This window comes from Pseudarthrobacter sp. MDT1-22 (genome assembly GCF_054511035.1).
This window is the reverse complement of record NZ_JBTNDK010000001.1, coordinates 112,046-223,940: the sequence shown is the minus strand read 5'-3', so window position 1 is coordinate 223,940 and position 111,895 is coordinate 112,046. Positions and strand designations below refer to the sequence as shown.

106 protein-coding genes, 3 tRNA genes and 2 pseudogenes (2 of these 111 cut by a window edge) are annotated in these 111,895 nt (G+C 65.7%); 52 read left to right on the top strand and 59 right to left on the bottom strand.

Features of this window, described 5'->3' with window-relative positions:
• The 4 genes from ygfZ to ACX80M_RS01100 all read right to left on the bottom strand — a co-directional run.
• Nucleotides 1-658, bottom strand: the 5' portion of a protein-coding gene (gene ygfZ / locus ACX80M_RS01115) for a CAF17-like 4Fe-4S cluster assembly/insertion protein YgfZ (protein ID WP_252598423.1). 428 nt of this gene lie to the left of the window's left edge; the window shows 658 of its 1,086 coding nt (coding positions 1-658); the start codon lies at nt 656-658; its stop codon lies beyond the left edge, outside the window.
• Between the two features lie 96 nt (nt 659-754).
• The gene (locus ACX80M_RS01110; protein WP_141141233.1) at nt 755-1,477 is read right to left on the bottom strand and encodes a flavodoxin family protein; all 723 of its coding nucleotides are present in this window, start codon (nt 1,475-1,477) and stop codon (nt 755-757) included.
• 74 nt (nt 1,478-1,551) lie between these two features.
• Nucleotides 1,552-2,166 (bottom strand): nitrobindin family protein, encoded by a 615-nt coding sequence (locus tag ACX80M_RS01105; protein ID WP_056344475.1) that lies wholly within the window; start codon nt 2,164-2,166, stop codon nt 1,552-1,554.
• A 170-nt stretch (nt 2,167-2,336) separates the two neighbouring features.
• A complete protein-coding gene (locus tag ACX80M_RS01100) occupies nt 2,337-3,104 on the bottom strand; it encodes a permease (RefSeq protein WP_252598661.1) in 768 nt (255 codons plus the stop codon).
• Between the two features lie 348 nt (nt 3,105-3,452).
• Between ACX80M_RS01100 and ACX80M_RS01095 the strand changes: the two genes are divergently transcribed.
• The 8 genes from ACX80M_RS01095 to asd all read left to right on the top strand — a co-directional run bounded on the left by ACX80M_RS01095 (nt 3,453) and on the right by asd (nt 11,733).
• Nucleotides 3,453-4,151, top strand: a complete 699-nt coding sequence (locus tag ACX80M_RS01095) for a winged helix-turn-helix transcriptional regulator (protein ID WP_056344481.1) — start codon at nt 3,453-3,455, stop codon at nt 4,149-4,151.
• 224 nt (nt 4,152-4,375) lie between these two features.
• Nucleotides 4,376-5,347: a mycothiol synthase gene (mshD, locus tag ACX80M_RS01090; RefSeq protein ID WP_459308371.1), complete on the top strand. Its 972-nt coding sequence runs from the start codon at nt 4,376-4,378 to the stop codon at nt 5,345-5,347.
• 148 nt (nt 5,348-5,495) lie between these two features.
• Nucleotides 5,496-7,745 (top strand): RNA degradosome polyphosphate kinase, encoded by a 2,250-nt coding sequence (locus tag ACX80M_RS01085; protein ID WP_252608559.1) that lies wholly within the window; start codon nt 5,496-5,498, stop codon nt 7,743-7,745.
• Nucleotides 7,746-7,755: 10 nt separating this feature from the next.
• Entirely contained in the window at nt 7,756-8,724 is a 969-nt protein-coding gene (locus ACX80M_RS01080) for an NUDIX hydrolase (protein ID WP_252598428.1), read from the top strand.
• Nucleotides 8,725-8,893: 169 nt separating this feature from the next.
• Nucleotides 8,894-9,697 carry a thymidylate synthase gene (locus ACX80M_RS01075; protein ID WP_252598429.1) on the top strand — a complete coding sequence of 268 codons (804 nt, stop codon included), beginning with the start codon at nt 8,894-8,896 and terminating at the stop codon, nt 9,695-9,697.
• The gene (locus tag ACX80M_RS01070) at nt 9,694-10,278 is read left to right on the top strand and encodes a dihydrofolate reductase (protein WP_252613900.1); all 585 of its coding nucleotides are present in this window, start codon (nt 9,694-9,696) and stop codon (nt 10,276-10,278) included. The genes ACX80M_RS01075 and ACX80M_RS01070 overlap by 4 nt, the downstream gene beginning before the upstream one ends.
• A gap of 1 nt (nt 10,279) precedes the next feature.
• Nucleotides 10,280-10,498: an NF038396 family protein gene (locus tag ACX80M_RS01065; RefSeq protein ID WP_252598432.1), complete on the top strand. Its 219-nt coding sequence runs from the start codon at nt 10,280-10,282 to the stop codon at nt 10,496-10,498.
• Between the two features lie 92 nt (nt 10,499-10,590).
• Entirely contained in the window at nt 10,591-11,733 is a 1,143-nt protein-coding gene (asd, locus tag ACX80M_RS01060) for an aspartate-semialdehyde dehydrogenase (protein ID WP_252598433.1), read from the top strand.
• Between the two features lie 1,154 nt (nt 11,734-12,887).
• Here the strand turns inward: asd and ACX80M_RS01055 are convergent.
• Nucleotides 12,888-13,985 carry a winged helix DNA-binding domain-containing protein gene (locus ACX80M_RS01055; protein ID WP_459308532.1) on the bottom strand — a complete coding sequence of 366 codons (1,098 nt, stop codon included), beginning with the start codon at nt 13,983-13,985 and terminating at the stop codon, nt 12,888-12,890.
• Nucleotides 13,986-14,022: 37 nt separating this feature from the next.
• Between ACX80M_RS01055 and ACX80M_RS01050 the strand changes: the two genes are divergently transcribed.
• Entirely contained in the window at nt 14,023-14,532 is a 510-nt protein-coding gene (locus ACX80M_RS01050; RefSeq protein ID WP_157769010.1) for a hypothetical protein, read from the top strand.
• A gap of 20 nt (nt 14,533-14,552) precedes the next feature.
• On the opposite strand, the gene ACX80M_RS01045 is transcribed toward ACX80M_RS01050, so the two are convergent.
• From ACX80M_RS01045 to ACX80M_RS00985, 13 genes are all read right to left on the bottom strand, one after another.
• The gene (locus tag ACX80M_RS01045; RefSeq protein WP_252608555.1) at nt 14,553-15,620 is read right to left on the bottom strand and encodes a UDP-N-acetylmuramate dehydrogenase; all 1,068 of its coding nucleotides are present in this window, start codon (nt 15,618-15,620) and stop codon (nt 14,553-14,555) included.
• 48 nt (nt 15,621-15,668) lie between these two features.
• The gene (locus ACX80M_RS01040; protein WP_252598438.1) at nt 15,669-16,943 is read right to left on the bottom strand and encodes an MFS transporter; all 1,275 of its coding nucleotides are present in this window, start codon (nt 16,941-16,943) and stop codon (nt 15,669-15,671) included.
• Nucleotides 16,944-16,947: 4 nt separating this feature from the next.
• Nucleotides 16,948-17,385, bottom strand: a complete 438-nt coding sequence (locus ACX80M_RS01035) for a MaoC family dehydratase (protein ID WP_058931677.1) — start codon at nt 17,383-17,385, stop codon at nt 16,948-16,950.
• 2 nt (nt 17,386-17,387) lie between these two features.
• A complete protein-coding gene (locus tag ACX80M_RS01030; RefSeq protein WP_141141246.1) occupies nt 17,388-17,855 on the bottom strand; it encodes an FAS1-like dehydratase domain-containing protein in 468 nt (155 codons plus the stop codon).
• A 44-nt stretch (nt 17,856-17,899) separates the two neighbouring features.
• The gene (locus ACX80M_RS01025) at nt 17,900-18,124 is read right to left on the bottom strand and encodes a DUF3188 domain-containing protein (RefSeq protein WP_252598440.1); all 225 of its coding nucleotides are present in this window, start codon (nt 18,122-18,124) and stop codon (nt 17,900-17,902) included.
• A 22-nt stretch (nt 18,125-18,146) separates the two neighbouring features.
• Entirely contained in the window at nt 18,147-19,118 is a 972-nt protein-coding gene (locus ACX80M_RS01020) for a DUF2797 domain-containing protein (protein ID WP_252608542.1), read from the bottom strand.
• Nucleotides 19,119-19,150: 32 nt separating this feature from the next.
• Complete coding sequence (locus ACX80M_RS01015; RefSeq protein ID WP_252598443.1) at nt 19,151-20,014, bottom strand: HpcH/HpaI aldolase/citrate lyase family protein; 864 nt, start codon at nt 20,012-20,014, stop codon at nt 19,151-19,153.
• Between the two features lie 169 nt (nt 20,015-20,183).
• Nucleotides 20,184-20,606, bottom strand: a complete 423-nt coding sequence (locus ACX80M_RS01010; RefSeq protein ID WP_459308365.1) for an arsenate-mycothiol transferase ArsC — start codon at nt 20,604-20,606, stop codon at nt 20,184-20,186.
• Nucleotides 20,603-21,274 carry an arsenate reductase ArsC gene (locus ACX80M_RS01005; RefSeq protein ID WP_252569619.1) on the bottom strand — a complete coding sequence of 224 codons (672 nt, stop codon included), beginning with the start codon at nt 21,272-21,274 and terminating at the stop codon, nt 20,603-20,605. The genes ACX80M_RS01010 and ACX80M_RS01005 overlap by 4 nt, the downstream gene beginning before the upstream one ends.
• A 58-nt stretch (nt 21,275-21,332) precedes the next feature.
• A complete protein-coding gene (locus ACX80M_RS01000; RefSeq protein WP_252613899.1) occupies nt 21,333-22,712 on the bottom strand; it encodes an FAD-dependent oxidoreductase in 1,380 nt (459 codons plus the stop codon).
• Between the two features lie 179 nt (nt 22,713-22,891).
• Nucleotides 22,892-23,869, bottom strand: a complete 978-nt coding sequence (gene trxB, locus ACX80M_RS00995) for a thioredoxin-disulfide reductase (protein WP_252608536.1) — start codon at nt 23,867-23,869, stop codon at nt 22,892-22,894.
• Between the two features lie 38 nt (nt 23,870-23,907).
• Nucleotides 23,908-24,330, bottom strand: coding sequence for an arsenate reductase ArsC (locus ACX80M_RS00990; RefSeq protein WP_459308362.1), 423 nt, complete (start codon nt 24,328-24,330; stop codon nt 23,908-23,910).
• Nucleotides 24,331-24,478: 148 nt separating this feature from the next.
• Nucleotides 24,479-25,153 carry an arsenate reductase/protein-tyrosine-phosphatase family protein gene (locus ACX80M_RS00985; RefSeq protein ID WP_459308360.1) on the bottom strand — a complete coding sequence of 225 codons (675 nt, stop codon included), beginning with the start codon at nt 25,151-25,153 and terminating at the stop codon, nt 24,479-24,481.
• A 45-nt stretch (nt 25,154-25,198) separates the two neighbouring features.
• Between ACX80M_RS00985 and ACX80M_RS00980 the strand changes: the two genes are divergently transcribed.
• From ACX80M_RS00980 to ACX80M_RS00955, 6 genes are all read left to right on the top strand, one after another.
• Nucleotides 25,199-25,939, top strand: coding sequence for an aquaporin (locus tag ACX80M_RS00980; RefSeq protein WP_252598449.1), 741 nt, complete (start codon nt 25,199-25,201; stop codon nt 25,937-25,939).
• Nucleotides 25,940-26,050: 111 nt separating this feature from the next.
• Nucleotides 26,051-26,401, top strand: a complete 351-nt coding sequence (locus tag ACX80M_RS00975) for an ArsR/SmtB family transcription factor (RefSeq protein WP_252576205.1) — start codon at nt 26,051-26,053, stop codon at nt 26,399-26,401.
• Entirely contained in the window at nt 26,398-26,760 is a 363-nt protein-coding gene (locus ACX80M_RS00970; protein ID WP_252598451.1) for a GNAT family N-acetyltransferase, read from the top strand. Before ACX80M_RS00975 ends, ACX80M_RS00970 begins: the two co-directional genes overlap by 4 nt.
• Before the next feature lie 114 nt (nt 26,761-26,874).
• Nucleotides 26,875-27,201 carry an ArsR/SmtB family transcription factor gene (locus ACX80M_RS00965; protein ID WP_252613894.1) on the top strand — a complete coding sequence of 109 codons (327 nt, stop codon included), beginning with the start codon at nt 26,875-26,877 and terminating at the stop codon, nt 27,199-27,201.
• Nucleotides 27,198-27,998: a cation diffusion facilitator family transporter gene (locus ACX80M_RS00960; RefSeq protein WP_459308356.1), complete on the top strand. Its 801-nt coding sequence runs from the start codon at nt 27,198-27,200 to the stop codon at nt 27,996-27,998. Before ACX80M_RS00965 ends, ACX80M_RS00960 begins: the two co-directional genes overlap by 4 nt.
• A 95-nt stretch (nt 27,999-28,093) precedes the next feature.
• Nucleotides 28,094-28,405, top strand: a complete 312-nt coding sequence (locus ACX80M_RS00955) for a thioredoxin family protein (protein ID WP_252598457.1) — start codon at nt 28,094-28,096, stop codon at nt 28,403-28,405.
• Between the two features lie 227 nt (nt 28,406-28,632).
• Here the strand turns inward: ACX80M_RS00955 and ACX80M_RS00950 are convergent, their stop codons facing one another.
• The 5 genes from ACX80M_RS00950 to ACX80M_RS00930 all read right to left on the bottom strand — a co-directional run bounded on the left by ACX80M_RS00950 (nt 28,633) and on the right by ACX80M_RS00930 (nt 34,598).
• A complete protein-coding gene (locus ACX80M_RS00950) occupies nt 28,633-29,601 on the bottom strand; it encodes an aldo/keto reductase (protein WP_252608519.1) in 969 nt (322 codons plus the stop codon).
• Between the two features lie 83 nt (nt 29,602-29,684).
• Nucleotides 29,685-31,397: a glycoside hydrolase family 13 protein gene (locus ACX80M_RS00945; protein ID WP_252613890.1), complete on the bottom strand. Its 1,713-nt coding sequence runs from the start codon at nt 31,395-31,397 to the stop codon at nt 29,685-29,687.
• Nucleotides 31,398-31,450: 53 nt separating this feature from the next.
• Nucleotides 31,451-32,335 (bottom strand): carbohydrate ABC transporter permease, encoded by an 885-nt coding sequence (locus ACX80M_RS00940; protein ID WP_252608514.1) that lies wholly within the window; start codon nt 32,333-32,335, stop codon nt 31,451-31,453.
• Nucleotides 32,335-33,270 (bottom strand): carbohydrate ABC transporter permease, encoded by a 936-nt coding sequence (locus tag ACX80M_RS00935; RefSeq protein WP_459308352.1) that lies wholly within the window; start codon nt 33,268-33,270, stop codon nt 32,335-32,337. Before ACX80M_RS00935 ends, ACX80M_RS00940 begins: the two co-directional genes overlap by 1 nt.
• Before the next feature lie 26 nt (nt 33,271-33,296).
• Entirely contained in the window at nt 33,297-34,598 is a 1,302-nt protein-coding gene (locus ACX80M_RS00930; RefSeq protein ID WP_252598460.1) for an ABC transporter substrate-binding protein, read from the bottom strand.
• A 225-nt stretch (nt 34,599-34,823) separates the two neighbouring features.
• Here ACX80M_RS00930 and ACX80M_RS00925 point away from each other — a divergent pair, with 225 nt between their 5' ends.
• Nucleotides 34,824-36,026 (top strand): ROK family transcriptional regulator, encoded by a 1,203-nt coding sequence (locus tag ACX80M_RS00925; protein WP_459308350.1) that lies wholly within the window; start codon nt 34,824-34,826, stop codon nt 36,024-36,026.
• Between the two features lie 116 nt (nt 36,027-36,142).
• On the opposite strand, the gene ACX80M_RS00920 is transcribed toward ACX80M_RS00925, so the two are convergent.
• The 7 genes from ACX80M_RS00920 to ACX80M_RS00890 form a co-directional block, all read right to left on the bottom strand.
• Entirely contained in the window at nt 36,143-36,799 is a 657-nt protein-coding gene (locus tag ACX80M_RS00920) for an SDR family oxidoreductase (RefSeq protein ID WP_252598462.1), read from the bottom strand.
• A gap of 16 nt (nt 36,800-36,815) precedes the next feature.
• Entirely contained in the window at nt 36,816-37,373 is a 558-nt protein-coding gene (locus tag ACX80M_RS00915) for a dihydrofolate reductase family protein (RefSeq protein ID WP_252598463.1), read from the bottom strand.
• Nucleotides 37,374-37,495: 122 nt separating this feature from the next.
• Nucleotides 37,496-38,278 carry a membrane protein insertase YidC gene (yidC, locus tag ACX80M_RS00910; RefSeq protein ID WP_459308347.1) on the bottom strand — a complete coding sequence of 261 codons (783 nt, stop codon included), beginning with the start codon at nt 38,276-38,278 and terminating at the stop codon, nt 37,496-37,498.
• Nucleotides 38,279-38,416: 138 nt separating this feature from the next.
• A tRNA-Met gene (locus ACX80M_RS00905) sits at nt 38,417-38,490 on the bottom strand.
• Nucleotides 38,491-38,552: 62 nt separating this feature from the next.
• Nucleotides 38,553-38,624: transfer RNA gene (locus ACX80M_RS00900), tRNA-Thr, on the bottom strand.
• A gap of 235 nt (nt 38,625-38,859) precedes the next feature.
• Complete coding sequence (locus tag ACX80M_RS00895; protein ID WP_252613887.1) at nt 38,860-41,142, bottom strand: DEAD/DEAH box helicase; 2,283 nt, start codon at nt 41,140-41,142, stop codon at nt 38,860-38,862.
• 409 nt (nt 41,143-41,551) lie between these two features.
• A complete protein-coding gene (locus ACX80M_RS00890) occupies nt 41,552-42,205 on the bottom strand; it encodes an MOSC domain-containing protein (protein ID WP_252613886.1) in 654 nt (217 codons plus the stop codon).
• Between the two features lie 171 nt (nt 42,206-42,376).
• On the opposite strand from ACX80M_RS00890, the gene ACX80M_RS00885 reads away from it, so the two are divergent.
• From ACX80M_RS00885 to ACX80M_RS00870, 4 genes are read left to right on the top strand one after another with little or no spacing between them, the layout of a single operon-like run.
• Entirely contained in the window at nt 42,377-42,967 is a 591-nt protein-coding gene (locus ACX80M_RS00885; protein ID WP_459308344.1) for a Tat pathway signal protein, read from the top strand.
• A gap of 2 nt (nt 42,968-42,969) precedes the next feature.
• The gene (locus ACX80M_RS00880) at nt 42,970-44,181 is read left to right on the top strand and encodes a glutathionylspermidine synthase family protein (protein WP_252613882.1); all 1,212 of its coding nucleotides are present in this window, start codon (nt 42,970-42,972) and stop codon (nt 44,179-44,181) included.
• 31 nt (nt 44,182-44,212) lie between these two features.
• Nucleotides 44,213-45,739 carry an APC family permease gene (locus ACX80M_RS00875; protein ID WP_252613881.1) on the top strand — a complete coding sequence of 509 codons (1,527 nt, stop codon included), beginning with the start codon at nt 44,213-44,215 and terminating at the stop codon, nt 45,737-45,739.
• Nucleotides 45,740-45,748: 9 nt separating this feature from the next.
• A complete protein-coding gene (locus tag ACX80M_RS00870; RefSeq protein ID WP_252613880.1) occupies nt 45,749-46,957 on the top strand; it encodes an acyl-CoA dehydrogenase family protein in 1,209 nt (402 codons plus the stop codon).
• A gap of 92 nt (nt 46,958-47,049) precedes the next feature.
• Here ACX80M_RS00870 and ACX80M_RS00865 read toward each other — a convergent pair whose 3' ends face one another.
• Entirely contained in the window at nt 47,050-47,661 is a 612-nt protein-coding gene (locus ACX80M_RS00865; RefSeq protein ID WP_252608487.1) for a TetR/AcrR family transcriptional regulator, read from the bottom strand.
• A 174-nt stretch (nt 47,662-47,835) separates the two neighbouring features.
• Between ACX80M_RS00865 and ACX80M_RS00860 the strand changes: the two are divergent.
• Together ACX80M_RS00860 and ACX80M_RS00855 are read left to right on the top strand one after the other, a co-directional pair.
• A pseudogene (locus ACX80M_RS00860) lies at nt 47,836-47,931 on the top strand (carbohydrate ABC transporter permease); the annotation flags it as partial.
• On the top strand, nt 47,931-51,089 hold the full coding sequence (locus ACX80M_RS00855; protein WP_459308340.1) for a glycoside hydrolase family 2 TIM barrel-domain containing protein: 3,159 nt from the start codon (nt 47,931-47,933) through the stop codon (nt 51,087-51,089). The pseudogene ACX80M_RS00860 and the gene ACX80M_RS00855, both read left to right, overlap by 1 nt.
• Before the next feature lie 77 nt (nt 51,090-51,166).
• Here the strand turns inward: ACX80M_RS00855 and ACX80M_RS00850 are convergent, their stop codons facing one another.
• From ACX80M_RS00850 to ACX80M_RS00830, 5 genes are all read right to left on the bottom strand, one after another.
• Entirely contained in the window at nt 51,167-52,489 is a 1,323-nt protein-coding gene (locus tag ACX80M_RS00850; RefSeq protein WP_252608482.1) for an MFS transporter, read from the bottom strand.
• Entirely contained in the window at nt 52,486-52,974 is a 489-nt protein-coding gene (locus ACX80M_RS00845) for a winged helix-turn-helix transcriptional regulator (RefSeq protein WP_459308338.1), read from the bottom strand. Before ACX80M_RS00845 ends, ACX80M_RS00850 begins: the two co-directional genes overlap by 4 nt.
• A gap of 62 nt (nt 52,975-53,036) precedes the next feature.
• Nucleotides 53,037-54,197, bottom strand: coding sequence for a cystathionine gamma-synthase (locus ACX80M_RS00840; RefSeq protein ID WP_252608478.1), 1,161 nt, complete (start codon nt 54,195-54,197; stop codon nt 53,037-53,039).
• A gap of 69 nt (nt 54,198-54,266) precedes the next feature.
• Complete coding sequence (locus tag ACX80M_RS00835) at nt 54,267-55,652, bottom strand: cystathionine beta-synthase (RefSeq protein WP_252608476.1); 1,386 nt, start codon at nt 55,650-55,652, stop codon at nt 54,267-54,269.
• Between the two features lie 43 nt (nt 55,653-55,695).
• On the bottom strand, nt 55,696-56,088 hold the full coding sequence (locus ACX80M_RS00830; RefSeq protein WP_141141279.1) for a VOC family protein: 393 nt from the start codon (nt 56,086-56,088) through the stop codon (nt 55,696-55,698).
• Between the two features lie 131 nt (nt 56,089-56,219).
• Here ACX80M_RS00830 and ACX80M_RS00825 point away from each other — a divergent pair, with 131 nt between their 5' ends.
• The 4 genes from ACX80M_RS00825 to ACX80M_RS00810 all read left to right on the top strand — a co-directional run bounded on the left by ACX80M_RS00825 (nt 56,220) and on the right by ACX80M_RS00810 (nt 59,067).
• Nucleotides 56,220-57,203: a DNA-3-methyladenine glycosylase family protein gene (locus tag ACX80M_RS00825; RefSeq protein ID WP_252598477.1), complete on the top strand. Its 984-nt coding sequence runs from the start codon at nt 56,220-56,222 to the stop codon at nt 57,201-57,203.
• 95 nt (nt 57,204-57,298) lie between these two features.
• Complete coding sequence (locus ACX80M_RS00820; RefSeq protein ID WP_252598478.1) at nt 57,299-58,267, top strand: ABC transporter ATP-binding protein; 969 nt, start codon at nt 57,299-57,301, stop codon at nt 58,265-58,267.
• A gap of 81 nt (nt 58,268-58,348) precedes the next feature.
• Nucleotides 58,349-58,669, top strand: a complete 321-nt coding sequence (locus tag ACX80M_RS00815; protein ID WP_459308334.1) for an ABC transporter permease — start codon at nt 58,349-58,351, stop codon at nt 58,667-58,669.
• A complete protein-coding gene (locus ACX80M_RS00810; protein ID WP_459308332.1) occupies nt 58,639-59,067 on the top strand; it encodes an ABC transporter permease in 429 nt (142 codons plus the stop codon). Before ACX80M_RS00815 ends, ACX80M_RS00810 begins: the two co-directional genes overlap by 31 nt.
• Here the strand turns inward: ACX80M_RS00810 and ACX80M_RS00805 are convergent.
• Entirely contained in the window at nt 59,060-60,742 is a 1,683-nt protein-coding gene (locus ACX80M_RS00805; RefSeq protein WP_459308330.1) for a LuxR C-terminal-related transcriptional regulator, read from the bottom strand. The two genes, ACX80M_RS00810 and ACX80M_RS00805, sit on opposite strands and share 8 nt — an antisense overlap.
• Before the next feature lie 194 nt (nt 60,743-60,936).
• Between ACX80M_RS00805 and ACX80M_RS00800 the strand changes: the two genes are divergently transcribed.
• Nucleotides 60,937-61,359 carry an ester cyclase gene (locus ACX80M_RS00800; protein WP_193341940.1) on the top strand — a complete coding sequence of 141 codons (423 nt, stop codon included), beginning with the start codon at nt 60,937-60,939 and terminating at the stop codon, nt 61,357-61,359.
• Nucleotides 61,360-61,394: 35 nt separating this feature from the next.
• Here ACX80M_RS00800 and ACX80M_RS00795 read toward each other — a convergent pair whose 3' ends face one another.
• A complete protein-coding gene (locus tag ACX80M_RS00795) occupies nt 61,395-63,071 on the bottom strand; it encodes an AMP-binding protein (protein ID WP_252608460.1) in 1,677 nt (558 codons plus the stop codon).
• Nucleotides 63,072-63,175: 104 nt separating this feature from the next.
• Here ACX80M_RS00795 and ACX80M_RS00790 point away from each other — a divergent pair, with 104 nt between their 5' ends.
• Nucleotides 63,176-63,454 (top strand): putative quinol monooxygenase, encoded by a 279-nt coding sequence (locus ACX80M_RS00790; protein WP_252598482.1) that lies wholly within the window; start codon nt 63,176-63,178, stop codon nt 63,452-63,454.
• 98 nt (nt 63,455-63,552) lie between these two features.
• On the opposite strand, the gene ACX80M_RS00785 is transcribed toward ACX80M_RS00790, so the two are convergent.
• Complete coding sequence (locus tag ACX80M_RS00785; protein ID WP_252608458.1) at nt 63,553-63,999, bottom strand: thioredoxin family protein; 447 nt, start codon at nt 63,997-63,999, stop codon at nt 63,553-63,555.
• Between the two features lie 161 nt (nt 64,000-64,160).
• On the opposite strand from ACX80M_RS00785, the gene ACX80M_RS00780 reads away from it, so the two are divergent.
• Together ACX80M_RS00780 and ACX80M_RS00775 are read left to right on the top strand one after the other, a co-directional pair.
• Nucleotides 64,161-65,114, top strand: a complete 954-nt coding sequence (locus ACX80M_RS00780; RefSeq protein ID WP_459308326.1) for an ABC transporter ATP-binding protein — start codon at nt 64,161-64,163, stop codon at nt 65,112-65,114.
• A complete protein-coding gene (locus ACX80M_RS00775) occupies nt 65,111-65,911 on the top strand; it encodes an ABC transporter permease subunit (protein ID WP_459308324.1) in 801 nt (266 codons plus the stop codon). The genes ACX80M_RS00780 and ACX80M_RS00775 overlap by 4 nt, the downstream gene beginning before the upstream one ends.
• A 20-nt stretch (nt 65,912-65,931) precedes the next feature.
• Here the strand turns inward: ACX80M_RS00775 and ACX80M_RS00770 are convergent, their stop codons facing one another.
• A complete protein-coding gene (locus tag ACX80M_RS00770) occupies nt 65,932-66,501 on the bottom strand; it encodes an acyl-CoA thioesterase (protein ID WP_252608647.1) in 570 nt (189 codons plus the stop codon).
• Nucleotides 66,502-66,571: 70 nt separating this feature from the next.
• Here ACX80M_RS00770 and ACX80M_RS00765 point away from each other — a divergent pair, with 70 nt between their 5' ends.
• Both ACX80M_RS00765 and ACX80M_RS00760 read left to right on the top strand, forming a co-directional pair.
• On the top strand, nt 66,572-67,306 hold the full coding sequence (locus ACX80M_RS00765) for a potassium channel family protein (protein WP_459308322.1): 735 nt from the start codon (nt 66,572-66,574) through the stop codon (nt 67,304-67,306).
• Nucleotides 67,307-67,680: 374 nt separating this feature from the next.
• On the top strand, nt 67,681-68,664 hold the full coding sequence (locus ACX80M_RS00760) for a LysM peptidoglycan-binding domain-containing protein (RefSeq protein ID WP_252613862.1): 984 nt from the start codon (nt 67,681-67,683) through the stop codon (nt 68,662-68,664).
• A 106-nt stretch (nt 68,665-68,770) separates the two neighbouring features.
• Here the strand turns inward: ACX80M_RS00760 and ACX80M_RS00755 are convergent, their stop codons facing one another.
• From ACX80M_RS00755 to ACX80M_RS00745, 3 genes are all read right to left on the bottom strand, one after another.
• Entirely contained in the window at nt 68,771-69,202 is a 432-nt protein-coding gene (locus tag ACX80M_RS00755; protein ID WP_252598489.1) for a CBS domain-containing protein, read from the bottom strand.
• Nucleotides 69,203-69,390: 188 nt separating this feature from the next.
• Nucleotides 69,391-70,062: a hypothetical protein gene (locus ACX80M_RS00750; RefSeq protein WP_459308319.1), complete on the bottom strand. Its 672-nt coding sequence runs from the start codon at nt 70,060-70,062 to the stop codon at nt 69,391-69,393.
• 427 nt (nt 70,063-70,489) lie between these two features.
• Nucleotides 70,490-70,624: a hypothetical protein gene (locus ACX80M_RS00745; protein WP_256470806.1), complete on the bottom strand. Its 135-nt coding sequence runs from the start codon at nt 70,622-70,624 to the stop codon at nt 70,490-70,492.
• A 101-nt stretch (nt 70,625-70,725) separates the two neighbouring features.
• On the opposite strand from ACX80M_RS00745, the gene ACX80M_RS00740 reads away from it, so the two are divergent.
• Entirely contained in the window at nt 70,726-72,879 is a 2,154-nt protein-coding gene (locus ACX80M_RS00740; protein ID WP_459308317.1) for an acyltransferase family protein, read from the top strand.
• Nucleotides 72,880-73,038: 159 nt separating this feature from the next.
• On the opposite strand, the gene ACX80M_RS00735 is transcribed toward ACX80M_RS00740, so the two are convergent.
• Nucleotides 73,039-73,428: a hypothetical protein gene (locus tag ACX80M_RS00735; protein ID WP_104061838.1), complete on the bottom strand. Its 390-nt coding sequence runs from the start codon at nt 73,426-73,428 to the stop codon at nt 73,039-73,041.
• A gap of 39 nt (nt 73,429-73,467) precedes the next feature.
• On the opposite strand from ACX80M_RS00735, the pseudogene ACX80M_RS00730 reads away from it, so the two are divergent.
• Nucleotides 73,468-74,034 (top strand): annotated as a pseudogene (locus ACX80M_RS00730) (site-specific integrase).
• Between the two features lie 65 nt (nt 74,035-74,099).
• Here the strand turns inward: ACX80M_RS00730 and ACX80M_RS00725 are convergent.
• Together ACX80M_RS00725 and ACX80M_RS00720 are read right to left on the bottom strand one after the other, a co-directional pair.
• Nucleotides 74,100-74,181 (bottom strand) — tRNA-Tyr (locus ACX80M_RS00725).
• 181 nt (nt 74,182-74,362) lie between these two features.
• Nucleotides 74,363-74,608 carry a hypothetical protein gene (locus ACX80M_RS00720; protein WP_459308315.1) on the bottom strand — a complete coding sequence of 82 codons (246 nt, stop codon included), beginning with the start codon at nt 74,606-74,608 and terminating at the stop codon, nt 74,363-74,365.
• A 190-nt stretch (nt 74,609-74,798) separates the two neighbouring features.
• On the opposite strand from ACX80M_RS00720, the gene ACX80M_RS00715 reads away from it, so the two are divergent.
• A complete protein-coding gene (locus tag ACX80M_RS00715) occupies nt 74,799-75,290 on the top strand; it encodes a YajQ family cyclic di-GMP-binding protein (protein ID WP_104061835.1) in 492 nt (163 codons plus the stop codon).
• 141 nt (nt 75,291-75,431) lie between these two features.
• Here the strand turns inward: ACX80M_RS00715 and htpX are convergent, their stop codons facing one another.
• Both htpX and ACX80M_RS00705 read right to left on the bottom strand, forming a co-directional pair.
• A complete protein-coding gene (htpX, locus tag ACX80M_RS00710) occupies nt 75,432-76,298 on the bottom strand; it encodes a zinc metalloprotease HtpX (RefSeq protein ID WP_252613859.1) in 867 nt (288 codons plus the stop codon).
• Nucleotides 76,299-76,373: 75 nt separating this feature from the next.
• Nucleotides 76,374-77,645 (bottom strand): MFS transporter, encoded by a 1,272-nt coding sequence (locus tag ACX80M_RS00705; RefSeq protein ID WP_459308312.1) that lies wholly within the window; start codon nt 77,643-77,645, stop codon nt 76,374-76,376.
• A gap of 78 nt (nt 77,646-77,723) precedes the next feature.
• On the opposite strand from ACX80M_RS00705, the gene ACX80M_RS00700 reads away from it, so the two are divergent.
• The 4 genes from ACX80M_RS00700 to ACX80M_RS00685 all read left to right on the top strand — a co-directional run bounded on the left by ACX80M_RS00700 (nt 77,724) and on the right by ACX80M_RS00685 (nt 81,211).
• Entirely contained in the window at nt 77,724-78,488 is a 765-nt protein-coding gene (locus ACX80M_RS00700) for a hypothetical protein (protein ID WP_459308310.1), read from the top strand.
• Between the two features lie 30 nt (nt 78,489-78,518).
• Nucleotides 78,519-78,989, top strand: a complete 471-nt coding sequence (locus tag ACX80M_RS00695; protein WP_252598495.1) for a Fur family transcriptional regulator — start codon at nt 78,519-78,521, stop codon at nt 78,987-78,989.
• A gap of 18 nt (nt 78,990-79,007) precedes the next feature.
• Nucleotides 79,008-80,495: a catalase gene (locus ACX80M_RS00690; protein ID WP_459308308.1), complete on the top strand. Its 1,488-nt coding sequence runs from the start codon at nt 79,008-79,010 to the stop codon at nt 80,493-80,495.
• 173 nt (nt 80,496-80,668) lie between these two features.
• Nucleotides 80,669-81,211, top strand: coding sequence for a DUF2461 domain-containing protein (locus tag ACX80M_RS00685; protein ID WP_459308306.1), 543 nt, complete (start codon nt 80,669-80,671; stop codon nt 81,209-81,211).
• A 150-nt stretch (nt 81,212-81,361) separates the two neighbouring features.
• Here ACX80M_RS00685 and ACX80M_RS00680 read toward each other — a convergent pair whose 3' ends face one another.
• The 7 genes from ACX80M_RS00680 to ACX80M_RS00650 form a co-directional block, all read right to left on the bottom strand.
• Nucleotides 81,362-81,709, bottom strand: a complete 348-nt coding sequence (locus tag ACX80M_RS00680) for a hypothetical protein (RefSeq protein WP_459308304.1) — start codon at nt 81,707-81,709, stop codon at nt 81,362-81,364.
• 167 nt (nt 81,710-81,876) lie between these two features.
• The gene (locus ACX80M_RS00675) at nt 81,877-83,457 is read right to left on the bottom strand and encodes an APC family permease (protein WP_252613854.1); all 1,581 of its coding nucleotides are present in this window, start codon (nt 83,455-83,457) and stop codon (nt 81,877-81,879) included.
• Between the two features lie 218 nt (nt 83,458-83,675).
• Nucleotides 83,676-84,083, bottom strand: coding sequence for a DUF779 domain-containing protein (locus tag ACX80M_RS00670; RefSeq protein ID WP_252608441.1), 408 nt, complete (start codon nt 84,081-84,083; stop codon nt 83,676-83,678).
• Entirely contained in the window at nt 84,083-85,105 is a 1,023-nt protein-coding gene (adhP, locus tag ACX80M_RS00665) for an alcohol dehydrogenase AdhP (protein ID WP_210412322.1), read from the bottom strand. The genes ACX80M_RS00670 and adhP overlap by 1 nt, the downstream gene beginning before the upstream one ends.
• Before the next feature lie 128 nt (nt 85,106-85,233).
• Nucleotides 85,234-86,757 carry an acetaldehyde dehydrogenase ExaC gene (exaC, locus tag ACX80M_RS00660; protein ID WP_459308301.1) on the bottom strand — a complete coding sequence of 508 codons (1,524 nt, stop codon included), beginning with the start codon at nt 86,755-86,757 and terminating at the stop codon, nt 85,234-85,236.
• 197 nt (nt 86,758-86,954) lie between these two features.
• Complete coding sequence (locus tag ACX80M_RS00655) at nt 86,955-88,343, bottom strand: helix-turn-helix domain-containing protein (protein ID WP_459308299.1); 1,389 nt, start codon at nt 88,341-88,343, stop codon at nt 86,955-86,957.
• Between the two features lie 143 nt (nt 88,344-88,486).
• Nucleotides 88,487-89,941: an FAD-dependent oxidoreductase gene (locus tag ACX80M_RS00650; RefSeq protein ID WP_459308297.1), complete on the bottom strand. Its 1,455-nt coding sequence runs from the start codon at nt 89,939-89,941 to the stop codon at nt 88,487-88,489.
• Between the two features lie 190 nt (nt 89,942-90,131).
• Between ACX80M_RS00650 and ACX80M_RS00645 the strand changes: the two genes are divergently transcribed.
• The 10 genes from ACX80M_RS00645 (at nt 90,132) to ACX80M_RS00600 (ending at nt 103,165) form a co-directional block, all read left to right on the top strand.
• Nucleotides 90,132-90,857, top strand: coding sequence for a hypothetical protein (locus ACX80M_RS00645; RefSeq protein ID WP_252576241.1), 726 nt, complete (start codon nt 90,132-90,134; stop codon nt 90,855-90,857).
• A 162-nt stretch (nt 90,858-91,019) separates the two neighbouring features.
• Nucleotides 91,020-92,138 carry a hypothetical protein gene (locus ACX80M_RS00640; protein WP_252613851.1) on the top strand — a complete coding sequence of 373 codons (1,119 nt, stop codon included), beginning with the start codon at nt 91,020-91,022 and terminating at the stop codon, nt 92,136-92,138.
• Between the two features lie 216 nt (nt 92,139-92,354).
• Nucleotides 92,355-93,575, top strand: coding sequence for a hypothetical protein (locus ACX80M_RS00635; RefSeq protein ID WP_252598506.1), 1,221 nt, complete (start codon nt 92,355-92,357; stop codon nt 93,573-93,575).
• A 313-nt stretch (nt 93,576-93,888) separates the two neighbouring features.
• On the top strand, nt 93,889-96,591 hold the full coding sequence (locus tag ACX80M_RS00630; protein WP_252598507.1) for a hypothetical protein: 2,703 nt from the start codon (nt 93,889-93,891) through the stop codon (nt 96,589-96,591).
• Entirely contained in the window at nt 96,588-97,607 is a 1,020-nt protein-coding gene (gene pstC, locus ACX80M_RS00625; RefSeq protein WP_104061816.1) for a phosphate ABC transporter permease subunit PstC, read from the top strand. The genes ACX80M_RS00630 and pstC overlap by 4 nt, the downstream gene beginning before the upstream one ends.
• 2 nt (nt 97,608-97,609) lie before the next feature.
• The gene (locus ACX80M_RS00620; protein ID WP_459308293.1) at nt 97,610-98,890 is read left to right on the top strand and encodes a PstA family ABC transporter permease; all 1,281 of its coding nucleotides are present in this window, start codon (nt 97,610-97,612) and stop codon (nt 98,888-98,890) included.
• Nucleotides 98,887-100,575, top strand: coding sequence for a substrate-binding domain-containing protein (locus tag ACX80M_RS00615; protein ID WP_459308291.1), 1,689 nt, complete (start codon nt 98,887-98,889; stop codon nt 100,573-100,575). Before ACX80M_RS00620 ends, ACX80M_RS00615 begins: the two co-directional genes overlap by 4 nt.
• On the top strand, nt 100,572-101,540 hold the full coding sequence (locus ACX80M_RS00610; RefSeq protein WP_252598510.1) for a sortase: 969 nt from the start codon (nt 100,572-100,574) through the stop codon (nt 101,538-101,540). Before ACX80M_RS00615 ends, ACX80M_RS00610 begins: the two co-directional genes overlap by 4 nt.
• 26 nt (nt 101,541-101,566) lie before the next feature.
• Nucleotides 101,567-102,430, top strand: a complete 864-nt coding sequence (locus tag ACX80M_RS00605; protein WP_083510445.1) for a phosphate ABC transporter ATP-binding protein — start codon at nt 101,567-101,569, stop codon at nt 102,428-102,430.
• The gene (locus ACX80M_RS00600; RefSeq protein ID WP_252598511.1) at nt 102,431-103,165 is read left to right on the top strand and encodes a class F sortase; all 735 of its coding nucleotides are present in this window, start codon (nt 102,431-102,433) and stop codon (nt 103,163-103,165) included. It abuts the gene before it with no gap.
• Between the two features lie 35 nt (nt 103,166-103,200).
• On the opposite strand, the gene ACX80M_RS00595 is transcribed toward ACX80M_RS00600, so the two are convergent.
• Nucleotides 103,201-104,199 carry a DNA topoisomerase IB gene (locus tag ACX80M_RS00595; RefSeq protein ID WP_459308288.1) on the bottom strand — a complete coding sequence of 333 codons (999 nt, stop codon included), beginning with the start codon at nt 104,197-104,199 and terminating at the stop codon, nt 103,201-103,203.
• Nucleotides 104,200-104,334: 135 nt separating this feature from the next.
• On the opposite strand from ACX80M_RS00595, the gene rarD reads away from it, so the two are divergent.
• Nucleotides 104,335-105,279 (top strand): EamA family transporter RarD, encoded by a 945-nt coding sequence (gene rarD / locus ACX80M_RS00590; RefSeq protein WP_252598513.1) that lies wholly within the window; start codon nt 104,335-104,337, stop codon nt 105,277-105,279.
• A 105-nt stretch (nt 105,280-105,384) separates the two neighbouring features.
• On the opposite strand, the gene gabT is transcribed toward rarD, so the two are convergent.
• A complete protein-coding gene (gene gabT / locus ACX80M_RS00585; protein WP_459308286.1) occupies nt 105,385-106,755 on the bottom strand; it encodes a 4-aminobutyrate--2-oxoglutarate transaminase in 1,371 nt (456 codons plus the stop codon).
• Nucleotides 106,756-106,814: 59 nt separating this feature from the next.
• Nucleotides 106,815-108,245 carry a gamma-aminobutyraldehyde dehydrogenase gene (locus ACX80M_RS00580; protein ID WP_252608417.1) on the bottom strand — a complete coding sequence of 477 codons (1,431 nt, stop codon included), beginning with the start codon at nt 108,243-108,245 and terminating at the stop codon, nt 106,815-106,817.
• A gap of 156 nt (nt 108,246-108,401) precedes the next feature.
• Here ACX80M_RS00580 and ACX80M_RS00575 point away from each other — a divergent pair, with 156 nt between their 5' ends.
• Nucleotides 108,402-109,838 carry a PucR family transcriptional regulator gene (locus tag ACX80M_RS00575; protein ID WP_252613843.1) on the top strand — a complete coding sequence of 479 codons (1,437 nt, stop codon included), beginning with the start codon at nt 108,402-108,404 and terminating at the stop codon, nt 109,836-109,838.
• Between the two features lie 10 nt (nt 109,839-109,848).
• Here the strand turns inward: ACX80M_RS00575 and ACX80M_RS00570 are convergent, their stop codons facing one another.
• Nucleotides 109,849-111,483, bottom strand: a complete 1,635-nt coding sequence (locus tag ACX80M_RS00570; RefSeq protein ID WP_459308283.1) for a CYTH and CHAD domain-containing protein — start codon at nt 111,481-111,483, stop codon at nt 109,849-109,851.
• 166 nt (nt 111,484-111,649) lie between these two features.
• On the opposite strand from ACX80M_RS00570, the gene ACX80M_RS00565 reads away from it, so the two are divergent.
• Nucleotides 111,650-111,895 carry the start of an MFS transporter gene (locus tag ACX80M_RS00565; protein ID WP_252598518.1) on the top strand. It continues 975 nt past the right edge of the window, so the window shows 246 of its 1,221 coding nt (coding positions 1-246); its start codon is at nt 111,650-111,652; its stop codon lies off the right edge, out of view.

The window sequence follows — 111,895 nt, the reverse complement described above, 5'->3', positions numbered from 1 at the left end:
GGCGCCACGCAGCGATGCGGAGGGCTTCGGCCGCCATTACGCCGGCGAGCGGGCGGTCTGCCAAAGTGTCCTCAAGTGCTGCGGCCGGGACGAGGTACTCGATCCAGGGCCGCTCCAGCCCTGGGTGCCCTTCCTCCGGAACCACAGCGTAGGAGTAGCCGCCGGCGCCGACGTGCGGCCACGGATCCCGCCAGGCCAGCAGTGCGGACCATTCCTCCACAGTCTTGGTGGACCCGAGAACTGCCCAGTCGGCGGAGACGTCGGTGACCTCGACGCGCAGCATGAACTTCATTTTGTTCAGCCACTCAGCCAGCGGTGCAGCCTCGGCGGCTTCAACAATCAGCCAGGTGGTCCCGCCGTCGTCCACTACACGGGCGTCAAACTCGATCCGGCCTTGGATACTCAACAGCAGCAACTCACTTGACTCCCCCGGCTGCAGGCCTGTGACCTGCTGGGAAGACAGGGTGTTCAGCCAGGTCAGCCGGTCCGGACCGCTGACCGTCACCACGCCGCGGTGGGAGAGGTCGACGACGGCGGTACCGGCCGCGAGGGCGCGCTGCTCACGCAGCGGCTCACCGTAGTGGGATGCGACGCCGGTGTCCGCGCCGGTGGCCTCGACGGCGCCGGGGCGCGACAGTAGGGGGCTGGGAGTAGTCATACTGGGGGAACGTCCTTAGGTCGGTGGGTATTCCGGTCTCGGGCAGCGGGTCCTGACAGGCTCGACCACCGGTGGGTCAACCACCGCGCCGCGGCGTTAGCGGTATTCCGGGTTTTCGAAGTCGAAGCGTGTTCCGGCTTTCCATTCTTCAGGAAGATTGCCGTAGGCGGGAATCCCGCCGGCGTCCTTAAGCATCCGGGCGAAATGCAGCAGGTTCCATGTCATAAACGTGGTGTTGCGGTTGGTGAAGTCGGATTCGGGGCCGCCGGAGCCTTCGTCAAGATAGCTCGGGCCGGGGCCAACCGGGCCGATCCAGCCGGCGTCGGCCTGGGGTGGGATGGTGAAGCCGATGTGCTGCAGGCTGTACAGCACGTTCATGGAACAGTGCTTGATGCCGTCCTCGTTGCCGGTGATCAGGCACCCGCCAACTTTGGGGTAAAACACCCATTGGCCCTTGTGGTTGAGTTCCCCCGAATGCGCGTAAAGCCGTTCGATCAGCTTCTTGGTCTGGGAGGAGTTGTCGCCCAGCCAGATGGGACCGGCCACCACCACAATGTCGGCCTCCTCAACAGCAGGGTACAGTTCCGGCCACTCATCGGACGGCCAGCCGTGCTCGGTCATGTCCGGGTAAACACCGCTCGCGATGTCGTGATCGACAGTCCTGATCACGCGGGTGCTCACGCCCTGTTTCTCCATGATGAGGCGGCTGACATTGATCAGGCCCTCGGTGTTGCTGGTCTCGGGCGACCGTTTCAGAGTGCCGTTGAAGAACACAGCCTTCAGGTCGCTGTAATCCGTGGAGTCCTTCTGTGTAGCCATGATGCTCCCTTGATTCACTCGTGGGTGAAGCCCAGGATGCCAAGTCTACCGATGACCGGTGACACGGCAGGGCGTCAGGAAACCTTTTTCAGGAAGGCAGAGGCGTGCGCTTCGAGGCCCTTGCCGGGCTGCGATGTTCCGCCGGTGGCCACGTCCCAGCGCCAGAGCAGGTTGCCGTCCACCAGTCCGAAGATCCGGGTGGCCGCGCTGTAGTCCTTGGAATGGCTTCCGCGCATCACCATGTCGGTGGTCAGCTGGATCTGAGGGCCCTTGATCTGCCCGTAGTAGAGCTCGGAGATCCCGCCGGGATGTGAGATGGACACCGAGATATCGAACCCGCCGTCTTTATTGCGGAGCGCTTCGACTTCATCGGCGCTCTTGAGAGCGGGAACAATATCGGCCGGAATCAGGCCCGGTCCGCCGTCGGCATCAAGCTGTTTGCGCTCCAGCGCCCAAAAACCGGTCTCAACCGTCAGCGGCCGCAGGCGCGTGCCGTCGTCGTCGGTTAACCAGCTCTCCGCGCGGTACTGAAGATACGGCAGGCCGTTGTGCGTGAAGGAGACATGCTGGAGGAAGTGCTCCGAGTCCTCGTCCCCGCTGCCGAGCCGGCCGCTGCCTTCCCACTCACCAATGAGCCAGGAAAGCGGAACAAGTTCCGGTGTCAGGTCTGTAGGAATTTCTATCGGCACGGCAATTACCTCAGGAAAATGCTAGCTCGTTGAACGGGTTTACTTCTGGCCTTTGAAGAGGCGGTAAACCACAAAGCCGGCGAACCAGGCCATGGACAGGCTGGCGATGCCGAGCAGGACGAGGAAGAAGATTTCAAATGCAAGTACGGACATGATGCCATCCTAACCGGTTAGTAGATGAGTAGTTTGTCTATGAAGTAAGCCAGGGAGCCCACGGCCGAAACCGGCGCAAGGCCCATGCTAACCGCAGCCAAAGGATTCAGCGGACCGCCGCGGAGTGTTACGAGTCGGCGGAAGCTGACCAGCACGGCGCCCACCACAACACCGAAGATCGCCGCCGGCAGAACAGCAATATCGGAAAAGACCAGTCCGGCGAGCGGCCCGGCAAGTCCTGCCATCACAATGCCGAGGGGGGCCACGATGCTGTCCGGCCAGCGGATCAGGCCGGCCAGCAGAGCCACGGCAGCGCTGATGGCTGCCACCAGGAGCATCTCCCGCACGCCGTTGAAGCGCGCGCCGGCAATCCAGCCTGCCCCCAGGCACGAGAGGAGTACCCCGGCGCAGCAGCCCAGCGTGGACTCAAGCCGTTGGGCCTGGCCCGTGCCTCGGATGAGCTGCACCACAAACACAGCCATCATTCCCAACGCCATGAACGCTGGCGTCCAGTCCAGGAAACCCGGGGCGGGGACAAAACCGGCAGCGAGCGCCGATCCGACGCCCGGCAGCGCAATGACGGCTGCAAGGGTCTTTTTCGCGGGGATGCGCAGGAAATGGGGCCAGCCGATGCCTACTGCCACAGCGATCGCCACAGCGACGCCGATGAGTACCTCACGTGAGATGTAGACGCCGGCGATGATCGCTACGAGTCCCGCCACTCCGACAACACCGATGACCCACGAGTCCAGTGACTTTGCCGGGGCCTGCACGTCGGCGGTCATCGGAAACCCGGCCGGCCAGTTCGCTTCGGCTTCGACTCTGCACTCAATTCGTGGCATCCCATTCTGGCTGTGGACCCGGCGGCTCGGCCTTCGGTGTCAGGGCGTTCTGCCCGACGGTTCAATCCTGCCTTATGTGACCCGGATATGTCGCAAAACGAAGGTTTGAGGGGGCGGAATCCGTGCTGTCGTGCAGGCCGGTGGGTATACTCAGAGTTCAGCTACGCTTCCTGCTACGGATGCTGGCCGGATAGATACTTAGTCGGCCAAGTCCGCTGCAGTGAGATAGTACCGGCCGGTGAAAACCCGGTTCAGTCGCCCGAAGATGCGCGGACGCCCCTTGGAGGAACAATGTCGCACATCCTGCTATTGACGAACAGCACCGGTTCTTCGGTAGACATTCTGCCTGCCCTGGAATTGCTGAACCACCGCGTGCACATCCTCGCCGCGGAACCCACAGCCCTGCTGGAGACCGATCCCTGCGACATTGTGCTCCTCGACGCCCGCAAGGACCTGGTGGGCGCCCGCTCCCTCACCCAGCTGCTCAAGGCCACAGGTCTGAGCGCACCCCTGGTCCTGATCCTGACCGAGGGCGGCATGGCCGCTGTTTCTTCGGCCTGGGCCGTGGATGACATCGTGCTCGATTCAGCCGGTCCCGCCGAAGTGGAAGCCCGCATCAGGCTCTCCGTGGCGCGGGCAGTTCCGGACAAGGATGACGCCCCCACGGAGATCCGGGCGGCAGGCGTGGTCATCGATGAAGCGAGCTACACTGCCCGTGTCAACGGCGCCCCGCTGAACCTGACGTTCAAGGAATTCGAGCTCCTCAAATACCTGGCCCAGCACCCCGGCCGCGTCTTCACCCGCCAGCAACTGCTCACCGAAGTGTGGGGCTATGACTACTACGGCGGCACGCGCACCGTGGATGTCCATGTCCGGCGGCTGCGTGCCAAACTCGGTGCAGACCACGAAAACCTGATCAGCACGGTCCGGAACGTCGGCTATCGCCTGACCCTGGTGCGGCAGCAGGAAGACGAACTGACGGAAGCCTGACACCGTTCAGACAGCAACAGCCCCGGACCGCTGGTCCGGGGCTGTTGCTGTCGTAGTGATGCTGTATTTGTGGAGGACATACGAGTCGAACGTATCGAGGCCACCCCACTGGTGGATCCCCCTCGTTTCCCACCGTTACCGGCGGGTGAGATATCGACTATACGTGCCTGCCCCGGGGCCATCAAATCGGAGCGCCGTCCGGCCGGGGCGTATAGCCTAGCCTCATGAGTCCTGCGCACCCGGAAAAATGGCCCGTCCTTATTGTCCACGGCGGTCTGGAAGAACAGCTGCTGAAGGACTGCGTGGCGCTCCTCGCAGCTGCCGAGGAGTCTGACGGCAACCCCTCGCTTTCCGAGCAAACGGTGGTGACGCTCCGCGCCGGGGACTCTGCAGAGCATTCCCTCCTGACCCTGGCGCTCTACGCGCCGGACGAGGACTCCGATCCCTCCTCCGGCCAGGACCTGGCCGGGTTTGCCGTTGTTGTGGAGGAGCCGGACGGCAGCGGAGTGCTGGAAATTGCCGTCCACCCCAGCTACCGCAACCAGGGCGTGGCGGACAGGCTTGTCGGCGCACTTCAGTCCGGGCGAGGCCTGGATGGGCTGAAGGCTTGGTCCCACGGCAACCACGAGGCAGCCGCGGACCTCGCCGCCCGCTACGGCTACGGTCCGGTGCGCGAACTCTGGAAGATGAGGCTGACCACCGCCACGGCAGAACTGCCCGACGTCGGCCTGCCGGATGGCGTCACGCTCCGCGCCTTTGCGCCGGGCAGGGACGAGGACCGCTGGCTGGCTGCGAACCGCGCCGCATTTGCCCACCACCCCGAGCAGGGCTCGATGTCCCGCGCGGACCTGGATGCCCGCATGGCCGAGGACTGGTTTGATCCCGCCGGCTTCCTGTTGGCCGTGGACGCCGAGGACCGGTTGCTGGGATTCCACTGGACCAAGGTGCATCCGCGCCACGGCGCCCACCCTGCGATCGGCGAGGTCTACGCGGTGGGCGTCACACCGGCCGCGCAGGGTATGGGTCTGGGAAGAGCACTCACTGTGGCTGGCATCAGGCATCTGCAGGGCCTGGGGCTTCACGCCGTCATGCTCTACACGGATGCCGACAACACCGCTGCCGTTTCCCTTTACCGGGGCCTGGGCTTCACACGCTGGGATATGGACGTGATGTACGGACCGCTGGCCTCTGTTTAGTGCCGCCCGGGTGAGTTATCCCTCTCGTGTGACTAACGACTTCGGATGGCCCGAAATCTAGGGCTTGTGGACGCTGATTGATTGTAAGGTTGGTAAAGAACCGCGCCGGCCGAGGGCCAGCATCAAGCGCCAGGTAAGAGGAGAGACCATGAAACCGGAACCCGCCGGAACAGTCACGTCCGAGGGCGCTTCAGTGCCGGTGCGCGCGCGCTTCGGCTCATCCGAAGTCCCTGCCTCGCGTGCAACGCAGGACCGGATCGACATCCCCGAGTTTGCGCCCAACCTTGTGCCCGAAGGGGACATCCGGCCTGACCGTTTCCTGGACCGCGAGCTCAGCTGGCTGGCTTTCAACTCCCGCGTCCTGGAACTCGCCGAAGATCCCTCGCTCCACCTCCTGGAACGCGTGGCTTTCCTGTCCATCTTCGCGTCCAACCTGGACGAGTTCTTTATGGTCCGGGTGGCCGGCCTGAAGCGGCGCATCGCCACCAACCTCGCCGTGCCCTCCCCTGCCGGCCTCAGCCCTGTGGAGGTGCTGGAGAAGATCGGCGACGAAGCCCACCGCCTCCAACAGCGCCATGCCCAGGTCTACGCCGAACAGATCCGCCCCGCCCTGGCCTATGAGCACATCCACCTGATGCACTGGGACGAACTGGATGACGCCGCCAAGCAGCAGCTCAGTGCCATGTTCGCCGAAAAGGTCTTCCCGATCCTGACGCCGCTGGCCGTGGACCCGGCACACCCGTTCCCCTACATTTCGGGGCTCTCCCTCAACCTGGCCGTCGTGGTCCGCAACCCCGTGAGCGACAAGGAACTGTTCGCCCGCCTCAAGGTTCCGGACCAGCTTCCCCGCCTGATCTCCATCGACGGTCCGCGGGCCGGGGCCGTGGCGGGACGCGTGGCGCGTTTCATCGCGCTTGAGGAAGTCATCGCCGTCCACCTGGACAAGCTCTTCGCCGGCATGGAAGTCCTGGAACACCACATCTTCCGCGTCACGCGCAACGAGGACCTCGAAGTGGAAGAGGACGACGCCGAGAACCTCCTGCAGGCGCTGGAGAAGGAACTGCTGCGCCGCCGGTTCGGCCCTCCCGTCCGCCTCGAAGTCACCCACGACATCAACCCGAACATCCGGGCCCTGCTCATCCGTGAGCTCGGAGTGGAAGAGTCCGAGGTGTACTCGCTCCCGGCTCCGTTGGACCTCCGCGGCCTGTCCGTCATTGCCGGAATTGACCGTGCCGACCTTCATTACCCCAAGCACATGCCGCACACGTCCCGATTCCTCAACGAGTCCGAGACGTCCAAGGCCGCCAACGTTTTCTCGGCCATGCGCCGCCGCGACATCCTGCTCCACCACCCGTACGACTCCTTCTCCACCTCCGTGCAGGCGTTCCTGGAACAGGCGGCCGCGGACCCCAAGGTCCAGGCCATCAAGCAGACCCTGTACCGGACCTCGGGCGACTCCCCCATCGTTGACGCCCTGATCGATGCCGCAGAGGCCGGCAAGCAGGTGCTGGCCCTCGTGGAGATCAAGGCCCGGTTCGACGAGCAGGCCAACATCTCCTGGGCCCGCAAGCTGGAACAGGCGGGCGTGCATGTGGTCTACGGCATCGTGGGCCTGAAAACCCACTGCAAGCTGTCGCTGGTGGTCCGCCAGGAAGTGGACGGGCTGCGCCGCTACTGCCACATCGGCACCGGCAACTACCATCCCCGCACGGCCCGCTACTACGAGGACCTTGGCCTGCTGACCGCCAATGACCAGGTAGGCGAGGACCTTTCCAAACTGTTCAACCAGCTCTCCGGCTATGCTCCGAAGTCAACGTTCAAGCGGCTCCTGGTGGCTCCGCGCTCCGTCCGCTCCGGGCTGATCGACCGCATCGAGACCGAGATCCGCAACGCCAGGGCCGGGCTGGCCGCAAGGGTGCAGATCAAGGTCAACTCCATGGTGGATGAAGCCATCATCGACTCCCTTTACCGCGCGTCCCAGGCCGGCGTGATGGTGGACGTCGTTGTGCGCGGCATCTGCTCGCTGCGTCCCGGCGTTCCGGGCCTCAGCGACAACATCACGGTGCGCTCCGTGCTGGGCCGATTCCTGGAACACTCCCGGGTGTTCGCCTTTGCCAACGGCGGCGATCCTGTGGTTTACATCGGCTCGGCGGACATGATGCACCGGAACCTGGACCGCAGGGTCGAGGCCCTGGTCCAGCTGTCCAATCCCGACGACATCAGCTACGTCCTTAACCTGCTGCGCCGCTACATGGATCCGGAGACAGCCAGCTGGCATCTGGATAACCAGGGCCTGTGGAACCGGCACCACATTGCCGACGACGGCAGCCACCTCGACGACATCCAGTCCTGGCTGCTGGCCTCGCGCACCCGCCAGCGCAGCCTGAGCCGTCGGTAGGACTACGGCGTTGGCGGGCGACATCCTCGTAGCAGACCAAACAGAACATCCCGGCGAGGCAATCGCCGTCGTCGCAGCCGGGGCACTGCCTTGGCGTATCAACTCCGAAGGTCTCGAAGTCCTGCTGATCCATCGTCCGCGGTATGACGACTGGTCCTGGCCCAAGGGCAAGATCGACGCCGGTGAGACCCTTCCCGAATGCGCGGCCCGTGAGGTGCACGAGGAGATCGGACTTGATGCGCCCCTGGGCATTCCGCTGCCGCCGATCCACTACCGGGTGGCGACCGGACTGAAGGTGGTCCACTATTGGGCGGTCCACGTCAACGGGGCCCGCCTCGTTCCCGACGGCAAGGAGGTGGACCGCGTGGTGTGGTGCGCCCCTGAAACGGCCGCGGGGCTGCTGTCCAATCCGACCGACGTCGTTCCCTTGGAGTACCTGCGGGCAGCCCATGGCCGGGGTGACCTCAACACATGGCCGCTGATTGTGGTGCGGCATGCAAAGGCCAAGCCCCGCTCGTCCTGGTCCAAAGCCGAGGGCGAACGGCCCCTGGCCGCGACGGGAATCAGGCAGGCGCAGGCCGTCAGCCGGCTGCTGCAGGCCTGGAAGCCGCCGCGCGTGGTGACGAGTCCCTGGCGGCGCTGCGTGTCAACCGTGGCGCCATACCTGAGGGCAACAGGGGCCAAGGTCAAACTGGTGGAATCGCTGACGGAACACCGGCACGCCCGGACCCCCAAAAAAACCGCTGCCGCCATTGAGTCGCTCCTGGAGAAGGCACGGCCCGTCGCCGTCTGCACGCACCGTCCCGCACTGCCCACCATCCTGGGCCAGCTGGCCAAGCACATGCCAGGCCGCGTGCGCGCGCTCCTGCCGGACGCCGACCCTTACCTGTCCCCCGGTGAGCTGGTGGTGTGCCACGTGGCCATCGACAACAGGCGCCGCATCGTGGCAGTGGAGCAGTTCAAGCCCTTCGACGACTGAGTTTTCGGCACGCCCGGGCGCGCCGCCCGGCTCACCGATGAACTGCTGCTCGATCTGGTCCGCGGCAAACTGAGGAAGGGCTGATCCGATGCGCGGCCGGCGGCCAACGCTGGGGCCGGCCGCGGGACCCTTGCGGGGTCGGCGGGGCTTCGCCCGGTAGACTTTAGCCGTGAGCATCCCGACGCCTTATGAAGACCTCCTGCGCGATGTCCTGGCCCATGGCACGCACAAATCCGACCGCACGGGCACCGGAACCACCAGCGTTTTCGGCCGTCAACTGCGCTTTGACCTTGGCCGGAGCTTCCCGCTGATCACCACCAAACGCGTGCATTTCAAGTCCGTGGCAGTGGAGCTGCTGTGGTTCCTGCGCGGTGAATCGAACGTCAAATGGATGCAGGACCAGGGCGTGAGCATCTGGAACGAGTGGGCCGACGCGGAAGGCGAACTGGGTCCCGTCTACGGCGTCCAGTGGCGCAGCTGGCCCACCCCTGACGGCGGCCATGTTGACCAGATCGCCGAGCTGGTGGGGAACCTCAGGACCAACCCGGACTCGCGCCGGCACATCGTGTCTGCCTGGAACGTCTCCGAGCTCAAGGACATGGCACTGCCCCCGTGCCACGCGTTCTTCCAGTTCTACGTGGCCGACGGCAAACTGTCCTGCCAGCTGTACCAGCGCTCGGCGGACATGTTCCTGGGCGTGCCCTTCAACATCGCCTCCTACGCCCTGCTCACGTGCATGATTGCGCAGCAGGTGGGGCTGGAGCCTGGCGAGTTTGTATGGACAGGCGGCGACGTCCACATCTACGAGAACCACATGGACCAGGTCCTGAAGCAGCTGGACCGGGAACCCTATGAATACCCGCAGCTGAGGATCACCCGGAAGCCGGCCTCGATCTTCGACTACACGCTCGAGGACTTCGAAGTGGTGGGCTACCAGCACCACCCCACGATCAAAGCCCCGATCGCCGTATGAGCACCGAGAACGCAGCAGACCCCCAGGACTTCACGCAGGAACTCGCCGGTTCCGTGACCGGCGTCGGCCTTGTGTGGGCGCAGACGTCCGGCGGCGTGATCGGCAAGGACGGCGACATGCCCTGGCACCTCCCTGAGGATCTGAAGCACTTCAACCGGCTCACCATGGGGCACCCCGTGATCATGGGGCGCAAGACGTGGCTGTCCTTCGCGGACAAGTACCGTCCCCTGCCCGGCCGGACGAACATTGTGATCACCCGGCAGAAAAACTGGGGCGAATCGCCCGAGGCGGAGGGCGCCGTCGTGGTCCCCTCCCTGGATGATGCCCTCCTTGAGTCGCAGTTCGTCGACGGCGGCGGGACCGTCTGGATCCTGGGCGGCGGGGAAGTCTTCCGCCAGTCCACCGAACTCGCCAACGTCGCGGTGGTCACCACCATCGACGTGGAGGCGGACGGCGACACGTTCGCCCCCGAGCTCGATGAGACCTGGGAGGCGGCGGCGTGCGTCCCGCCAGACGGGTGGCTGACGGCGGCCAACGGAACGCGCTACAGGTTTACCAAATGGATTAGGACGCAGGGCTGAGATGTTGAAAAAACCGGAAACACTGTTTGTGCTGGGCTACATGCTGCTGCCGCTGCTCGCGCTGCTGTCTGCGATCGTTGGCCTGACCATGATCCTGGGCGGCAACAAGATCCCCGGCGCCATCGTGCTGGTGGTGGTGACGCAGGTGTTTGCCTTCGGCGCCTTCTACGCGTTGCGACTCCGCAAAGCCGCGGTGCTGGAGGAAACCAACCGCAGCTGACGCCTGTTTCCCCCGCACGCCGCTCGTACGCATCCCCGCGCGGGTGACGTAACCGACTGCGCCCTGCGCGATCCGGCGTCTAAACTGGACGAATGACTACAGCAGCTACCCCCTCCGTCGGCCTGGTCGGATGGCGCGGCATGGTCGGCTCCGTCCTGATGCAGCGCATGCAGGACGAGGGCGACTTCGCCAACATCAACCCGGTGTTCTTCTCCACGTCAAACGCGGGAGGTGCCGCCCCGTCGATTGCCGGTGCTGCCGCTGGCGCCGCCGGCAAGCTTGAGGACGCGTTCGACGTCGACACGCTGGCTAAGCTGCCCATTATTGTCACCGCCCAGGGCGGGGACTACACCAAGCGCGTGCACACCGAGCTGCGTGGCCGCGGCTGGGACGGCCTCTGGATCGACGCCGCCTCCACGCTGCGCATGAACGACGACTCGATCATCGTGCTGGACCCGATCAACCGCGACGTCATCGACAAGGGCCTGGTCAACGGGACCAAGGACTTCATCGGCGGGAACTGCACCGTTTCCTGCATGCTCATGGGCCTCGGCGGGCTGTTCAAGAACGGCCTCGTTGAATGGGGCACGTCCATGACATACCAGGCTGCTTCCGGCGGCGGCGCCCGGCACATGCGCGAACTGCTCAGCCAGTTCGGCACACTCAATGCCGAGGTCAGCTCGGAACTGGACGACCCGGCGTCGGCCATCCTGGAAATTGACCGCAAGGTCCTCGCCCACCAGCGCACCGACATCGACGCCACCCAGTTCGGCGTGCCGCTGGCCGGTTCCCTGATCCCGTGGATCGACGCGGACCTTGGGAACGGCCAGTCCAAGGAAGAGTGGAAGGCCGGGGTTGAAACCAACAAGATCCTGGGCACCTCGGACGAAAACCGGATCATGATGGACGGCCTGTGCATCCGGATCGGGGCCATGCGTTCGCACTCGCAGGCGCTGACCCTCAAGCTCCGCGAGGACCTCTCCGTGTCCGAGATCGAGAAGCTACTCGCCGAGGACAACGAGTGGGCCAAGGTCATCCCGAACACCAAGGAAGACTCCATGGCGGGCCTGACCCCCGTGGCTGCGTCCGGCACCCTGGACATCCCCGTGGGCCGCATCCGCAAGATGGAAATGGGCCCGGAGTACATCAGCGCCTTCACCGTGGGCGACCAGCTGCTCTGGGGCGCCGCCGAGCCGCTGCGCCGCATGCTCAACATCGCCACCGGGAACCTGTAACCTCCCGCGGCTCCGGCGCCGCACTTCTGCGGGATACGCCAAGTGCTTCCACTCAAGTCGAAGGACCAGCCAGCCTTCTTCGATCAGTGCGTTCTCCCGGCGACGCTCTGCGAGCAGCACGTCCTCCGTGGGCCCGTAGTCGGTGTATTTGCCGCTGCCATCAAACTCAATCACTATGCGGGTTAGCGGATCCGCGAAGTCTGCCCGGAATTGACCACTTGGCGTCTGAATCTCGAACTGCGGAATGAACATGTGCAGATCGAATGATCGCAGCAGCCTGGTCCGGGTCTCCCCCACCGATTCCGACCGCCCATCCAGGGCCGCCAGCAGATCCAGCGCCCGCCGGTTCCCGCGTTTGACCGGTCCCACGTCCAGAAGTTGCCGCATGCTGTCGATCCCGGCTCCCTTGCGCAGCGCGTGGTCGCCGATCACGGCTGCCTGCTCCAGTGGCAGGATACGGGCGCAGTCCAGGACGGTCCGTTCAATGCCGGTGGTCAGAATCTCTTTGCCACCCATGCTCCACAGCGTTGTCACATCTACGGGTTGCAGGTCCATCCGGTGGGTGCGGACGTCCGTGCCGGCACTATTCGTCGAGTTGGCGTAGTCCGTGGTGACGTGGATCATGGGCCCGGTATCCCAGACGTGACACTCGTGCAGCCTGGCGGCACTGATATGGCTGTAGCGGCAGGCCCCGCCGGTGGACAGGAAGTGCGCCTGGATCCGCAGGGCGTCCCTGGTCCACGGCTCCGCTCTCTTCCAGTCAGCGTTCCGGACGTAAGCTCCGCGTCGAAGGCGCAGGATGGTTCCGGGGCGGACTGCCGCCGTCAGGACCCGCTCGTCCAGCCCTGCCGCGTCCAACTGTTGCGTGGAGGCAACGGGGAAGGCCGGCCAGCGCACATCCAGGAGCACACGGATTTTGTCGCCATTCATGGTCCAAGGTTCTCGGACGAGTGCTGGCCCGGGTAGATCGCAGCCACGTTATGTGGACAACCCCGGCAGCAATACCCGCATCCGCTTCTTCCGGCATCCTGCGCTGCCTCCCCGCTTGCCACCCGCCGCTTGAACGGCCCTGCCCCGCAGGAACGGTGCTGCCCCGCACCGCTTTTGCGGGGCAGGGCCGCCCGTGTTCGGCAGGGCGGCGATTGGGGCCTGGCTTAGCTGTCCAGGAATGCGAGGCACTGTACGGCGGCCTTGCTGAACGCCGCCTGCGCAGCGGGTCCAAGCGGTTTGGATTCGTCAAAGAGTTCAGGCACGACGGCGGAACTGCGGCCGGTGCCGGCCCGCGCCCACGTGCCGATCACCTCTCCCCCTGCCACGACGGTCTTCTTGAACACTCCGTTGCCGCCCGGGACGATCTTGTTGGCGTGCTCAGGGGCCAGCACAAGGCTCCGGTCCATGTAGCCCAGCACAAACTCGTCGAAGCCCGGCAAGAGGAGGACGGACCGCTGCCCGGGCACACCGTCGTCGAGCATTGATGCAGTCTCCGGTGACATCCAGTAGTGGACGCCCGCGAACTCCAGCTCCACCAGTTGGCCGCTGACCAGCTCAAACGCCGCCCGCACGTCGGTCAGGGGAATCTGCGTCCACCAGGCGAAGTCGCGGACCGTGCCAGGGCCGTGGCTGCGGAAGTAGCGCAGCATGAACTCGGCGATCGCTTCCTGACGCTCAAGGCCCCGCGAAACCTGGATCCAGTCATCGAACGCCACCAGCAGCTGCTGGTTCCCGGCCAATGGCCCTTGAACCAGCCAGGCGTGCCGGCACAGCGTCCCCAGGATATGGATCCCCCGCTGGCCGGTGGTGGGCTGCCCGGCCGCCTCAAACACCTCGAAGAGTTCGGTCCGGCTCACGGGACCGCCGGCCGCAATCCGCTCCAAGGCAACGTCGCGGCACTTCTCGATGTCCGCCCAGGTGATGTCCAGTTCCCGGTGCCGGCCGGCAATGATGCGGCTAAGACGCTCGGTGGTGAGGTCCAGCATCCAGCGCAGATCCCCGGGAGCCACCAGGTGCAGGGTGCCGCGCATCGGCCAGGACCGGACCACCCTTCCGCTGTCCAGCGCGGCGCGCACGTCAGTCAAACCTGCGCCCGGAACGCGGAGGCCGATGGCCCAGAGCGCGGCCTGCAGGTCCTGAGCCTGCGTGGCCGCCATCCAGCGGACCGCGCCCTCTACGGAGCCGAGTCCGCGGCCAAGCAGTCCTTGAGAGGCCAGGCGTAACCTGCCCAGCACCTTGGGGCTTACGCGGTTCACTGCCATGTCCTCATCGTAGGACCTGGCCCGATAGGGTGTAAGCATGACTTTGGGGAGTTTGTGGCAATTGTTCGCGCGCGGAACACAGGCATGGCTGGTGGCAGGGACCGTATCGGTCCTGGCCGGCGTGGCCATCGGGCTGGCCCCGGCCATTGGTTTCCAGCCCCTGGGATTCCCGGGAGGCGGCGGCGAGGCACCCCTGGAACTCCTCTTGCCTTCCCTGTTCCTGTCGCTGGGCGGAGGGTACGCCGTGCTTTTTCCCGGTATCCGGGTGGGCCGCGGCAAGGTCCGCATTGTCCGTGACTGGAAGCTCTATCCCGTCAGCGGCCGGCTGCTCTGGATCCTCGCCCATGCCACCGCCGTGATCGGTTTGGTGGTCTGCATTCTTGCAGCCGCGACCCACCCGGCGGTTCCGGGCCTTATGGTCTGGCTGTTTATGGGGCCATATTTGGCGCTGACCGGTTGGGCCGCCGCCCTGCTGGGCATGGCCACGAACGTCCGGCTGATCGGCACCGTTGACGGGCGCCTGGCGCCGGTCACGCAAGCAGGCTGATGCCTTCAACGGGCTGAACGCTAGAGCGTCAGGCCGATGAGCAACGGTTCCGGGTGGAGTTCAATGCCAAAGCGTTCGACGACGCCGGCACGCACCTCGCGCGCGATGGCCAGCATGTCCTTCGCGCTGGCGGAGCCGCGGTTGGTGATGGCCAGCGTGTGTTTTGTGGACAGTGACGCCCGCCCGCCGGAGGCGCTGCCCTCCTCCAGGCCATAGCCCTTGCCGAATCCGGCCTGGTCGATCAGCCAAGCTGCGGACAGCTTCACCAGCCCGTCCGCCCCCGCGGGGTACTGCGGTGCGGACTCCGGCAGCGTTGCCGCCACGTCCACGGGCACAACCGGGTTGGTGAAGAAGGAGCCGGTGGAATACGTGTCCCGGTCGGCCGGGTCCAGCACCATGCCCTTGGAACCCCGCAACCGCAGGACCTCCCGGCGGACATCGTTGGAGTACGCCCGTTTGCCTGCTTCAACGCCCAGGGAGCGGGTCAGTTCGGCGTAGCGGATAGGCGCGCTCATCCGGCCCAGCGGCAGCTGGAATTCCACGGTCAGCACGATGTAGCGGGGTGAGCCCTCGACGGTGGTCTGTTTCAGGATGGAATCGCGGTAGCCGAACTTCAGCTCGGAGTTGGTGAACGTCTGGACCGCGTTCCGGGTCCGGTCCCAGGTGCGGACCGCGGCGATGGTCTGGGAGACGTCAGAGCCGTAGGCCCCGACGTTCTGCACGGGCGTGGCGCCCGTGGCCCCCGGGATGCCGGAAAGTGCTTCAATGCCGGACCACGCATGCAGCACGGCGTGCTCCACCAGGGCATCCCAATTGTGGCCGGCCTGGACCACTACGGCCACGCCGCCGCAGGAGTCCTCGGCGTTGACGGTGAACCCTTCCGAGGCGATCCTGATCACGGTGCCGGGGAACCCGTCGTCGGAAATCAAGAGGTTGGAGCCACCGCCGATAATGAGGACCTGCTCCCCCGCGGCGTCCGCCGTGCGGACGGCGTCGATGATCTCCGCCTCGGTGCTGGCCTCAACATATTTGCCGGCGGGGCCCCCGACGGCGGCCGTGGTCAGGGCAGAAAGCATTGTCTGGGTCACCAAACCAGCGTAACAAGACCAAACCGAATCAAACGCCATCAAACTGAGCTAGGGAATCTTCCGGGCCACCGGTGAGAGCAGGAACGTGGCTACCAGCATCACCATCACGCCCAGCAGCGAGTGCAGGATGCCTACGTGTTCAGCCAGCAGTCCCAACAGCGGCGGCCCGCACAGGAACGCGCCGTAGCCGATGGTGGAGACCACGGAGACGCGGGCCGCAGCCTTGGCGGGATCGTCGGCGGCGGCGGACATGCCCACCGGGAAGCCCAGCGAGGCGCCGAGTCCCCAGATGGCCAGGGCCACAAAGGCGAGCCAGGGAACGGGGGCAAACACAAACAGTCCGAGTCCGGACACTGCCAGCGCGGCGCACCAGCGCATCACCGGAACGCGGCCGAAACGGTCCAGGACCACAGTGCCGGCGAACCGTCCGATGGTCATGAAGGTCACGAAGAGCCCGTAACCGGCGGCTCCGGCGGCGTCGGTCTGGCCGTGCCCGTCGGCGAGGGCCAGTGCCACCCAGTCCCCTGCTGCACCTTCGGCCAAGGCAAGCCCCAGGACCATGACTCCGAGAAGCAGGGTGCGCCGGTCGCGCCAGGCCTCCGCGATCTTGCGCTTGTTGTCCAGCGGGACACCGGCACTGTCAGCGGGCGCCCCGGCGGTGACAATGGGGATCGGGCCGGTGAACGGGTCCTCGAAGTTGTCCGGTACATAGGTCCGTTCCCCCGCGACGGGGGTGACATCCGCACGGAACCAGGCTGCCGCCGTCGTCACCGAGACGGCAACCACGACGCCGGCCGCGGCCAGGTGCCAAAACACCGGGACGGAGGCGGCTGCGGCCCACGCGCCAAGGCCTGCACCTGCGACGGTGCCGAGGCTGAACGCACCATGGAGCCTGGGCATGATGTGCCGGCCAACCGCGCGTTCCACCGAGGCGCCCTCGACGTTGGAGGCGGTACTCCAGCTGGCGGAACCCAATCCGATGACGGCGAGACCTACGGCCACCGCGCCCGGGGTGGCCAGCACCGACGTGCCAAATCCGGTGATGGCCATGCCGCAGCCCACCATGATGGCGCCGGCGCGGATGGTCCGTTTGGAACCCAGGCGGAGCACGATCAGCCCCGACGCGGACACCGAGATGAACGATCCCAGCGTCATACACAGCAGCAGCAAACCGACAGTGCCGGGGGTCAGGTCCAGCCCGTCGCGGATCGCCGGAAGCCGGGACACCCAGGACGCGAAGGCCAGTCCGCTGCCGGCGTAGGCAACCACCACGGCATTGCGCCAGGCAGTGACCTCGGCCGAGGCAGTTGTGTTGACGGTCAAAGGATCATGAAAGCCTGACGACAGCCTGGGCCTTCATCAGCACTTTCTGGCCGGCAGCAACCACGGTGAGGTCAACGCGGGCGGTGCCGGCATCGGCGTCGAGCTTTCCAATGGCGCCGCTGACCTCGATGGTGGCTCCGGCGTCCGTGGTTCCGGTGGTGTCCGTGACCAGGACCGGCTTGGTGAAACGGGTCTGGAAGTCGACGACGGCGGCGGGGTCGCCTGCCCAGTCGGTCACCAGCTGCACTGCGGCACCCATGGTGAACATGCCGTGGGCGATGACGCCGGGCAGTTCCACGCCGGTGGCGAAGGCTTCGTTCCAATGGATGGGGTTGAAGTCGCCGGAGGCGCCGGCGTACTTGACCAGGTCGGTGCGGGTGACCTCGATGGTGCGGCTGCCGATATCCTGCCCGGCGCTGAGTTCGTGGAAGCTGGGGCTCATGGTTACTGTCCCTCTCCGCGGACGAGGATGGATGACGTGGTGGTGGCGACTGCCTCGCGCGACCCGTTGCCGCCGTCGGTCAGGGCAAAGATTTCCTGGCGGGTGGTGATCATGGCCCCGCCGCCCATGGCACGGACACCGTCAACGTGCAGTTCGGCAACCAGGCGGTCGCCGGCAAAGATGGGGCGGTGGTGGATGAAGCGCTGGTCGGCGTGGACCACGCGGGAGAAGTCGATGCCGGCATCCGGATCCTCGATCAGCTGGGCATCGGCGCGCTGGGCGATGATGATGGCGAACGTGGGTGGTGCCACCAGGTCTTTGTGCCCCAGGGCCTTGGCGGCCTCGACGTCGAAGTGGGCTGGGTGCGTGGCCTTGACGGCGCGGGCGAACTCGCGGATCTTCTCGCGGCCGACGTCGTAAACCTCTGCGGCAGGGTAGCTGCGGCCCTGCAGGTCCGGATTGATAGTCATGGCCTCAAGCCTATCGGTCTGCCCCCGGACACCCGGAATTCCGGCTACTTGCGGAGGTTCTTCCGGATGGTCTGGCCGCGCACCACGATCCCGGCGATGTGCAGGAGGAGGCCGAGACCGATCAGCGGCAGGGAAGCCGTGGCCAGGCCCTGGTTTCCGGACGTGTTGCCGATCAGGTTCAGGATGATCCCGACGCCGATGAGGCCCATGGCGCCGAAGACCAGGACTTTGTACGAGGTGGGCGCTGACTCCCAGAATTCTTTGAGCACCGTGACAGTCTACCGAGCACGTTCAGAACAGCGATTCCTGCACGGCCGGCACCTCCGAGGCGAAGCCCCCCAGGACGACTGTCCGGGCAGCCAGCCGGCCAAGGTTCACCACAAACGCCGCGTCCGTTCCGGCCAGGCTGGCGAGGGCGTTGGTCCCGCTCAGCGCGGTGATTCCGAAGCCGTGCTTTCCCTGCTCCAACGGATGCGGGTAGGCGTGGCGCGGCGTTGGGGCACAGAGCCCTGCCGCCTGCGCCGGCCGCACCCAGAGTTCGTCCACAATGCTGAAACCTTCTGCGCTGCAACCTTCTGGGCTGAAACCGTCGACGGCGGCCTGGCCCAGCAGCGTGCGGACCGCGGCCGCGTGCCGCTCATTGATGCCGTCCAGGGCGGCCGCTGGCAATGGCCCCGCCAGCGCCTCGGCTTTGGCGGCGGAGCGGACCTGCTGCGCCAGCCCGGCCTCGCGCGTCACCATGTCCTCAAGGATCCGCACCACCCGGCCGTCCTCCGCCCTGGCAACGTACCGTGCCACCACCGCTCCCTGTTCCGCGAGCCGGTTCCATTTCCTCAGGTGGGACGCCGTGCCCACCTTGCTGGCGCCGCCGGCGAACGTGGCCACGTAGAGCCAGTGATCCTGCAGAAGATAAGTGAGCAGCCCGTCCGGAACGCGGCCACCCCGGTGGAAATCGTGGATGAGGCGGGAATCGTCCAGCACAAAGCAGCGTTCGCACTGCTTGCCCTTCACAGCGGGAGCGCTGGCCGGGCACAGGATGTGGTCGCGGCTGCTGGCTGAGTGGACCTTGTGGTGCCCCAGGCAGAACCTGCCGTGATCGGCCACCGCGAAACCGAGCCTGGCGCCCGCCTCGAGGCTGACCTCGCGGAGATCCCCGGACGGTGACTGGAGGCGCAGAGCCGGGCCGCCGCCGTCGTGCCCTACAGACTGCGCCGGGGCGCCGTCCCAAAAGACCCCGTGAACCAGATAGCGGGTATGGGTCACGGGGTCTCCAGTGCTTGGGTGTACGGGTGGCGCTACAGCGCCGGCTGCACGCCGAACGCTATGGCGAGCTTCATGATCTTTTCGGCGCGACCCAGGCGGGGCAGGTCCGAGCCGTCACGGATGACGCGGCCGTTGGCCTCGAAGTCGGCCATAAAGTCCGTGGCCCAGGCGACGTCCGACGGGGTGGGGCTGATGACCTCGTTGATGACGTTCGTCTGGTCGATGGCCAGGCACAGCTTGCCGGTCATGCCCATCATCACGGTGATGCCGGTCTGCTCGCGCAGGATGGGGTGGTTGGTGCCGACGGTGGGGCCGTCGATGGGGCCCGGGAGGTTGCCCACGCGGCTAGCGACCACCAGCTTGGCGCGCGGGTAGGCCATGGCCTCCGGGGTGGCCGCCATGCCGGTGTCGCGGCGAAAGTCGCCGGAGCCGAACGCCAGGCGGAAAGCACCCTGGGCCTTGGCGATGTTGTTGGCTTCCTCGATGCCGAGCGCCGATTCGACGAGCGGGATGACCGGCGTCTTGCCGTCCATCCGGTGGAAACTTTCGGTCACCTGGTCAGCTGATTCGGTCTTGGCGAGCATCACGCCGAGCAGGCCGGGCGTACCGCGCAGCCCTGCAAGGTCATCGGCCCAGAACGGGCTGGTGGCATCGTTGATGCGGACCCAGGCCTGGCCGCCACCGCTGAGCCAGTCAATCACGTGACCTCGCGCTTCGTCCTTTTGCGACGGGTCCACGGCATCCTCGATGTCCAGGATGATCGAGTCAGCGCGCGAAACAGCCGACTGGTCAAACAGGTCGGTTTTCATCGCGTTGACCAGAAGCCACGAACGGGCGATTTCTGCTGGGATGTTGCGCTTGGGGCGTAATGTCTCGGTGGCGGTGGGTGACGTCATGCTACTACCGTATCTGCCCGGGCACTGCCAGCGCTAAGCCATGGCGCCGGACGTGCCGAACAATACAGATACGACCGGCCGGCGCCGGTGGTCGAGCCTGTCGAGACCCAGGTTTCGACAAGCTCTACCCGCGGGGCTTCAGCCTCAACCCACGGCGTGGGGCCCAGGCTCAGTTGCCTGTGAGTTCCGCATGGAGCTTTCGGACGCGTGTGTTGATGTCGTCGCGGACGAGGCGCATGCGTTCGGCGCCTTCGATGCCCCGGGTGGAAGGTTCGTCGGTTTCCCAGGTTTCGAAGCGGGTGCCTCCGCGGGCTTCGAGCTTGGCTTCGGTGCCCAGGACGATCACGACGTCGACGGCGTCAAGCACCTCGTCGGTGACGGGCTTAGGGTGTTCCCCGGTGATGTCGATGCCGAGTTCGTTCAGGGATTCCACGGCCTCGTTGTTCAGGCGGCTGCCCGGTTTAGTGCCTGCCGAGTAAACGGTGACCTCATCCCCGGCAAGGTCCCGCATGAGACCGGCCGCAAGTTGGGACTTCCCGCCGTTTTTGCTGCAGACGAACAGGATACGGGGAGTCTTGGTGCTTTCGGTCATGAGTTGATGTTTTCTTTCTGTTCTGCGGCCAGGAGTGAGCCGACGAGGGTTTTGATGCGCGCCTGGATTTCGTCGCGAATGACCCGGACCGTCTCCAGGGACTGACCGGCGGGGTCGGTGAGGTCCCAGTCTTCATAGCGTTTCCCGGGGTAGATGGGGCATGAGTCACCGCAGCCCATGGTGATGACGACGTCAGATGCCCGCACGACGTCGTCCGTGAGTGGCTTCGGATAGTCCTTGCCCATGTCCAAGCCCATTTCGGACATTGCAGTCACAACGGTTGGATCCAGCTCAGCTGCCGGCATGGAGCCTGCCGACCGGACGCGGATCCTGCCCTTGGCTTCAACGTTGAGCAGCGCGGCAGCCATCTGTGACCTCCCGGCGTTCTGCACGCAAACGAACAGGACCTCCGGGACCTCGGAGACCACCGACCCTTTGGATTTGGCCAGGGCGGCCAGCCGGTCGTTGGCGAAGTGTTCCGTGGTGGCAGGCAGGTAGGCGCTGATCTTCGCTGTCCGGGCCAAGGCCGTGTAGGACTCGAAGACGTAGCGTTCGACCGTCTCGACGGCGAACACCCCGGTGAAACGCTCGGCGAGGCGTTCGCTGATCCGGTGCAGGATTTCAGTATTGTCCTGCAATCCCAGCGTCGTTTTCTGGTGTTCGGTCATGGCAATACTCCCTTGGCGTGCGTCTGGAACGGTGCGTCGTGGTTGGTTGTGGTCAGTGTTACCCGGAGCGGCCGTGAGCCAGCCCGGTGGGGAATCCAACGAGGACCGGTTCCGGGGCGGCGCAACAGCCGCTCTCCGCCGATCCGTCAGTGTCTGCTGTTGAGGCCGCGGGGACGTCGCAGCTGGTGCCGGCGTCGGTGGAGCAAACCCCGGTTTCGGGCAGTTCAAGGTGGACAGTGTCCGCCGCGGCCTGGTCGCCGGAGAGTGCCGCAGCGACGGACCTGACCTGTTCGTAGCCGGTAGCTAGCAGGAAGGTCGGCGCACGGCCATAGGACTTCATGCCGACGATGTAGAAGTCCTTTTCCGGGTGGGCGAGAAGCTTGGCGCCATGCGGCTTGACCGTGCCGCAGGAATGGAATTCGGGGTCGATCAAAGGGCCCAGCTCGACGGGTGCTTCGACAGCGGGGTCAAGGTTGAGCCGGAGTTCGTGCAGGCTGACCAGGTCCGGCCGGAAGCCCGTGCAGGGGACGATGATGTCCGCTTCCAGAGTGCGTCCGTCGACGGCTTCGACGCTCACGCTGGAGTCCAGGCTCTTGAAGGCAGCGATCCCGAAGCCGGTGTGCAGTTCGATTGTTCCGGCCTCCACGAGTCGGCGGAGCCGGGCTCCGAGTTGGCCGCGGGCGGGCAGGCCGTCGGCGTCGCCGCCTCCGTAGGCCTTGTCAGCGGATGCTCCGCGCACGGCCCACAGGATGGTGGTTCCGGGTTCCTCCTTGGCGAGGTCTGCCAGATTGATCAGTGTGTTCGCGGCCGAGTGCCCGGCGCCCACGACCAGGACGCGGCGGCCCGCGAAGGAGGTGCGGTCCCGTCCTGTGACGTCCGGCAGGGGCGAGGAGATCCGGGCGGCGGCCGTGTCTTCACCGATGGCGGGCAGCCCGGAAGTTCCGAGCGGGTTGCGGGTGGACCACGTGCCGGACGCGTCAATGACGGCCGCCACGGTGTGGTCGCGGATTTCACCGCCGTCGTGTTCGACCCGGACGGTGAAAGGGGTGGCGTCACGGTCCCGGACGTGGGTTTTGTCCATGCCCTGGCGTGTAACGGCAATGACGCGTGCGCTGGTCTGGAGCCGGGAGGAGATCTCCGGGGTTGCAGCCAGCGGGGCGAGGTAATTGTCGATCAGTTCCCCGCCGTAAGGCAGTGCCGTCAGGCGAGGGGTTTCCCAACCGGCGTCCTCCAGCAAACGCACGGCCGCGGCGTCGAGGTTGAACCGCCAGGGTGAGAACAGCCGGATGTGGCGCCACTGTTCGATGGCGGATGCCGCCGTCGGGCCTGCCTCGAAGATCAGCGGCTCGAGGCCGCGTTCGAGCAGGTGGGCTGCGGTAGCAAGACCGACGGGGCCGGCGCCGATGACTGCGACGGGAAGGTTCTTTACTGGATCCATGCTGTCCTCTGTTTCATCCGTTGGTGTGCGGTTCGATCGGGGTGCCTGCCGGAGCCTTGTGGGACCGGCAGGCCGGGGCGGCGCTGTTCAGCAGCAGTCCAGATCGTCCTCGTCGCAGCAGCCCGTATCGGTGCAGCAATCGGTGTCCATCCAGTTCACCCCCTCCCCTTTCCCGGTGGTCAGGCGTGGATCGGCTCTTCGACCAGTGCGGTGGCGATGCTGTCCGCATCTTCCAGCGCGGCGAGGTAGCGTTCGGCGTCGAGGGCTGCCGCGCAGCCGGTGCCGGCTGCTGTGATGGCCTGGCGATAGCGGTGGTCCACGGCGTCGCCGCAGGCGAACACGCCGGTGAGGTTCGTGACGGTGGTGGGCGAGTCGACCTTGATGTAGCCTTCGGCATCCAGGTCAACCTGTCCGGCGACGAGTTCGGTCCGCGGCAGGTGGCCGATGGCAACGAAGATCCCGGCGGCGGCCTGCTCGCGGGTCTCCCCGGTGCGTGTATCGGTGAGGGTGACGCCGGTGACTTTGGCATCACCGTGGATGGCCGTGATGGCGGAGTTCCACGCGAAGCTGATCTTGGGGTTGTCCTTGGCGCGCTGGGCCATGATCCGGGAGGCCCGGACTTCGCCCTTGCGCACAACGACGGTCACGGACTTTGCGAAGCGGGTCAGGAAGGTGGCTTCCTCCATGGCGGAGTCGCCGCCGCCCACCACGATGATGTCCTGTTCGCGGAAGAAGAAGCCGTCGCAGGTGGCGCACCAGGACACGCCGTGGCCGCTGAGCTTCTTCTCCTCCGGCAGGCCCAACTCCTTGTAAGCGGAGCCGGTGGCCAGGATGACGGCGGGTGCCTCGTGGGTCTCGCCGGATCCGGTGACCACGCGCTTGAGGTGCCCCGTCAGCGTGACTTCCATGACGTCGTCGAACACGATGCGGGCGCCAAACTTTTCGGCCTGCTCCTGCAGCCCGTCCATCAGCTCGGGGCCCTGGATACCGCCCGGGAAGCCCGGGAAGTTCTCCACCTCGGTGGTGTTCATCAGGGCGCCGCCAGCCGTGACCGAGCCGGCCAGGACCAGCGGGTTGAGTCCCGCGCGGGCGGCGTAAATGGCCGCCGTATAGCCGGCAGGGCCGGAGCCGATAATGATCAACTGATCGGTGCTCACGTTGGTCTCTCCTGGTGCTTGAAAATGCGCGGGGTGGGTTACTTGGCGGCCGGGATCAGGGACTCGATGAGTCCTTCGATGCGCGTCTTGATCTCGTCACGGATGGGGCGGACAGACTCCACGCCCTGTCCGGCCGGGTCTTCCAGGACCCAGTCCTCGTAGCGCTTGCCGGGGAAGTAGGGGCATTCGTCGCCGCAGCCCATGGTGATCACGACGTCGGACTCCTTCACGGCCTCGGTGGTGAGGACCTTGGGGATCTCTGCAGACATGTCGATGCCCAGTTCGGCCATGGCCTCGACGGCGGCCGGGTTGACCTTGTCCGCAGGCTGGGAACCGGCGGAACGCACCTCAATCCCGCCGTTGGAAAGGGTGGTCAGGAAGGCAGCGGCCATCTGGGAACGGCCGGCATTGTGGACGCAGACAAAAAGGACGGAAGGCTTCTTGGCGGTTTCGGTGCTCACGTGTTTCTCCTGGAATCAGTTGCGTGTGGATCAGTTTTGACGAGGTCGTTGTGTCCGCACCACCACGCCGGCTAGACATTGATATGCGTCGATGTATGCAGTATCGGACAATATATTGATGGTTGTCAATATTTACGGGCTTAGACTATCAGGCAGCATGCAGTCGGGGCGCGAGGCCGGAAACGCGGTGGAAGATGTCAGTGAAGGCGCCCTCGAAAGCATCCTCCGTGTTTAGGCGCAGTGGATCCGGAACAGACCAATGGATCCCTCCCAGGTTGAGGATTTCCTCGTGGGCGTTGTCGCATACGGTCACGACGAAGTCATCATCGTGCGCCACTTCATCGAGCCGGTGCGGGGGAAGGTCCGCGAGAGCAACGCCGTGGCGACTCGCGACATCAATGGCACCCAGGGCGATGCGGTCCGCCGGATGGGTGCCCGCCGAAGTCGAGGGGATGTCGCTGACCTGATTCCAGAGTGCGACGGCCAGCTGGGACCTGGCGCTGTTGCGCGTGCAGACGAAGAGGACACGGCGGGCGCCGTGTTCGCGGCCGGGGGCCAATCCCTCCAACGCCCCTGCGGCCAGCCGGATGTAGCTGCGGCGCTTGTCCGCCTCCGAACGGTGGCGTGTCGCCAGGCCCGCGACTTCCAGTGTGCGCAGGTGGTGCGACAGCAGATTCGACGGCATCCCGAGCTCGGCCTGCAGCTCCGTAGGGGAAAGATCCCCCAGGGTCAGCAGGTCCACGATGCGCAGCCGCGCGGGATCCGCCAGGGCCGCATGCTTGGCGACCCGCCCGCGGAAAACTTCAACTGGGTCAATGTTCATTGATTCAATTTTGACTGAGTAAATATCTTGAGTCAAGCTGTTGGTATGACTTCTCAACAACCGCCGTTGTGGCGCCGCGCCTTCGCCGAACTACTCGGTTCCAGTTTGCTCGTCATGATCGTCGTTGGCTCGGGGATCATGGCACAGCAGCTCTCCCCCAGCGACATCGGCCTGCAGCTGCTGCAGAACAGCACCGCCACGGTTCTGGGTCTGACGGTGCTGATCCTCGTCTTCGGCCCGATCAGCGGCGCGCATTTCAACCCCGTGGTCTCGCTCGTGGACTGGGTCCTCGGCCGGCGCAGCGGAACCGGATTGACACTTCCGGACCTGGGCACATATGTAGTTGCCCAAACCGTCGGTGCAATCAGCGGCAGCGTGGTGGCCAACGCCATGTTCGAGGTGGGCACTTCCATCTCGGCGAAGGACCGCGCCACCACCGGGCAGCTGCTGGGCGAAGTTGTCGCCACCGCAGGGCTCGTACTGCTGATCTTCACCCTGGCGGCCACAAACCGGGGCACCCTCGCAGCTCCGGCCGTGGGCGCCTACATTGGAGCCGCCTACTGGTTTACGTCCTCAACGTCGTTCGCGAACCCCGCCGTGACGGTCGGCCGCATCTTCAGTGACACCTTCGCCGGCATCGCACCCGCTTCAGTTCCCGGCTTTGTGGTGGCGCAACTGCTCGGGGCGGCCGTGGGCTTGGGGCTCCTACTCGCCCTTTTCCCCTCCGTGGCGCGCAACGCGGACGACGTCGTTCTTCCGCACGCCACGGAAAAGACCAGCTCCTAAGACTTCGTCGACCGGTCCGACGGCGGGCAAGCCTCCGGAGCGTAGCCACTTCCGGGTCGAGCGGCGGGATTAATACATTGATGATGGTCAATATTCGGGCATAATGGGTACATGAACTTGCTGCCCGTAATCGATCAGGCCACGGATGACGCCTGCTGCATCCCGGCAGGTCCGCCCGCATTGGGGGCCGAGGAGGCGAAGCAGAAAGCCCTGGTCTTCAAGGCGCTGGCCGATCCGAACCGGCTGCGGCTGCTTTCCATCGTCAAGGCCGAATCCTCGGGCGAGTCCTGCGTGTGCGACCTGACCGACCCCCTGGACCTGGGCCAGCCAACGGTTTCCCACCACCTGAAAATTTTGGTGGAGGCAGGGCTGCTGCACCGCGAAAAGCGTGGCACGTGGGCCTACTACTCTCTCGTCCCCGGAGCCCTCGACGACGCCGCCGGCATCCTGGCCAATTTATGACCTACCCGGTGGCCTTGCAGAACATGGAGCAGTCCGACTGGCCGGCCATCCGACGGATTTACCAGCAAGGTATCGACACCGGGCAGGCCACCTTCGAAACCCAAGCCCCTGACTGGGACTCCTTCGACCAGTCCAAGCTGCCCGGCCACCGCCATGTCGCAGTATCCAGCGAAGGTGAGGTCCTCGGCTGGGCCGCGGTTTCGCCCGCCTCCTCCCGGCCGGCCTATGCAGGAGTAGCGGAACACTCCATCTTCACCATCGTCGGGCGCAGAAACCGCATCGCCCGAATGCCACACGGCCCTCGCGCCGGCCAGTGGCGGGACACCCTCCTGATCGAGCGCCGCTCCCCCGCCATCTGAACGGAGGACGAAAGCCAGCCAAAGGCCGCCATGCGCAGGCAATGCCATGATGGCCTGAATCTCCGCTTTGAGTACACGATTGCGTGAATACACACTTGGATGTACTTTGGCTATATGGAAACCCTCGTACACGCCCCAGTGCTGGCCCGGTTCGGCTACGCGGTCTCCGACCCTACCCGGGCCCGGATTCTGCTGGCATTGGAGGATGCGCCCGGATACCCGTCGGACCTGGCCGATTCGTTGGGTGTCTCACGGCAGAGCATGTCCAATCACCTGACATGCCTGCGGGGCTGCGGCCTGGTGGTGGCTGTCCCGGACGGCCGGCGGACCCGGTACGAGCTCGCCGACGCCCGGTTGGGCCACGCGATAAGAGATCTGCTGGGTGTCGTGCTGGCCGTGGATCCTGCCTGCTGTGCCCCAGACGGGACGTGCTTGGTGTGACCACCACAATTCAAAGTGCGCCTACGGCCAGCCGCCGCGTTGTCCTGAGCCGCCGCATCCGCCTGTTCGCGGCCGCGACGATCACCTACAACGTCGTTGAGGCCGTCGTCGCGCTATGGGCGGGCAACCTGGCCGACTCCTCGGCCCTCGTGGGCTTCGGACTTGATTCGGTGATCGAGGTCGCTTCCGCGGTCGCGCTGTCCTGGCAGTTTTCCGCGACGGACCCCGAACGGCGCGAGCACATCACCCTTCGGATCATCGCGATGTCCTTCTTTGCCCTTGCATTGTTCGTCTCCGTGGACTCGGTCAGGGCCCTATCCGGAGGCGGCCAGGCACAGCATTCCACTCCGGGCATCGTGATCGCTGCCCTGAGTCTGGCCATCATGCCTGTCCTGTCCTGGCTTCAACGCCGCGCGGGCCGTGAACTTGGCTCCCGCACGGCGGTCGCAGATTCGAAACAGACCCTGCTGTGCACATATCTATCCGCAGTTCTTTTGGTGGGCCTGGTTCTCAACAGCACACTGGGATGGTGGTGGGCAGACGCCGGCGCGGCGCTGGTCATCGCCGGGATCGCCACTCGCGAAGGCCTCAACGCCTGGAAAGGGGACGTCTGCTGCGCCGTCCCCGAGCCGGGCACCCGCAGCAAGAAAGTCACCGGTCCGGCCGATTTGGGCGAACCGGCACCTCTGAACGCGGTTGTTGTGCAAAGTGATACTTCCGGCTGCTGTGAGGGCTGCGGAACCAGTTCTGAACCGCCTACCAGCCGCTCCGAACCCGCTGGGCAGGGCCATGCCTAGAGCCTGCCCGCCTGCAGCGACCGGAATAGGATCGGCCACAGACGACACAAACCCTGATCAGCACTACCGCGATAGGCGAACCGGAGAACGACAACGTGAGAATAGAACTCCTCCACATCGATGACTGCCCGAACATGGCCCCTGCACTCAAGCAGGTGGAAGCCGCCTTGGTCGCTTTGGGGCGCCAAGACATCCGCGTCCGTTTGCGGCACATCAAGACTCCGGCAGATACGCTCGGGACGGCTTTTGCCGGTTCGCCGACGATCACGGCAGACGGGGCCGACATCTTCCCCGACAGGGCACCGGCCAGCGACCTCGCATGCCGGATCTACCCCACGCCAGATGGTCTTGCCGGCGTTCCAACCGTCGATCAGATGACGGAAGCTCTGACGAACCATGGCCTCTGACACTTACCATCAGTGTTCCTGCTGTGGCCGGACAATGAAGCGCGAGAAGCTCCATGCCCTCGGTGCCGAACCCGCCTACATTTGCCGGAGATGCGGGCTCCGGGTCGCCTTGCGCCCTCGCCCTAAGGCCAAGCCACATACTTGACATCGTCCCACGTCGAAGCGAGAGGCGCCGACGGCGTCGCTGTCCGGCGCTCCCTGGAAAGGTTCGCTCCTAGGACTTCATCTCAGGGGAGGGTGCCGCCCCGCGCCGCAATCCACAGTCCGTACCAGTCGGCCCGGGTCATGGCCTCCGCCACGCGGGCGGCGTCCGCGCAGGCGGCGATTCTCGCCGGATTCACGGTCCCGATCACGGGTGCAATGCCGGCCGGATGCTTCATCAGCCACCCCAGGAGGACGGCCTCCCCCGTGGTGCCGTACTGACTCACAAGCTCCGCAACCATCGCGGCCGCGGCAGTCTCCGCCGCCGTCGGGTTTTCCGGAGCTGCCCCCGTGTACAACCCCTGCGCCAGCGCACCGTAAGCCTGCACGGTAACGCCGTTTTCGCTGCAGTACTCCAGGGTCCCGTGCGGGAAGCTGTAGTCCAGCGACTCCGGATGGTTCACCAGGACCTGGCTTTCCAGCCAGGCCCGCTTCAGCAGGCTCATCTCCAGCTGGTTGGCCACCACGGGCACCTCCAGCCGCTCCTGCAACGCCTTGATCTGCGCGCCGGACATGTTGGACACCCCAAGCGCCCGAACCTTGCCGTCGGCCAGGAGTTGCCCGACGGCGGCCGCCACCTCCGCCAGGTCCGTCAGGGGATCCGGGCGGTGCAGCAGGAGGACGTCCACGTAGTCCGTCTGCAGCCTCTTCAGGCTGCCGTCCACGCGTTCCAGGATGGATTCCCGGCTGAGGTCATAGTGTGTGGCCAGCCCGCGTTCGCGGAGCCGGATGCCGCACTTGGTCTGCAGCCGGATCCGGTCACGCAGGCCGGGCGTTGCCGCGAGGACCTCGCCGAACACCGACTCGGACTTGCCGCCGCGGTAGATGTCCGCGTGATCGAACAGCGTAATGCCGGCGTCCAGCGCGGCCTCGACGGCGGCGGCGGCCTCGTCCACATGCTGCACCTGATGCGGTTCGTCGGTCCAGCTGCCGCCCAGGCCCATGCAGCCGTATATGAGTTCCTGCGCGGGGGATGGAACGGTGTGTTGGGTCATTGCTTCACTCTTTCATGAGCCGTGGCAGACGCACAGGTGGCGGGACCCGGCCGGGTCCCGCCACCTGTCGATCTTGGGTTATGTCAGCGCAGCCAGACGGTGCTGTTGGCGCCCAGTTTGCCGTCCACCAGCGGTGCGCTGCTGACCAGGACGGTCCCTGCCGGCAGGTCGACGGCGGTGTCCCCGAAGTTGGTAACGGACTGCCAGCTACCGGGGCGGCGGAAGTGCAGGACCTCCGGGTTGCCGGTCTCCACCCACTCCAGCTCCTCGCCGGCCTGCAGTTCGCGGCGCAGCTTCAGGGCCGTGCGGTACAGCTCCAGGGTGGAGTTTTCGGTGCCGTCCTGCGCCTCCACCGCATACTTGCTGAACCAGTCCGGCTGCGGCAGGTGCGCACCGCCGTCGCCAAAGCCGAAGGAGGTCCCTTCAACCTTCCAGGGCAGTGGCACCCGGCAGCCGTCACGGCCCACCTCAACGCCCCTGTTCCGGAAGAACGCGGGATCCTGGCGCTCGGAGTCCGGAATCTCCGCCACTTCCTGCAGGCCCAGTTCCTCGCCCTGGTACAGGTAGGCCGAGCCGGGCACAGCGAGCATCAGCAGGGTGGCGGCGCGGGCACGTCGCTCGCCAAGGTCCACGTCGAGTTCCTCCTTGGGGCCGCCGGCCAGCAGCCAGCCCTTCCCGTCCTGGCCCTTGGCGTGCTTCTTGCCCTTGGACGCCTTGGGCAGGCCATAGCGCGTGGCATGCCGGACGACGTCGTGGTTGGAGAAAACCCAGGTGGAGGACGCGCCGGTCGCGGCGGCTTCGGCGAGGTTGCGGGTGATGATTTTGCGGAAATCCTCGGCATCGAAGTCGGCCTGCAGCAGGTCGAAGTTGAAGGCCTGGCCCAGGCCCTCCGGGCTGGCGTAGCGGGCACGGCGGGTAGCGTGCACCCACGCTTCGGCGACGGCGGTGCGGGGCGGGTTGTATTCGTTGAAGACTTCGCGCCATTCGAGGTAGATGTCGTGGACGTCGTCCCGGTCCCAGAAGGGGTGCGAACCGTCGTCGAACCCGTCCGTCCCCGAGTTGGCCTCGGTCAGCTCCAGCTTGGAGAGCAGCGGCTCGGTGAGATCCTTGGTGAGGGCATGTGCCACGTCCACGCGGAAGCCGTCGACGCCGCGGTCGGACCAGAAGCGCAGGGTCTTGAGGAAGTCATCGCGGACCTCCCGGCTGGACCAGTTCAGGTCCGGCTGCTCCTTGGCAAAGATGTGCATGTACCACTGGCCGGGGGTGCCGTCCGGCTCGGTGATGCGTTCCCAAGCCGGTCCGCCGAAGACGGAGTCCCAGTCCGACGGCGGGAATTCCCCGTTGGGTCCTTTGCCGTCACGGAAGATGTATCGCTCACGGGCGGCGGAACCCTTCGGCGCGGCGAGCGCCTCCTGGAACCATTCGTGCCGGTTCGAGGAGTGGTTGGGGACGATGTCGGCGATCAGCTTGATGCCGGCGGCGTGCAGCGCTTTGGCCATCTCGTCGAAGTCCGCCAGCGTGCCCAACTTGGGGTCCACGTCGCGGTAGTCGTCCACATCGTAGCCGCCGTCGGCCAGGGCCGACGGGTAGAACGGGCTGAGCCAAACGGCGTCGATCCCCAGTACCTTCAGGTACGGGACCTTGGCCGTGATGCCCTTGATGTCACCCATGCCGTCACCGTTTGAATCGGCGAAGCTGCGCGGATAGATCTGGTAGACCGCGGCCTGGCGCCACCAGTTGGGATCGGCCAGACGGTCGGAATCGGACAGGGTTGCCAGCGTGGCAGTGGTGGACAAAGGATGATCCTTTTCTCTTGTTTGGGTTGTTCTTGCTGGGTGGATAAGTCTGGCTATTTAACGGCCCCGCGCATGACTCCGGACAGTACCCAACGTTGGGCCAGGATGTAAACCACCAGTGTGGGTGCCATGGCCATCAGGTAGGACGCGAACGCGAGGCTGTAGTTGGTGTTGAACTCGCCCTGGAACAGCATTTGGACCACGGGGAGGGTCTGCAGGGCCGGGTCGGCGATCATCATCTGCGGCAGCAGGAAGTCGTTCCACGAACCCAGGAAGGCGAAGATGCCTACTGTGGCGTTCATGGGAGCCAGCAGCGGGAAGATGATCTTGCGGAACACCTGCCAGGTGGTGGCGCCGTCCATCCGGGCCGATTCCTCCAGCTCCACCGGGATGGAGCGGACGAACGCGATGTACAGCAGCGCGTTGAACGAGATTCCGCCCAGCACGTGCAGGAAGACGACGCCGGCCGGGTTGTCCAGGCCGAGCAATGCCGTCTGCTTGATCAGCGGAAGGATGATCACCGGGAACGGAATGAACATCGCGGACAGAAGGTACACAAAGGCGCCGCGGAAGAATCGGTGGTTCCAGTTCCGCGCGATGGCGTAGGCAACCAGCGAGCTGCAGGCCAGTGAGCCCAGGACGCTGAAGACGGTGACGAATGCCGTGGACATAAAGGCCCGGGGGAAGTTCGTGGCCACGTAGGCGGCTGCGAAGTTCTCCCAGTTCAGCGGGTTCGGCCAGGCAAGCCCGGTCCCGGTGCCGATCTGGTCCGGTGTTTTCAGCGCCATGGCCACGGTGAAGTACAGCGGCAGCAGGACAGTCAGCGAGGCCACCAGCATCAGGGCGGTGAGCCACCAGTTGATCTTGAAGCCTTCGCGGCCGGAGACTCGTTTTGTGAGGACGCGGGCGCTGCGCTGTGGAAGTTGTGATGCGGTCATTAGAGAGATACTCCCCGGCGCTGGATGAGGCGCAGCTGGATGACGGAGATCAGCAAAGTGATCAGGAAGTAGATGACCGCATTGGCCATCTGGTAGGAATAGTCGCCACCCGTGAAGCCGGAGAAGATGCGCATGGCCACCGACTGGGTTGCCATGCCGGGTCCGCCGCCGGTGAGGCCCACGATGATCTCGTAGGTCCCCAGGAATCCCTTGAACCCGAGGATCACGTTGATGACCAGGTACCCGAGAATGAGGGGCAGTGTGAGGCTCAGGAACTGGCGGAAGCTGCCGGCACCGTCCAGGTCCGCGGCTTCGTAGACCTCCGCTGGCACGCTCTGGAGCCCGGCGAGGTAGATGATGGTGGCTCCGGGCGCGGCCTGCCACACGGTGACCAGCACAATGGCCAGCCAGGCGAGGTTTTCGTTGGCCAGGATGCTGGTGGCAAGCGGCGTTAAGCCGAACCGTTCAGCGAGCACCGGCAGGGTGTTGGAGAACAGGTAGTTGAAGACAAACGACACAACCAGGGCTGAGAGCACCATGGGGATGAAGAACACGGTCCGGATGCCGGTTCGCCACTTGATTTTCGCATTCAGTCCAAGGGCGATCGCCAGGGCCACGATGTTGACCACCACGGTGGTAGTCAGGGCAAAGACGAACGTGAAGATGTAGGACTGCAGGATTGCCGGGTCCTTGAAGATGTTGACGTAGTTGGACAGGCCGATGAACTTCCAGTCACCGTAGCCTGCGTAGTTGGTAAGGCTGAAGAACACACCAACCAGCGCTGGCAGGGTGATGAAGAAGGCGAAGAGTGCGAGGACCGGCACCACCATCCAGTAGTACGTGGGGTCGATCCGTCGTGGGGACCGTCGCACGTTGGTCTCGGCCGGGCCCTCCGGGCTGGGGCCGGCCTTCGCCACGGTGGACGTCGTTGTCATGGGGACTCCTGGAATCGTGGTGGGCATCAGACCGCCGTCCGTTCGGCGACTCGGCGCCATTCGTCGTCGAGCGCGGCGAGGAACTGGTCGCCGTTTTTGCTGTAGACAAAAGACTGGATGTAGTTGTGCAGCGGCACCGACGGCGGGAAGTAGGTGCCGGCGCCCTGGTAGTAGCGGGCTTTTCTGACCGATTCGTCCAGTCCGCTGATCTGCGGGTTGGTCACCGGCGGGGCGTCCTTGAGCGGCGAGAAGGCGGCGTTCTTTTCGTTGTACGTGTTCACCACTGACGGTTCCAGCAGGTAAGCGACGAAACGCCGGGCCGCAGCCATGTTGGGGGTGTTCCTGGTGATGGACAGTGCCATGTCCACGTTCACCCGTGCCTTGGTTTCCTCCGGGTTGTTCGTTACGGGCAGGGGGAATGTACCCACCCTGATGTCCTTGTTGGCGGAAACCAGCTGCGACAGGGCCCAGGGTCCTTGGAGGTACATGGCGGCCTGTCCTTTGGCGAAGGCAGCATTTCCGTCCGCGTAATTCTTGCTGCTGGCGCCATTCTGGGAATAGGAAACGAGCTGGAGCATCTGGGGCAGCGCGGGCCCGAAGTTGGTGGTGAAGGATTCGGCGGCTCCCGCGCTAATATCGGCACCCTTGCCATTGATCCTGGTGAAAAATTCCGCCGTGTCCAGCGAACCGCCGGAGACGTAGTCGAACATGCCCTGTGCCAGGGTCCAGGAGTCTTTGAACGTTCCGTAAATCGGCGTGATACCGGCCGCCTTGAAGGTTTCACACGCTGCCACGAATTCGTCCCAGGTGGTGGGGACGGCTACGCCATTGGCGTCGAAGATGTCCCGGTTGTAGATGACGCCGGCCGCAGCCAAGGAGAACGGCAGGGCGCTGACCTCGTTGCCGTTGTACTGGCCCCAAGAGCTGATGAGCTCCTGCATCTCAGGATCAATGGTCGACGCTGCGGGGAGGTCGCTGAGGTCGGCGAAGATGCCCTTCTTCACGAAGTCGGCAGTTGCCTTCGCGAAGCCTCGGGTCACTACGTCCGGCGGATCGTTCCGGACCAGGCCGGGGACGAAGTTGCCCTCGTTGAAGTCCTGGATCACCCGGATATCAGGATTGAGCGCCTCGAAGTCCTTGATGACCTGGTCGAAGTAGTTCACCACCTCCGGCTTGTTCTGCATGAAGCGGAGTGTGGTGACACCGTTCTGCTGGCCTGCGTGGCCGGCACAGCCGGAGAGCGGAATGAGGGCTGCCGCCCCGGCCAGACCGGCTACCCGGAAGAGGGAGCGCCTGCTGGGCAGCGTTGCCGGAACAGCGGCTTTCACAGGGCGGAGCCTGACGTACGGGAGTGACGGGGCCGCGGCTTGGGCGGGGGTGGGCAATGCTTCGGGATGCGGTTCATGGTTGCTCCTTTGCAAAGGCTGGGTGAAGGGCTGGGATGCCAGTGGTCGGCGGCCGTCCGGCCCACATAGCCTGGAGAGTATTTATTTGGAATCTAAATTTAGTTCCTCAAGTATTATGTGGTGCAGAGCACAGAGAGGTCAACGCCCATGACTGAAATATCCGTGGCAACGCCCCAATTACTACGTCGAGTGAGTGCCGGAGCCGTCCTTGACTTCATGCGCGCCTCAGAAGCGGTGACTGTCACCGAGGTCTTGGAGGCCACCGGACTCACGCGGGCCACGGCCATTGCGGTATGCGAGGACCTCATGCAGCGGGGCTGGATACGCGAGCTGGAGAACCAGCGGGCATTCGGTGGCTACCAGAAGGGCAGGCCGGCGCGGCGGTTCGAGCTCAACGAACGCGCCGGCTACGTCCTGGGCATGGACGTGGGTGTCTCCAAGGCCACCGTGGTGGTGTCCGACCTTCGCGGAAAGGCCCTCGGCAGGTCCAGCCAACCCTTCGCGGAAGCAGACATCCCGGCCGAGGAACGCATCGCCGTCATTGACCGCACCGCCATGATGGCACTGCACAGCGTGGGCGCTTCGCCGGATTCCGTCCTGGCCGTCTGCGCCGGCATTGCGGCGCCAGTGGACCGTAACGGCGAGGTGCTGGTGACGCAGCACTTCTGGGGACTGTTCGACGTCGGCCTGAAGTCTGCGCTGCGGGACCGGCGGGGCTGGACCGTACTGCTGGAAAACGATGCGAACCTGGCCGCCCTGGGCGACCGCTGGCGCGGCGCCGCTGCCGGCGTGGACGACGTCGTGGTCATCCTCGCGAGTGAGCGCTTCGGCTCGGGAGTGATCGACGGCGGACGGCTGCTGCACGGCCGGGGCGGAGGCGCCGGCGAGCTCGCCTTCCTCGACATGGTGGAGGGTGTGGGAGATACCTACGGCATCGCCGCATTGGCAAGGACGTGGGCGGCTGACGCCCTTGCCGGCAAGGTCAAAACATCCCTCCGGGAGTTTGCCGCCGAAGGAGTCGAGGCGGAGCAGGTCTTCGCGGCTGCCGCCGACGGAGATGCCGTGGCGCGGGCGATCCTCGAACGGCTCGCCGACAGGATGGCCAGGATCATCGGGGCTGTGTCCACCATCATCAACCCGGAACTGGTGGTCATCGGCGGCGCCGTGGCCAAGTCTGCCGGCGTGCTGCTTGGGCCGATCGCCAGGCACCTGACCAAGTACACCGTCACTCCCCCGCGGGTGGCGGTCTCGCCCTTGGGAGATTCAATCGTGACCGTCGGCGCCGTACGATGCGCCCTCGACTACGTGGAAAAGAACACCCTGGACCTGGAGCTCGCGGTTCCGGACTAAGCTGCGTGATCCAACGGCGCGAAGGGACACTTGAGGCCCCGGACCCGCATCGGTTCCAGGGCCTCAACTGTCCCTTCGCGCTGTGTTATTCCAGCGTCGCGGCCGGTCCCTCTCGGCTACGGCTGCGGCTCCAGGGCGGCGGCAATCGGGAGTGTGCCGTCACGGAATTCGATGGTCCTCCCCGCCGTTTCGGGCAGGTCAAGCACCGCGGCGGCCACACTGGCCGTGTTGCTGCGGGAGGTTGCCCGGCTGTCGTCCGTTCCGGGGTCCACTTCGATGAGCCCTGTCCCCGGCTGGTCCGTCAGCGTCCCCGGACCCAGGATGGTCCAGGCCAGTGCGGTGCCGCGCAGGTACTCATCCGCCGCCGCCTTGGCGTCCGCGTAGGCAAAGAAGCTGTTCTCCGCCGGGACGCCGTGGTCCGGCCCCGCGCCCAGGTAGGACACCATCACATAACGCCCGACGCCGGCCTCCGCCGCCGCGTCCATCGACCGGATGGCCGCGTCCCGGTCCACCGCATACGTGCGTTCCGGGCTTCCTCCCCCGGCCCCGGCAGACCAGACCACGGCGTCATGGCCCCTGAGGGCGTCGGCGATTGCCGCCGTCGTCGAATTCTCAACGTCCAGGACCGACGGCGTAGCGCCGGTAGCCGCGACATCCGCCGCATGGTCCGGGTTGCGGATGATGGATGTGACGCTGTGACCTTCGGTTGTAAGAAGCGTGGACAGGTGGAGGGCCACTTTGCCGTGGCCGCCGATGATAACGATGCTGGTCATGCCCCCATTCTGCCCCTTATGCCCGTGTGCGGTAGCGGAGGTAGACCACGCCGTTTCCAAAGGTGTGCTCTTCGAGGAGTTCCAGCCGCAGGCCCAGCCCGTCCGGCAGGAAGCGCAGGCCTCCTCCCACGGCTACCGGATTGAGGAACACGCGGCATTCGTCCACCAGCCCGGCGTTGAGCGCCGCAGCGGCCAAGGTGGGGCCGCTGATGCTGATGTGCGCGTCCGTGGCGTTCTTGAGGCCCCGGACGGCGTCGGGAACAAAGGTCCGTTCGATCCTGGTCTTAGCCGTGGATGCGGCGGTGAGAGTGGCGGAGTAGACAACCTTGTCTGCCCCTTGCCAGATCCGCGCGAAGTCCCGGATGTAGTCCGGCTGATCGGGGGTATCGAAGGTTTCCCACGCAGACATGACCTGGTACATGCGGCGGCCGAAAAGGTAGGTGCCCACATCGCGTTCGAGATCATTGACGAACGTATGGACTTCCTCGTCCGGCTCGCTCCAGCTGAAGTTGCCGTTGCGGTCCGCGACGTAGCCGTCCAGGGACACGATGCCTGAGTAGATGAGCCGGCCCATCCGCCCATTGTGCCGCCGTCGGCAGCGGATGGGTAGGCTGTAGCGGCCGCGGGGTGCCTGCCCTGCGGTGAGGGGTGAGGTTTCAGCGCTTCGGGCGGCCGTTAGCGTCGAAACCTCACCCCTCATTTGATGGTGAACTGTTGCGCCATGGTCCAGAGGTTGGTGGTGGTCCAGTAGATCAGGACGCCGATCGGGAAGAGGACGCCGCCCACACCGAAGACGAGCGGCAGAATGTACATGATCACCTTCTGCTGGCGCGCGAGGGGATTATCTGCGGCTTCGTCAGGCACGGTCCGGGCCACGATGCGTCGTTGCGTGATGAACTGCGCGGCCGTCATGGCCAGGATCATCAGGCTGGTCAGTACTGCGACCGCCGCGGGGTCGCCACCACTGCCGTGCAGCACGGACGCTGACAGCGGGGCGCCGAAAATACTTGATTCGTCGAACTGCACAGCCTGTTCGTGGGTCATCGCTCCGATGCCGTGGGCTTCCCTGGCTGCGGCTGGAATGCCGGAGAGTACCTGGAAGAGCGCGAAGAAGAACGGCACCTGGATGAGCATCGGCAGGCAGGCGGACAGAGGGTTGGTCCCGTGTTCCTTGTAGAGGGCCATCTGTTCCTGCGCCATGGCCTGCCGAGACAGCTGATCGCTCTTGCCCTTGTACTTTTCCTGCAGCCTCTTCAGGTCCGGCTGCAGGAGCCGCATCCGGCGCTGGGCGCTGACCTGCCGCAGGAACACCGGAATCAGGGCGGCACGGATGATCAGCACGAGGCCGATGATGGACACAGTCCACGTCCAGCCGCTTGCCGCAGGCATGCGCATGGTGCTCAGGACGTCATGGATTCCGACCATGATGGCGGACACAATCCAGTTGAACGGACCCATGATTGCTCCGAAGAAGTCCACTGATATCCCCATCGCCACGTGCAGCAAAGCTACGGCGAAAAGGAGCGCTTGTCACGGCTTCGCACCGCCGCAAACACACCGTCGTGCGGGGAAACAGAAAAACCCCCGGAATCTCGGGGATTCCGGGGGCTTAGCCTGTAGCGGTGGGGAGGCTCGATCTCCCGACCTCACGATTATGAGTCGTGCGCTCTAACCAACTGAGCTACACCGCCACGAATGAGAAAAACCTGCACCAAGCCGGTCAAAAACCGCCTTGACACAGGCCCTCATCCAGAGCCCCCCACCGGAATCGATCCGGTGACCTCGTTCTTACCAAGAACGCGCTCTACCACTGAGCTAGGGGGGCAACGAGTAAATACTCTACCGGAAGATTTGGCCACCAACAAATCGGCTCCAGAACGACGCCCGCGGCGCCAAAAGTGCCGGAAATCCGGGCTTTCGGCGCCCTCCGGACGGCCCATAAATCGGCCCAGGGAGGGATCCCGGCGGGGATGTGACCAAGCCAACTTAAGCAGCAACCTTAAAGCAGAACGGGCCGGCAAGAAGCCGGCCCGTTCCCAGTTCACTTTAGGAAGCAGTGGTTACCACTTGTTGCGGGGCTTGAAGCCGCCTTCGGTGCGCGGCTTGCGTGCCGCGTCGGTGCCCACGCTGCGCTCGTTGCGGTCGCTGAAGGAGCGGCCGCCGCGGTCAGCGGAGCTACGCTCGCCGTCGGTCTTGCGGAATTCCTTCTTGAACCCGCCGTTGCCCTTGAAGTTGCCGCCACGGTCCCCGCCACCGGCGCCACCGCCGGAGTAACCACCACGGTCGCCGCCACCGGCGCCACCGCCGGAGTAACCACCACGGTCGCCGCCGCCACGGTTGCCCTGGTAGCCGCCACGCTCGCCGCCACGGCTACCCTGGTAGCCGCCACGCTCGCCGTCACCGGAGGGCTTGCGGCCGTTGTCCAGCTCGAGGTGGATCAGCTCGCCGCCGATCCGGGTGCGGGACAGTGCCTTCAGCTGGTCGGCGCTAAGGTCCGCCGGGAGCTCCACGAGGGAGTGGTCCGCACGGATGTCGATGCCGCCGATGTTGGCCGAGGAGATGCCGCCTTCGTTGGCAATGGCGCCAACGATGGAACCCGGCATGACGCGCTGGCGGCGTCCGACGGCGATCCGGTAGGTGGCATTGCCCTCAGTGAGGGTACGGGTGGGGCCACGTGAGCCGAAGCCGTCCTTGGAGCGCTCGCGCTTCTGGAAATCGGGAGCTGCGGCCAGTTCCTTGACGAGCAGAGGCTGACCGCCCTGGGCCATCACGGCCAGCGCAGCAGCGATCTCCGAGGCCGGCACGTTGTGCTCTTCCTCGTAGGAGGAGATGAGGTCGCGGAACGCGGCAACGTCCTCGGACTCGAGGGTCTCCGTGATGCGCTCGGCGAACTTGCCCAGGCGCAGCGTGTTGACGGTCTCGGCCGTGGGCAGGTGCATCTGCTCCACCGGCTGACGGGTTGCCTTCTCGATGGAACGCAGCAGGTACTTCTCGCGCGGCGTCATGAACAGGATGGCGTCGCCGGAACGGCCTGCACGGCCGGTGCGGCCGATGCGGTGGACGTAGGACTCGGTGTCGTGCGGGATGTCGTAGTTGACCACGTGGCTGATGCGCTCAACGTCAAGGCCACGGGCCGCAACGTCTGTGGCCACCAGGATATCGATGCGGCCTTCCTTCAGCGCCTCGACAGTGCGTTCGCGCTGCTGCTGCGGGATGTCGCCGTTGATGGCTGCAGCCTGGAAGCCGCGGGCCTTCAGCTTGTCAGCCAGGTCCTCTGTGGCCATCTTGGTGCGCACGAAGGCGATGACGCCGTCGAACTCTTCAACCTCGAGGATGCGGGTCAGGGCGTCAAGCTTGTGCGGGCCCATAACCTGCAGGTACCGCTGGCGGGTGTTGGCGCCGGTGGTGGTCTTGGACTTGACCGAAATCTCGGCCGGGTTGTTCAGGTATTGCTTGGACATGCGGCGGATCTGGCTCGGCATGGTGGCCGAGAACAGTGCCACCTGGCGGTCCGACGGGGTCTGCTGGAAGATCTGCTCCACGTCTTCGGCGAAGCCCATGCGCAGCATTTCGTCGGCCTCGTCCAGCACCAGGTACTGGAGCTCGGACAGGTCCAGGGAACCCTTGGAGATGTGGTCGATCACACGGCCGGGAGTACCAACAACAACCTGGGCACCGCGGCGCAGGCCAGCGAGCTGCGGGCCGTAGGCGGAGCCGCCGTAGACGGGGAGGACGGTGAAGTCATCGATGTGCTTGGCGTACGAGGTGAAGGCCTCGGCAACCTGGAGCGCCAGCTCGCGGGTCGGAGCCAGGACCAGCGCCTGGGTCTTGCGGGACGGGCCGTTGAGGTCGTGGAGCTCGGCCAGGCGGGACAGTGCCGGTACTGCGAATGCTGCAGTCTTACCGGTGCCGGTCTGGGCGAGGCCCACAACGTCGCGGCCTTCAAGCAGCAGCGGGATGGTTGCTGCCTGGATGGGGGAAGGCTTTTCGTAGCCGACGTCCATCAGGGCGGCGAGGACGCGGCCGTCGATGCCGAGATCGGCGAACTTGACGCCCTCGTCTTCGGTTTCCTCAGCCTTGGCGGGTGCTTCTTCGGTCTTAGCTTCCTCAGCCTTAGCTACGGGAGCTTCTTCAAACTTGGCAGCAGGCGCCTCGGTCTGAGCGGCAGGCGCTTCTTCGACCTTGGCAGGGGCTTCTTCAGCGCGAGCAACGGGCGCTTCAGCTTCGGTGGCGGCGGGCTCTGCTGCGGGGGCAACGGCCTCGGTGAACTCGACAGCGACGGTTTCGGCAGTTACTGCTTCGGCGGTGATAGCTGTCTCGTCGTTGGTCTGATTTTCAGGCATAGGGAAATTTCCTCATCCATAGGGGGCCAGGCGGCACAACCCGAGGTGAGCGGAGCCGCAGTACATGTGCCGTGGGTGCCGGGCATACATTGACCGGCCGGTCACTTAGAAGTCCGGCGCTTTCGCAATCCCGTGGCAGGACTTCCCGCTGCATCTCTTGGCTGCTATCCCAGCAGTCTGTACAGCGTTTTCTTTAGCCGGCTCTCCCTATGAAAATGCCCGCATCACAATAGCGGGCCCCAACACTTGCCAGTCCTGCCTCAAAAATTGGGCAGGAATAAGGGATTTCCGGAGTGGGGGATGTTTCAAGTGTAAGGTATAGATGCGCTTTGCGGCTAATTGAACGTACGACGACGGCGGTGAGCTTGCGCACATGGCCGTCGAGTTCCATGCGGCTAAGGCCGTGACGCTACCGTCCCAGCCGCCGCAGCAGCGCCTCAAAGGCGTCGTGGTACTCGGACTGGAGGCGGATCTCACCGTCGGCGTCGGCATCCCGCAAGGCTTCCATGGACTCAAGGTCAGGTTCGCTGAACCACTTTCCGATGGTGATGCCGTGGGTCGGCACGAAAAGCCGGTGGATGTGGTCGCCTGCCTGGACGGTGCCGGTGCGGATCACGCGCAGGTACGTACCAATCCGGCCCGCTTCCGTGAAGCGCTTGACCCATTGCGGCTCCCCCATCCGACGCTGGAAGGCGGCGCACGGGACGCGCGGCGAAGTGACTTCAACTTCGACGTCGAGCCCGATCTTCCAGCGTTCGCCGATCACTGCCCCGGTGGTCTCGATGCCGGACACGCGGAGGTTCTCGCCGAAGATCCCGGGCGGGACGTCGCGCTGAAGCTCCTTCGCCCAGTAGTCGGCATCATCCTGGGAGTAGGCGTAGATGGCCTGGTCCTCCCCACCATGGTGGACCCGGCTCGCCTGGACGTCACCGTGGAGGCCGAGTTTGTGGACCTTAACGGGACCTTCCACCGGCCGCTTGTCGATGGCGGTAACTCCCACGCTGCCTTCATCGGGAAGGAGCTGGTGGACACGGCAGACGGCTAGCACTGATGCAGTTTCCATGGCTCCAGTGTAGGGTTCCCGGCGTTCCAGCCACCGTTGGAACCGGAGATGGGCAGTTCTCTCCCGTTTCGTGCTCGCAGCCGGACCGGGCAGAGACTACGCTGATTTCAGGATTGAGCTTCCGGCGCACAGTTGCGCCCACATTCAGCATGGACTACCAAGGGGGACGTCATGGACCCGGAAAAGGACCAAGGCAACGGTCCGGACAAAGACCCGGCCAAACACCAGGGCACCGGTCAAGGCAAGGACCAGGGGGCGCCGAAGCCGCCGTGGCAGGTGCCCAAGCCGGAACTGCGCCCCGAACTCCTGAACCAACCCCTTCCCACGGTTGATCCCTTCGCCCGGGACCGCGAGCGCCAGACCCATGATGCGGCCGCGCGCAAGAAACGTTCCCAGCGGCGGACCGTTGTGGTGGGGTTGGGAGTCACGGCCCTCCTCGCCGGCACCATCACCGCCGTCGTGGCCAGCAACCAGGATGAGGCCGACTACGCCCAGGTCTGTTTCAACGACAAAACCGGCGAGCGCGTGGAGGACACGCAGTGCAACAGCTCCGCCGGACGCAGCGGTGCGCTCTTCGCGTGGTACTTCTACTCCCGCGGCGCCAGCGTTCCCGGGGTGGGCCAGAACCGGTCCTCGTATCCGAGCTACACCAGCACCATCCCCAGCGGCGCCAAGGCATCCACCGGGTACAGCACCAAGGGCGGAACGGTCAGCAGGGGCGGCTTTGGCAGCAGCTCCAAGGGCGGAAGCACGGGGGGCTAGGCGTGAAGCGGTTGTTGTTGGAGCCCAGGCCCGGCTGGAAGCAGAAGATCGAAGAGCAGGGCCTGGTCTTCTCCACCACCACCATGCCCGACGGCCGGAAGATTGAATACTGGAACGAAGCCGCCTACTACGAATTCACCATGGACGAGGTGGAGACGCTGGAGGTCACGGCCGAGGACATGCACAAGATGTGCCTGGAGGCCGCCAAGTTCCTCGCCACGGGCGCCATGGGGAACATCGGCATCGGCCCGCAGGCACTGGAGCTCGCGGCTGAGTCGTTGCAGGCCGCGGACATGGATGTCTACGGGCGCTTCGACTTTATCTATGACGGCCAGGGCGGACCGGCCAAGATGCTGGAGTACAACGCCGACACCCCCACCGGCCTGATCGAGGCCGCCGTCGCGCAATGGTTCTGGCTGCAGGACGTGTTCCCGGAAAAGGACCAGTGGAACGGCATCCACGAGGCCCTGATCCGGCAGTGGAAGAAAATGCAGTACCGCACCGGCATGAGCACGCTCCACATCGCCCATTCCGAGGCTGAGGAGTCCGGCGAGGACTGGATGACGGCCGCGTACATGCGGGACGTGGCCAGCCAGGCGGGCTGGACCACTATCGGCATCAACATGTCCGATATCGGCTGGGATCCCAACCTGAACCGCTTTGTGGACCTGGACAACTTCATGATCAGCACCATGTTCAAGCTGTATCCCTGGGAGCTGATGATGAAGGAGCCGTTCGGGCACCGGCTGCTGCAGCGCGCACATAATCCCCGCTGGGTGGAGCCTGCGTGGAAAATGCTGCTCTCTAACAAGGCCTTGCTGGCTGCTCTGTGGCACCTGTACCCGGACCACCCCAACCTGCTGCCGGCCTACCTCAACGAGCCCGGGCCCCTGAAGGAATGGGTGGCCAAGCCGCTGCATGGGCGCGAAGGCGACAACATCAAGATCCATGCGCCGGGCATCAGCCTGGAGCAGCCGGGCGGGTACGGCCGTGAGGGCTGGTGCTACCAGCAGTTCCATGCGCTGCCCGACTTCGACGGCAACCACCCCGTCCTTGGCCTCTGGGTGGTGGACGGCGAGTCCGTGGGCTGCGGGATCCGCGAATCGGACGGCCCCATCACCGACTACTTCTGCCGTTTTGTGCCCAACACCATCGACGCCCCGGCGCCGCTTTCAGCGCAGGCCCACTCCAGCAAAGCAGGTATCGCACTATGAGCACCCTGATATTCCAGAGCCCGGTGACCGTATGAGTGCGGAGACGACGACGGCGGGCGGCGCTCCCGGCGGACCGTCCGGCGGTGCCGTCCCCGACAAGGGGCTCCGGGCGGGGATCCTGGACCTCGGCGACTCGGTCATGCTGGGCCTCGCATCCACGGCGCCCGTGTATTCGCTGGCCGCCACGCTGGGCCTGATCGTGGCCGTCAACGGAAACTACACTCCCCTGATCCTGATCCTCGGGTTCATCCCCGTCCTGTTCATCGCGTACGCCTTCCGGGAGCTGAACAGCGCCATGCCGGACTGCGGCACCACGTTCACCTGGTCCCGCCGGGCGTTCGGTCCCTGGGCGGGTTGGCTGGGCGGCTGGGGTGTTGCCCTGGCCGGCATCGTGGTCCTGGCCAATCTCGCGCAGGTGGCAGGCCAGTACCTGTGGCTGCTGATCGGCGACGGTTCACTGGCCGAAAACAAGGTGGTGGTCACGGCCACCGGTGTGCTGTTCATCGTGTTTATGACCCTGGTGAACTACCGGGGCATCCGGGTGGGCGAGCATGTCCAGCGGGTCCTGACGTACGTTCAGTATGTGTCGCTGGGCATCTTCGCGCTGGCCATCATTGTGCGGATCGCGGGCGGGGCCCCGGAGGGCCAGGCGTTCGATTTCGAGTGGTTCAACCCGGCCGGTGCCTTCGCCGACCCCTTCGCCGTGGTGCACGGTTCGCTGCTTGCCCTGTTCATCTATTGGGGCTGGGATACCTGCCTGGCGGTGAACGAGGAAACGGAAAACCCGTCCACCACGCCTGGGCGCGGCGCCGTCATTTCGGCCTTTGTCCTGGTGGCCGTCTATGTCTCGGTGGCCTTGCTGGTGATGATGTACGCCACGGTTGGCACCGAGGGCATTGGCCTGGGCAACGAAGCGAACCAGTCCGACGTCTTCCTGGCGATGAAGGACGTGGTCCTGGGTCCGTGGGGCTGGCTGATTGTGGTGGCCGTGCTGGCCTCGGTCCTGTCGTCCACGCAGACCACCATCCTGCCCACGGCCCGCGGAACACTGTCGATGGGCGTGCACGGTGCGCTGCCGCAGAAGTTCGGCGAAGTCCATACCCGCAACCAGACCCCCGGATTCTCCACCCAGGTCATGGGCGCAGCGGCCGTGGTGTACTACGTGGCCATGAGCTTCCTCAGCGAAAACCTGCTCTCCGATTCCATCAGCGCCATCAGCCTGTTTATCGCGTTCTACTATGCGCTGACGGGCTTCGCGTGCTTCTGGTATTTCCGGGGGACCTTCCGGGAATCGGCCCGCAACCTCTGGTTCCGCGGCATCCTTCCGCTGCTCGGGGCACTGATCCTCACGGCGGCGTTCTTCATTTCCGCCGTCCAGATGTGGGATCCGGCCTACGGTGACACCCAGATCTTCGGCGTCGGCGGGGCGTTCGTCAGCGGCGTGGTGCTCCTGGCCCTGGGCGTCGTCCTGGCCGTTGTCTGCCGGTTCCTGCCGTCAACGCGGGAATACTTCATCGGGAAGCCGACGGCGGCGGCTGCCACACCGACGTCGGCCTAAGATACACAGATGAGCGACGCTGGAGTCACCGCCGAACTGCCCCTTACACCGGACCCGTCCGACGTCCTGGCCCTTAATGCGCTGCTGAGCGCTGACGAGCGGGCACTCCAGCAGCGGATCCGCGACTTCACGGACCAGCGGATCAAGCCAAACATTGCCCGCTGGTATGACGACGCCGTTTTTCCGCTGGAACTGGCTCCCGAACTCGGCGAGCTGGGCGTCCTGGGGATGCACCTGGAAGGCTATGGCTGCCCCGGCCGCTCCGCCGTCGAATACGGCCTGGCCGCGATGGAACTCGAGGCCGGCGATTCCGGGATCCGGACCTTTGTCTCTGTGCAGGGGTCCCTGGCCATGACGGCCATCCACAAATGGGGTTCGGAGGACCAGAAGCAGGAGTGGCTCCCCCGGATGGCTGCCGGCGAAGTGATCGGCTGCTTCGCCCTGACTGAGCCCACGGCAGGCTCCGACCCGTCCTCCATGACCACTTTCGCCCGCCGGGACGGCACCGGGGACAACGCCGGCTGGGTCCTGGACGGTGCCAAACGCTGGATCGGACTGGCCTCCGTGGCCGGGGTGATGGTGGTGTGGGCCCAAACCGACGACGGCGTCCGCGGCTTCCTGGTGCCGGCCGGTATGGCGGGCGTGACCGCAACGCCCATCACCCAGAAGCTCTCCATGCGCGCTTCCATCCAGTGCGATGTGGTGTTCGACGGCGTCCGGCTGGGACCGGAGGCCATGCTGCCGGCTGCGATGGGCCTGCGCGGGCCGTTTGCGTGCCTGAACGAGGCCCGCTACGGGATCATCTGGGGTGCCATGGGCGCCGCGCGTGATTCCTACGAAGCCGCCCTGGCCTATTCCCAGGACCGGTTGCAGTTCGGCAAGCCGCTGGCCGGGTACCAGCTGACGCAGGAGAAGCTGGTGAACATGCTGCTGGAGATCCAGAAGGGCACCATGCTGGCCTTCTATCTGGGGCGCCTCAAGGACGAAAGGAAGCTGCGGCCCGAGCAGATCTCGCTGGGCAAGCTGAACAACGTGCGCGAGGCCATCAGGATCGCCCGGGACGCCCGTTCCATCCTCGGCGGCAACGGCATCACGCTGGACTATTCGCCGCTCCGGCACGCTGCCAACCTGGAGTCCGTCCGCACCTACGAGGGCACCGACGAGGTCCACATGCTCGTTCTTGGTCAGCACATCACCGGCCTCGGCGCGTTCCGGTAAACCCACCCGCCCCTCCCCAACTAGGTAGCAGTAACTGTCGTTTTGAGGGCTCATAACGACAGTTACTGCTACCTAGTTGGGACTACGTGTGGTTATTCAGGCAGGATGACCAGCTCCAGGTAGCCTCGCAGGCACCCCGCCATGTCGACATTCGCGGGCGCCAACAGCCACTGCGTTTGGATCCCGTCCCACAGCGCAATCAATGATGCCGCCGCGGCTTCGGGTTCTACACCGGGGCGCAGCCGCCCTTCCTCGGCGAGTTGCGTAAACCGACGGGCGTAGCTCCGCCGCAGCCGTTCGAAACGTTCCGTGAAGAATTCGCGACCCGGATGGCCGTCCGTGACGGATTCCGCACACAGCACGGTGTACAACTCGATGACACCCGGGATCTCTTCGTTGAAGCGCGCCTGGCGGATCACGGCGTCAACAAGCGTTTCCTCCGGATCCGGAGGTGTGGCGCCGTCTCCGGTATTCGAGTCGCGCCAGTTGAGCACGGCAAGCAGCAAGTCGCTTTTCGACGGGAAGTAGTGCAGGAGGCTCGTCTGGCTCATTCCGACGTGGTCGGCAACGTCCTGCAGGGAGCCTGCCCGGTACCCGTGGGCCGCAAACACAGCGTGCGCGGCAACAAGGATCGCGTGCCGGCGTTCCGTCGACTTCGCATATGGTCCCCGCCGGGACGGCCGGCTCGCCTCGTTTGTGGTCATGGCAAGCCAGTGTACAGGCGGATGTAGCAGGCAGAATCAAAACTCGAGTAACTACTCGAATTTTGTGTTAGCCTGTCTCCTACCCGCTTCCATACGTGCCGCAGCTCACACTCGCTGGCACATGAACCGACACAATGAGGTGCAGGCAACATGGCCCGATTCACCCGGAGACGCGGCGGCGTATTGCTGTCGATCATCCCGCTCAGCATTGCCATGGTTATCCTGCAGCGCTTCTGGCGCGGCGGGCTTACAGAAGGAGCAGTCAAGTAATGTCCCAGTCCACAGCATCCGGGCGCACCGCCGATGTTTCCTACATCATCGACCGCGGACCGGGTTCGGGCAGGCGGACAGCCGCCCGATCCTGGCTGCACACCACAGCTCCCGCCCAGTCACTCAACGGCAACTGGCGCTTCCGGCTCCTGCCCGGCGCACCGGGAACCCCCGGGGGCCGCGGCGTCCTGCCCGCAGGCGAGGCCCTCGAGGGCGTGGCCGAGGAGACCTTCGATGACTCGTCATGGGAGGAGATCGCCGTCCCGGCCCACTGGGTACTGGAAGGCGACGGGCGCTATGGGCGGCCAATCTACACGAATGTGCGTTTTCCCTTCCCCACCGATGCACCCAACGTCCCCGATGAGAATCCCACCGGCGACTACCGGCGCACCTTCGAACTGCCGGAGGCATGGACCGAAGCCGTACGGATCCTGCTGCGGTTCGACGGCGTCGAGTCGCGGTACAAGGTGTGGGTCAACGGGGTGCCGATCGGCGTCGGCGTCGGGAGCCGGCTGGCCCAGGAGTTCGACGTCACGGATGCTGTGCGTCCTGGATCGAACGTGCTGGCCGTGCGCGTGCACCAGTGGTCGGCGTCGAGCTACGTCGAAGACCAGGACCAGTGGTGGCTGCCGGGCATCTTCCGCGACGTAACGCTCCAGGCGCGGCCGGCGGGCGGCATCGACGACGCCTGGCTGCGCACCTCGTTCAGCGGCTCCGGTAATTCCGGCGCCGGCACCATTGACCCTGAAATCACGGCAACCGGTGACGCTTTTCCGGTGACGCTCTCCGTGCCGGAGCTGGGCGTGGACGTCACGTGGAACTCTGCGGCGGACGTTGCCCCGGTCCTGATCGACGCCGTCGAACCGTGGTCTGCCGAGATTCCGCGGCTGTATGACGCAACGGTGAGCAGCGCTGCCGAAACGCTCTCCCTCAGCCTGGGCTTCCGCACGGTGGAAATCGTGGGGGACCGCTTTCTGGTGAACGGCCGGCGGGTGGTGTTCCACGGCATGAACCGTCACGAGACCCATCCCGACCGGGGCCGCGTCTTCGACGAAGAATCTGCCCGCGCCGATCTGGCCCTTATGAAGCAGTTCAACGTCAATGCGATCCGGACCAGCCACTATCCCCCGCATCCGCGGCTGCTGGATCTGGCCGATGAAATGGGGTTCTGGGTGGTGCTTGAGTGCGACCTCGAAACGCACGGATTCCATGCCCAGCGATGGGCCGGCAATCCCAGCGACGATCCCGCCTGGCGCGAAGCCTTCGTGGACCGCATCGAGCGCACCATCGAGCGCGACAAGAACCACCCCTCCATCGTTATGTGGTCGCTCGGTAACGAGGCTGGCACGGGCGCCAACCTCGCCGCAATGGCCGCGTGGGCCCATGCCCGCGACACCGGACGTCCCGTCCACTATGAGGGCGATTACAGCGGCGCCTACACGGACGTCTATTCGCGGATGTACTCCTCCGTCCCCGAGACCGAGGCGATCGGACGCGACGACTCCGGCTCCCTGCTGCTCGGCTGTTCCGCTGCCGAGTCGGCACGGCAACGGACCAAGCCCTTCATCCTGTGCGAGTACGTTCATGCGATGGGCAACGGCCCCGGCGCCATCGACCAGTACGAGGACCTCGTTGACCACTACCCACGGCTGCACGGTGGTTTCGTCTGGGAGTGGCGGGACCACGGCATCCGCACACGCACGGAAGACGGAACCGAATTCTTCGCCTATGGCGGCGATTTCAACGAGGTCATCCACGACGGCAACTTCGTGATGGACGGAATGGTCCTCTCCGATTCGACGCCGAGCCCGGGACTGTTCGAATACAAGCAGATCGTGGCGCCGATCCGTTTGGGCTTCGGCACCGAGGTGCCCCATGGAACACCGTCCGACGGCGGTGCGCGGCGGTTCATCACAGTCGCCAATCTGCGGCACTCGGCGGACGCCTCCGACGTCGTGCTCCAGTGGCGGACCGAAGTGGACGGCATCCGCAGTGACTCGGGCGAACTGGCAATCGCCGGCGCGTCGGGCAAGGCTCTTGCGGCTGGCGACTCGGCGCAGCTGGAGCTGCCGGCGTTTGCTGTCTCAGGTAGAGGTGAGAACTGGCTCACCGTTGAAGCCGTGCTCCGCAAGGACACTGACTGGGCTCCGGCCGGGCATGTGATTTCAGCCGCCCAGCTGGATCTCTCGGAGCCTGCGGCACGAGTTCAGGCTCCGCGCCCGCTGGCTTCAGTCGGCCGGACCGGCTCCTTGGCGGCGAGTTCGGATGCCGAATCCTCGGGAACCGGAACAGTAACCCTCGGACCCGCGGTCTTCGAGGAGGGCCGGCTTGTGTCGCTGGGCGGACTGCCGGTGGCCGGTCCCCGCCTGGAGCTCTGGCGCGCACCGACGGATAACGACGGCGGAGCGGGCCGCGGCAGTTACGATCTCGCCGACCCCTGGCTGAACAACGGAAACGGCGTGCCGGCCCCGACGTCGGCCGCGGTCTGGCGCAAAGCGGGCCTGGACCGCTTGACGGCCCGGGTGGAAAAGATCTCGGCGAACGATTCAGGCGTGGCGGTCCGGACACGGTATGCGGCGGCCGACAGCGCCGACTCCGTGACGGTCGAAGAGCAGTGGCAGCTCGCGGATGGGGAGCTGTGGCTTCGCCTGGACATCGTCCCCAGCGCTGGCTGGAACATGATCTGGCCACGCATCGGGGTCAGGTTCGATTTGCCCGGCTCCGTGGATGGCGCGTCCTGGTTCGGTGCCGGGCCCCGCGAATCGTATCCGGACAGCATGCACGCGGCCCTGATCGGGCGGTATTCGGCAGCAATCGACGACCTCACGGTGACGTACGCCAAGCCCCAGGAGAGCGGGCACCGCAGTGCCGTGCGTTCACTCGACCTGAACAATGAGGGGGCGCCCTGGCTGAGGATCGAGACGGTGGCCGATGGCCGCGGGCGCCGGCCCGGTTTCACCCTGGCCCGTCACACCGCACAGGAGGTCAGCGCAGCGGCCCATCCCCACGAGTTGCCTCCGAGCGAGCACAGCTACCTCTATCTGGACGCCGCCCAGCATGGGTTGGGTTCACGGGCCTGCGGCCCGGACGTCTGGCCGGACTTCGCCCTTCGTCCGGAGGCCCGCACGGTGATGCTGCGCATCGGGACGGCCGGGTAGCCGCCGAGATGGCATTTCGCGGCAATGTCAGGCGCCGCGACTGCCGTGAAGTGCCATCTCGACGCGTCCGGCCCCGGTTACGCAGCTCCGACCGGGACGGGTTCCTTGGCGCCTGCGTCCTTGCGGATGGTCGCGCTGATCACGGCGGCGATGGTGCACATGGCGGCCGCGCCGAACCAGGCGTAGGTGTACTGGCCGGTGGCGTCCCGGATGGCACCGGCGCCGAGGGCAGCAGCGGCCGCGCCCAGCTGGTGGGCCGCGAACACCCAGCCGAACACCACGCTGCCGTCCGTGCCGAACGTTTTCCGGCAGATTGCCGCCGTGGGCGGTACCGTCGCCACCCAGTCCAGGCCGTAGATCACCACAAAAACGATCATGCTCGGCTGGACGGTGGCGCTCAGGACCAGCGGCAGCACTAGCAGGCCGATCCCCCGGAACTGGTAATAGACGGCCAGCAGGATTTTGGGGTTGTAGCGGTCGGTCAGCCAGCCGGAGGCGATGGTGCCCAGGATGTCGAAGATCCCGACGACGGCGAGAAGCCCGGCCGCTGTGGTTTCGGGCATGCCGTGGTCGTGGGCGGAGGGGATGAAGTGGGTGCCGATCAGCCCGTTGGTGGTGGCCCCGCAGATCGCAAACCCGGCCACCAGCGCCCAGAATGTCCGCACTTTGCTGGCGCGCTTGAGAACCTGGAGGGCGCGCACCGCGGCGTTGCTGCTGCGCCCGCTTTCCACGGGGTCCGCTGCCGCAGCCGGGGACTCAGCCGTTCCCTCCTCAGGTGCCGTTTCACCGTAAGGCAAGGCGCCGACGTCGGCCGGTGAGTTTTTGAGGAACTTCAGCACCAGCGGCACCACCGCCAGCGCGCCGGCGGCGATCAGCAGCGAGGCCTGCCGCCAACCCGGATCCTGGGCCAGCATGGCGATGAACGGCAGGAAGACCAGCTGGCCCGCGGCGCTGCCGGCGGTCAGGATGCCGATCACCAGGCCCCGGCTCTTGGAGAACCAGGTGTTGGCGATGGTGGCGGCGAAGACGAGCGCCATGGAGCCGGTGCCGAGCCCGATCAGCAGTCCCCAGGTCAGGAGGATCTGCCAGGACTGGGTGACCAGGACCGTGAGCGCGCTGCCGGCGCCGATCATCACCAGGGCGGTGGCGGTGACGGCCCGGATCCCGAACCGTTCCATCAGGGCCGCGGCGAAGGGGGCGGTCAGCCCAAACAGCACCAGGTTGATGCTGACGGCTGCGGACAGCACGGTGATGGACCAGCCGAACTCCTGCTGCAGCGGCACCATGAGGACACCCGGGGCGGCCCGGAATCCGGCCGCTCCCACGAGGGCCAGGAAGGCGACGGCCGCGACGATCCATGCGGGGTGCAGTCGGCGGCGCGTGGTTTCGGTGGCACTCATGCGGCCGTGGCCAGCTGCACGGGCGCGTCCGTCCGGGTGAGGCTGTGCCAGCTGGTGTTGGAGGCCGTGAGCCGTTCCCCGCAGCCGGTGCAGGTGTCCGCGGAGCTGGTCCGCTGGCCGCAGCCGGAATGGATGACGTACATATGGGCCTGGTCAGACGGCGCCGGGAGGTGCTTTTCCGCCCACATGACCACGGCGTTCAGGACCGGGAGGGCGTCCTCACCCTTAGGAGTCAGGACGTACTCCTGGCGGGGGCGGCCGCCGTCGTCGTACGCCTTCTTCTCAAGCAGCCCCGACTCCACGAGACCCGCCAGGCGCCTGGTGAGCACCGAATCCGCGACGGCGAGCCGGGTCTTCATGGCGTCGAAGCGCCCGTTGCCGAAAAAGACCTCGCGGAGCACCAGCATGCTCCAGGGGTCACCCAAAATGTCGAGACCTCGTGCCATGCTGCAGTCGCGCTGGGACCAGTCGGAGCGGAGAACCATAAAGGCACCCTAGCTAACTTTCTTGAAGAAAGCCAGGGTGCCTTTGGCTGGCGAGCGCGGTGCTACTTGAGGAAGGTGAAGGCGCGCTCGAGGTCGGCGATGAGGTCTTCCACGTCCTCGATGCCGCAGGACAGCCGGATCAGGTTGACGGGAACTGCCAGTTCCGTGCCCTTGACCGATGCGTGGGTCATCTCGGACGGGTAGTTCATCAGCGATTCGATGCCGCCCAGGGATTCCGCCAGCGTGAACACCGACGTGTTTTCCGCGACCGTGCGGGCCGCCGCCTCGCCGCCCTTGAACTGGACGGACACCATGCCGCCGAACTTCTTCATCTGCTTCTTCGCCAGCTCGTGGCCGGGGTGGGAGGGCAGGCCCGGGTACAGGACGGCCTCCACCTCGGGGCGCTCGAGCAACCATTCGGCCACAGCCTGGCCGTTGTCGCTGTGCCGGTCCATGCGCACGCCGAGGGTCTTCAGGCCGCGGGTGGTGAGGAACGCGTCCATCGGGCCGGACACTGCACCCACCGCGAACTGCACAAAGCCGATCTTCTCCGCGAGCTCCGCGTCGTTGACCACGATGGCGCCGCCCACCACGTCGGAGTGCCCGCCGATGTACTTCGTCGTGGAGTGAACCACGACGTCGGCACCCAGGGCGAGCGGGGTCTGCAGGTAGGGCGACGCGAAGGTGTTGTCCACCACGAGGAGGGCCCCGGCGTCGTGCGCTATTGCGGCGAGCGCCTCGATGTCGGTGATCTTCATCAGCGGGTTGGAGGGGGTTTCCACCCATACGAAGCGGGTCTTGTTCGCGGCCACGGCTTTGCGCACCGCGTCCAGGTCCGCCATGTCCACGGGGGTGTTGCCGATCCCCCAGTCGCCAAGCACGCTGTTGATGAGCCGGTAGGTGCCGCCGTAGGCGTCGTTGCCGAGCACAATATGGTCGCCCGGCCGGGTCAGCGCCCGGATCAGGGAGTCCTCCGCCGCAAGGCCGGAGCTGAAGGAGTACGCGTGGCTTCCGCCTTCGAGCGCCGCGAGCTGCTCCTGCAGGGCGTCGCGCGTGGGGTTGGTGCCACGGCCGTATTCGTAACCGTCGCGGAGCCCGCCGATGCCGTCCTGGGCGTATGTGGAGCTGAAGTGCACCGGCGGAACCACGGCGCCGGTCCGGGGCTCGAAGGCCTGGCCGGCATGGACGGCGCGCGTGTTGAAACCCTGGTTTTCTGCAGACATTGAAAGTCCTTTCATGCGGTGATCAAGCCTGCCGAGATCCTGGTTTCGACAGGCTCAACCACCGGAGGATTAGTTGCTGAGGTAGGCGAGGAGGTCGTGGCGGGTGAGGATTCCCACGGGGGCGCCGACGAACGTCACCATCACGGTGTCCACGTCGGAGAGCAGCTCGCGGGCTGCGGAGATGGTTTCCAGCGAGCCGATGACCGGCAGCCTGGGGCCCATGTGCTCGGAGATCTTGTCCGTCAGCTTGGCCTCGCCGCGGAACAGCTTGGAGGTCAGGCTGCGCTCATCCACGGCGCCGAGGACCTCGCCCATCACCACCGGCGGTTCCTGCGAGAGGACCGGGATGTGGCTGACGCCGAACTCGTTCATGATGTTGATGACGTCGCGGACGGTCTCGTTGGGGTGGATGTGGACCAGGTCCGGCAGCTCGCCGGTCTTGGACTTGATGACCTCGCCCACTGACGTCTCTTCGCCGCCGGAGAGGAAGCCGTAGGAACGCATCCACTGGTCGTTGAAGATCTTGGCGAGGTAGCCACGGCCGGAGTCCGGGAGGATGACCACCACTACTGCGCTTTCCGGGAGGTCGCGGGCGGTCTGCAGCGCAGCCACCACCGCCATGCCGGACGAGCCGCCCACCAGCAGCCCTTCCTCGCGGGCCAGCCGCCGGGTCATGGCGAAGGAATCGGCGTCGGAGACGGCAATGACATCGTCCGGGACGGATTTGTCGTAGTTGGCCGGCCACATGTCCTCGCCCACGCCCTCGACGAAATACGGGCGCCCGGTACCGCCGGAGTAGACCGAACCTTCGGGGTCCGCCCCGATGATCCTGACCCGGCCGCCGTCGGCCTCCGCACGGTCCGCCGAGATCTCCTTGAGGAAGCGGCCGGTGCCGGTGATGGTGCCGCCGGTGCCAGCGCCGATCACGCAGTGCGTCACCGTGCCGTCCGTGTCCTGCCAGATCTCCGGTCCGGTGGTCTCGTAGTGGCTGCCGGGGGCGGCCGGGTTGGAGAACTGGTCAGGCTTGTAGGCGCCCGGAATTTCCGTGACCAGGCGGTCCGAGACGCTGTAGTAGCTCTGCGGGCTGTCCGGGGCAACGGAGGTGGGCGTGACCACCACCTCGGCGCCATAAGCCTGAAGCACGGCGCGCTTGTCCTCGCCCACCTTGTCCGGCACCACGAAGATGCACTTGTAGCCCTTTTGCTGGGCCACGAGCGCCAGACCCACGCCGGTGTTGCCCGACGTCGGCTCAACGATGGTCCCGCCGGGCAGGAGCTTGCCGGTCCGTTCGGCCTCTTCGATCATTTTCACCGCGATGCGGTCCTTGATGGAACCGCCGGGATTGATGTATTCCAGCTTGACCAGGACTGTGGCTTTGAGGCCTTCCGTCACGTGGTTGAGCTTGATGAGCGGCGTGTTTCCGATGAGGTCCAGGACGGACTGCGCGTACTTCATAGGTACAAAGTTACCGCCTGCCGCCGCAGGTCCTGCCCGGGGCTCAGCTCCCTGCCGAGGAATCTGTGTGCCAGAGGCCCAGGGTGTTGCCCTCGGTGTCCTTGAAGTAGGCGTAATAGCCCATGCCGGGAACGGCGTCCTTTGCCTGGGCGACAGTACCTCCAGCGGATTCGACCTGCGCCAGCGCGGCGTCCACGTCCTCCACGTCGATGGTGATGATGGGGGTCTTGAGGTTGTCCGTGCGGGGGAACAGGGCCCCGTTGATGGCCCCTGGCGCGCTTGGCATGCCTGTCTGCTCGTCCGACGGCGTGGTGATGGCGATGGTGTAGTCCATCTCCTGCATGGGAGTCAGGGTCCAGCCAAACGCACTTTGGTAAAAAGTGTTGGCGCGTTCCTTGTCGTCGGAGGGGATCTCGAAATGCACAACTCCAGCCACAGCATGCTCCTTTGAATGCGAGGGGAAGGCGCGGACTCCCCGCGCCACACGCTGGAGTCTAGTCCTGGCATCTTCGGTCTGTAAGGGGCTCCGGAAGCTACCTTGTCAGCCCACCGTGGGACCATGAATACATGACCATCCTTGACGCCCCCGCCCGGCTTGCCGCCGCCGCGGATGCGTCCCTGCGCTGGCATCCGGACGGCCCGTACAGCCTGCACCAGACGCTGGGCATTCTCCTGCGGGGTACCGGAGATCCGTCGTTTTCGTTCGGGCCGGACGGGTTATGGACGGCGTTTACGACGCCGGACGGCCCGGTCACGCTGCGCCTCACCGCTGCCGCGGATAGGGCTGTTGACGCCGCTGTTGACGCGCAGGCCTGGGGTCCCGGTTCCGCCGCCGGACTCGCCGGCGTGCCCCGGCTCCTGGGCGCTGAGGACGACTGGTCGGCGTTTGACGAACCGGACTTCCATGCCACGCTCCCCCGGATGGTCCGTGACGCCCGACGACGGAACCTGGCTGTCCGGCTGCCCTCCACCGGGCGGGTGGTTGATTGCCTCGTGCCCACCATCCTCGAGCAGAAGGTCACCGTCATTGAGGCCCGCCGCGGCTACCGGTACCTGATGTACCGGTTCGGCTCGCCGGCTCCGGCGGCCGGAAGCGCGGCGCCGGAGGGGCTCCGCCTCCAGCCCACGCCTGAGCAGTGGCTGCGCATCCCCTCGTGGGAATGGCACCAGGCCGGCGTAGGACCCCAGCGTTCGGCGTCCGTTATGCGGGCGCTGCGATCCGCCGTCGCGCTTGAACGGCTGGCCGCCTTGCCAGCGGCGGAGGCGGCAGCAAAACTGCAGGTGATTCCCGGTATCGGGGTGTGGACCGCGGCCGAAGTGGTGCAGCGGACCCACGGCTGCCCGGACTCCATCGCGGTGGGCGACTACCACCTCGCCGCCTATGTGGGCGCCGCCCTCACCGGCCGCCGGACGGACGATGCCGGCATGCTGGCCTTGCTTGAGCCGTGGACCGGGCACCGGCAGCGGGTGGTCCGGATGATCGGCCTGAGCGGCTTCCGCAAACCGACGTTCGGGCCGCGGATGACCATCCAGGACCACCGCCGGCACTGACGGTTCCGCCGTGGACTCGGGCCGCGGATGGGTATAGCGTGGCGCCATGGAGCCCGCACCAGAGCCCCGGAATTCCGCATTCTCTGGAGTCACCCATGATCCACACTGACAAACTGACCAAAACCTTCGTCGTCAAAAAGGAGACTGTAGAAGCCGTCAGGGGAGTCGACATCGATGTTGCCCCGGGCGAGCTTGTGGCGTTCCTTGGCCCGAACGGTGCGGGCAAATCCACCACCCTGCGAATGCTCACCACCCTGCTCCGGCCCACTTCCGGCACGGCGACTGTCGCGGGCGTGGACGTCGTAGCGGATCCGGCCGGCGTACGCGCCCGGATCGGCTACATTGGCCAGGGCAACGGCGGCGGCCACAGCTTCCGGGTCATCGACGAACTGATCATGCAGGGCCGCTTCTACGGCATGAACTCCACGGATGCCGCTGCCCGGGCACACGAGCTCCTGACGTCCATGGACCTGGCCGACCTCGCCAAACGCACCGTCATCAAACTGTCGGGCGGGCAGCGGCGGCGGATGGACGTGGCGCTGGGGCTGATGCACTCCCCGCGGCTGCTGTTCCTGGATGAACCGTCCACCGGCATGGACCCGCAGAACCGGGCCAACCTGTGGGACCACATCATGCGGTTGCGCGCCGAGCACGGCACCACCATCGTCCTGACCACGCATTACATGGACGAGGCCGATTTGATGTCCGAGCGCGTGATTGTGATTGACCACGGGCAGATCATCGCCGATGATACAGCCGCCCGGCTGAAGGCCAACCTGGCCGGTGACCTGCTCGCCGTCGAGGTCGCGGCGGAGTCCGCCGCGGGCGTGCGCGGGCTGCTGGGGCGTGCCGCCGCGGGCGGTGAGGTCAACGAAAACTCGAACGACGGTGTGGTTCGCTTCCGCCTCCGGCTCACCGAAGGCGCCCGTCGGGCACCGGTGCTGCTGCAACAAATGAACGACGCCGGCGCTCCCGCCCAGTCCCTGGAGCTGCAACCGCCAACCCTGGACGACGTGTTCCTGGAGCTGACCGGCCGCAACCTGCGGGAAGGAGCAGACCGCTGATGGCGGTGCAAAGCACCGAGGTCCTGGAAAAGCCGGGCCTGGTCCAGATCCTGCATGACACCAGATTCGTCTTCTGGCGAGATGCTGCTGCCGCTGCGTGACCCGTTCTCGCTGGTCTTCTCGCTGCTCCAGCCGCTCGTGTTCCTGGGCCTCTTCGGGCCGCTACTCGGTGCGGCCGTGGGCGCACCGGCATTCGGCGGCCAGTCGACGCTCCAATGGTTCCTGCCCGGCGTCGTGGTCATGATTGCCCTGTTCGGCACCTCCATGATCGGCTCCAACCTGCAGTACGAGCTGATGACCGGTTCGTACGAGCGGATCCTGGCCACACCGCTGTCCCGCTCGTCGCTGATGATCGGGCGGGCGCTGAAGGAATGGGCACCGCTGGTGGTGCAGGCCTGCTGATCGCCCTGGTCTGCATCCCGTTCGGCTTTGTCTTCTATCCGCTGCACGTGCTGTTCGGCCTGGTCATCCTGGGGATCTTCGGCATCGGACTCGGCGCCCTCTCCTACGCACTGGCCCTGGTATCGCAGAACAAGGAGTGGATCTTCTGGGGTGTGCAGCAGACGCTGCTCTTCCCGCTGATGATCCTGTCCGGCATCATGCTGCCCATCGAGGCCGGGCCGGACTGGATGAAGACCGCCAGCCTCTTCAACCCCCTGTCCTACCTGGTCAACGCCGAGCGGGAGCTGTTCGCCGGCAGCGTCGGGACCGACACGCTCCTGGGCCTCCTCGCCGCATCGGTGACGGCCGCCGTCGGGCTCGTTGCGGGCGTCCGGGCCATCAACCGCAACATCAATTAGAGCCCAGGCGGGCGGCGTAAACTGCAGCTTCAGAACGGTTGCGAAGGCCCAGCTTGTCCAGCACACTGCTTACGTGGTGGGCCACTGTCTTGTGGCTGATGAACAGCTGGCCCGCAATTTCAGGATTTGAATAGCCCTCAACCAGCAGCCCCAGAATTTCATGCTCACGCCGGGTGAGAATACCTGCCTCGCGGGGAACGGACCGGCCACCGGCGCCCCACGATCGCAGCAGTGCCGCTGCCGTATCGGCATCATGGGACGCCCCCAGCTTGTCCATCGCGGACAGCGCAGCGCGGGCTTCGGAAATAGCGAGCGTAGGCTGGTCTTGGGCTAAAACACGCGCAAGTTCCAGCCGGGTGCGCGCGGTTTCCAGCGGGAGTTCCAAGTGCCCAAACCATTTGAGGGCGTCTTCAAAGTAACCCGTGGCAGGCTCCAGCCGGCCCTCGGCGGCTGCAACCCGGCCTCTGGCCAGGGCGGCATGCGCGGACACCAAGCGTATTCCTCCGGCGCTGGCGTCAAGGTCGCCAAGGTGCTCGGCGGCCACTGCAGCAGCGGCAGGATTGCCTGCTGCCAACTGTGCCTCCACCAGCAGGCTGCGTGCGCTCGCTGTCTCCAGGGAGGTCCGGTGCCCGCCAGCGTGCAGTGGAGGAACGACGTCGCCGGTATCCTCAATTTCCGAACGAAGCCAGCGCTCTGCCAGGGCCACGGCCGCAGCCGGTTCGTTGCTTCCGAGGGCCAGTCCTGCCGCCACCAGGCTGGTCTCGACCGGAGCGCCGATCCTCTCAATCAAGGCCTTGGCCTCGTCGAAGTGTCCTTGGCGCACACGGAGCTCGGCGAGGCTCGCGACAGCCCTGTGGTACATGCCGGGGAAGACGTCCTTTGTACTCGCTGCCGCATGCCGCAGCTCGTCCTCGGCTTCGGCCCAATGACCCGTCAGCAGGAGCACTCGCCCGTGGACCATGCGGCACTGAGCGTAAAGGTATGGACAGCCGTAGGCCCTCATGTAGTCATCTGCCGCCAGCGACCACTGGGTAGCTCGCCCGAGGTCGCTGAGCAGGTCGCAGACCGTCAGCATCGAGCAACTCGCCATGACCACTGTGTAGAACGTCGTTCCATCGCCACCCAGGGCGCTGGCCATGGCCTCGTCCACGCAGCGAAGCCCGGCCTGGACCTCCCCACCCTTGACCAGGACGACCCCGCGCTCCGCAAGCGCACAGACTGCCAGGTCGGGGTCGCCCAATTCATGCGACATGGCCAGCGCGCGCTCGATCAGGTCGCGACAGTGATGGGCATCCGTAGCCAGCAGCGCCGCACAGTAATCAACCCAGGCCCGGGACAGTCCGTCGTCGGGCCCGGCCATGCTCTCCGCCCGGGCAAGCCAGCCCCGCGCCGCAGCCTCGTTGCCGAGGGACATCCCGTAGACAAGGCACAGCCATACAGCGGAATCGATGGCTTCCGGAACATTGCCGGCACGGCGGCTGGCAGCGTAGGCGCGCTCCCGGCAGCGGACGCTTTCACCAAGGTCGCCGAGAAAAAAGAGGGCGTCGCCCAAGCCTGCGAGCGCGCCCGGCGATCCGGTGCCCGAGAGGACCTCCTCAAACGCGGCGCGCGCATCCACCCACCGCCCCGCTTCCAGTGCCGCGTAGCCTCTCGCTGTCACTTCCTCCAGCGCCACGATTCAATTAGAGCACTTGACACTGCCGTTCTCTAGGGACGGAACTACGGGCGCGGGCCGCCCCGGATCCGCCTGGTGGGCTCCGCCGGCATTGGCCACAAAATGGGTCAGTTGACCCATCCGCCCGGCCTTGGAGCCGGGCAGTCTGAAGTTGTCCCGAATAACGGACAACAGGACCAATAAAGGAGCAAACGATGAGTGCAGACGCAATTGCCAAGTCAGTAGACGCCATGAACTCTCATGATGCGAAGGCCTTCGCCGCAACCTATGCCGCGGACGCGGTTGTCCACGACCCGCTCTACCCGCAGCCGTTGAAGGGGCGGGACGCCGTTGAGCAGGACATGGTGGAACTCCTGCGGGCCTTCCCGGACGTCAGTCTCACCGTGGGGCCCCTGTTCCAAGACGGCGAGACGTTCGCAGCCGAGTACACCCTGCGCGGGACGCATCAGGGACCGTTGGCATCGCCCGGCGGCGAGATTGCCGCCACCGGAAAATCCTTCATCAATAACGCGGCTGTCTTCTCGAAGTTCAATGCTGAAGGGGAAGTCACGGAGGAACGCCGCTACTACGATGTAGCCGGCATCATGGCGCAGCTTGGGGTGACCCCGACAACCTGAGCCCATAACCTCGCCTCGAAGAGACTGCTGGCCCGTCAGAGCCCCAGGCGGGCCACGGCTTCCTCGCGCATCTCCACCTTGCGGATCTTCCCGGAGACGGTCATCGGGAAGCTTTCGCGGACGTCCACGTAGCGCGGGATCTTGTAGTGGGCCAGCTTCCCGCGGCAGAAGTCCGCAAGCGAAGCAGCGTCCAGCGGTTCCGCGCCGGGCTTGAGGATGACGCACGCCATGAGCTCCTCGCCGTACTTGGCATCAGGCACCCCGATCACCTGCACATCCTGGATGGCCGGATGGCTGTACAGGAATTCCTCGATCTCACGCGGGTAGATGTTTTCGCCGCCGCGGATCACCAGGTCCTTGATCCGGCCTTCGATCACCACGTAGCCGTCGTCGTCCATGCGGGCGAGGTCGCCGGTGTGCATCCAGCGGTCGGCGTCGATGGCCTCCGCGGTCTTTTCCGGCTGGTCCCAGTACCCGGCCATGACGGCGTAGCCCCGGGTGCACAGCTCGCCTATCTCGCCGCGCTCCAGCACCTCGCCGGTGCCAGGGTCCACGATCTGGTTTTCCAGCCGCGGCATGGTGCGGCCCACGGTCTCGGTGCGCTGCTGAAGCGTGTCACCGTTCCGGGTCATGGTGGACACCGGGGAGGTCTCCGTCATGCCGTAGCAGATGGCCACATCCACCATGTGCATCTCCGAGATCACCCGGTTCATCACATCGATGGGGCACACCGATCCCGCCATGACGCCGGTGCGGAGCGTTGCCAGGTCGTAGGAGGAAAAGTCCGGCAGCGCCAGCTCCGCGATGAACATGGTGGGCACGCCGTACAGCGATGTCCCGCCGAAGTCCTGGACCGCCTCCAGCGCGGCCGCCGGCGTGAAGCCGCGCCCGGGGATGATGGTGGCCGCACCGTGGCTGAGGGCTGCCAGGTTGCCGATCACCATCCCGAAGCAGTGGTAGAACGGCACCGGAATCACCACCCGGTCGTGCTCGGTGTAGCCCAGCAGCTCACCGATGGAGTAGCCGTTGTTCAGGATGTTGTGGTGCGTCAGCGTGGCGCCCTTGGGGAAGCCCGTGGTCCCGGACGTGTACTGCAGGTTGATGGGATCGTGCGGGTCCAGCTCCGCCATCCGGGCCAACAGGGAGGAATGGCCGACGGCGTCAGCCCGCTTGAGCAGCTCGGCGTACGTCAGCTCCCCGTCACTTTGGGGATCCCCGGCGTCGAGCCCGTCCATGTCGTAATCCGGCAGGAACACCAGTTCCTGCAGGTCCGGGCAGCCGGCGAGCGCCTGGCGCGCCATTCCCACATAGTCGCTGTTCCGGTCCGACGGCGCCGCCACCAGCATCCGCATGCCGTTCTGCTTCACCACAAACTCCAGCTCGTGGCTCCGGTAGGCCGGGTTCACGTTGACCAGGATGGCTCCGGCTTTGGCCGTGGCGTACTGCAGCAGCGTCCACTCGGCGCAGTTCGGGCTCCAGATGCCCACCCGGTCCCCCTTGGCCACCCCCGAGGCGAGCAGTGCACGCGTGAGGCGATCGACGTCGTCGTTCATTTTCGTGTAGCTCCAGCGGCGGGCATCAGCGCCCGGGACCGGCGCGGCCTCGATCAGCGCGTCGTGGAAGGGGAACCGGGCCACCACCCGTTCAAAGTTCTGGCCGATGGTTTCCACGAGGAGCGGGACGTCAGTGTCCCCGGCTGTGTAAGCGCGCATGGTGGCACGCTACCAACAGGAGCCGGGCAAGAGAAGCGCAACAGGAGGGTGTCCGCGCGTAAACAGGGCGGGCGTGTATCCCGAGTCCCGGTATTGTGAAATCCATGAGTGCACCCATCGACCTGCAGGCAACGTTCATCCCCAACGACGGCGAGTTCTTCCGTGTGAAGCTCGCCCTGGAAATCGCCATCGACGAGGTGGTGAACGAACCCGGCTGCATCCGCTACGAGCTGACCGAAGCCACCGAAGAGAAGCTGGTCCTCACGGAACAGTGGGAATCCGAGGAACTGCTGGCGAAGCACTCCAAGGGCACCGCCGTCCAGGACCTGAACGAATCCCTGAGCGCGCTGCTGGCCGAGCCCGTGCAGCTGGAACGCCTGTAACCCTCGCTTTAACCATCGACTGCTCCGTAAGTGCCGCTTTGAACGTTCAAAAGGGCCCTTACGGAGCAGTCGATGGTGTTAAGAGGAACCAGGGGCGCTTACGCCTCGGGGATCTGCGAGCCGTCCTGCGGGCCCGACGTCTTTCCGGCGGTGGCCGGGCTGCTGCCCGCGGCGGCTGAGGCTTCTGCCTGCGAGCGCGCCACATGGGCGTGGACTTCCTCCATGTCCAGGGCCTTGACCGCGTCAACAACCTGCTCCAGCTGCTGGGCGTTCAGGGCACCCGGCTGGGAGAAGACGAGTACTTTTTCGCGGAACGCCATCAGGGTGGGGATGGACGTGATGCCGGCCTCCGCGGCGAGCTGCTGCTGGGCTTCGGTGTCCACCTTCGTGAACAGGACGTCGGAATGCTTCTCCGACATGGCGCTGTACGTTGGCCCGAACTGCTTGCAGGGACCGCACCATTCAGCCCAGAAGTCCACCAGGACAATGTCGTTGCCTTCGATGGTCGATGCGAACTGTTCACCTGTGATATCTACGGTAGCCATGCCTTCAACGGTACGCGAGGCGCAGGCCGATGTCCCGGCCGGGTGCGCCCTGTTCGCTCCCCGCGTCATCGGGAATACCCGGCGCGGGGCCGTGTACACCGGGCATTGCGAGGCCTACCCTTGGGGTCATCAGCCGCTGACTGCCGCACACAGGAGGGTTCATGGCCCAGGCTATCTCCACCCGGTCCCTCACCAAAAAGTTCGTCCGGCGCGAGGTGCTCCACGGGGTGGATTTCAGCGTCGAAGCGGGCTCCGTGTTCGGCGTGATCGGCCCGAACGGCGCGGGCAAGACCACCACCATGCGCTGCCTGCTGGACATCATCCGCCCCACGTCCGGGGAGGTCCGCGTCCTGGGCAAGGACCCCCGTGCGGGCGGCCCGGAGCTCCGCCGGCGGATCGGTTACCTTCCCGGCGAGCTGTTCCTCGAGGGCCGGGTCACGGGCCGGACACTTCTGGCCCACTACCAGGCCATCAGCGGTCCGGTGGCTCCGGGCAGGATCGATGGCCTTGCCGAACGGTTGGGGCTGGACCTGGACCGCCACACGCGCAAACTGTCCAAGGGCAACAAGCAGAAGCTCGGCCTGGTCCAGGCGTTTATGCACGATCCCGAGCTCCTGGTCCTTGACGAGCCAACCAGCGGGCTGGATCCCCTGGTCCAGCAGGAATTCCATGCGATGGTCCGCGAGGCGCAGCACCGCGGCCGGACCATCTTCCTCAGCTCCCACGTCCTCAGCGAGGTCCAGCAGACCGCTGACACCGTGGCGATCCTCCGGGACGGACGGATCATCGCCGTCGAGTCCGTGAGCGGGCTTCGGGAAGGTGCGGTGCGCCGGGTCCGGTTCACCGCGAACGGAATTACAGCGCACGACGCCGGCGCGCTGCTGGGTGCGGTGCCCGGCGTCGGGCACGTTGAGGTGCTGGAGTCCGGCGGCAGCATCACCCTTTCGGCCACCGTGGAGGGTGCCATCCAGCCGCTGGTCAGGGCCCTGGGCACCCTGGAACTGACGGATCTGGTGCTGGAGGAACCGGATCTTGAGGAGGCTGTGCTGAAGATGTATTCAAGTCCCGAAGACACGGTCCCTGCCGTATCCGGAGCTGCGGAGGCCGCGCGATGAGCACCACGCTGCCGCTGTTCCGGAGAGCTTTCTTTGACTCCTGGCGCTCCACCCTCGGGTGGGCCGCCGGGCTGGCCGCCGCCACGTTCCTCTACCTACCGCTGTACCCGTCCATCGGCGGGAGCGCGCAGATGCAGGACATGATCGATGCCCTCCCGGCCGAGATGACCAAGGCGCTGAACTACGACCAGATCGCCACCGGCCCTGGCTACACCCAGGCCACGCTGTACGGACTCCTCGGGTTCCTGCTGATGACCATCGCCTCCGTAGGGTGGGGTGCGGCCGCGGTGGGCGGGGATGAGGAATCCGGCCAGCTGGAGCTGACCCTCGCCCACGGGGTGACCCGCGTCCAGGTGGTGCTGGAGCGCGCGCTTTCCCTGTTCCTGCGCGTGGTGCTGCTCGCGTCCCTAGTCTTTGTTCTGGTCCGGCTGCTCAATGATTCGGCCCAGCTGGCCATCCGGCCCGAGAACCTCTTCGGCGCGTCAGTGCTGTTTGCCACGCTGGCACAGCTGAGCGGAACTGCCGCGCTCTGCGCCGGGGCCATGTCCGGCAGGCGGACGTACGTACTGGCCGCGGGCGCCGCCGTCGGCGTTCTTGGCTACGTCTTCAACGCAGTCGGCCGGCAGAGCGAGGACGTGGAGTGGCTGCTCAATCTGAGTCCCTACCACTGGGCTTATGGGAATTCCCCAGTGGCCAACGGTGCGGACTGGGCCGCGGCCGGGTGGCTCTGGGGAATTTCGGCAGCCCTGGTGGCCTTGGCCGCGTTCGCTGTGAACAGGCGCGACGTCGGCACGTAGCTGTCCGGCCGCGCCGGCGCTCAGGCCCTGGTTTCCGGGGTGAGGCGGTCCCAAACGTGGGGAGCTTGCGTCCGGCTGCCGGGCAGGGCGTTGGTCTCCCGCCATTCATGGATCCACTCGGGCAGCACCAGGTCCGCCGGGGGCTGGCCGAACTCGCGCAGGATCTCCTCCTGGCTGACAGGCCTGCCCTTGTTGACCAGGCGGGTGGCGATGTAGGCACGCGCGTAAATCTGTCCGTCGGACACCATGCGCTGCTCAAAGTAGATGGCCTTGGCGTCCAGGCCGATGATCTTTGTTTCGATGGTGTACTGCTGCCACAGCTGCAGCGACTTCCGGAAGGCGATAGTCTCCCCCGCCGCCACAGGGCTCCAGCCGCGCCGGCGCATTGTCTTCCATACGCCGCTGCGGACCATCAGGTCGAAGCGGCCCAGGTCCATGAGGGAAAAGTACATGCCGTTGTTGACGTGCATGGCGATGTCGATGTCGGTGGGCAGGACGCGCAGCGGCAGGGACGACGGCTCCCAGATTGTCAGTGCGGAGCGGCGGGCGGACGTGAACAGCATCAGGAGGGTTCGCAGAAGCAGGTGCATCCTCCAATGTTACCCATCAGTAACTTGCTGGCAAGTCCCTAGGTCCGGCCCGCCACGTAGGATGTGGCGCATGACGCAACAACGCTACCGGGACCTCGCCGAGTGGCCGCTGATGGGGACGGCACTGGTTTTCCTGGCAGCGTATGCATGGCAGGTGATTGGCCGCGTCGACGGCAGCGGCGCGGAATGGCTTGAGACGGTGATGTGGCTGACGTGGGGTATTTTCGCAGTCGATTACGCCGCCAACCTGTGGCTGGCCACGGACCGCCGCCGCTGGTTCCTCTGGAACCTGCACGAACTCCTGATCGCGGCCCTTCCGTTCTTCCGGCCGCTGCGCCTGCTCCGGCTGGTCACGCTGCTTTCAGTGCTGCACAGGACCATCGGCGAGACCCTCAGGGGCCGGGTGGTCACGTACGTGGCGGGATCGGCGGCGCTCCTGGTATTTGTGGGCGCGCTGGCGGTACTCGACGTTGAACAGTCGGCCCCGGACGCCAAGATCCTGACGTTCGGCGACGCCCTCTGGTGGGCCATCACCACCATCTCCACGGTGGGTTACGGCGACATGTACCCCGTGACGCCGATCGGCCGGCTGGTGGCCTCGGCGCTGATGATGAGCGGCATTGCCGTGCTGGGTGTGGTCACCGCGTCCATCGCCTCCTGGCTTGTCCAGCGTGTAGAGGAGTCCACGGAAGCTGCCGCGGAGTCCGTGGAGGAACCCTTGCGGGCGGAGCTCGCCGGCCTGGCCACGGAGATCGCTGCGCTGCGGCGCGAAATGGCCGAGCTCAAGGACCGCCCCACGTTGTAGGAATGTCCCGGTAGAAATGTCCAGCGGGGCGGGCGGCTGGACACCGAGTAGTCGCCGCCGCGGGGCCAAGTATTCGGCGGAAAAATTCAGGTAACGCCTACTCGTGCAGTGCCTGGCGCAGCTTCCTAGACTCGAAATTCCTAGGGCCAAACAAAGTTGCCGGCGCATCCTCCGAGCTGGGGTGGATGATGCCGCTTCATAGCGGGGCATCCGTATCTTCTGGGTATGCGGGCGCTCCCATCATGCGCGCTTTCCGTGCGCGGTTCCGTCATAGACCGGCACCGCGCAGCGCATCACTCCCCGATCCGTCCTGCATGTGGAACTCGCGGCACCACTGCCGCCCTGTTGCCGGGCCGACCTGCGATGGGCCACCCATGTTCCAGTTGACCGCACCTATTCCCGAACCACCCCGCCGAAATTTCGAAACCGACGTCCCGCGGGCCGATCTCCTGACACCGGGGCGCCGGCCGATCAGCAACAAGCTGTGGGCAGGCATGGCCACAGCCGCCGTGATTTCCGCCTTCGGAGTCGGCGCCCTGGCCGGCCCCGTCCCCACGGCAGAGATATCCGCGCCACCGGAGGCCATAACGACGGCGGCGGCGCCAGTTGTGCGCGTTGCCCGGCCTTTGGCCGCGGTGCCGTTGGATGCGCCCTATGTTGGGTCCGTTGAGTTTGGCAGTGCGGGAGCTGGCACTGCGCAGCCGGAGGTCGCGGAAGCTGCGGTGCCTGCGGAGCCTGCTGCGGCTCCCCCACCAGCAGCGCCCGAACCTGCTCCGGCACCCGCCGGGGACCCCCACCTCTACACGGTTGTCCCCGGCGATACCGTGGGTGGGATCGCCGGCCGGTACGGCGTTGACATGAACGCGATGCTGGCCGCCAACGGGCTGGGCCTTTACAGCATCATCGTCCCGGGCCAGACGCTGAAGCTGACGGGTCCCGCCGTCGAGGTTTCCGCTCCTGCCCCGGCAGCGGCTGTTGCTGCTTCACCGGCCTACGTCCCCGCCCCGGCGCCGGTCCAGGCCGCGCCCGCTGTCCGCACCATCTATGTCGCGGGCGCTGGCGGACAGGCCATGGTGGACACGTGCATCGGGCCGATCCACTACACTCCCAACGACGGCTACTCGCTGTTCATCACGGAGCACGACTTCTGCGGCGGGTGGGCGCGCTTCTCCGGCATCGGCGTGGGCGAGACCGTCAGCATTCCGGGCTACGGGACGTACACGGCGACAGCCAGGGGCCAGGTCCCCAACCCGGGAACCACCAACGATGTCATCGCGGTATTCGGCGGGTTCCCCCGGGCCATCCTGCAGACCTGCATCCCCGGGACCAACCAGATGCTCCTGATCGCGCTCAACTAGGCTCCGGTCCCAGCCCAGTTCGCGGTCCAGCATTTCCGTAGCTTGTTCGCGGTTCCGAACCTTAAGGCAAGGAGCCGCGAACAAGGCCATGCGGGAATTTGTCTGACTACGCAGACATCGGGTGGCGTTCCGAAATGTGCTCCACCAGTTCGCCCACGCGCTCCTCGCTGTAGTTGCGCGCGATGTCGCCCTGGCTGATGATGCCGACCAACTTATGGTCGGCGATGACCGGGAGCCGCCGGATTTGGTGCCTTTCCATGATGTCGATGGCGGCATCAACATTGGCATCGGCGTCAACCCAGTGAGGGCTGCCTGTGGCGAGGTCGCGGGCCAGCATCTCGCGTGGATCGCGGCCGGCAGCAACGCACTTGAGCACGATGTCGCGGTCGGTGATCATGCCCTTCAACTTGCCGTCATCGCCGCAGATCGGCAGCGATCCGCAGTCCAGATCCATCATCATCCGGGCGGCATCTGCGAGGGACTGATGCTCCTTAATACACTGTGCATCCGTGGTCATAAATTCACGTACAACGCTCATTGGTTCTCCTTCATCGATTGATGTATCGACACAGGGCATCGGGGGCACGTGCGCCGATGTTGCCAGCCTACGCCGGGGCCAAGGCTGATGTCGACGACGGTTTCTCCCCTGTTTCCCGCCTGCCCGCCTGCCCGCCAAGGCTCCCCCTCGAGTGGTCAACTCCCCTGCACCCGCGCCAAAGAGTGCCGCTAGTTAAGGATATTGGTTTCGATATATCGGGTGAGCCATTCTTGAAGCTGCGCAGTGTCCCAGCTGGGTGTGGCAACGAGGAGTACTTCGCGGTCTTCGCGGACGACGCCGGTGATCCCGTCCTCCTTCGCGAGGGTTCTGACCAGCCGGTCCACCTCCCGGGAGTACTCGTTGGCGATGTCCTCCCGCAAAGACACCTCAAGCTCCCGCCCGCAGAGTGCGTCTTCGCCTAGGTCCTCGACCTCGATAAGCGGTTCGTCCTCAACGACTGTTTCCTCGTCATTACCGTTCAGCTGCTTGATGGCGGCGGCGGCCATGCGAGCCAGCCTGTCATCATCTGAGGGGAGCCGCCCGCTGGCTTGTCCTCGGGCAAGGCCTGGAACCAGGTCAGCCAGTGGAACCTCCTGGTTGTCGTGCACGAGCACTGGGTGGTTCTGCCAGATGTAGGACTTGATCCGGTTGTAGCCGACCCGCCATTCCGCTCTGGGTGCTCCTTGCTCCACGACGCTGCACAGGTAGGAGATAACCCCATCGATGATGGCAATTGACTCTGGCGACAGGGTCGGCTCTATGCCAATGTCGTAGCGGAGCCACGACGGGCCGGTCGAGGTATCAGACTCAGCGGTTTCCGCCGTTCGCTCAGGTACTCGACTCGCACCTTCGCTGAGCACGCAACGACGATTCCGTCGCACGAGATATTGAAGTTGCAGGACGCGGTTTCCTTGCAGCGTTTCTCTCCAGGTCCGCAGCTTGCTGGCGGATTCCCTAAGGGACATTTGTTGCCGCAGCTGCAATTAGGAGCCAATGGGCTGAGGTTGCTCCCTTGCACAGCGCCCGCGAGAGCCGCGGTAAGAACGCTGTTCCCCTGAATGCTGCCGCCGCAGATCTGCGTTTGCGCTTCCTGACCCTTGGCAACCGCGTCTCCGGGTGGCGCCGACGACCCGGTTACTCCGACGGCTGCGAGGGCTGAGATAAGAGTTGCTCCCGATGCCAAGCGACGAACACTGTTTATGACTTGCTCACGATTTCCATAGGTCAGACGATAAGGGACCGGGACTCAGTGGGTCCGGTCCACGGGGCGGGTGAGCGTACTGGTATTTACGCCCGCAGCAGCGCGGATTGAAGCGGACTTTCGACGCCGATCGAGGGAGCAAGTCGGGTCAGCATCAAGCTGGAGGCGCCCGATTTCTGAGAAAATTGCCGGGCGAGGTCAAGAATTTTTGCCCACTTCACGACCGCACGCCTATCTTCGGGGAAATGCATTGATTCTGGCCGCAAAGAGCGCTACTGTCGGCCGCACGAGCCGGTAAGAGACGTCGGGCCAAAGGGGCGACATGATGCATCTGGCCAGTGGATTGCTCAATGGAAACCACCTTGACGCGCGTAAACCCCGACGCCGTCTGCTAACGAGTAAGCGTGCCACGAAGGGAGCCGATCGCTCTTCATCCGTTCCACGCACGTTCCGTCCGGACATAGAGGGTCTTCGCGCGATCGCAGTTCTACTGGTCGTGCTGGACCATGTAGGCGTGCCGGCGCTGCAAGGAGGCTACGTCGGTGTCGACGTCTTCTTCGTGGTCTCCGGCTTCCTCATCACCGGCCTCCTGCTCAAAGAAGCTGAACGGGGTAGGCGGATCTCCCTCTTGTGGTTCTATGCACGACGGGCTCGGCGAATCCTGCCTGCCGCGACTCTTGTCCTCGCCGTCACAGTAGTCTCATCCTTCGCTTTGATCGGCGGTACGAGTGCTGCTCGAACCGCCGAAGACGGGCAATGGGCCGCGCTTTTCGCCAGCAATTTTCGCGAAACCTCACAAGGGACGGACTACTGGGCCAGCGACCTTTCTCCATCCCCGTTACAGCACTATTGGTCACTGGCCATCGAAGAGCAGTTCTACCTGTTATGGCCAGCCTTAATGATGGCGGTCGCTGCGATCGGATGGAGAGTTCCGCTACGCACGCGACTGACGGTTCTCCTCGCTGTCACGATTGCAGTCTCCCTTACGTGGTCGGTGTACGCGACGACGGAGAACGCGAGTGCGGCCTACTTCTCTCCCTTGACGAGGACTTGGGAACTTGCGGCTGGCGCAATTCTTGCCGTGCTCACACCGACGATCATGCGGCTGCCGGTTTTTCTTGCTGCCGTTACGAGTGTGTCTGGACTCATCGCGATTGCGGCAGCAGCGCTCACGCTGGACGAGTACACCAGGTACCCAGGGTCCGCTGCTATTCTTCCGGTTGGCGGAACGGTTCTTGTGATAATCGGCGGGACAATCACACCGAAGCGAGGAGCCGAAGTGCTCCTGCAGTGTCGACCTCTGCAATGGCTTGGCAAGCTCTCTTATTCCCTGTACCTGTGGCACTGGCCCGTGCTGATCCTCCCCGCGGCATCGCTCGGGACCGAACTGGCGATGACCACCAAGCTTGCCTTTGTCGGTGTGGCGCTGGCCTTGTCTGTCGTTACCTTCAAGTATGTGGAATTGCCCGTACGGAACTCCAACTGGCTCAAGGCCCGCCGGCCGTCAGTCAGCGTGGCTTTCGGCGCCGCACTGGTGGCGCTATCACTTGTCCTCACGAGCAATCTGGTGTCGATCCTGCCCAAGCCTTCCCCCACAGACAAAGTAGGCGATTTTGCAGTTGCCCCTGGCAGTGACCTACCGACGGCTGACGAAGTGGCAAAGGCCGTGGCTGACAGCGTAAACGTCGCAGGGTGGCCGCCGGAGCCGCCTGTTGGGAGATTCCTCTTCAACCAACATGCCTGTATAAGGGGCCTTGATGCCCCAACAGGTAAAGTCACATGCAGTTATGGTGACGCCAGCGGCGGCGAGACAGTGGTGGTTTATGGCGACTCGCACGCTCAGATGTGGGAAAGTCCGCTCGGCGTGACAGCCACTGAACTTGGGCGGCGCTTCGAAGTCTTTTCGATGTTCTCGTGTCCGCCAGCCGACTTTTCGGTCTACAACGCGAAGCGCAAGGGTGATTATCCCGAGTGCAAGGCATTCCGTGCTGACTCGCTGGCGAAGATCGAGGCACTTCACCCGAGCGTCGTCCTCATCTCGGGTCAGCGCCAGGGTACTTGGCTTGAGAAGGATGGGCGCCCTGACAAAGAAAACACGGAGGCCGCCTGGGAGGAGGGTCTCGCCTCGACCATAAAGTCATTGAGCGCGATAAGTGATCGTGTGGTCGTGATCGGGGACATCGCGTACTCGGAACAGGATCCCGAGGACTGCGTCACATCGAATTCCGACGACGTCCGTCGCTGCCACACTCAGCGGAGTTACGCGGTGGACACCGAACACAATGAGATGGAGAAGCGCGTCGCCGAGGCCGGTGGCGCGGATTACGTGGACGTTGTTCCGTGGTTGTGCGCGGAGGATGTCTGTCCCGCGGTTGTCGCGGGATATGCAACCCATAAGGATGCTCAGCACATCTCCACCAACTACGCCCTGTGGTTGCGTCGGTCTCTTGCTGAGGCGGCCGCCTTGCTTCCCTGATGTGGCGTCAGCAGCGTTGTGCGCGCCGCCGGTGACTCGGCTTTGTTATTAACAGGGCGGCGTCAGCATGCCCTCGACCCGTCGGCAGGAAGCCAGGGCCAGATGAACAGAGACCAGATGTTGGCCCCAGATGCCGGTTCTTTCCCCAGCGGTGATGACCTAGGTGCAGCACAATACCAGGAGGGCGCACGGGCGGCACAGCTCGGCTGCCCGTTGCTGGAGACGATGGTCTTCGGCCATCCATTCGGTCCCTCCGTTGCATGGCAGCGTGGCTCGGACCTGGGCGTTCATGAGGGCGCTGAACTCGGGCACGCTGGCCGCGGTGTCCTTGAATCGGCGGGGATTAGTCACGAGGGCCCCGATTGGGTTGTGGCGGGATTCCCGGGCGTGGATGGTGGGGTTGTAGGCGGACCAGTCCATCGGCAGTCCGGCGAGGGTTGCCGCTAAGGCGAAGGCGCCGTTGGGTAGGTAGAGTCCTTCGGTGTTCCGCTCGTAGACGTGCTTCCAGTAGTAGGTGGAGCGGTCGTCCTGGACGCCGCCACTGAGCACCGGCTGGGCGCACTGTTTGAGGTGGCCATCCTCTCCGGTATGCGCCGCGGTGAACTGTGCGGCCTCCGCTGGCAGGACGTAGACCTTGCCGCCCGCCGCCTGGTTGTCTGTGTGCAGCTTGTACAGGTAGGCAAGGAAGTAGTGGAGGGCACAATCAAAACGGATGCCGGACAGGACCGCGTGGTCGCACTGTCAGACCGGGCCGTCGCCGCTCTTCTGACGTGGCAGTTCCAGCAGGGGCAGGAACGCGAGGCATGAGGAGACGCCTATCAGGACTCGGGCCGCGTGTTCACGTACGAGGACGGCAGCCAGCTCCGCCCGGGCTACCCGTCCAAACTCTTCGAGCTGATGGTGGAGAAGCTGGGCCTCCCGCACATGCGCTTCCATGACCTCCGCCACCTCCACGCGTCTCTAATGCTGGCCTCGGGGCAGGACATGGCCATTGTGTCCAAGACCATGGGACACAGCAACAGCCAGATCACCCGCGACCTGTACGCGCACATGGTGGGAGACGCCGCCCACAACGCCGCGGAAGGTGCGTCCTCACTGCTGCCGATGTCAAAGAAAAGCCAAGGTGTGCTCACAAGTATGATCACCGGGAAGTAAAAAAGACCCGCCCGCACCTCCGAAGAGATACGAACGGGTCTAAATTCCCCTAGAATCCGGGGCGGTGGCAGATGAGGGATTCGAACCCCCGTAGGCGTTGCCAGCTGATTTACAGTCAGCCCCCTTTGGCCGCTCGGGTAATCTGCCGAACTTCAAAAGAAGATCACCCCCGGCTGCAGTGGTCAGAACGTCCGTTTCCGGGCCGTTCCGCTTCCAGTAACCGCGGGCAAGACAACTTTACAGAACTTCTGCCGAAACATCGAATCGAGGCTGCAGACCCCTGGAAATACCGCCAGAAGCCCCGCAATTCCGCGGAAAACCCGGCGGCTCAGGCGTCGCCGAGAATCCGTCCGGCCAGCTTGGCCTCGAACTTCACGGCCTGTTCCTCGGTGATCTGGTTCAGCTGGACGGCCCGCAGCAAGTCCGCGTGCACACCGTCCATGCGGGACGAGGCGTCCGGCACCGGGCTGAACACGATGGAGGCAGCGATCGCTGCTGCGGCAACTGAGGTCGCGGCGGCGCCGGCGGCTGCGGCGGTGGATCGCGTGACATAACGGACGGCGTTGTGTTGCATGGCTTTCCCTTCGACCTACTTCCAACTCGTTCAACTCTGCGCTGTCCGGCTTCGTTCCCGCAGTGCGTCCGCTGTGAGGGAACTGTGAATGCGGAACAAGCCACGGCCGGGGCATCCGTATTAGGCTGGAATGCAGAGATCCACGCCCTGCAGAGCCAATGTCAGGGCAACCACCGGCACAAGGAGAATCATGGCAGGCGAGTCAACGTTCGACGTCGTAAGCAAAGTGGACAAGCAGGAAGTGGCCAACGCGCTGAACCAGGCCCAGAAGGAACTGGTCCAGCGCTACGACTTCAAGGGCGTCGGCGCCGAGGTCGAATTCAGCGGCGAGAAGATCCTGATGAAGGCGAACTCGGAGGAACGCGTCCTGGCCGTGCTGGACGTCCTCCAGTCCAAGCTGATCCGCCGCGGCATCTCCCTGAAGTCCCTGGACACCGGCGAGCCTTACCCCTCCGGCAAGGAATTCCGCCTCGAAGCCTCCATCAAGGAAGGCATCGAGCAGGACCTGGCCAAGAAGATCAACAAGCTGATCCGCGATGAGGGCCCCAAGGGCGTCAAATCCCAGATCCAGGGCGACGAACTCCGCGTCTCGTCCAAGTCCCGCGATGACCTGCAGTCCGTCATGGCGCTGCTGAAGGACTTTGACGAGGCGGACCTGCAGTTCGTCAACTTCCGCAGCTAGCGGACCAGGCCCTCGTTTTCGAGGCGCAAAAATTCTGCCGCTGACAAAAGACGCCGGCGCTACCGGAATACGGGCAGCGCCGGCGTTTTTGCGTGTCCCGGGTGAAAGTACGACGGCGGCGCCCGGGTCGGTCAGTCAGCCTCAGTTCAGCGGCCGGCCGGCAATCCGTTCCAGCCGGGCGATCCGCTCCTTCATCGGCGGGTGGGTGGCGAACAGCTTGGTCATCGCCCCGCCGCGGAACGGGTTGGCGATCATCAGGTGCGAGGTGTTGACCAGCTTCTGCTCCTGCGGCAGCGGCGCGATCCGCACCCCCTGCTCAATCTTGCGTAGGGCTGAGGCGAGCGCCAGCGGATCGCCAGTGAGCTGCGAACCGTCCTCGTCGGCGTCGTACTCGCGGGTCCGGGAGATGGCCAGCTGGATGAGCGAGGCGGCAAACGGTGCCAAAAGGGCCATCGCCAGCATGGCCAGCGGGTTGGAGGTGCGCCGGTCGCCGCCGAAGAACAGCAGCATCTGGCCCACGGATGTGATGACGCCGGCCACCGCGGCTGCCACCGAGGACGTGAGGATGTCCCGGTTGTACACGTGCATCAGCTCGTGCCCCAGGACCCCGCGCAGCTCGCGGGCATCCAGCAGCTGCAGGATCCCTTCGGTGCAGCACACGGCGGCGTTTTTGGGATTCCGGCCGGTGGCGAACGCGTTCGGGTTCATGGTGGGTGAGAGGTAGATGCGGGGCATCGGCTGGTTGGCCCGGACGGAGAGCTCCCGGACAATCTGGTAGAGCTGTGGCGCCTGGGCCTCCGTGACGGGGTAGGCCTGCATGGAGCGGATGGCAATCTTGTCGCTGTTCCAGTAGCCGTAGGCGGTGGTGGCCACGCCGATCAGGGCCATGATCCAGATGGGCGCTGAACTGCGGGTATTGATCCCGATCAGTCCGCCCAGGCCCAGGAGCACCGCCCACAGGACGCCGAAGAGCGCCGCAGTTTTCAGGCCGTTGTAATGCTTGTGCACGTCCACTCCTCCACGTCGCCCTGACAAAGTTGCCCCAACAGGTTGCCCCCCAAGTTGCCCCAACAAGGCATGGCCCTATGGCACCGGGTCGCGGGCATCGTACTGCCGGAAGCCCGGCTGCAGCTGTGCCGCCAGCCAGGCCACCGCGATGCACAAAACCCCGCCCAGAAGCAGGACCCAGCCCTCACTGAGAATCTTAGTCCCGCCGCCTGCCAGCAGGTCACCCACGCGCGGCCCACCGACCACCACCACAATGAAGACCCCCTGGAGCCGTCCGCGCAGGTGGTCCGGCGCAGCGGCCTGCAGGATGGTGTTGCGGAAGACTGCACTGATGGAGTCTGCGATTCCGGCCAGTGCGCAGCACAAAGCCGCCGGGACCAGCCAAACTGTGGCCCCGCCGTCGTCCGTCCGTCCTGCCAGGAGCACCACCACACCGAAGCCGGCAATCGAGGCACCCCAGCCCATCACTGACCACACCACGGCACTCCCCTGCCACCGGATCTGGCCGAGCGGCCCCGAAAACAGGCCGGCCAGGAACGCGCCCACCGCGCTGGAGGCCAGCAGGATGCCCACCGTGGTTTCGCCGCCGCCGATCATCAGCGCACCGATGGCGGGCATCAGCGCGCGCGGCTGGGCCAGGATCATGGCCACGAGGTCGATGATGAAGGTCATCCGCAGGTTGGGCCGGGTGCCCAGGAACCGGAACCCCTCGATGACAGACCGGATCCCGGCCCGCCCGGCGCTTCCCGAGGGCGGCATGGACGGGAGCCTGAAGACCGCCCAGAGCACAAAAGCGAAGCTGATGAAGTCGATGGTGTACGTCCAGCCAAAGCCCACCCACGCCACCAGCACCCCCGCCAGCAGGGGTCCCACCGTCAACGCCAGCCCGAACGACATCATGCTGAGCGCGTTGGCCGCGGGAAGCAGTTCCTTGCGAATGAGCGTGGGGATGATGGCACTGCGGGCCGGCTGGTTGATGGCCTGGGCACCGCTTTGCAGCGCCACCAGGAGGTAGAGAATCCAGACGTTTCCCAGCTGCAGCCAGGACTGCAGCGCGATCAGGCCGGTAGTCAGCCACAGGACGGACGTTGCCAGGAGCGCCACCGTGCGGCGGTTGTGGGAGTCGGCGATGGAGCCGCCCAGCAGGCCGCCGAACACCAGCGGCACCAGCGCAAACACACCCAGCAGTCCCACATAGAAACTGTCCTGCGTGAGCCGGTACACCTCCAGGCTCACGGCCACCAGCGTGAGCTGGCTCCCCACGGCCGAGACGGCGGAACCCAGCCAGAGCCGGCGGAAGGCCGGGCTCTCCCGGAGCGGTGTGATATCGGCCAGCAGTTTCCCCACCCTGCAACCCTAATAGCGCATCAGTGTCCTGTTCTGTCACACGCTTGGTATCCTCAGGCGGGGGAAAGGAGTCGGCATATGCATGTTTCCAGGCGGCTGCTTTTTGCCTCGGCTTGCTGGGAGTTTGCCCGGCCCCGCACCGCCCTGAACGCCGGCCATCTCCTGATCAGGCTCACGAATCCGGCCATGGCGTTCGATCTCCGCTCCGCCACCGACTGGCTGCACTGCCACAACACTGCCCGGCAGGCCCTCGCCGAAGTGCTGGGGGCCGGCCGCTGCACCGTTATGTTTGCGCACCAGTGGCACCCCATCGGAGCGGCCATCGGCGAACCGGAAGCGGAATCCTCCACGCCCACGTTCCACGTCTTCGGGCGCTGGGACGCCGAGCCGGTCACGCCCGGCGAACAGCTGCGCCTGCCCGTTCAGCGCCGCGTGCCGGCCGCAGCGGAAGAACTTGGCGAGTACGACGGCGGCCTCCGCGCCGCCCTGCGCCGGCTGGCTGATGCGCGCCCGGCGGAGCCCGTCCCGCCGGCGGACGGCACGCTCCCGGAACTCACCGCCAGGACCCCGAAATTCAAGGCCGGCGCGCACCACACGGTGCTCGCACCGGCGTTGCCGCCGGCGCCGGGCGGTCCCGGCCTGACACCCGGCCACCTGCTGGCGCTGGCCGCCGTCGTCGAGGGCCTGGCAACCCGCCCCGGCGTGACCGGGCTGAGCTGCGTGGTGCCGGAACCCGGACCCGGCGGCCTGGAAGTCCATGCCATGGGCCGCTCGGGAGGAGAATCCCGCAACCCCATGCAGGAATTCCTGGACCTGCCGGAGGTAAGCCAAGCCTTATTGTGATCGACTCATAATAAGTGCTTCAATAGAAACATGACGGAACACTTTGGCGGCCACGATGCATGGGCTGCCGCCCTGCGTGCCCACGGCCGCCGGGTGACCAAACAGCGGCTCGCCGTGCTGACCGCCGTCGAACATCATCCGCACTCCCCCGCGGAGAGCATCCTGGCCGCCGCGCGCACCGAACTTCCGGAGCTGACCGCGCAATCGGTATACGTGGTCCTCGGCGACCTGACCGACCTGCACATGCTGCGCCGCTTCGAGCCGCCGCATTCCCCGGCCCTGTATGAGACCCGCGTCGGTGACAACCACCACCACGCCATCTGCATCAGCTGCGGCCGCGTGGAGGACGTCGAATGCGCCGTCGGGCACGCACCCTGCCTCACCCCGCACTGGGATGAGAACTCCAAGCCGATGACCATCCAGATTGCCGACGTGATGTACCAGGGCATCTGCCAGGACTGCCAAGAGTCCCAAAAACTTCCTTCTGAACGTCCCAAGTAATCGAGAAATAGGAGAAAAATGACTGCGAACATCTCTACAACCCAGTCCGGTGCGCCCGTCACTTCCGACGCGCACGCACAGTCCGTCGGTGCCGACGGCGCCATTATCCTCACGGACCACTACCTGATCGAAAAGCTCGCCCAGTTCAACCGCGAGCGGGTGCCGGAGCGCGTAGTGCACGCCAAGGGCGGCGGCGCGTTCGGTACGTTCAAGGCCACTTCGGACATCTCCAAGTACACCAAGGCCGCGTTCCTGCAGCCGGGCGTTGAGACCGAGATGCTGATCCGTTTCTCCTCGGTTGCCGGCGAGGCCGGCTCCCCGGACACCTGGCGCGATCCCCGCGGTTTCGCCGTCAAGTTCTACACCTCCGAGGGCAACTACGACCTCGTGGGCAACAACACCCCCGTCTTCTTCATCCGCGACGGCATCAAGTTCCCGGACTTCATCCACTCCCAGAAGCGCCTCCCGGGCACGCACCTGCGCGATGCGGACATGCAGTGGGACTTCTGGACCCTGTCCCCGGAATCCGCACACCAGGTGACCTGGCTTATGGGCGACCGCGGCCTGCCGGCCTCCTGGCGTGAAATGCAGGGCTACGGCTCGCACACCTACCAGTGGATCAATGCCGAGGGCGAGCGCTTCTGGGTCAAGTACCACTTCAAGTCCAACCAGGGCGTCAAGACCATCTCCGGCGACCAGGCCGAAGAGCTGGCTGGCTCGGACGCGGACTTCTACATCCGCGACCTGCAGGACAACATCGCCGAGGGCAACTTCCCGTCCTGGGAACTGCACGTCCAGGTCATGCCGTACGAAGACGCCAAGGGCTACCGCTTCAACCCGTTCGACCTCACCAAGGTGTGGCCGCGCTCGGACTACCCGCTGATCCACGTGGGCACCATGGAGCTGAACAAGAACCCGGAGAACTACTTCGCGCAGATCGAGCAGGCCACCTTCGCGCCGTCGAACTTCGTGCCGGGCATCGCCGCCTCCCCGGACAAGATGCTGCAGGCCCGTATCTTCTCCTACGCCGACGCACACCGCTACCGCGTGGGCACCAACCACGCGCAGATCCCGGTGAACCAGCCGAAGAACCAGGTCAACAACTACAGCCAGGACGGCGCCGGGCGTTACCATTTCAACGCCCCGTCCGTACCGGTTTACGCGCCGAACTCCTTCAACGGCCCGGCTGCCGTTGAGCCGGCTTCCCCGGCCGGCGGCTGGGAGAACGACGGTGAGCTCACGCTCTCCGCACACTCCCTGCACGCCGAGGACGGCGACTTCGGCCAGGCCGGCACCCTGTACCGCGAGGTGTTCGACGACGGCGCCAAGGCCCGTCTGCTGGACACCATCAGCGGTGCGGTAGGCGGCGTGAAGAACGCCGAGATCAAGGAACGCGCCATCCAGTACTGGACCAACGTGGACGCCGAACTCGGCGCCAAGCTGCGCGCCAACCTGGGTGCGGGCTCCACTGATTCCGACGCCGAGGCTGCCAACAAGATCGGCTAGTTTCTCTGCCCCCTGTGGTGCAACGTCCGCCCCGTCACGGTTTTGCGTGGCGGGGCGGTCTCGTTTCCACACAGCTCTTGTTTCCACACAGCTCTTGTTTCCACACAGCTCTTGTTTCCACATAGGAGCCTGCCGCAATGGCCGGGCTGCCCGGTGGTCCCTAGGATCACTGCATGAGTACATTCCAGGGCATCCCTGCAGGGGCATTCGCGTTCTATGCCGAACTGGAGCCGCGGTTTGGGCCGGGCAAGATCTTCCGGCCCAACCGGGACATCAGGTTCTCCCAGGACAAATCGCCCTACAAGACTGCCCAGGGAGCGTTCGCGTCGTCCCAGGAAGGCGTGGGCTATTACGTCCAGGTGAGCGCCGACGGGCTCCTGGTGGGCGGCGGCTGCCACACCAGTACGCCGGCCCAGCTGGCCCGCTTACGAAACTCCGTGGATGCGTCCGGCACCGGCGAATCGCTGCGGCACATCGTGGAGACCGTGGCTGCCGCGGGCTTTGCCGTGGAGGGCGAAAAACTCAAGACCGTGCCGCGCGGTTTCGACAAGGACCATCCCCGGGCGGAGCTGCTGAAGCACAAGTCGCTGTCCGCCGGCATCGAACTGGGCCAGCCGGAGTGGCTGGATTCGCCGGCGGCGGTGCAGGAAATCGAGGCGCTGTGGGACAAGCTGCGGCCCTTGGTGGACTGGGTGGGCCGGCATGCGGCCCCGTGACGCCGTACTTCCTGTAGATGGGATAGCTCCCCATACGACGGGGGCACGGCCAGCAAGTCCGAGATGTAGCCTGCCACAAAAGCGTCGCCGGCCCCCACTGTGTTGATGGCGTTGACGCGGACTGATCCTGCGCGTATTCCACTCCGTCCATCACCGCGGCACAGCCTGCGGCACCGCGCTTGATGACCGCCTGGCCCGCCCCAGGGCAGCGATCCGGCCGGCAAGCTCCAGGGAGTCGTCAGACTTTCCCAACCGCGATGGCGGCTTCGTCGTCCCCGGCGAACACGATGTCTGCCTGGGCGATGACGTTCCGGAAAACGTCACAGGCTTCGTCGGCGGACCACAGCGCGGCGCGGGAGTGATGCCCGTGAGGTGCAGCAGCCGGGCGTTGGCAATCCGATCGGCCGGGGTGTCCTCCCGGGCCCGCCGGGAGCCCCGCGCTTCCGGACCGGTAGACCAGACCTTGAGCTGGTCCATGGTGCGGTGCTCTTTGATCATGAGGCCGGTGGGTGCCGACTCGTCCCGCAGGGGGAACCCGATGCCCTAAATAGGGCTTATCGGCAAAATCACAACAGAGCAAAATCGCGGACGCACGAAAGAGGCACCCGGCCACCAAAGGGTGCCCGGGTGCCTCCGTCTTGTGCGCAGTTTTGCAGCCGCCCAGCCTAGGTGCGGGTGAGTGCCTCGTCGTCGGCCGGGGCATCACTGCCGGAAAGGCGGGCGTCCGCGCCGGAGTCCGCGCCGGATTCCGTGGCGTCCACGGCGGACTTGGCCTCGGCGAACTTTTCGTTCAGGCGGGAGTGACGCTGGCCGTAGGCGAAGTAGATCACGACGCCGATGACCAGCCAGCCGGCGAAGAAGATCCACGTCTCCACGGCGAGGTTTGTCATCAGGTACAGGCACAGGACGGCGGAAACCACCGGGAGGACCTTGCCGAACGGGACGCGGAAGGACGGCTTCAGGTCCGGACGCTTTTTGCGCAGCACCAGGATGCCCAGGCTCACAACCACAAACGCCGACAGTGTGCCGATGTTGATCATTTCTTCCAGCAGGTCCACGTTGGTCAGGCCGGCCACAAGTGCTACGGCGGCGCCGCAGATGATCTGGAGGCGGACCGGCGTCGAACGCTTTTCGCTGGTCTTGGACAGCGCGCGGGGCAGCAGTCCGTCGCGGCTCATGGCCAGCACCACGCGGGACAGCCCCATCAGCAGCACCATGATGACAGTGGTGAGGCCGATCAGGGAGCCGAAGGCGATGACCTTGGCCGCGGTGGTGTTGCCGACGGCCTCGAACGCGGTGGTGAGGGTGGGAGTCTCGGCTGCCGCGAGGTCCGTGTAGGACACCATGCCGGTGAGCGCGAGGGACACCAGGATGTAGAGCAGCGTCACCACGGCCAGGCCGCCGAAGATGCCGCGAGGCAGGGTCTTCTGCGGGTTCTTGACTTCCTCCGCGGACGTGGCCACGACATCAAAGCCGATGAAGGCGAAGAACACCAGCGCCGCGCCGGCGAAGATGCCCAGCGTGCCGTACTGGGCGGGCGCGGCACCGGTGAGGAAGCCGAAGAATGATTGCTTCAGAACATCCGCGGAGCCGCCGGCGGTAGGTTCCGCGGCGGGCACGAACGGCGTGTAGTTCTCGAACTTCACGTAGGTGAAGCCCACTACGATCACAAACAGCACAACGGCGATCTTGATCAGGGTGAAGACGTTGCCCACGCGGGCGGAGAGCTTGGTGCCGAGCACCAGGAGCACGGTGAAGACGGCAACGATCAGGAACGCACCCCAGTAGAGGTCCACGCCGCCGAGAGACAGTGCTGGCGGCACGTCGGCCCCCATCAGCGCGAACACCTTGCTGAGGTAGATGCCCCAGTACTTGGCGATCACTGCCGCGGCGGTGAAAAGTTCCAGGATCAGGTTCCAGCCGATGATCCACGCCAGCAGCTCGCCCATGGTGGCGTACGTAAAGACGTAGGCCGACCCGGCAACCGGAATGGCGGTGGCAAACTCGGCGTAGCACATGATGGCCAGGGCACACGTCACGGCGGCAATGGCAAAGGACAACGTCACGGCGGGGCCGGAGAAGTTGGCCGCAGCCTTGGCGCCGACCGAGAAAATGCCGGCGCCGACAGCGACGGCGACACCCATGATCATCAGGTCCCAGCTGCTGAGCGACCGCTTGAGCTTGCGTCCGGGTTCATCGGCGTCGGCGATGGACTGCTCGATGGATTTGGTCCGGAGAAGGTTCATAAGGTTCCACAATCCTGATTTGTGTTGGAAACAGACCCATCAACGATACTCGTCCACCCACTGGACGTTCACATCTGTCCCGCATGGTGAGACTCCCTGCCCGCCCCGGTTAAGCGCGAACAGACACTTGAGGCCCTCGCCGGGAGGGCCTCAAGTGTCCGTTCGCACTGGTGTTTGGTGCTGGTGCTTTGGTGCTGGCTGCGTGTTGGACCGTACTGCTAGACCGGCCAGTCCATCAGCTTTGACCGGATCAGGAACCGCTTGCCTTCCGGCGACTCAACCGAGAACCCGCTCCCCCGGCCCTCGACCACGTCCACGGTCAGATGGGTGTGGCTCCAGTAGTTGAACTGCTCCCTGGACATCCAGAACTCGAGGGGCTGCGGCTCCAGGCCGCCGGCGATGTCGAACAGCCCCAGGAGGACGTCCGCTTCCGCGGTGATGAACTCCCCGGCCGGATAACACATAGGCGAGGACCCGTCGCAGCAGCCGCCGGACTGGTGGAACATCAGGGGCCCGTGCTGCCCCCACAACTTCCTGAGCAGTCCCAGGGCCTCGGCGGTGAGAGCCACGCGGGAGATATCCTCCCCGGGCAGCGTCACCGCCGCGTCAAGCCTCGCCTCCATCATCAGTACTTGATAACGACGCGGCCGTCGATCTTGGCGTGCTTCATCTCGTCAAGAACGGCGTTGACCTCGGAAAGCTCCCGGGTGGAGACCGTGGGGTGGATTTTGCCCTCCGCGTAGAACTCGAGGGCTTCCTCCAGGTCCTGCCGGGTTCCCACGATCGAGCCGCGGACGGTCAGGCCCTTGAGCACAATCTCGAAGATCGGTGCCGGGAAGTCGCCCGGCGGCAGGCCGTTGAACACAATCGTCCCGCCCCGGCGGGCCATGCCGATCGCCTGGCCGAAAGCAGACGGGTGTACTGCGGTGACAAGCACTCCATGACAACCTCCGGTTTCACGTTGGATAACTTCGACGGGATCTTCGTGCAGCGCGTTGACGGTCAGCTCCGCACCGTGCTTCTTGGCGAGGGCGAGTTTGTCGTCCGCGATATCCACGGCGGCTACCCGCAGGCCCATCGCCACTGCGTACTGGACAGCAATGTGCCCGAGTCCGCCGATGCCGGAAATGGTGACCCACTGTCCGGGCCTGGCTTCGGTCATCTTCAGGCCCTTGTAGACCGTGACGCCGGCGCAAAGCACCGGTGCGACTTCAACGGGGTCCGAGCCCGCCGGGATGCGGGCGGCAAAGCGCGTGTCCACGAGCATGTACTCCCCGAAGGAGCCGTCCACACTGTAGCCGGCGTTCTTCTGTACCTCGCAGAGTGTCTCCCAGCCGGTGCGGCAGTACTGGCAGTCGCCGCAGGCGGACCAGAGCCAGGCGTTGCCGACGAGGTCGCCGACGGCGAGGTCGGTGACACCTTCGCCCAGGGCAACCACTTCGCCCACGCCTTCGTGGCCGGGGATGAACGGCGGTGTCGGCTTGACCGGCCAGTCGCCCGCTGCCGCGTGGAGGTCTGTGTGGCAGACGCCGGTGGTGATGACCTTGACCAGCGCCTCGCCCCGGCCCGGGGTGGGAATGGGGAGGGTCTGGATCTGAAGATCCTTGCCGAATTCGGTTACTACTGCTGCTTGCATTGTCGTCGTCATTGGCGAAATCCTTGCGTAGATAAAGCGATGGTGAGGTGGAGGTGATGCTGCCTTCCTGAGGGGTGGCCAGGACGGTGCAGGCGGGGACGGACCAGTGCTGATCCGTCCCCGCCCGGGCTAAGGGCGGCTTAGAAGAAGCCGAGCCTGTTCTCGTTGTAGCTGACCAGGAGGTTCTTGGTCTGCTGGTAGTGATCCAGCATCATGGAGTGGTTTTCACGTCCGATGCCGGAGGACTTGTACCCGCCGAACGCGGCGCCGGCCGGGTAGGCGTGGTAATTGTTGACCCAGACGCGGCCGGCCTGGATCTCGCGGCCCGCACGGTAAGCGACGTTGCCGTTCCGCGACCAGACGCCGGCGCCAAGCCCGTAGAGGGTGTCGTTGGCGATTTCCATCGCGTCGTTGTAGTCGCTGAACCGGGCGACAGACACAACAGGTCCGAAGATCTCCTCCTGGAAGATCCGCATCTTGTTGTGGCCTTCGAAGACGGTGGGCTGGACGTAGTAGCCGCCGGCCAGGTCGCCTTCCAGCTGGGCGCGGGCGCCGCCGGTAAGCACCTTGGCGCCTTCCTGCTTGCCGATGTCGATGTAGGAAAGGATCTTCTCAAGCTGGTCGTTGGAGGCCTGGGCACCGAGCTGGGTTTCGGTGTCCAGCGGGTTGCCCTGGATGATTTTCTCCACCCGGGCCACCGCGTCAGCCATGAAGGAATCGTAGATGTCTTCCTGGACGAGGGCACGGGACGGGCAGGTGCAGACCTCGCCCTGGTTGAAGGCGAAGAGCGCGAAGCCCTCCTGTGCCTTGTCATAGAACGCGTCGTCGGACTCGGCAACATCGTTGAAGAAGATGTTCGGGCTCTTGCCGCCGAGCTCCAGGGTGACGGGGATCAGGTTCTGGCTGGCGTACTGGCTGATGAGGCGCCCGGTGGACGTCTCGCCGGTGAAGGCGATCTTGCGGATCCGCGGGCTGGACGCGAGCGGTTTGCCGGCCTCGACGCCGAAGCCGTTGACCACGTTGAGGACACCGGCGGGCAGCAGGTCACCGATGAGTTCCATCAGGACCAGAATGGACGTCGGCGTCTGCTCGGCGGGCTTGAGGACAACGGCGTTGCCGGCTGCCAGGGCCGGGGCGAGCTTCCAGACGGCCATCAGGATGGGGAAGTTCCACGGGATGATCTGGCCCACGACGCCGAGGGGCTCGTGGTAGTGGTAGGCCGTGGTGTCGTCGTCGAGCTGTGAGAGCCGGCCTTCCTGGGCGCGGACAGCGGCGGCGAAGTAGCGGAAGTGGTCCGCGGCGAGCGGGATGTCCGCGTTCAGGGTCTCCCGGATGGGCTTGCCGTTGTCCCAGGATTCGGCGACGGCGAGCATCTCGAGGTTCTCGTCGATGCGGTCGGCGATCTTGTTCAGGACCGCGGCGCGCTCGGCGACGGAGGTCTTGCCCCAGGACGGTGCGATCTTGTGGGCGGCGTCCAGGGCCAGTTCGATGTCTTCCGCGGTGCCGCGGGCCACTTCGCAGAAGACCTTGCCGGTGACGGGTGTGATGTTCTCGAAGTACTGGCCCTTGACGGGGGCAACCCACTCGCCGCCGATCCAGTTCTCGTAGCGGTCCTTGAACGTGACCTTCGAACCCTCGGTACCGGGCTGTGCGTAAACAGTCATTGCTAGCTCCTTTGCTGTGCATGAAAGGTGGCGCCTGATGGTGGCGTCCGCCGTTGGTCTCAGCGTAGGAGCGTGAAGGTTGCAGTCAGGTTGCGCGCAAGTGAGCCAGCTCACAGAACAATCAGTTTGGGCCCACGCCTGCCGGGTTCCCTGGCCGAGCTTGCGAGGTGAGGGGGCAGGTGGGGAGCGAAACCAGGTCAGGCGCTGAGTTCGGCTTCCAGCCGCTCAAGGTCCGCGACGACGGCGGCCCGCTTGGGCGAGCGCGCCGGCAGCAGCTTCAGGGCGACGGTCCGGACGTCGACGTCGTCCCTCGCCTCCGGAAGGGCCGCGTACTTGAGCAGCGTCTCGGCACTGCCGTCCGTCAGGACCGCTTCGCGCATGAGCGAGGAGACCCTGTCACGGAGGTCGATGATGCCCGGCGCTTCGGAGCGCGGCAGGGCGGCGCCGCGGTAGATTTCCAGCGCAATGCGATGAGCGCCGCGCTGTAGGCAGTTCAGCACCTGGCCGCTGTCCGGGACCAGGTCCATGGTGAGTTTGTACGGCCTGGATTCGGGCACGGCGGCCGGGTTGAGCTGCTGGAGGATCTTGCGCAGCCGGACCATTTCCGCGCGGAGCGTCATGGTGGGGCCGTCGCCCGGGTAGAGCAGGACACTGAGCTCCTCGGCGCTCAGCCCGTCCGGGTGGGTGCTGAGCAAGGCGAGGATTTCACTGTGCCGGGCGGACAGTGCCACCGTTCTGCCTTCGATGCTGAGCAATGCCTGGTCGCGGCCCAGAAGCTGCAGGCTGTTGCGGTACAGGCTGCCTTCCTTGGCGCCGCCGGCTCCCCCGGCCCGGGCCGAATCCGACCTGGCCGCCGAACTGGCGTTCCGCCGTCGGGCCGGCCGGCTGGCAAGGGTGGCCGCAAGCTGCAGCCGCTCAACACGGAGCTGCGCCTGGGCGGCAGCGACGGTCGCCTCGACGAGCGACAGCGTGTGGGGCGCCACCGCGCTGGCTTTGCCCGTGATGTCCACAACGCCCAGCAGCGCACCGGAATCCGGGTCGTGGAACGGGACGGCGGTGCAGCTCCACGCGTGCACGGACCGCTGGTAATGCTCCGCCCCGGAAATCTGGATGCCGCGGCCCAGGGCAAGGGCAGTGCCGGGAGCGCTGGTGCCCACGGTGGCCTCTGACCAGTCGGCGCCCGGCACGAACATCATGCCTTCGGCACGGCGCTGCAGGGCCGGATCGCCTTCCACCCAGAGCAGCCGGCCCACCTCATCACCCACGGCAACGAGCAGGCCGCTGTCGTGGCTGGGCTGGACCAGGAGCTTGTGGATCACGGGCATAATGCTGGCCAGGGGGTGCTGCCGCCGGTATTCCTCAAGCTCGTCAGTGTCCAGGGCAAGGGGTGCTTCGGGATTGTCCGGATTGGCTTTCAATCGGGCGGACCGCTGCCAGGATTCCCGGATCAGCCTGCGCAGCCCGGGGATTTCCGGTGCGTCCGGAAACGCCTGGGCGTCGAGTTGCCCATGGGCGGCCAGGGCATGCCGCTGTGCCAGCGCAGTCGCTTCGCCGCCGGACGCCGGCGGCAGGATCAGGTTCCTCATCGAACTCCCCTCGGTCCTGCAAGTCTACTGGCCGCAGGCGCGAACCCTCCAGTGCCAGCCCCTCTTGCGCGAACGGACACTTGAGGCCCCTCTGGCTGGGGCCTCAAGTGCCCGTTCGCGCTGTTTTGGTGGGTGACGCTGGGTCAGGCGCGGGAGATGTTGATCATTTCCTCGCGTGGGACTACTTTGATGCGTTCACGCACGACGGCGGCGGTCCCGTCGGCGCCGACCTCGCCTTCTGTCCACGCGGCGCCGAGGGCTGCTTCGTGCGCGTCCAGCTTGATCCAGCCCTCCCAGGTGGTGAACTCGATGCCGCGCTCCTGCAGGAGGTCGATGATGGCCTGCGGGTCCGGGTTCTGGGCGGGTGGCAGGGTGAGCCGGTCCTCCAGCAGGAAGCCGATGGTCTCCAGGGCATCGCCCTTGGTGTGGCCGATGAGGCCGACCGGCCCGCGCTTGATCCAGCCGGTGGCGTAGATTCCGGGGACGGGGTTGCCATCGGAGTCGAGCACGCGGCCGCCCTCGTTCGGGATCACTCCGCGTTTGGCGTTGTATTCCAGCTCGTCCAGTGGCGAACCGTGGTAGCCGATGGCGCGGTACACGGCCTGGACGGGGTAGTCCACAAACTCGCCCGTGCCTTTGACGCTGCCGGTGCCATCCAGCTCCATCCGCTCAAACTTGATGCCGGCCACCCGGCCGGACCCGCCGTCGTCGGGGTCCTGGTATATCTCCACCGGGCTGTGCAGGAAGTGCAGGTGCAGGCGGCGGGAGGACGGCTCTTCCGCTTCGGCGTGCTCCTCCACAAGCCAGTTGGTCAGCGTGTTCACCATGGTCTTGATCTGGTTGTTGCTGCGGATGGCGTCATCGGAGGCTTCGTCGAACTCGAAGTCCTCCGGGTACAGGACAATGTCCACGTCCTTCATGTGGCTCAGCTCGCGCAGCTCCAGCGGCGTGAACTTGACCTGGGCCGGGCCGCGGCGGCCAAAGACGTGGACGTCGGTGACCGGGGAGTTCTTCAGGCCCTGGTAGACGTTGTCCGGGATCTCGGTGGTGAGGAGTTCATCGGGGTGTTTGACCAGCATCCGGGCCACGTCCAGCGCCACGTTGCCGTTGCCTATCACGGCGATTTCCTTGGCATCCAGCGGCCAGTCGCGGGGCACGTCCGGGTGGCCGTCGTACCACGACACAAAGTCCGCGCCGCCGAACGATCCGGCCAGGTCAATGCCAGGAATGGCCAGGTCCGCGTCCTTGATGGCGCCGGTGGAGAAGATCACGGCGTCGTAGAAGGCCCGGAAGTCATGGAGGGTGAGATCGCGGCCGTACGTGACGTTGCCCAGGAAGCGGATGTCGCCCCGGTCCAGGACCTTGTGCAGCGCGTTCACGATCCCCTTGATGCGCGGGTGGTCAGGGGCCACGCCGTAGCGGATCAGGCCGTACGGGGCGGGGTAGGCCTCAAAAAGGTCGATACTGACCTCAAAATCGCCGTCCTTGACGCCGTTGGACTTGGTCAGGATATCCGCCGCGTAAACACCTGCCGGTCCCGCACCCACAATGGCAACGCGGAGTGGACGTTTGGAGGTGGTTTCGGCTTGGTTGGACACCGGGAGCCCTTCTGGAACGAGGAGATTGCGACGGAGGCGCACAGTGCAGTTGCGCACAATGTCCCATTCTAAATGTGCCCACCGCGGGACGCGGCATCGTGTGATGCCAGACGTTCAGCTGCCTGTCGCTCTTCCTTTACCCGCGCCACCCCCGCTGGCAACCATCCGGCTTGAGCCTTATCACGACCGCATGGGCGGCGTCCAGTCACAGGATCCCTGGGGAGCCATCATTTCCAATGAACGCATTTCCTTCACCTCTCTTGTTAGTCAGGCCCTTCCTGCGGCGACCCGCTGGAAGGAGCGCGAACTCGCCGTCTTCAGCGCTGGCGTTCAGCACGGCCATGTTTCCGCGCTGCCATCACTTAACGTGCGGCAACGGTTGACCAATCCCGTTGAACAGCCAACCGAAGTCCTGGCACAGCCAGTCCGCCTGCCGGCCATCCACCAACTGGTGCGCCGGATGGATCACTTCAACCAGCCACTGGTCGTCTGGCGCCTGATCTCGGGCAACCACAGGGAACTCGGCCGGGGGGTTGGCCTCTTCCCGAGCTATGCGGTGGCGGCCGCGAATGCGACGGCCGCTCAGAAGGCCGCCCAGGACCTGACCATTACCTTCGTCCAGAACCAGCAGGCCCGGGACTACGGATGGTACGTCAGCCTGCGCGGACGCCCCGTGTTGATGGCCAGCGCCTGGTACCCCACCATCCGGGACCGGGACCGCAGCGCCCTGGCGGCACTGGACCTGCTTGGCGGCGCACGCCTGCTAGAAACAGTGATCCGCCACGGACACCGGCATCTTCCGGTTGAGTTCCCGCCCGAGCTCCTGCGTGCAGGAGCTCCCGGCGTGGAACGGCTGCCCGAAGCCCCCTTGCCGGTGCTTTCACCAAACGTTCACCTGATCGCAGGTTCTTCTTAGCCAAGCAATTCGAAATGCCGGGCAGCGCCGCCGCAGACTCATAGCGGCCGGCACTGTCCTGACTACTCCGGCAGCCGCAGACCGCAGCGGCAGTGCCCGCACTGCGCCGTGGCCCACCTGCACCAGCTAATCCACTCGGTACCTAAGATGGGGAATCTTGACATGAAATTGAAGTCCTTCCAGGCTGTCGGCGCTATCTGCGTCACCGCCTTGGCACTCGGCCTGATCAGCTCAGCAAGCGCGTCTGCGGAGCCCACGACGCCGGACCGCCCGCTGGCGGCCGTTGGTTCCGACACCATCCAGGACGTCTGGAACGCCCTGACCAACACAGGCCCCATCAGGACAGTGGCTTCCTACGACGCCTTTGGCCTGCCCTCGGCGATCGTGACCAAAACGGGAGTCACCGCGTTTACGCGTCCCAACGGTTCCGGTGCCGGCGTCAAGGCCCTGAGCGCCAGCCTGAACCCGCTGAACCATGTTTACAAGGACTCGGCCAACAACACCTTCACGCTGAAAAGGAACGACGTCGACATCGCCCGGTCCTCTTCCTCACCCAGCGTGGCAGGCACTGACCTGACGTTCCTGCCGTTCGCACGCGACGCGATGACCGTGGCAGTCAAGGACTCCACCAACACGCCGGTGAACCTGACCACCCAGCAGATCGCCAACATCTTCAGCTGCACGGCCGGCGACGGCGTCACCATTGACGGCACCACAGGCAAGCCCGTCATCGGAACCATGACCTTTACTCCCAAGCTGCCCCAGGCCGCTTCGGGCACCCGCGCCTTCTTCGTGAAGGCCATCGGCGTCACCCCGAACAGCACCTGCATCCCCGACATCGAGCAGAACTATCCCGAAAATAACGGTGCGGCCCTCATCAACGACGGCGACATCATCGCTTTCTCCGCCGCCCAGTGGATCGCGCAGAAGAACGGCGCCATGGCCAACACCACGGCTGCCGGTCAGGTGCTGGCGAACATCGACGGCCTGAAGGCGATCGACCCGGCCACCACGGCTCCGGCACTGGCCCCCGGAGACCTCTACGGTAACGCAGCCGTGGCACCCGCGAGCGGCAAGGGCACCTTCGCCCGGGACACCTACAACGTGGTGGCCAGCTCCACCCAGACCAGCAAGCTCATTTACAGCCTGGTCCTGAGCAATGCCGTGACCACCAACCTGAAGACCATTGGCAGCAAGGTCATCATCAACAAGTTTGGTTTCAAGACGCTCTCCTACGTGGGCGACTGGACGATGGGCAAAAAGTCGGGTTACACCAACTAACAATTCCTCCGGCCGGGTCCTGAATTCCGTTCATAAAGAATTTACTTTCAGTACCGTCTTGCTTTACTTTGCCACGCCCGCAGAATTCGACTGATGACCCAGACTGATCGGTAATTCTTCGCAGCGATTTTCGCTGGTTGGCCGGTGGATTTAATTTCCCGGCGCCGGGCAACACCGCAGCAGTAGACACGTTTATCTGAGAAAGAAGAAATGATTATGGCTAACGCCACGACAATGAAATCCCGCTGGGGCCTGAACGCCACGTCCGCCGTTGCCGGCACCGCCCTCCTGCTGGGCGGTGGAATCGCTGTTGCCAACGCGGACCTCCCGGCCGGCTCGGCAGGAACCGTCACGGCCAACCCGACGAGCGGCAACTGGAGCGCCCTGAGCCTGTCCGTGCTGAAGCTGCACAGCGACATGGTCTGCCCCACCACCGGCAACATCCTCGAGGGCGCGCTGATCTTTATGTCCGAGCCCGGGCAGGAAATCCAGCCGGCGCTGAGCAGCACCGTGGAAGCGCAGACGGTCTACCCCCTGACGCAGGATCCCCAGTACGCGATGTCCCTGAATGCCAACGGCACGATTGCTGACGACAACACGCTGGAATCCGGTTTTGTGAACAGCAGCAAGACCCCCATTGCTGACATGTCCGCCGCTGTACAGGCCAACCACACCTACAGCATTGGTTACGTCTGCACCGTCTCGAACGAGAGCGTCACCACCGCCAAGATCAACCCGGTCGCGGGCAAGTCCGTAGCCTCCTGGGCCACGCTCACCACCGACGCGTCCAAGAACTGGACCATCAGCCAGCCGGTGGTGACCACCCCGACGGCGACCGCCACGCCGACGGCCACCGAAACGGCCACTCCGTCACCTAGCGCCACGCCCACCGAAACGGAAACGGCCACCCCGACGCCGACCGCCACGGAGACCCCGTCGGCCACACCGACCGGAACCGCGACGCCCAGCAGCACGTCAGTCCCGCTGGCCACCACGGGATCCGTCAAGGAACTGACCGCCGGCGCCGAACTGGTCAGCGGCCAGAAGTTCGTGGTCAACGCTCCCGCCGGCACCTTCGTCGCTGGCGAAACGGTCATTGGCGAGATCCACTCCGAGCCGGTTGTCCTGGCCGAAACTGCGGTGGCCAACGCTGACGGTTCGGTCAGCTACACCTTCACCATTCCGGCCGACCTGCCTGCCGGAACGCACACCCTGGTCCTCAAGGGTGCAGCCGGCGCAACGTTCGAGGTCACCGGCCTGACCGTGACCGCCGGGTCCAACGCTCCCTTCCTCGCGGACACCAACTGGTTCGGCGCTGCCGCCGCCAACCCGGCAAGCACTGCGGGACTGGCTGCCATGGTCATTGGCGGACTGACGCTCATGGGTGTGGGCGGCGGGATCTACATTTCCCGGCGCCGCAAGGCCACCCGGGCCTGATTCACCAGGAATTGCCCGGATCCCGCTGGGGTCCGGGCAATTCCGCTTTCAACGCCAATTACTTTTGTTCACCTCCCGGAAATCCGTTCTTTATCAAAGCACAGCGGACCCGGGACGATTTACCGAAATAATAGTCCAGCAGCTTCCGCTGCCAACCGGCTGGACCTTCCACTGACAGGTCTGAACAATCGGCCCGCAGGTTTGATGACTGACCCGGAATAATGAAAAGAAAGAATTCATGCCGCTTCCATGGAATACCCGACAGGCCGGCGCCAGGCCCCGTCAGCAACCCGGCGCGCGGTGGGCTTCCCCTTTGGCCGCTGCGGCCGCTGTGGGCGCCCTCCTGCTGGTCTCGCTTCCGCCGAGTTCGGCAGATCCGGTCCTTCCGGGCACCGACTGGGGGCCGCGCGGCTCCATGGTCAGCGACACCTCGGCGACCGTCACGTGGGACAACACTGACAATGCCCCCGAGAGCACGGTTCACCGCGGAAACCAGCAGCAGCTGCCGCACACTGCCGGGAAGACGTACGACGACGTCGATCAGCGGCTGCGCGATTCAGCGACCCGTGCCTTCGGCCCGGGCAACGGGCTGGGCGGCCTGTCCGTGAGCGTCTCCCAGACCAGGAACCTGCAGAACCAGTCAGTGGCCGTCAGCTTCACCGGCGCGGATCCCGCCACCGGCAGCAATGGTGCCAGCACGTCCTATCTGCAGGTGTTCCAGTGCTGGGGCAAACCGGGCACGGACAACAAGCCTGACCCCGCGGCCACCGAGCCCGACCCCTCCACCTGCCAGTTCGGCGCGACCGGACTTGACGGCGATATTTCCAGCACGGCCCACCAGCGTTCACTGCTGAACGATCCCCTGGTCCGCGGCGGGGACTGGGAAGCCCAGGATCCGGCCTCCCCCACCATGCACCTTCCTGCCCCCTTCCTGGCTGTCACCGGTGAAGAAACGCGGATCACGGACGGGTTCAACCTCAGCGAATACCGCAACCCCTTCTTCAGCCGGACCAGCACGAACGAGTTCTCCCGCTTTATGTCCTCCGAACAGGGCGCAGGCTCGCGCACCTTCGAGGTTCAGAGCGGCGCAGAAGCCTCCGGAATGGGCTGCGGCTACCGCCCGGATGCACCCAGCGTGGCCAAATGCTGGCTGGTAGCCGTACCGCGGACAGCCGCGATGGACGCCATTCTGCCGGCCGGACCCCTCTCCCCCAGCCTGTGGGCGATGCGCCTGCAGGTCCCGCTCCACTTCCAGGACGTCGCGGCAGTTTGCCCCACCGATCAGGCGGCTACCCTCAGCGTGGGTTCCGAAGCCCTCAGTACGGCGATGAAGTCCTGGATTCCCGCCGTGTGCGACACGAAGAAGTTCACGCTCGGCTTCTCACCGCTGGCTGACCTGCAGGCCCGCACCCAGCTGCAGCAGCCCGACACCCTCGCTTTCATCACCCGCCCCGCCGCCGGTGACCTCAACGCCCTTTATGTGCCGACAGCGCTGGCCGGGGTGGTGGTCGCCATGACCATTGACAATGCCTGCACGGCAGCGTTCACGCAATTCACGCTGGCCGACTGCGGTTATCAGGACAAGGCAGAGTGGGAGGCCGACAAGGCACGCAGCTCGGGTCTGGTGCGTGACCTGAAACTCAATGCCAGGCTGCTGGCCAAGCTGCTCACGCAGAGCTACGTGCAACACACTGCCCCGGCTTCCGCCATTGAGGCCCCCTTCACGAAGCCCGGCACCACGGCCTATGGCCAGCCGATGACGTATTCCATCCAGAATGATCCGGAGTTCAGGGCCCTGAACCCGAAGGGCCTGGGTTCCTCCGGCAACCTCAGCCCACCCGTGGTGGAAGGCCTGCGCTCCGATGCCGCGTCCGCTGTCTGGGACTGGCTGCTCAACGACAAGGATTCCCGGGCCTTCCTGAACGGTTGCCCGGATCCGTCCGGCATGACCATCAACCCGTTCTATTCGACGCGGACCTACAGCGAGTGCCAGGAAAAGGCCACCGAACTGGACCAGCAGGCCGCCCGGAAGGTCGCCGAGACCAAGACACCTGACGGGTTCACGTACGCCCGCCAGTCCTACCCCTCCGAAGGGGCCGCGTACCCGCAGGTCTACTGGGCGCAGAAGCAGGCCGTTATGGCCGGCGACGGTTCCATCGCCGAGCCAGCCCTGACCGTAGGCGACCAGTATTCCCGCGTCCAGGACATGGCCGCGGCGGCCCAGAACACCGTGCGCGCCCAGCCGGCATCCACCACGTCCTGGTGCGCCGACTGCAGCCCGCCCGCGTACAAATCCGTGCCGCGTCAGGGCTACGGCAGCCGCAGCGTCCTGTCCATTACGGACGCGGCCTCGGCAGCGAAGTTCCAGCTGCCCACCGCGCAGCTGTGCAACGTCAGCGGTTCGCAGTGCATTGGCGCCACCGCCAGCAGCCTGCAGGCAGCAGCCGGCCAGTTCGAACCCACCGGTACCCCCGGCGCCATGCGGCCTGCCAGCGTCCCGGACTACACCACCGCGTATCCGCTGACCCTGCCGATCTACGGCGTGGTGAACCTTGCCTCCGTCAGCCAGTCCCAGGCCGCAACGTTCGCCCAGCTTTTCTCGTACATCAGCACCGAAGGCCAGAAGACCGGCTTCCGGAGCGGGATGCTGCCACCTGGCTACGCGCCACTCACACCGGCGCTGCTGCAGCTGGCCGCCGCCGGCATCCAGACCCTGCAGGGAATCCAAGGGCCACAACAAGCCGCGGCCGCCACCACCGACCTGATGCCGATGGAGTCCGTGTCCGGCGAAAACGTGGTGCCCGCAGTCCTGGCACCGGCCGCACCGGCCGCTGCCGCAGCAGAAGTCGTCCCGGCGGCAGCACCTGCGGCTGCCCCCGCGGCCGCCGCTGCGGTGCCCAGCCGGACCGCGGCCACCAGCAGCGCCTGGCCCCAGTACACGCTGGTGATCGGACTCGTGGCGGCAGTCGCAAGCGCCGCCGCCGCGCCGCTGCTGGCACGGGGACGGCGTCGATGAGCACGGTACTGCCCCGTTCCCGCGCCGATGAAGCGCAGGATACTCCCCGCACATTGCACCAGCAGTTGGAACAACAGGACTACCTGTTCCGGACCGTCACCCGGATCGGCGGCGGAATCGTCCTGGCCATCATGGTCCTGGTGGGCCTGTTCCTGGCCGGCAACGGCGTCGGCGCCATCAGCGAGGTGGGGCTGGGCAAATTCCTGACCACCCAGAACTGGGCGCCGGAAACCAATGACTTCGGCATCGCCGCTGTTCTGTGGGGCACGGTGCAGATCGCCACGGTTGCGTTGGCCATCGCCATGCCGCTGGCCCTGGGCACGGCACTGTTCATCACCGAAGTCGCCACCGGCTGGATGCAGAAGGCACTGACCAGCCTGATTGACCTCCTGGCTGCCGTGCCGTCGGTGGTCTTCGGCTTGTGGGGCGCCTACATGCTGCAGCCCAATGTGGTGGACTTCAGCAAGTGGCTGTCCACGTGGTTCGGTTGGATACCGTTCCTGCAGGTGGACGGCGTTGACCCGGGCAGTCCGCTGCGGGACACCGTGCCGTTCACGGCCTCTGCCTTCATCGCCGGACTGGTGGTGGCCATGATGATCGTCCCGATCCAGACCTCCATCATGACGGAGTCCTTTCGGCGCGCACCAACGGGTGAGCGTGAGGGCGCCTATGCCCTGGGCGCCACACGGCTGGGCATGATCCGCACCGTGGTGCTGCCCTTCGGCCGCGGCGGCATCATCGGCGGCACCATGCTCGGGCTGGGACGGGCGCTCGGCGAAACCATCGCCATCTACCTGATCATCAGCCCTGTCTATGCCATCAATTTCCATGTCCTGGAAAAGGGCGCCAATTCGATCGCCGCCATGATTGCCCTGAAGTACTCCGAATCCAACGAATCTGCGATGAGCGCGCTGATGGCCGCAGGACTGACGCTGTTCGTGATCACCATGCTGGTCAACATCACGGCCTCAGCCATAATGGCGAGGTCCCGGTCCGGCGCAGAAAGCGAGGGCTGACCATGACTACCACTGACGACGGACCCACCACTTTCGAGGTGACCGACCTGCCTACCGATCCCGGGCCACGCCGCCCGGCCACTGAACTTCCGCAACTGTCCATCACTCCAGGTGCCCCGGACGAAGTCCGGGTACGGCTTGGCGTTGGCCGTACCCACATCCTGTCGCTGGCCGGGGCGGCCGCCGGCGGGTTGGCCATGGGCCTCCTGCTGACCGTGGCCCTCGGGCTGATCCCCCTGGGCTGGCTGTTCATCGTTTCCTACCTTTGGTTCCTGCTGCTGTACACCGCACTGATACACCTGCGGCAGCCGGCTCCGGCAGTCCGCAACGGACTGCTGACGGTCCTGCTCAGCTCGGCGGGCGCCGCCGTCGCCGGCACCCTTGGCCTGGTGGTCATGTTCACGTTCGCCCGCGGCCAGGAAGCGCTGTTCCACCTCAACTTCTTCACCACAGACATGACCGGCGCCGGGCCCCTGTCCGGCCTGGACCAGGGCGGCGTGCTGCATGCCCTGGTGGGAACGCTGGAACAGATCGGCATCGCACTGGCCATCACCATTCCGCTGGGAATGACGACGGCGGTATTCCTCAACGAGGTGGGCGGGCGCCTGGCCCGCATCGTGCGCACAGTCGTGGAAGCAATGACGGCGTTGCCGTCCGTTGTGGCGGGCCTGTTCATCTATGCGGCCGTAGTTATGGCGATCACGCATCAGACCAATGGTTTTGCCGCTTCGCTGGCCATCACCGTCCTGATGCTGCCGATCATGATCCGCTCGGCCGACGTCGTCCTCCGGCTGGTGCCCGGGAACCTGCGCGAGGCAGGCCTGGCCCTGGGCGCGGGCCAATGGCGGGTGGTGTGGCACATTGTGCTGCCCACAGTCCGCTCCGGCCTGACCACCGGCGTCATCCTGGCCACCGCCCACGGCATCGGAGAAACCGCCCCTGTCCTGCTGACTTCCGGGTTTACCGGCGTGATGAATGCCAATCCGTTCTCCGGCCCACAGACACCACTTCCCCTGGCTGCCCTGGATTACGTCCGCTCCCCGGTGCCGGAGATGGTGGCGCGCGGCTTCGCCACCGCGGCCTTCCTGCTGTTCGTGGTCCTGGTGTTGTTCATCATCGCCCGCATCATCGGCGGCCAGGACGCCGGCAAGCAGACACAGGGCCAGGCACGGCGCGCGGCCGCCAAATCCCTGCGCGATCTGCCCCGCATTGAACGCAACCACGCCCAACTGCTGGCGAGCCTGGGCGCAGCACCTTCCGACAACATGCAGGAGAAACCATGATCCGCCCCCTTTCCAAGCGACGGACCGTTCCGGCGGTCCTGGGAATCCTGCTGTCACTCGGTATGGTGCTGGCCGGCCTGGCGCCGGCCCAGGCGGCCAACTACCTGCGCATCGGCGGCTCCGGATCCTCTTGGGCGGGCAACGCGCTGCAGGACTGGATCGCACGGGTCGGCGCCCAGGGCGTGACCGTGGACTACGAGAACAAGGGGTCCTCCACGGGGCGCAAGGAATTCGCCGACCAGATGAAGCAGTTCGCCGTCTCGGAAATCCCCTACACCGGGGACACCGCCGACCCGCGCGACAACAGCATGCCCGGCTTCGCCTACGGCATGCTGCCCGTCGTGGCTGGCGGTACCGCCTTTATGTACAACCTCAAAGCCGGCAGCTCACGGATGACCAGCCTCAAACTCTCACAACCGGCCATCGCCAAGATCTTCACCGGCCAGGTCACCCGCTGGAACGATCCCATCATCACCGCCGATAACCCCGGCGTTGCCCTGCCGGACGCCACCATCAACGTGGTGGTCCGCTCTGACGGCTCCGGCGCCACCGCCCAGTTCACGCTCTGGCTGCTGCGCCAGTACCCTGCCGACTACGCCAAGCTGTGCGCCGTCACCGGCTGCGACCCGCAGCACGCCACGTCCTTCTACCCCACGCAGGGTCTCAAGAACTTCGTGGCCCAGAACGGCTCGCAGGGTGTCACCACGTACTCGGCGAACAACCAGTTCACCATCAACTACGACGAGTACTCCTACGCCCAGGGCATCGGCTTCCCGGTGGCACAGGTCAAGAACGCGGCCGGCTTCTACACGCTGCCGACGGAGCACGCAGTGGCGGTGGCGCTGACGCAGGCGAGCATCAACCAGGACAAGGGGTCAGCGAACTACCTTTCCCAGGACCTCTCCAAGGTGTACGGCTACAAGGACCCCCGCACGTATCCCATGTCGGCATACTCGTACATGATCGTCCCGACCCAGACCACCAATGCCCTGAACCCGGCGCAGGGAGCCACCCTGGGCTTCTTCGCGAACTACGCCCTGTGCGAGGGCCAGCGCCCCATGGGCCAACTCGGATACTCGCCGCTGCCCATGAACCTGGTCCTGGCCGGGATGGAACAGATCCGCAAGATACCGGGCGTGGACCAGGACACCATCCGCAAGATGGACCAGACCCGCGACAGCGTGTCCGGCGGTTCGGCGCCCGCCTGCAACAACCCCACGTTCAAGCCGGGCGACTCACCTTCGGCCAACCAACTCGTGCGGAGTGCACCGTTCGACAAGGCCTGCGACGCTGCCTGCCAGGTACCCTGGCGCGGTGCCGACGCAGCCGTCAACCAGGGCCCGGCAGGGGCCCCGGCGGCAGCGGGAGCCGAAGTTCCGGCCGGCGCCGCCGACGTTACAGACCTGGCCGACGCCGGAGCGGCCGCCGTCGATCCGGCCATCGAAGCGGCGGCCTGTGACCCCGACAGCGGCACGTGTACAGCCGTTGCCGCCGGGGCCGCCAGCGGCGTCGCCGGGCAACTAACGCCTGTCACCACCACGCTGGCCTCTAGCCGCGGCTGGGGACAACCGCAGAACCTCCTGCTGATCATCGGCGGCCTCGTGGGCCTGCTGGTACTCGTCCCGCCACTGACCGCCGGCGCCCTGGCCAGGCGTGCGGGGAGTAAGCGCGGCACCAAAGCATGACCGCCACACTCACCGGCCGGCGCCAGACCGGCCCCCGGTTCCTGCACCGCGGCATGCTCGCGTGGCTCCGCCGTACGGCCCGGAACAGGCGCCGGGCCACCCCCGTCAGGCTCCCGCCGTCGCACACGAACAAGGCGATTTCGCTGGGTCTGGCGATGGTCTCGGTGATCCTCTTCGGCCAGATCATCAACATTGTGATCATCTCGCAGGTGCAGCACGCCACCACGCAGACCCGGCTGTTTGAAGAGCTCCGGACGGGCCTGGCGGAAGGCTCCGCACCGCTCGGCCAGACAGACCACACGGGCGCATTGGTGGCCCCGGGGACACCGCTGGCCCTGCTTTCGATTCCCGCCCTGGACATCCAGGAAACGGTGGTGGAGGGAACCACGTCCCGGGAGCTGATGGACGGCGTCGGCCACCGGCGGGACACTCCCCTGCCGGGGCAGAGCGGCACCAGCGTCCTGATGGGCAGGGCCGCCGCCTACGGTGGCGCATTTGGCCAGCTGACCCGCCTCGCACCCGGCGAGCGGTTCACCGTGACCACCGGGCTGGGCGTGGCCGAGTTCGAGGTGACCGGCCATCGCCGCGCCGGCGACCCCGGCCCGTCCATACCCACCGGTGACGAAGGGCGCCTGACCCTGACCACCGCAGCCGGCGCCGCCTTCCTTCCCGACGGGGTCCTGCGGGTCGACGCCAAGCTGCTGTCCAAGGCTTTCCCGAAGTCCGCACCCGTCCTCTATCCCGCATCACTGGAAGCCGCCGAACGGCCCCTGGGATCTGACACCTCGGACCTGGTGGGACTCCTGGTGTGCCTGGAACTCCTGATCCTGGCCGCCATGGCCGCCGTCTGGTCGTGGTACCGCTGGGGTCAACGGGAGACCTGGCTGGTCTTCCTGCCGATGCTCGGCGCGCTGTCAGTCCTGACCGGTACGCAGGTCAGCCTCCTGCTGCCCAACCTGCTTTAGTGAAAATCTCCACAGAAGGAACCCTGATGACCACGCAATCATCCTCCGGCCACGCACTGGCCGTGTTCGATCCGCCCGAGGGCGAGGGCTTCCCGGATCCGTTCGCCGGGAGCGAGGCGGCCGAGCTCGACGCCAAGGCGGTCAGTGCCTGGTTCGGCGAGCGCAAAGTCCTGGACCGCGTCTCGCTGACCATGGAAGCGGGACAGGTCACGGCACTGATTGGCCCTTCGGGCTGCGGCAAGTCCACGTTTCTGCGGATCCTCAACCGGATGCACGAAATGGTGCCAACCGCGTCGCTGGCGGGGCAGGTCCTGCTTGACGGGGCCGACATCTACGATCCGGGCCGACGGGTGACCCTGGCGCGCCGCAACATCGGCATGGTCTTCCAGAAAGCCAACCCCTTCCCCGCCATGTCCATCTACGAAAATACCGTCGCCGGCCTGAAGCTCGCGGGCATCAAGGCCAGCCGGCTGGAGAAGGACTTCCTGGTGGAGGATTCACTCCGCAAGGCATCCCTGTGGGACGAGGTCAAGGACCGGCTGCACCAGCCCGGCGGCGGACTGTCAGGCGGCCAGCAGCAGCGGCTGTGCATCGCCCGTTCCCTGGCGGTTTCCCCGCGGGTGCTGCTGATGGACGAGCCATGCTCTGCGCTGGACCCCACGTCCACCCGCCGCGTCGAGGAGACCATCGCGTCGCTGCGCGGACTTGTCACGATTGTCATCGTCACCCACAACATGCAGCAGGCCGCGCGTATCTCGGACACGTGTGCCTTCTTCCTGGCGGCACACAACGCGCCCGGGGCGATCGTTGAGCACGGCCCTACTGACGCCATGTTCCAATACCCGCAAGACCAGCGCACCAGCGATTACGTCAACGGACGCTTCGGGTAAATGCGACGGGCCCCCACATCCGCGGCCCGCAGGCGCCGCCGCTTCCGTAACCTTGCCGCCGTCGGCCTGACCGGGCTGGGCCTTTCCGTGGTGCTGGTGTACGGAATCCCGCTCCTGACGGGGGCCCAGCCGCTGCTGGCAGTCCCCGGGCAGGCCACGGAATCTGCGCCGCAGCTGCCCGACTCCGCCGCTGCGGCAGGCGGCGTCGCCCCACTGGTGGTGGAGACGCCGGCAGAGGCTGAGGCGGTGGCCGGCCGGGAACTGGCCCGGACTCCCGCGGGGCCGGGCCAGCCAGTGCGGGTGCAAGTGCCGCGGCTCGGCATGGACATTCCCGTGTTGCCGATGGCCCTCCCGGCCGACCGCCGGGTCAACCCGCCCTCCAATGGATTCGCGTACTGGATCAGCGACTACGGACCGGCCGGCGCCGGGGCCACCAACACCACTTACCTGGCCGCCCACTCCTGGAACCTCGGCTACTCGGCATTCAACGGTCTGATGGACATCCAGGCCGGCACGGGCCGGGCACAGCCGGGCGACGCGGTGCTGGTCACCACGCCGGAGGGCGTCACGAGATACACGGTCACGGGGGCGGCCGGCTATGCAAAGACCAGTCTCGGGCAGCGGGACGACCTCTGGGCTGCCGTGCCCGGGCGGCTGGTGCTGGTGACGTGCTTCCAGCTGAACGACGCCGGCGCCACCGAGAACTACGTTGTGTATGCCGAGCAAACGGGCTGAGCAGCGGCCACAACAACCGGCAGCAACGACGGGCCTCAGCCGCCCTGGCGCAGCGGCACCACGTCGCCTTCCCTGTACAGCAGGGCCCGGAGCTCGGCTTCCGCGGAGTCCAGCCGTTTGGGGTCGATGGTCTCCCCCGCGGCAAAGTGGTCCAGCAGCCGGGGATCAACATAGCTTTTCCGGGCGATCGACGGCGTGTTCCCCAGCACCGCGGCAGCCTCCAGCATGGCCACGCTGATGGCGCCCTTCCGCGCCGTAACGGTCGGTTGCGGGCCGCTGCGTGCCACGCTGACGGCGGCGGCCACCGTCCCGCGCAGGGTCCGGAAGTCCTTGGCGGTGAAGTCCAGGCCCGTCCGCTCCTTGACGTAGGCATTGATGTCCGCGCTGGTGACCGGCCGCCAGGTCCGGCCCTCCTTGAACGCCAGCAGCCTGGCATTTCCACCGCGGCGCTTGAGCGTCCGCACCAGGGCGGCCAGGTCGGCGTCGTGGATTTCCGACTCCCAGTCCTTCCCGCTCTTGGCCGGGAACTTCAGCTCCAGGCACTCCTTGCGGACGTGGACGTGACCACACAGGAGCGTGGCCAGGCCGCGGCTGCCGTTTTCGTTGGTGTAGCGCTCCGACCCCACCCGCAGGGACCCGCTGTCCAGCATCCGGAAGGCCGCCGCCAGGACGCGTTCGCGGCTGGGGCCGTCGCGGCGCAGGTCCAGGGTAACCAGCCGGCGGGCAGTGGGCAGTGACTCGGCCAGTTGCAGGGCGCGGTCGAACTTCACGCGGTCTTTTCGCTCCCGCCAGGCGGGGTGGTAGATGTACTGCCGCCGGCCCACCACATCGAGGCCTGTCGCCTGGATGTGCCCGTTGTCGAACGGCGCAATCCACACGTCCGTCCAGGCCGGCGGGATGCCGATGCCCTCCAGCCTGTCCCGGACCGGCCCCGGCGGCAGCGTCGAGCCGTCCAGGCCCCGGTAGCTGAACCCCGTCCCGGCGGGCACGCGACGGTAGCCGCGGCCGTTGGCGTTGCTGCGGCGGAGCCTCACAGGACGGCAACCAGCGGGGTCATCGATTCCATGAAGGAAAGCGTACTGACTTTTGACTGGAATACGCGTCCATCAACTGGTGTTATTGGTTAGGTGCCTACTCCCCCTGAAACCACCTCTTTACCCAAAACCGCTGTGACCGCGCCAGCTGGTCCCAAGGCTGTAGACAAGGAGACGACGGCGGGAGTCCTGTTCGGCTTCGGCGCGTACGGGTTGTGGGGGCTGCTCCCCCTGTACTTCTTTGCGCTGATGCCCGCCGGTGCGGTGGAGATCGTGGCCAACCGCGTGGTGTGGTCGCTGCTCTTCTGCATCCTCCTGATCACGGTCACCCGGTCCTGGCGTGCGCTGTCAGCAGCCTTCCGCGACCGTTCCGTGTTCGGCACCCTCGCCATCGCGGCCGCACTCATTGCCGTGAACTGGCTGACCTATACCTACGGCGTGACCACCGGCCAGGCCGTCGAAGCCGCCCTGGGCTACTTCATCAATCCCCTGGTCTCGGTCCTCCTGGGCGTGTTCGTCCTGAAGGAGAAGCTGCGCCCCCTCCAGTGGGCCGCCGTCGGAATCGGTTTTGTAGCGGTGGGCGTGCTCACGGTGAGCTACGGCAAACTGCCCTGGATCGCCCTGACGCTGGCCGTCAGCTTTGGCCTGTACGGGTTTGTGAAGAAGCGCGTTGGCCCGAAGGTGGACGCGGTGACCAGCCTCAGCGTGGAAACCATTGTGCTGGCCCCGATCGCCGCGGCCACCATGGTGTTCCTCGGCGTCAGCGGCTCGGCCACCTTGGCCAGCCAGGGCCCCGGGCACTTCTGGCTCCTGGTGGCCTCCGGCGTGATCACCGCGGTGCCGCTGCTGTTCTTCGGCGCATCGGCCCGTCGGCTGCCCATGACCACCATCGGGCTGCTGCAGTACGTTGCCCCGCTCCTGCAGTTCATCGTGGCCTTGGTGGTGTTCCAGGAGGCCATGACCGCCAGCCGCTGGATCGGCTTCGGCGTGGTGTGGCTGGCCCTGCTGGTGCTGACCGTCGACATGCTCCGAATGGCAGGCAAGAACTCAAGGGCAAGGAAGCGGGCCCGCGCCTCGTAGTACGAGCGCGAACGAACACTTGAGGCCCTGGAAACGTGAGTTTCCAGGGCCTCAAGTGTTCGTTCGCGCCGTTGCGAGGGGGCGCTAACTCTGTGGGGCGGGGTCCTAGGCGTTGGCCTTGATGGCCGCAGCCAGGACGTCCAGGCCGTCGTTCAGCAGGTCGTCGGTGATGACCAGCGGGGGCAGCAGGCGGATGACGTTGCCGTAGGTGCCGCAGGTGAGGATGATGACACCCTCCTTGAGGCAGGCAGCGGCCACGGCCTTAGTCAGCTCGGGGTTGGGTTCCTTGGAGCCGGTCTGGACCAGTTCGACGGCCAGCATCGCGCCGCGGCCGCGGATGTCGCCGATCACGGACTTCCCGGCGCCTGCCAGTTCGGCCTGCAGTTCCTGCAGGCGTTCCGTGGCGAGCTGCTCGATGTGACGCGCACGTCCGGCGAGGTTGTATTCCTCCATGGACCCGATCGCGGCCAGCGCGGCGGCGCACGCAACAGGGTTGCCGCCGTAGGTGCCGCCCAGGCCGCCCGGGTGGACGGCATCGAGCAGGTCCGCGCGGCCGGTGATCGCGGACAGCGGCATGCCGCCCGCGATGCCCTTGGCCATGGTGATGATGTCCGGGACAACGCCCTCGTGGTCCACCGCGAACCACTCGCCGGTGCGGCAGAAACCTGACTGGACCTCGTCGGCGATGAACACCACGCCGTTGGCCTTGGCCCACGCGGCCAGTGCCGGCAGGAAGCCTTCGGCCGGGACAATGAAGCCGCCCTCGCCCTGGATGGGTTCGATGATGATCGCGGCCACCTGGTCGCCGCCGATCTGCTTCTCGATCATGGTGATGGCGCGCTTGGCGGCCTCGGCACCGGTGATCGAGGGGTTCTCCTCGCGGTACGGGTAGCTCATGGGCATGCGGTAGACCTCGGGCGCGAACGGGCCGAAGTTGGTCTTGTACGGCATGGCCTTCGCGGTCAGCGCCATGGTCAGGTTGGTGCGGCCGTGGTAGGCGTGGTCAAAGGCGACGACGGCGTCACGCCCGGTGGCGAGGCGGGCCACCTTGACGGCGTTTTCCACTGCCTCGGCGCCGGAGTTGAACAGCACGGTCCGCTTCTCGTGGTCGCCCGGGGTCAGGCGGTTGAGCTGTTCCGCAAGTGCCACGTAGCTTTCGTACGGGGTGACCATAAAGCAGGTGTGCGTGAAGTGCTCCACGGCTTCCTTCACGGCCCCGACGACGGCGGGATCGGACGCGCCGACGCTGGTCACCGCGATGCCCGAGCCGAGGTCGATGAAGGAGTTGCCGTCGACGTCGTGGATGATGCCGCCGTCGGCGTCTGCCACGTAAACGGGAACGGCGGACGCGACGCCCGCGGCGACCACTGCCTTGCGGCGCTCGGTCAGGGCGATGGACTTGGGGCCCGGGAAGTCGGCCTGGACACGGCGCTTCTGCTCCAGGCGGAAGGTGATTTCACTTGCTGTGGTGCTCATGGGGGTCTTCTTCTTTCTGCGGGGCGGGGTCTCGGCAAGCTCGACCACCGGGAGAGTTGCTAGGCGTCGAGTGCGCTCATGACGTGCTTGATGCGCGTGTAGTCCTCCACGCCGTACATGGAGAGGTCCTTGCCGTAACCGGACTGCTTGAAGCCGCCGTGCGGCATTTCGGCCGTCAGGAGGATGTGCGTGTTGATCCAGACCGCGCCGAAGTCCAGGTCGCGGCTCATCCGCATCGCCGTGCCGTGGTCGGATGTCCAGACGCTGGACGCGAGGGCGTATTCGACGTCGTTCGCCAGCTCGAGTGCCTCCGCCTCGGAGGAGAACTTCTGCACCGTGATGACCGGGCCGAAGGTTTCCTGCTGGACGATGTCGTCCGTCTGCTTGGCGCCGGTGACGATGGTGGGTTCGAAGAAGAAGCCCTTATCCCCGGCGCGGTGCCCGCCCGTGACAACCTTGCAGTTTTCCGGGAGGTGCTCCACCACGGAGGTGACGGCGTTAAAGTGGTTCACGTTGTTCAGCGGGCCGAAGTAGTTCTCTTCGTCGTTCTGCGAGCCGGTGTGCAGGGTCTTGGTGTGCTCCACCATGGCCGCCACTACGTCGTCGTGGACCGAATCCTCCACCAGCACGCGGGTGATGGCGGTGCAGTCCTGGCCGGCGTTGAAGAACGCGAACTCGGCGATGGCCGCGGCGCTCTTCTTGATGTCGGCGTCCTTGAACACGATGGCCGGGGCCTTGCCGCCGAGCTCCAGGTGGGCGCGCTTAAGGCCCTTCGCGGCTCCGGAGGCCACGGCGATGCCGGCGCGGACCGAGCCCGTGATGGAGACCAGGCCGGGGACCCGGTGTTCCACCATCATGGCGCCGGTTTCGCCGGTTCCCAGCACCACGTTCAGCACGCCGGCAGGCAGGATGTCGCCGGCCAGGCGGGCCAGCACCAGGGTGGATTCGGGGGTGGTGTCGGAGGGCTTGAGGACTACGGTGTTGCCGGCCGCGAGCGCAGGGCCGATCTTCCAGATGGCCATCAGGAACGGGTAGTTCCACGGCGCAACCTGGGCCACCACACCGATGGGTTCGCGGCGCACGTAGGAGGTGTGGCCTTCGAAGTACTCGCCCGCGGACTTGCCTTCCAGGATGCGCGCGGCACCGGCGAAGAAGCGGAGCTGGTCGGCGCCGGCTGCAATTTCCTCGGAGGCAATCAGGGAGCGGACCTGCCCGGTGTTGCGGTGCTGGGCCTCGACAAGTTCGTCGCTGTTGGCTTCAACGGCGTCGGCGAGTTTGAGCAGCATAAGCTGGCGCTGTCCGGGGGTGACGTGCTTCCAGGACTTGAAGGCGTCCTTGGCCGCGGTCATGGCGGCATCGACGTCAGCCTGGATGGACACGGGCGACTGCGCCACTACCTCGCCGTTGGTGGGATTGACGATGTCCAGCAGGTCAGTGCCCGCGGGCGTGACGAACTCACCGTTGATGAAGTTCTGCAAGGTTTGAACCACGGTGTACAACCTCTTTCATAGGGAACATCAGCTGCGAAGCGGATGGTTGCGACTGCCTTGAGCCTATGCCAGCACCTTCCCCCGGGGAATAGCCACCTGCACACCCTTGGCCGCAATGTTTAGTGCGGTTGACCAGCGTCCGTCTATCCTTGAGCCATGGCCATTTCCCTCGCCACCCTGCTCGGCGTGCACTCCCTCCACCTGTCCAATGCAGGCCTTGCCGAGACCACCTGGCACGAGGACATCAACTGGGTTGCCGTCACGGAGCTGGAGGACCCGCAGCGTTTCCTCAGCGGCGGCGAACTGGTGCTCACCACCGGCATGCGCCTGCGGTCCGCGCCCGAGCAGCGGCGCTTCGTCCGGCAGGTCCAGCGCGCCGGAGCCGTGGGCATCGGGTTCGGGACAGGGCTGACGCACGACGCCGTCCCGCCGGCCCTGATTGCCGAGGCCAACCGCTGGGGGCTGCCGATCGTCCAGGTGCCTTACGAGACTCCGTTCATTGCCATCGGCAAGCTGGTGGCGGAAGCGCAGGCCGCTGATCATGTCGCCAAGCTGGAGCGCCTGATCGCGGGCCACCAGATCCTGGCACGCGCCCTCCTCACCGGCGGCGGCCTCACCCAGCTCCTCAAGCACCTGGGCGGCATGCTGAGGACAGAGATTGCCCTCACCCAGTTCACCGCCCACCTGTACAACAGCAGCACCGAGCTCCCCTTCGCTGACACGTGGGCCTCCTACCCCATCCCCACCGGCCGCCGCGATGCCTGCACGCTGTGGGTTCGCCAGCCGTTCGAGGATTCCGGCATTATCGGCTACGCCCAGAACCTGATCAGCGTGGAGCTGAACAACATGGTCAAGCAGCGCCAGGCCCAGCGCGCACTGTGTGGCCAGGTGCTGGAGGACGTCATCCACGGCTCCCTGGAGACCAGCGAGGCCCAGCGGCGCCTGGCCGGTGTGGGCCTGAACAGCACGCGCAAGAACGTGGTGCTGCTGGCGGTGTCCGCCGCCCATCACAAGGCACTGGTGAGCACCTCCGTACCGCAGCCGCTGGAGAACGCGGTGGCCGCCGTCGTCGGGAAGGATCTGGTGGTGGTGATTAACGACGACGGCGGCGCGGCACCTGCGCTGGCCCGGAGACTCAGCGACCACCTGGCTGAGGCTGGGATCCACGCGACGATCGGCATCGGCGGCGCGTACACCAAGCCGAACGGCCTGCGCTGGAGCTACTTCGAGGCCCGCGACGCGGCCAGCCACGGCCTGCCGGTGAACGAGCCGGAACGGCTGAGCCTGACCTCCCTGCTGCTGGCCAGCGAAGACGTTCCCCTGGCCGACATGGCCCACGAGTCACTGAACCCGCTGCGAGCCTTCGACGCCGCCCACGGCGCGGAACTCGTGACCACCCTGGAAAGTTACCTGAGCAAGAACGGTTCCGTGGCCGCCGTCGCCGAAGCCCTGACCCTGCACCGGAACACCGTACGGTACCGGCTGGCGCAGATCACCGAGCTGACCGGCTACGATCCTTCGGTCACGGCGGACCGTGTGCAGCTGTGGTTGGCGCTCGCCGTGTCGCGGCTCGGAGCGCGGCAGGCCAGGTAGGCCAGCTGCCCTAAATGACCGTCCCCCGGAGGAACTTCCGGGACTTCTTTTGTTCCTTCCGGTACTCAGCTTCGGCCTCGGCCGCGAGCTGCACCTGCCGGGTATGGAGCGTGACGTAGGCTGACGCGACGGCCTCGGGCAGGTCCGGCGCCGCCGCCAGCTTGGCCAGCAGGTCCCGGGCCACCACGCTGTCGTGGAAATCGCCGAGGATCTGCTGCTGGCGGCGCGCGGCCTTGGCGATTTTCGTGGCGTGCTTGCCGTGGACCGGCTCCACGGATTCCGCCACGTGCCGCAGCCGCTTGGCGTCCTTGCGCACCTGGTGCAGCGCCGTCTCGTGCTCGGCTCCCCTGTGTGTTCGCCTGGCTGTCCTGGCTGCGCGCTCCAGCCTTTTGGCTGCCTTGGCCACCAGCTTGACCGCCGCCTTGCGGGCCGGGGCTGCGGCGCCCGGGCGGACCGGCGGGTTGTCAAGGAAGGCCTCGAGGCCGTCCAGCAGTTGGAAATAGCGCGCGGAAACCATCGCCATCTGGAGTTTCCGGTGGGCTGCGTCCCGGCTCGCTCCGAGGTCATCCTCCAGCCGGTCCTTCACCGCCGAGGCCAGTACCGGGGGCAGCTCCGCCGTATGCGCGCGCAGGCGGTCCAGCATGACTTCAGCGTCCCGCGGCACGCCCAGCACGCGGCCAAGCCATTTGAGCTCGGCACCGAGGTGCCGCACAGCCAGGGCATTGTAGAACCGCCGGTAGGCTTGCAGCGCCGAACGGGCCCGGCGGGTGGCCGACCGAAGGTCGTGCACAGCCTCGGGTTCCTCCAGGCGGATGCCGGGATCGTGCGCCAGGATCTCGCTGATCTGCTCAGCCAGGTAGGCGGTCAGGAGGTCCGACACGGGCCCCTTTATACCAGGACTTTTTGGGCCGGCAGCGGCACCGGACTCCCTGGCAGGCAGTGCCAGGACTTTTGCCAGCTTGGAGCCGTGCTTGGCCGGGAGCGCCCCGGCGGCCGCCAGGATTTCCTCAGCGGCCGGGAACAGTTCCGGACTCCCGTGCACCAGCTCGAGCTCCCATTCACGCCACTGCCGCGTCCGGGCCTCCCCCTCGGGCGCTGCCGCGTCCCCAACCGCGGCGCCCGCGCCGTCCCCCACCGCGGCGCCCGCGCCGCCCGCAGCGCCGAGCAGCTCTGCGCTCACGCGGTCATCCGCCAGGTCCGCCAGGTGGACACCGTCCGCGCCATATAACGCATAGGTGGTCCGCTGGGTTTTCAGCCGGACCACCGGGGCGGCGTCCTCGCCGCGGAGGTAGGCCAGCACGTGCGCCAAAAGGCTGTCAGGAACGACGCCGGGCTGGCCCAGCGGGGCGTGCAGCTCGCGGCGCCGCTGGGGTTCCGAGCTGGAGCCGCCGGACCCGTCACCGGACCGGGGGCCCTCCACGGTCAGCTTCAGGTGCCAGCCGGCGTCGACTCCTCCCGTGCGGCGGCGAAGGGTGATATCGCGGGAGGCGAGCGTGTGACTTGCTGTGTCGAAGTACACCGCTTCCAAGGTGTCCACGTGAGGCTCCCCCACCCTGACTACCCCGGGGATCTCCGCGAGCGAAGGCACCTCAGCGTCATGACCGACGTCGTACTTCTTTTCGACCTCAACTGCCTGCAAAGCCATGCCCGGCCGTCCTTCCACGTTGATGGGCGCCAGATCCAGCTGGACGAGTTCTTACGAGCCCGGGACTGAACTCTCGTGGCCCGAGTCTATTGCCCCAACGTTAACGACGGGGAGAGGTTCACCACAGAATTCTAGACATCAAACGTCTAACGTCTAACGTTAAGACATGACTGTTGCCCCCTCCGATGCCCCGACGCTGTCCGAAGCGCCGCCCAAGCCGCGCTCCGCCGTCGTCTTCGGAGTCATCGCGCTGGTGCTGATTGGGCTGAACCTGCGGGCGGGGATCGCGGGTGCTTCTGCCCTCCTCCATGATTTTCAGCAGGTCCTGGGCTACGGGCCGCTGGTGGCGGCGATCATCCCGTCCATCCCCACGCTCTGTTTTGCGGTGGCCGGGGCGGCGACGTCATGGCTG

What these genes read in the sequence shown, in the direction of transcription:
- ACX80M_RS01110 (WP_141141233.1), bottom strand. Translation starts at nt 1,477, where the DNA reads ATGGCTACACAGAAGGACTCCACGGATTACAGCGACCTGAAGGCTGTG.
- ACX80M_RS01100 (WP_252598661.1), bottom strand. Translation starts at nt 3,104, where the DNA reads ATGACCGCCGACGTGCAGGCCCCGGCAAAGTCACTGGACTCGTGGGTC.
- ACX80M_RS01095 (WP_056344481.1), top strand. Translation starts at nt 3,453, where the DNA reads ATGTCGCACATCCTGCTATTGACGAACAGCACCGGTTCTTCGGTAGAC.
- mshD (WP_459308371.1), top strand. Translation starts at nt 4,376, where the DNA reads ATGAGTCCTGCGCACCCGGAAAAATGGCCCGTCCTTATTGTCCACGGC.
- ACX80M_RS01085 (WP_252608559.1), top strand. Translation starts at nt 5,496, where the DNA reads ATGAAACCGGAACCCGCCGGAACAGTCACGTCCGAGGGCGCTTCAGTG.
- ACX80M_RS01070 (WP_252613900.1), top strand. Translation starts at nt 9,694, where the DNA reads ATGAGCACCGAGAACGCAGCAGACCCCCAGGACTTCACGCAGGAACTC.
- ACX80M_RS01065 (WP_252598432.1), top strand. Translation starts at nt 10,280, where the DNA reads ATGTTGAAAAAACCGGAAACACTGTTTGTGCTGGGCTACATGCTGCTG.
- asd (WP_252598433.1), top strand. Translation starts at nt 10,591, where the DNA reads ATGACTACAGCAGCTACCCCCTCCGTCGGCCTGGTCGGATGGCGCGGC.
- ACX80M_RS01055 (WP_459308532.1), bottom strand. Translation starts at nt 13,985, where the DNA reads ATGGCAGTGAACCGCGTAAGCCCCAAGGTGCTGGGCAGGTTACGCCTG.
- ACX80M_RS01050 (WP_157769010.1), top strand. Translation starts at nt 14,023, where the DNA reads ATGACTTTGGGGAGTTTGTGGCAATTGTTCGCGCGCGGAACACAGGCA.
- ACX80M_RS01035 (WP_058931677.1), bottom strand. Translation starts at nt 17,385, where the DNA reads ATGAGCCCCAGCTTCCACGAACTCAGCGCCGGGCAGGATATCGGCAGC.
- ACX80M_RS01030 (WP_141141246.1), bottom strand. Translation starts at nt 17,855, where the DNA reads ATGACTATCAATCCGGACCTGCAGGGCCGCAGCTACCCTGCCGCAGAG.
- ACX80M_RS01015 (WP_252598443.1), bottom strand. Translation starts at nt 20,014, where the DNA reads ATGACGTCACCCACCGCCACCGAGACATTACGCCCCAAGCGCAACATC.
- ACX80M_RS01010 (WP_459308365.1), bottom strand. Translation starts at nt 20,606, where the DNA reads ATGACCGAAAGCACCAAGACTCCCCGTATCCTGTTCGTCTGCAGCAAA.
- ACX80M_RS01005 (WP_252569619.1), bottom strand. Translation starts at nt 21,274, where the DNA reads ATGACCGAACACCAGAAAACGACGCTGGGATTGCAGGACAATACTGAA.
- ACX80M_RS01000 (WP_252613899.1), bottom strand. Translation starts at nt 22,712, where the DNA reads ATGGATCCAGTAAAGAACCTTCCCGTCGCAGTCATCGGCGCCGGCCCC.
- ACX80M_RS00985 (WP_459308360.1), bottom strand. Translation starts at nt 25,153, where the DNA reads ATGAACATTGACCCAGTTGAAGTTTTCCGCGGGCGGGTCGCCAAGCAT.
- ACX80M_RS00980 (WP_252598449.1), top strand. Translation starts at nt 25,199, where the DNA reads ATGACTTCTCAACAACCGCCGTTGTGGCGCCGCGCCTTCGCCGAACTA.
- ACX80M_RS00975 (WP_252576205.1), top strand. Translation starts at nt 26,051, where the DNA reads ATGAACTTGCTGCCCGTAATCGATCAGGCCACGGATGACGCCTGCTGC.
- ACX80M_RS00970 (WP_252598451.1), top strand. Translation starts at nt 26,398, where the DNA reads ATGACCTACCCGGTGGCCTTGCAGAACATGGAGCAGTCCGACTGGCCG.
- ACX80M_RS00965 (WP_252613894.1), top strand. Translation starts at nt 26,875, where the DNA reads ATGGAAACCCTCGTACACGCCCCAGTGCTGGCCCGGTTCGGCTACGCG.
- ACX80M_RS00950 (WP_252608519.1), bottom strand. Translation starts at nt 29,601, where the DNA reads ATGACCCAACACACCGTTCCATCCCCCGCGCAGGAACTCATATACGGC.
- ACX80M_RS00940 (WP_252608514.1), bottom strand. Translation starts at nt 32,335, where the DNA reads ATGACCGCATCACAACTTCCACAGCGCAGCGCCCGCGTCCTCACAAAA.
- ACX80M_RS00935 (WP_459308352.1), bottom strand. Translation starts at nt 33,270, where the DNA reads ATGACAACGACGTCCACCGTGGCGAAGGCCGGCCCCAGCCCGGAGGGC.
- ACX80M_RS00925 (WP_459308350.1), top strand. Translation starts at nt 34,824, where the DNA reads ATGACTGAAATATCCGTGGCAACGCCCCAATTACTACGTCGAGTGAGT.
- ACX80M_RS00920 (WP_252598462.1), bottom strand. Translation starts at nt 36,799, where the DNA reads ATGACCAGCATCGTTATCATCGGCGGCCACGGCAAAGTGGCCCTCCAC.
- ACX80M_RS00915 (WP_252598463.1), bottom strand. Translation starts at nt 37,373, where the DNA reads ATGGGCCGGCTCATCTACTCAGGCATCGTGTCCCTGGACGGCTACGTC.
- ACX80M_RS00895 (WP_252613887.1), bottom strand. Translation starts at nt 41,142, where the DNA reads ATGCCTGAAAATCAGACCAACGACGAGACAGCTATCACCGCCGAAGCA.
- ACX80M_RS00890 (WP_252613886.1), bottom strand. Translation starts at nt 42,205, where the DNA reads ATGGAAACTGCATCAGTGCTAGCCGTCTGCCGTGTCCACCAGCTCCTT.
- ACX80M_RS00885 (WP_459308344.1), top strand. Translation starts at nt 42,377, where the DNA reads ATGGACCCGGAAAAGGACCAAGGCAACGGTCCGGACAAAGACCCGGCC.
- ACX80M_RS00875 (WP_252613881.1), top strand. Translation starts at nt 44,213, where the DNA reads ATGAGTGCGGAGACGACGACGGCGGGCGGCGCTCCCGGCGGACCGTCC.
- ACX80M_RS00870 (WP_252613880.1), top strand. Translation starts at nt 45,749, where the DNA reads ATGAGCGACGCTGGAGTCACCGCCGAACTGCCCCTTACACCGGACCCG.
- ACX80M_RS00865 (WP_252608487.1), bottom strand. Translation starts at nt 47,661, where the DNA reads ATGACCACAAACGAGGCGAGCCGGCCGTCCCGGCGGGGACCATATGCG.
- ACX80M_RS00855 (WP_459308340.1), top strand. Translation starts at nt 47,931, where the DNA reads ATGTCCCAGTCCACAGCATCCGGGCGCACCGCCGATGTTTCCTACATC.
- ACX80M_RS00850 (WP_252608482.1), bottom strand. Translation starts at nt 52,489, where the DNA reads ATGAGTGCCACCGAAACCACGCGCCGCCGACTGCACCCCGCATGGATC.
- ACX80M_RS00845 (WP_459308338.1), bottom strand. Translation starts at nt 52,974, where the DNA reads ATGGTTCTCCGCTCCGACTGGTCCCAGCGCGACTGCAGCATGGCACGA.
- ACX80M_RS00840 (WP_252608478.1), bottom strand. Translation starts at nt 54,197, where the DNA reads ATGTCTGCAGAAAACCAGGGTTTCAACACGCGCGCCGTCCATGCCGGC.
- ACX80M_RS00835 (WP_252608476.1), bottom strand. Translation starts at nt 55,652, where the DNA reads ATGAAGTACGCGCAGTCCGTCCTGGACCTCATCGGAAACACGCCGCTC.
- ACX80M_RS00825 (WP_252598477.1), top strand. Translation starts at nt 56,220, where the DNA reads ATGACCATCCTTGACGCCCCCGCCCGGCTTGCCGCCGCCGCGGATGCG.
- ACX80M_RS00820 (WP_252598478.1), top strand. Translation starts at nt 57,299, where the DNA reads ATGATCCACACTGACAAACTGACCAAAACCTTCGTCGTCAAAAAGGAG.
- ACX80M_RS00815 (WP_459308334.1), top strand. Translation starts at nt 58,349, where the DNA reads ATGCTGCTGCCGCTGCGTGACCCGTTCTCGCTGGTCTTCTCGCTGCTC.
- ACX80M_RS00810 (WP_459308332.1), top strand. Translation starts at nt 58,639, where the DNA reads ATGGGCACCGCTGGTGGTGCAGGCCTGCTGATCGCCCTGGTCTGCATC.
- ACX80M_RS00800 (WP_193341940.1), top strand. Translation starts at nt 60,937, where the DNA reads ATGAGTGCAGACGCAATTGCCAAGTCAGTAGACGCCATGAACTCTCAT.
- ACX80M_RS00795 (WP_252608460.1), bottom strand. Translation starts at nt 63,071, where the DNA reads ATGCGCGCTTACACAGCCGGGGACACTGACGTCCCGCTCCTCGTGGAA.
- ACX80M_RS00790 (WP_252598482.1), top strand. Translation starts at nt 63,176, where the DNA reads ATGAGTGCACCCATCGACCTGCAGGCAACGTTCATCCCCAACGACGGC.
- ACX80M_RS00785 (WP_252608458.1), bottom strand. Translation starts at nt 63,999, where the DNA reads ATGGCTACCGTAGATATCACAGGTGAACAGTTCGCATCGACCATCGAA.
- ACX80M_RS00780 (WP_459308326.1), top strand. Translation starts at nt 64,161, where the DNA reads ATGGCCCAGGCTATCTCCACCCGGTCCCTCACCAAAAAGTTCGTCCGG.
- ACX80M_RS00775 (WP_459308324.1), top strand. Translation starts at nt 65,111, where the DNA reads ATGAGCACCACGCTGCCGCTGTTCCGGAGAGCTTTCTTTGACTCCTGG.
- ACX80M_RS00770 (WP_252608647.1), bottom strand. Translation starts at nt 66,501, where the DNA reads ATGCACCTGCTTCTGCGAACCCTCCTGATGCTGTTCACGTCCGCCCGC.
- ACX80M_RS00765 (WP_459308322.1), top strand. Translation starts at nt 66,572, where the DNA reads ATGACGCAACAACGCTACCGGGACCTCGCCGAGTGGCCGCTGATGGGG.
- ACX80M_RS00760 (WP_252613862.1), top strand. Translation starts at nt 67,681, where the DNA reads ATGTTCCAGTTGACCGCACCTATTCCCGAACCACCCCGCCGAAATTTC.
- ACX80M_RS00755 (WP_252598489.1), bottom strand. Translation starts at nt 69,202, where the DNA reads ATGAGCGTTGTACGTGAATTTATGACCACGGATGCACAGTGTATTAAG.
- ACX80M_RS00740 (WP_459308317.1), top strand. Translation starts at nt 70,726, where the DNA reads ATGATGCATCTGGCCAGTGGATTGCTCAATGGAAACCACCTTGACGCG.
- ACX80M_RS00720 (WP_459308315.1), bottom strand. Translation starts at nt 74,608, where the DNA reads ATGCAACACAACGCCGTCCGTTATGTCACGCGATCCACCGCCGCAGCC.
- ACX80M_RS00715 (WP_104061835.1), top strand. Translation starts at nt 74,799, where the DNA reads ATGGCAGGCGAGTCAACGTTCGACGTCGTAAGCAAAGTGGACAAGCAG.
- ACX80M_RS00700 (WP_459308310.1), top strand. Translation starts at nt 77,724, where the DNA reads ATGCATGTTTCCAGGCGGCTGCTTTTTGCCTCGGCTTGCTGGGAGTTT.
- ACX80M_RS00695 (WP_252598495.1), top strand. Translation starts at nt 78,519, where the DNA reads ATGACGGAACACTTTGGCGGCCACGATGCATGGGCTGCCGCCCTGCGT.
- ACX80M_RS00690 (WP_459308308.1), top strand. Translation starts at nt 79,008, where the DNA reads ATGACTGCGAACATCTCTACAACCCAGTCCGGTGCGCCCGTCACTTCC.
- ACX80M_RS00685 (WP_459308306.1), top strand. Translation starts at nt 80,669, where the DNA reads ATGAGTACATTCCAGGGCATCCCTGCAGGGGCATTCGCGTTCTATGCC.
- ACX80M_RS00680 (WP_459308304.1), bottom strand. Translation starts at nt 81,709, where the DNA reads ATGATCAAAGAGCACCGCACCATGGACCAGCTCAAGGTCTGGTCTACC.
- ACX80M_RS00675 (WP_252613854.1), bottom strand. Translation starts at nt 83,457, where the DNA reads ATGAACCTTCTCCGGACCAAATCCATCGAGCAGTCCATCGCCGACGCC.
- ACX80M_RS00670 (WP_252608441.1), bottom strand. Translation starts at nt 84,083, where the DNA reads ATGATGGAGGCGAGGCTTGACGCGGCGGTGACGCTGCCCGGGGAGGAT.
- adhP (WP_210412322.1), bottom strand. Translation starts at nt 85,105, where the DNA reads ATGACGACGACAATGCAAGCAGCAGTAGTAACCGAATTCGGCAAGGAT.
- exaC (WP_459308301.1), bottom strand. Translation starts at nt 86,757, where the DNA reads ATGACTGTTTACGCACAGCCCGGTACCGAGGGTTCGAAGGTCACGTTC.
- ACX80M_RS00655 (WP_459308299.1), bottom strand. Translation starts at nt 88,343, where the DNA reads ATGAGGAACCTGATCCTGCCGCCGGCGTCCGGCGGCGAAGCGACTGCG.
- ACX80M_RS00645 (WP_252576241.1), top strand. Translation starts at nt 90,132, where the DNA reads ATGGGCGGCGTCCAGTCACAGGATCCCTGGGGAGCCATCATTTCCAAT.
- ACX80M_RS00640 (WP_252613851.1), top strand. Translation starts at nt 91,020, where the DNA reads ATGAAATTGAAGTCCTTCCAGGCTGTCGGCGCTATCTGCGTCACCGCC.
- ACX80M_RS00635 (WP_252598506.1), top strand. Translation starts at nt 92,355, where the DNA reads ATGGCTAACGCCACGACAATGAAATCCCGCTGGGGCCTGAACGCCACG.
- pstC (WP_104061816.1), top strand. Translation starts at nt 96,588, where the DNA reads ATGAGCACGGTACTGCCCCGTTCCCGCGCCGATGAAGCGCAGGATACT.
- ACX80M_RS00620 (WP_459308293.1), top strand. Translation starts at nt 97,610, where the DNA reads ATGACTACCACTGACGACGGACCCACCACTTTCGAGGTGACCGACCTG.
- ACX80M_RS00615 (WP_459308291.1), top strand. Translation starts at nt 98,887, where the DNA reads ATGATCCGCCCCCTTTCCAAGCGACGGACCGTTCCGGCGGTCCTGGGA.
- ACX80M_RS00610 (WP_252598510.1), top strand. Translation starts at nt 100,572, where the DNA reads ATGACCGCCACACTCACCGGCCGGCGCCAGACCGGCCCCCGGTTCCTG.
- ACX80M_RS00605 (WP_083510445.1), top strand. Translation starts at nt 101,567, where the DNA reads ATGACCACGCAATCATCCTCCGGCCACGCACTGGCCGTGTTCGATCCG.
- ACX80M_RS00600 (WP_252598511.1), top strand. Translation starts at nt 102,431, where the DNA reads ATGCGACGGGCCCCCACATCCGCGGCCCGCAGGCGCCGCCGCTTCCGT.
- gabT (WP_459308286.1), bottom strand. Translation starts at nt 106,755, where the DNA reads ATGAGCACCACAGCAAGTGAAATCACCTTCCGCCTGGAGCAGAAGCGC.
- ACX80M_RS00575 (WP_252613843.1), top strand. Translation starts at nt 108,402, where the DNA reads ATGGCCATTTCCCTCGCCACCCTGCTCGGCGTGCACTCCCTCCACCTG.
- ACX80M_RS00570 (WP_459308283.1), bottom strand. Translation starts at nt 111,483, where the DNA reads ATGGCTTTGCAGGCAGTTGAGGTCGAAAAGAAGTACGACGTCGGTCAT.